This window comes from Acinetobacter seifertii, from assembly GCF_000368065.1.
Lineage (GTDB): Bacteria > Pseudomonadota > Gammaproteobacteria > Pseudomonadales > Moraxellaceae > Acinetobacter > Acinetobacter seifertii.
Map to the genome: position 1 here is coordinate 212426 of NZ_KB851199.1, position 115343 is coordinate 327768.

The 115343-nt window shown below is 39.9% G+C and carries 105 protein-coding genes, 2 tRNA genes, 1 pseudogene and 1 riboswitch (2 of these 109 running past the window's edge); of the genes and pseudogenes, 48 read left to right on the forward strand and 60 right to left on the reverse strand.

The annotated features are described in order from the left end of the window. Window positions 1-166, forward strand: partial view of a peptide-methionine (S)-S-oxide reductase MsrA gene (msrA, locus tag F985_RS05945; RefSeq protein ID WP_004698848.1) — the end only. 359 nt of this gene lie to the left of the window's left edge; the window shows 166 of its 525 coding nt (coding positions 360-525); the start codon falls outside the window, past its left edge; the stop codon is at window positions 164-166. Between the two features lie 57 nt (window positions 167-223). Here the strand turns inward: msrA and F985_RS05950 are convergent, their stop codons facing one another. The 5 genes from F985_RS05950 to F985_RS05970 all read right to left on the reverse strand — a co-directional run bounded on the left by F985_RS05950 (window position 224) and on the right by F985_RS05970 (window position 4068). Continuing rightward, window positions 224-628: an ExbD/TolR family protein gene (locus F985_RS05950; protein ID WP_004698850.1), complete on the reverse strand. Its 405-nt coding sequence runs from the start codon at window positions 626-628 to the stop codon at window positions 224-226. Continuing rightward, window positions 628-1248 (reverse strand): MotA/TolQ/ExbB proton channel family protein, encoded by a 621-nt coding sequence (locus F985_RS05955; RefSeq protein ID WP_004698853.1) that lies wholly within the window; start codon window positions 1246-1248, stop codon window positions 628-630. The genes F985_RS05950 and F985_RS05955 overlap by 1 nt, the downstream gene beginning before the upstream one ends. A 44-nt stretch (window positions 1249-1292) precedes the next feature. After that, on the reverse strand, window positions 1293-2048 hold the full coding sequence (locus F985_RS05960; protein ID WP_004698855.1) for an energy transducer TonB: 756 nt from the start codon (window positions 2046-2048) through the stop codon (window positions 1293-1295). A 389-nt stretch (window positions 2049-2437) separates the two neighbouring features. After that, a complete protein-coding gene (purU, locus tag F985_RS05965) occupies window positions 2438-3301 on the reverse strand; it encodes a formyltetrahydrofolate deformylase (RefSeq protein ID WP_004698860.1) in 864 nt (287 codons plus the stop codon). Window positions 3302-3375: 74 nt separating this feature from the next. Then, complete coding sequence (locus F985_RS05970) at window positions 3376-4068, reverse strand: TetR/AcrR family transcriptional regulator (protein ID WP_004698863.1); 693 nt, start codon at window positions 4066-4068, stop codon at window positions 3376-3378. A 112-nt stretch (window positions 4069-4180) separates the two neighbouring features. Between F985_RS05970 and F985_RS05975 the strand changes: the two genes are divergently transcribed. From F985_RS05975 to F985_RS05990, 4 genes are all read left to right on the forward strand, one after another. Next, on the forward strand, window positions 4181-5629 hold the full coding sequence (locus tag F985_RS05975) for a coniferyl aldehyde dehydrogenase (RefSeq protein ID WP_004698864.1): 1449 nt from the start codon (window positions 4181-4183) through the stop codon (window positions 5627-5629). Between the two features lie 167 nt (window positions 5630-5796). After that, a complete protein-coding gene (gene rpmB / locus F985_RS05980) occupies window positions 5797-6033 on the forward strand; it encodes a 50S ribosomal protein L28 (protein WP_000048256.1) in 237 nt (78 codons plus the stop codon). Window positions 6034-6045: 12 nt separating this feature from the next. Beyond that, window positions 6046-6201, forward strand: a complete 156-nt coding sequence (gene rpmG, locus F985_RS05985; protein WP_001205031.1) for a 50S ribosomal protein L33 — start codon at window positions 6046-6048, stop codon at window positions 6199-6201. A gap of 146 nt (window positions 6202-6347) precedes the next feature. Beyond that, the gene (locus tag F985_RS05990) at window positions 6348-8057 is read left to right on the forward strand and encodes a cation:proton antiporter (protein ID WP_004698868.1); all 1710 of its coding nucleotides are present in this window, start codon (window positions 6348-6350) and stop codon (window positions 8055-8057) included. 36 nt (window positions 8058-8093) lie between these two features. Here F985_RS05990 and F985_RS05995 read toward each other — a convergent pair whose 3' ends face one another. The 10 genes and pseudogenes from F985_RS05995 to F985_RS06035 form a co-directional block, all read right to left on the reverse strand. Next, window positions 8094-8372 carry a hypothetical protein gene (locus F985_RS05995; RefSeq protein WP_004698869.1) on the reverse strand — a complete coding sequence of 93 codons (279 nt, stop codon included), beginning with the start codon at window positions 8370-8372 and terminating at the stop codon, window positions 8094-8096. Between the two features lie 112 nt (window positions 8373-8484). Further along, on the reverse strand, window positions 8485-8988 hold the full coding sequence (locus F985_RS06000; RefSeq protein WP_004698871.1) for a DUF6586 family protein: 504 nt from the start codon (window positions 8986-8988) through the stop codon (window positions 8485-8487). Between the two features lie 123 nt (window positions 8989-9111). Then, window positions 9112-9273: pseudogene (locus F985_RS25975) on the reverse strand (ASCH domain-containing protein); the annotation flags it as partial. Between the two features lie 7 nt (window positions 9274-9280). Next, entirely contained in the window at window positions 9281-9520 is a 240-nt protein-coding gene (locus F985_RS06005; RefSeq protein ID WP_004698872.1) for an RNA recognition motif domain-containing protein, read from the reverse strand. Window positions 9521-9593: 73 nt separating this feature from the next. Next, on the reverse strand, window positions 9594-11573 hold the full coding sequence (locus tag F985_RS06010; protein WP_025469061.1) for an ATP-dependent helicase: 1980 nt from the start codon (window positions 11571-11573) through the stop codon (window positions 9594-9596). A 116-nt stretch (window positions 11574-11689) separates the two neighbouring features. Beyond that, window positions 11690-12262 (reverse strand): HdeD family acid-resistance protein, encoded by a 573-nt coding sequence (locus F985_RS06015; RefSeq protein ID WP_025469062.1) that lies wholly within the window; start codon window positions 12260-12262, stop codon window positions 11690-11692. 137 nt (window positions 12263-12399) lie between these two features. Then, the gene (locus F985_RS06020) at window positions 12400-13158 is read right to left on the reverse strand and encodes a hypothetical protein (RefSeq protein ID WP_004698879.1); all 759 of its coding nucleotides are present in this window, start codon (window positions 13156-13158) and stop codon (window positions 12400-12402) included. Between the two features lie 87 nt (window positions 13159-13245). Then, entirely contained in the window at window positions 13246-15882 is a 2637-nt protein-coding gene (gene topA, locus F985_RS06025; RefSeq protein ID WP_004698880.1) for a type I DNA topoisomerase, read from the reverse strand. 35 nt (window positions 15883-15917) lie between these two features. Next, window positions 15918-16367 carry a hypothetical protein gene (locus F985_RS06030; RefSeq protein ID WP_004698883.1) on the reverse strand — a complete coding sequence of 150 codons (450 nt, stop codon included), beginning with the start codon at window positions 16365-16367 and terminating at the stop codon, window positions 15918-15920. A 147-nt stretch (window positions 16368-16514) separates the two neighbouring features. Continuing rightward, a complete protein-coding gene (locus F985_RS06035; RefSeq protein WP_004698884.1) occupies window positions 16515-16892 on the reverse strand; it encodes a winged helix-turn-helix transcriptional regulator in 378 nt (125 codons plus the stop codon). Between the two features lie 99 nt (window positions 16893-16991). On the opposite strand from F985_RS06035, the gene F985_RS06040 reads away from it, so the two are divergent. Next, window positions 16992-17999, forward strand: coding sequence for a zinc-binding alcohol dehydrogenase family protein (locus tag F985_RS06040; RefSeq protein ID WP_004698887.1), 1008 nt, complete (start codon window positions 16992-16994; stop codon window positions 17997-17999). Between the two features lie 55 nt (window positions 18000-18054). Here the strand turns inward: F985_RS06040 and F985_RS06045 are convergent, their stop codons facing one another. After that, window positions 18055-18300, reverse strand: coding sequence for a SlyX family protein (locus tag F985_RS06045; RefSeq protein ID WP_004698888.1), 246 nt, complete (start codon window positions 18298-18300; stop codon window positions 18055-18057). Window positions 18301-18332: 32 nt separating this feature from the next. Here F985_RS06045 and F985_RS06050 point away from each other — a divergent pair, with 32 nt between their 5' ends. Next, the gene (locus tag F985_RS06050) at window positions 18333-20243 is read left to right on the forward strand and encodes an ATP-binding cassette domain-containing protein (RefSeq protein WP_004698891.1); all 1911 of its coding nucleotides are present in this window, start codon (window positions 18333-18335) and stop codon (window positions 20241-20243) included. A gap of 20 nt (window positions 20244-20263) precedes the next feature. Here the strand turns inward: F985_RS06050 and F985_RS06055 are convergent, their stop codons facing one another. Next, on the reverse strand, window positions 20264-21271 hold the full coding sequence (locus F985_RS06055) for an acyltransferase family protein (RefSeq protein ID WP_004698892.1): 1008 nt from the start codon (window positions 21269-21271) through the stop codon (window positions 20264-20266). Between the two features lie 237 nt (window positions 21272-21508). Here F985_RS06055 and F985_RS06060 point away from each other — a divergent pair, with 237 nt between their 5' ends. The 4 genes from F985_RS06060 to F985_RS06075 all read left to right on the forward strand — a co-directional run bounded on the left by F985_RS06060 (window position 21509) and on the right by F985_RS06075 (window position 25795). Next, window positions 21509-22717, forward strand: a complete 1209-nt coding sequence (locus F985_RS06060) for an IS256-like element ISAba26 family transposase (RefSeq protein ID WP_000343018.1) — start codon at window positions 21509-21511, stop codon at window positions 22715-22717. Window positions 22718-22785: 68 nt separating this feature from the next. Beyond that, complete coding sequence (locus F985_RS06065) at window positions 22786-23370, forward strand: LysE family translocator (protein WP_025469063.1); 585 nt, start codon at window positions 22786-22788, stop codon at window positions 23368-23370. A 119-nt stretch (window positions 23371-23489) separates the two neighbouring features. Continuing rightward, the gene (gene lpxL / locus F985_RS06070) at window positions 23490-24425 is read left to right on the forward strand and encodes an LpxL/LpxP family Kdo(2)-lipid IV(A) lauroyl/palmitoleoyl acyltransferase (protein WP_004698896.1); all 936 of its coding nucleotides are present in this window, start codon (window positions 23490-23492) and stop codon (window positions 24423-24425) included. 269 nt (window positions 24426-24694) lie between these two features. Beyond that, entirely contained in the window at window positions 24695-25795 is a 1101-nt protein-coding gene (locus F985_RS06075) for a glycosyltransferase family 4 protein (RefSeq protein ID WP_004698898.1), read from the forward strand. A 56-nt stretch (window positions 25796-25851) separates the two neighbouring features. On the opposite strand, the gene gltP is transcribed toward F985_RS06075, so the two are convergent. Then, window positions 25852-27138, reverse strand: a complete 1287-nt coding sequence (gene gltP / locus F985_RS06080) for a glutamate/aspartate:proton symporter GltP (protein WP_004698899.1) — start codon at window positions 27136-27138, stop codon at window positions 25852-25854. A gap of 687 nt (window positions 27139-27825) precedes the next feature. Continuing rightward, window positions 27826-28947 (reverse strand): endonuclease/exonuclease/phosphatase family protein, encoded by a 1122-nt coding sequence (locus F985_RS06085; RefSeq protein ID WP_004698900.1) that lies wholly within the window; start codon window positions 28945-28947, stop codon window positions 27826-27828. A 187-nt stretch (window positions 28948-29134) separates the two neighbouring features. Here F985_RS06085 and asd point away from each other — a divergent pair, with 187 nt between their 5' ends. The 5 genes from asd to truA all read left to right on the forward strand — a co-directional run bounded on the left by asd (window position 29135) and on the right by truA (window position 34957). Next, window positions 29135-30253, forward strand: coding sequence for an aspartate-semialdehyde dehydrogenase (gene asd / locus F985_RS06090; protein ID WP_002053322.1), 1119 nt, complete (start codon window positions 29135-29137; stop codon window positions 30251-30253). A gap of 148 nt (window positions 30254-30401) precedes the next feature. Beyond that, window positions 30402-31763 carry a type IV pilus assembly protein FimV gene (locus tag F985_RS06095; protein ID WP_004698902.1) on the forward strand — a complete coding sequence of 454 codons (1362 nt, stop codon included), beginning with the start codon at window positions 30402-30404 and terminating at the stop codon, window positions 31761-31763. Between the two features lie 59 nt (window positions 31764-31822). After that, window positions 31823-33115, forward strand: a complete 1293-nt coding sequence (locus F985_RS06100) for a hypothetical protein (protein ID WP_004698905.1) — start codon at window positions 31823-31825, stop codon at window positions 33113-33115. Between the two features lie 58 nt (window positions 33116-33173). Further along, window positions 33174-34145, forward strand: coding sequence for an asparaginase (locus tag F985_RS06105; protein WP_025469064.1), 972 nt, complete (start codon window positions 33174-33176; stop codon window positions 34143-34145). A 14-nt stretch (window positions 34146-34159) separates the two neighbouring features. Further along, on the forward strand, window positions 34160-34957 hold the full coding sequence (gene truA / locus F985_RS06110) for a tRNA pseudouridine(38-40) synthase TruA (protein ID WP_004698908.1): 798 nt from the start codon (window positions 34160-34162) through the stop codon (window positions 34955-34957). Window positions 34958-34976: 19 nt separating this feature from the next. On the opposite strand, the gene F985_RS06115 is transcribed toward truA, so the two are convergent. After that, window positions 34977-35987, reverse strand: a complete 1011-nt coding sequence (locus F985_RS06115) for an AraC family transcriptional regulator (protein WP_004883404.1) — start codon at window positions 35985-35987, stop codon at window positions 34977-34979. A gap of 263 nt (window positions 35988-36250) precedes the next feature. Here F985_RS06115 and infA point away from each other — a divergent pair, with 263 nt between their 5' ends. Further along, window positions 36251-36472, forward strand: coding sequence for a translation initiation factor IF-1 (gene infA, locus F985_RS06120; protein ID WP_001284370.1), 222 nt, complete (start codon window positions 36251-36253; stop codon window positions 36470-36472). Window positions 36473-36523: 51 nt separating this feature from the next. On the opposite strand, the gene F985_RS06125 is transcribed toward infA, so the two are convergent. Next, window positions 36524-36898 (reverse strand): lysozyme inhibitor LprI family protein, encoded by a 375-nt coding sequence (locus tag F985_RS06125; RefSeq protein ID WP_077169087.1) that lies wholly within the window; start codon window positions 36896-36898, stop codon window positions 36524-36526. Window positions 36899-37065: 167 nt separating this feature from the next. On the opposite strand from F985_RS06125, the gene F985_RS06130 reads away from it, so the two are divergent. Then, window positions 37066-37473, forward strand: a complete 408-nt coding sequence (locus F985_RS06130) for a hypothetical protein (protein ID WP_004698914.1) — start codon at window positions 37066-37068, stop codon at window positions 37471-37473. Between the two features lie 58 nt (window positions 37474-37531). Here the strand turns inward: F985_RS06130 and leuB are convergent, their stop codons facing one another. The 4 genes from leuB to leuC form a co-directional block, all read right to left on the reverse strand. Further along, on the reverse strand, window positions 37532-38611 hold the full coding sequence (gene leuB / locus F985_RS06135) for a 3-isopropylmalate dehydrogenase (protein ID WP_004698917.1): 1080 nt from the start codon (window positions 38609-38611) through the stop codon (window positions 37532-37534). A gap of 31 nt (window positions 38612-38642) precedes the next feature. Further along, the gene (locus F985_RS06140; protein WP_004698919.1) at window positions 38643-39233 is read right to left on the reverse strand and encodes a hypothetical protein; all 591 of its coding nucleotides are present in this window, start codon (window positions 39231-39233) and stop codon (window positions 38643-38645) included. Window positions 39234-39345: 112 nt separating this feature from the next. After that, complete coding sequence (gene leuD, locus F985_RS06145) at window positions 39346-39993, reverse strand: 3-isopropylmalate dehydratase small subunit (protein ID WP_004698920.1); 648 nt, start codon at window positions 39991-39993, stop codon at window positions 39346-39348. A gap of 18 nt (window positions 39994-40011) precedes the next feature. Continuing rightward, a complete protein-coding gene (leuC, locus tag F985_RS06150) occupies window positions 40012-41430 on the reverse strand; it encodes a 3-isopropylmalate dehydratase large subunit (protein WP_025469066.1) in 1419 nt (472 codons plus the stop codon). Window positions 41431-41674: 244 nt separating this feature from the next. On the opposite strand from leuC, the gene F985_RS06155 reads away from it, so the two are divergent. Further along, window positions 41675-41923 carry a DUF2061 domain-containing protein gene (locus F985_RS06155; RefSeq protein WP_031944413.1) on the forward strand — a complete coding sequence of 83 codons (249 nt, stop codon included), beginning with the start codon at window positions 41675-41677 and terminating at the stop codon, window positions 41921-41923. 117 nt (window positions 41924-42040) lie between these two features. Further along, window positions 42041-42901, forward strand: coding sequence for a LysR family transcriptional regulator (locus F985_RS06160; protein WP_004698926.1), 861 nt, complete (start codon window positions 42041-42043; stop codon window positions 42899-42901). A gap of 5 nt (window positions 42902-42906) precedes the next feature. Here F985_RS06160 and F985_RS06165 read toward each other — a convergent pair whose 3' ends face one another. Further along, window positions 42907-43143 carry a hypothetical protein gene (locus F985_RS06165; RefSeq protein ID WP_004698928.1) on the reverse strand — a complete coding sequence of 79 codons (237 nt, stop codon included), beginning with the start codon at window positions 43141-43143 and terminating at the stop codon, window positions 42907-42909. A gap of 95 nt (window positions 43144-43238) precedes the next feature. On the opposite strand from F985_RS06165, the gene F985_RS06170 reads away from it, so the two are divergent. After that, window positions 43239-43835 (forward strand): hypothetical protein, encoded by a 597-nt coding sequence (locus F985_RS06170; protein ID WP_004698929.1) that lies wholly within the window; start codon window positions 43239-43241, stop codon window positions 43833-43835. A 4-nt stretch (window positions 43836-43839) separates the two neighbouring features. Here F985_RS06170 and F985_RS06175 read toward each other — a convergent pair whose 3' ends face one another. Next, window positions 43840-45279 carry a DUF2252 domain-containing protein gene (locus tag F985_RS06175; protein ID WP_004698930.1) on the reverse strand — a complete coding sequence of 480 codons (1440 nt, stop codon included), beginning with the start codon at window positions 45277-45279 and terminating at the stop codon, window positions 43840-43842. Between the two features lie 151 nt (window positions 45280-45430). Then, window positions 45431-46081: an HAD family hydrolase gene (locus tag F985_RS06180; protein WP_004698931.1), complete on the reverse strand. Its 651-nt coding sequence runs from the start codon at window positions 46079-46081 to the stop codon at window positions 45431-45433. Between the two features lie 183 nt (window positions 46082-46264). Here F985_RS06180 and F985_RS06185 point away from each other — a divergent pair, with 183 nt between their 5' ends. From F985_RS06185 to katG, 3 genes are all read left to right on the forward strand, one after another. Beyond that, window positions 46265-46750 carry an RNA pyrophosphohydrolase gene (locus tag F985_RS06185; protein WP_019458019.1) on the forward strand — a complete coding sequence of 162 codons (486 nt, stop codon included), beginning with the start codon at window positions 46265-46267 and terminating at the stop codon, window positions 46748-46750. An 84-nt stretch (window positions 46751-46834) separates the two neighbouring features. After that, on the forward strand, window positions 46835-49129 hold the full coding sequence (ptsP, locus tag F985_RS06190) for a phosphoenolpyruvate--protein phosphotransferase (RefSeq protein ID WP_004698933.1): 2295 nt from the start codon (window positions 46835-46837) through the stop codon (window positions 49127-49129). A 511-nt stretch (window positions 49130-49640) separates the two neighbouring features. Next, window positions 49641-51797 carry a catalase/peroxidase HPI gene (gene katG / locus F985_RS06195; RefSeq protein WP_004698934.1) on the forward strand — a complete coding sequence of 719 codons (2157 nt, stop codon included), beginning with the start codon at window positions 49641-49643 and terminating at the stop codon, window positions 51795-51797. 65 nt (window positions 51798-51862) lie between these two features. Here katG and F985_RS06200 read toward each other — a convergent pair whose 3' ends face one another. Then, a complete protein-coding gene (locus F985_RS06200) occupies window positions 51863-52915 on the reverse strand; it encodes an MBL fold metallo-hydrolase (RefSeq protein WP_004698935.1) in 1053 nt (350 codons plus the stop codon). A gap of 693 nt (window positions 52916-53608) precedes the next feature. On the opposite strand from F985_RS06200, the gene hcaR reads away from it, so the two are divergent. Then, window positions 53609-54508, forward strand: a complete 900-nt coding sequence (gene hcaR / locus F985_RS06205) for a DNA-binding transcriptional regulator HcaR (RefSeq protein WP_004698936.1) — start codon at window positions 53609-53611, stop codon at window positions 54506-54508. A 242-nt stretch (window positions 54509-54750) separates the two neighbouring features. Then, window positions 54751-55428, forward strand: coding sequence for a DUF1345 domain-containing protein (locus F985_RS06210; protein ID WP_004698937.1), 678 nt, complete (start codon window positions 54751-54753; stop codon window positions 55426-55428). Between the two features lie 56 nt (window positions 55429-55484). Here F985_RS06210 and F985_RS06215 read toward each other — a convergent pair whose 3' ends face one another. The 4 genes from F985_RS06215 to F985_RS06230 all read right to left on the reverse strand — a co-directional run bounded on the left by F985_RS06215 (window position 55485) and on the right by F985_RS06230 (window position 58509). Beyond that, window positions 55485-56090: a glutathione S-transferase family protein gene (locus F985_RS06215; RefSeq protein WP_004698938.1), complete on the reverse strand. Its 606-nt coding sequence runs from the start codon at window positions 56088-56090 to the stop codon at window positions 55485-55487. Between the two features lie 49 nt (window positions 56091-56139). Next, window positions 56140-56835, reverse strand: coding sequence for a helix-turn-helix transcriptional regulator (locus F985_RS06220; RefSeq protein ID WP_004698939.1), 696 nt, complete (start codon window positions 56833-56835; stop codon window positions 56140-56142). Window positions 56836-56905: 70 nt separating this feature from the next. Then, window positions 56906-57580, reverse strand: a complete 675-nt coding sequence (locus tag F985_RS06225) for an HAD-IA family hydrolase (RefSeq protein WP_004698940.1) — start codon at window positions 57578-57580, stop codon at window positions 56906-56908. Further along, on the reverse strand, window positions 57577-58509 hold the full coding sequence (locus F985_RS06230) for an RluA family pseudouridine synthase (protein WP_004698941.1): 933 nt from the start codon (window positions 58507-58509) through the stop codon (window positions 57577-57579). The genes F985_RS06225 and F985_RS06230 overlap by 4 nt, the downstream gene beginning before the upstream one ends. A 722-nt stretch (window positions 58510-59231) precedes the next feature. On the opposite strand from F985_RS06230, the gene F985_RS06235 reads away from it, so the two are divergent. The 4 genes from F985_RS06235 to F985_RS06250 all read left to right on the forward strand — a co-directional run bounded on the left by F985_RS06235 (window position 59232) and on the right by F985_RS06250 (window position 64986). Next, on the forward strand, window positions 59232-62546 hold the full coding sequence (locus F985_RS06235) for an Rne/Rng family ribonuclease (RefSeq protein WP_004698942.1): 3315 nt from the start codon (window positions 59232-59234) through the stop codon (window positions 62544-62546). A gap of 192 nt (window positions 62547-62738) precedes the next feature. Continuing rightward, on the forward strand, window positions 62739-64580 hold the full coding sequence (locus F985_RS06240) for a long-chain-acyl-CoA synthetase (RefSeq protein WP_004698944.1): 1842 nt from the start codon (window positions 62739-62741) through the stop codon (window positions 64578-64580). A gap of 232 nt (window positions 64581-64812) precedes the next feature. After that, window positions 64813-64888: transfer RNA gene (locus F985_RS06245), tRNA-Lys, on the forward strand. Between the two features lie 22 nt (window positions 64889-64910). Next, window positions 64911-64986, forward strand: a tRNA-Lys gene (locus F985_RS06250). A 65-nt stretch (window positions 64987-65051) separates the two neighbouring features. On the opposite strand, the gene F985_RS06255 is transcribed toward F985_RS06250, so the two are convergent. Continuing rightward, window positions 65052-65948: a LysR family transcriptional regulator gene (locus F985_RS06255; RefSeq protein ID WP_004698948.1), complete on the reverse strand. Its 897-nt coding sequence runs from the start codon at window positions 65946-65948 to the stop codon at window positions 65052-65054. A gap of 113 nt (window positions 65949-66061) precedes the next feature. On the opposite strand from F985_RS06255, the gene F985_RS06260 reads away from it, so the two are divergent. Further along, on the forward strand, window positions 66062-66817 hold the full coding sequence (locus F985_RS06260; RefSeq protein ID WP_004698949.1) for an SDR family oxidoreductase: 756 nt from the start codon (window positions 66062-66064) through the stop codon (window positions 66815-66817). 46 nt (window positions 66818-66863) lie between these two features. Here the strand turns inward: F985_RS06260 and hemW are convergent, their stop codons facing one another. Continuing rightward, on the reverse strand, window positions 66864-68018 hold the full coding sequence (gene hemW, locus F985_RS06265; protein ID WP_004698951.1) for a radical SAM family heme chaperone HemW: 1155 nt from the start codon (window positions 68016-68018) through the stop codon (window positions 66864-66866). 117 nt (window positions 68019-68135) lie between these two features. Between hemW and F985_RS06270 the strand changes: the two genes are divergently transcribed. Continuing rightward, a complete protein-coding gene (locus F985_RS06270; protein ID WP_004698953.1) occupies window positions 68136-68597 on the forward strand; it encodes a DMT family transporter in 462 nt (153 codons plus the stop codon). 32 nt (window positions 68598-68629) lie between these two features. Beyond that, window positions 68630-69976, forward strand: coding sequence for a multidrug efflux MATE transporter AbeM (gene abeM, locus F985_RS06275; protein ID WP_004698954.1), 1347 nt, complete (start codon window positions 68630-68632; stop codon window positions 69974-69976). 33 nt (window positions 69977-70009) lie between these two features. Here the strand turns inward: abeM and F985_RS06280 are convergent, their stop codons facing one another. The 3 genes from F985_RS06280 to F985_RS06290 all read right to left on the reverse strand — a co-directional run bounded on the left by F985_RS06280 (window position 70010) and on the right by F985_RS06290 (window position 73630). After that, a complete protein-coding gene (locus tag F985_RS06280; protein ID WP_004698957.1) occupies window positions 70010-71260 on the reverse strand; it encodes an acyl-CoA dehydrogenase family protein in 1251 nt (416 codons plus the stop codon). A 26-nt stretch (window positions 71261-71286) separates the two neighbouring features. Next, a complete protein-coding gene (locus F985_RS06285) occupies window positions 71287-72312 on the reverse strand; it encodes an IS30-like element ISAba125 family transposase (protein ID WP_001988464.1) in 1026 nt (341 codons plus the stop codon). 70 nt (window positions 72313-72382) lie between these two features. Continuing rightward, window positions 72383-73630, reverse strand: coding sequence for an SfnB family sulfur acquisition oxidoreductase (locus F985_RS06290; protein WP_004698959.1), 1248 nt, complete (start codon window positions 73628-73630; stop codon window positions 72383-72385). 257 nt (window positions 73631-73887) lie between these two features. On the opposite strand from F985_RS06290, the gene F985_RS06295 reads away from it, so the two are divergent. From F985_RS06295 to F985_RS06305, 3 genes are all read left to right on the forward strand, one after another. After that, window positions 73888-75186, forward strand: a complete 1299-nt coding sequence (locus F985_RS06295; RefSeq protein ID WP_004698960.1) for an ABC1 kinase family protein — start codon at window positions 73888-73890, stop codon at window positions 75184-75186. Window positions 75187-75286: 100 nt separating this feature from the next. Continuing rightward, window positions 75287-75541 (forward strand): type B 50S ribosomal protein L31, encoded by a 255-nt coding sequence (locus F985_RS06300; protein ID WP_004698962.1) that lies wholly within the window; start codon window positions 75287-75289, stop codon window positions 75539-75541. A gap of 251 nt (window positions 75542-75792) precedes the next feature. Then, window positions 75793-76125, forward strand: a complete 333-nt coding sequence (locus F985_RS06305; protein ID WP_004698964.1) for a HopJ type III effector protein — start codon at window positions 75793-75795, stop codon at window positions 76123-76125. Between the two features lie 132 nt (window positions 76126-76257). Here F985_RS06305 and F985_RS25020 read toward each other — a convergent pair whose 3' ends face one another. The 5 genes from F985_RS25020 to F985_RS06325 all read right to left on the reverse strand — a co-directional run bounded on the left by F985_RS25020 (window position 76258) and on the right by F985_RS06325 (window position 79491). Next, the gene (locus F985_RS25020; RefSeq protein WP_002053279.1) at window positions 76258-76386 is read right to left on the reverse strand and encodes a hypothetical protein; all 129 of its coding nucleotides are present in this window, start codon (window positions 76384-76386) and stop codon (window positions 76258-76260) included. 166 nt (window positions 76387-76552) lie between these two features. Beyond that, window positions 76553-76933 (reverse strand): fluoride efflux transporter CrcB, encoded by a 381-nt coding sequence (gene crcB / locus F985_RS06310; RefSeq protein ID WP_004698966.1) that lies wholly within the window; start codon window positions 76931-76933, stop codon window positions 76553-76555. Window positions 76934-77058: 125 nt separating this feature from the next. Continuing rightward, window positions 77059-77125: riboswitch (Fluoride riboswitch) on the reverse strand. A gap of 44 nt (window positions 77126-77169) precedes the next feature. Next, a complete protein-coding gene (locus tag F985_RS06315; RefSeq protein WP_004698968.1) occupies window positions 77170-77580 on the reverse strand; it encodes a GFA family protein in 411 nt (136 codons plus the stop codon). Between the two features lie 77 nt (window positions 77581-77657). Then, window positions 77658-78863: a TIGR03862 family flavoprotein gene (locus F985_RS06320; RefSeq protein ID WP_004698970.1), complete on the reverse strand. Its 1206-nt coding sequence runs from the start codon at window positions 78861-78863 to the stop codon at window positions 77658-77660. Continuing rightward, window positions 78853-79491, reverse strand: coding sequence for a class I SAM-dependent methyltransferase (locus tag F985_RS06325; RefSeq protein ID WP_077162820.1), 639 nt, complete (start codon window positions 79489-79491; stop codon window positions 78853-78855). The genes F985_RS06320 and F985_RS06325 overlap by 11 nt, the downstream gene beginning before the upstream one ends. Before the next feature lie 87 nt (window positions 79492-79578). On the opposite strand from F985_RS06325, the gene F985_RS06330 reads away from it, so the two are divergent. Further along, window positions 79579-79773, forward strand: a complete 195-nt coding sequence (locus tag F985_RS06330; protein WP_004698974.1) for a DNA gyrase inhibitor YacG — start codon at window positions 79579-79581, stop codon at window positions 79771-79773. Here the strand turns inward: F985_RS06330 and F985_RS06335 are convergent. The 5 genes from F985_RS06335 to F985_RS06355 form a co-directional block, all read right to left on the reverse strand. Then, complete coding sequence (locus F985_RS06335) at window positions 79770-80414, reverse strand: MBL fold metallo-hydrolase (RefSeq protein ID WP_004698976.1); 645 nt, start codon at window positions 80412-80414, stop codon at window positions 79770-79772. The genes F985_RS06330 and F985_RS06335 overlap by 4 nt on opposite strands. 23 nt (window positions 80415-80437) lie before the next feature. Then, window positions 80438-81454: a ferrochelatase gene (hemH, locus tag F985_RS06340; protein WP_004698978.1), complete on the reverse strand. Its 1017-nt coding sequence runs from the start codon at window positions 81452-81454 to the stop codon at window positions 80438-80440. 73 nt (window positions 81455-81527) lie between these two features. Further along, window positions 81528-82532: a DUF4062 domain-containing protein gene (locus F985_RS06345; RefSeq protein WP_004698979.1), complete on the reverse strand. Its 1005-nt coding sequence runs from the start codon at window positions 82530-82532 to the stop codon at window positions 81528-81530. Window positions 82533-82652: 120 nt separating this feature from the next. Continuing rightward, window positions 82653-83519, reverse strand: coding sequence for a glutamate racemase (gene murI, locus F985_RS06350; RefSeq protein ID WP_004698982.1), 867 nt, complete (start codon window positions 83517-83519; stop codon window positions 82653-82655). A gap of 48 nt (window positions 83520-83567) precedes the next feature. After that, window positions 83568-84179: a DUF1285 domain-containing protein gene (locus F985_RS06355; RefSeq protein WP_004698985.1), complete on the reverse strand. Its 612-nt coding sequence runs from the start codon at window positions 84177-84179 to the stop codon at window positions 83568-83570. Between the two features lie 184 nt (window positions 84180-84363). On the opposite strand from F985_RS06355, the gene F985_RS06360 reads away from it, so the two are divergent. Continuing rightward, window positions 84364-86076 carry an electron transfer flavoprotein-ubiquinone oxidoreductase gene (locus tag F985_RS06360; protein WP_004698986.1) on the forward strand — a complete coding sequence of 571 codons (1713 nt, stop codon included), beginning with the start codon at window positions 84364-84366 and terminating at the stop codon, window positions 86074-86076. A gap of 41 nt (window positions 86077-86117) precedes the next feature. Here the strand turns inward: F985_RS06360 and F985_RS06365 are convergent, their stop codons facing one another. Next, window positions 86118-86645: a hypothetical protein gene (locus F985_RS06365; RefSeq protein WP_004698988.1), complete on the reverse strand. Its 528-nt coding sequence runs from the start codon at window positions 86643-86645 to the stop codon at window positions 86118-86120. Between the two features lie 84 nt (window positions 86646-86729). Continuing rightward, window positions 86730-86987, reverse strand: a complete 258-nt coding sequence (gene tusA / locus F985_RS06370) for a sulfurtransferase TusA (RefSeq protein ID WP_002053527.1) — start codon at window positions 86985-86987, stop codon at window positions 86730-86732. Window positions 86988-87171: 184 nt separating this feature from the next. Here tusA and F985_RS06375 point away from each other — a divergent pair, with 184 nt between their 5' ends. Next, window positions 87172-88011: an HlyC/CorC family transporter gene (locus F985_RS06375; RefSeq protein ID WP_004698992.1), complete on the forward strand. Its 840-nt coding sequence runs from the start codon at window positions 87172-87174 to the stop codon at window positions 88009-88011. Then, complete coding sequence (lnt, locus tag F985_RS06380; protein ID WP_004698993.1) at window positions 88008-89567, forward strand: apolipoprotein N-acyltransferase; 1560 nt, start codon at window positions 88008-88010, stop codon at window positions 89565-89567. The genes F985_RS06375 and lnt overlap by 4 nt, the downstream gene beginning before the upstream one ends. Window position 89568: 1 nt before the next feature. On the opposite strand, the gene F985_RS06385 is transcribed toward lnt, so the two are convergent. Further along, the gene (locus tag F985_RS06385; RefSeq protein ID WP_004698995.1) at window positions 89569-89907 is read right to left on the reverse strand and encodes a tRNA-binding protein; all 339 of its coding nucleotides are present in this window, start codon (window positions 89905-89907) and stop codon (window positions 89569-89571) included. Between the two features lie 232 nt (window positions 89908-90139). On the opposite strand from F985_RS06385, the gene F985_RS06390 reads away from it, so the two are divergent. Then, window positions 90140-90400, forward strand: a complete 261-nt coding sequence (locus F985_RS06390) for a DUF2798 domain-containing protein (protein WP_004698997.1) — start codon at window positions 90140-90142, stop codon at window positions 90398-90400. Window positions 90401-90460: 60 nt separating this feature from the next. Here F985_RS06390 and F985_RS06395 read toward each other — a convergent pair whose 3' ends face one another. The 3 genes from F985_RS06395 to gspF form a co-directional block, all read right to left on the reverse strand. After that, window positions 90461-90805, reverse strand: coding sequence for a hypothetical protein (locus F985_RS06395; RefSeq protein ID WP_004698999.1), 345 nt, complete (start codon window positions 90803-90805; stop codon window positions 90461-90463). A 265-nt stretch (window positions 90806-91070) separates the two neighbouring features. Next, the gene (gene gspG / locus F985_RS06400; RefSeq protein WP_004699000.1) at window positions 91071-91655 is read right to left on the reverse strand and encodes a type II secretion system major pseudopilin GspG; all 585 of its coding nucleotides are present in this window, start codon (window positions 91653-91655) and stop codon (window positions 91071-91073) included. Between the two features lie 23 nt (window positions 91656-91678). Beyond that, window positions 91679-92884: a type II secretion system inner membrane protein GspF gene (gene gspF, locus F985_RS06405; protein WP_004699003.1), complete on the reverse strand. Its 1206-nt coding sequence runs from the start codon at window positions 92882-92884 to the stop codon at window positions 91679-91681. Window positions 92885-93032: 148 nt separating this feature from the next. Between gspF and F985_RS06410 the strand changes: the two genes are divergently transcribed. From F985_RS06410 to F985_RS06435, 6 genes are all read left to right on the forward strand, one after another. Further along, window positions 93033-95261, forward strand: a complete 2229-nt coding sequence (locus tag F985_RS06410; RefSeq protein WP_004699004.1) for a primosomal protein N' — start codon at window positions 93033-93035, stop codon at window positions 95259-95261. 75 nt (window positions 95262-95336) lie between these two features. Further along, window positions 95337-97178, forward strand: a complete 1842-nt coding sequence (locus tag F985_RS06415; RefSeq protein ID WP_004699007.1) for a monovalent cation:proton antiporter-2 (CPA2) family protein — start codon at window positions 95337-95339, stop codon at window positions 97176-97178. Between the two features lie 165 nt (window positions 97179-97343). After that, a complete protein-coding gene (gene hslO / locus F985_RS06420) occupies window positions 97344-98219 on the forward strand; it encodes an Hsp33 family molecular chaperone HslO (protein ID WP_004699009.1) in 876 nt (291 codons plus the stop codon). Window positions 98220-98356: 137 nt separating this feature from the next. Next, window positions 98357-98968, forward strand: a complete 612-nt coding sequence (locus F985_RS06425) for a LysE family translocator (protein ID WP_004699012.1) — start codon at window positions 98357-98359, stop codon at window positions 98966-98968. A 150-nt stretch (window positions 98969-99118) separates the two neighbouring features. Then, window positions 99119-100081 (forward strand): DnaJ C-terminal domain-containing protein, encoded by a 963-nt coding sequence (locus tag F985_RS06430; RefSeq protein ID WP_004699014.1) that lies wholly within the window; start codon window positions 99119-99121, stop codon window positions 100079-100081. A gap of 11 nt (window positions 100082-100092) precedes the next feature. Next, window positions 100093-100422 carry a chaperone modulator CbpM gene (locus F985_RS06435; RefSeq protein WP_004699016.1) on the forward strand — a complete coding sequence of 110 codons (330 nt, stop codon included), beginning with the start codon at window positions 100093-100095 and terminating at the stop codon, window positions 100420-100422. 229 nt (window positions 100423-100651) lie between these two features. On the opposite strand, the gene F985_RS06440 is transcribed toward F985_RS06435, so the two are convergent. From F985_RS06440 to rpsO, 3 genes are all read right to left on the reverse strand, one after another. After that, window positions 100652-101863, reverse strand: a complete 1212-nt coding sequence (locus tag F985_RS06440; RefSeq protein ID WP_004699020.1) for a magnesium transporter CorA family protein — start codon at window positions 101861-101863, stop codon at window positions 100652-100654. Between the two features lie 87 nt (window positions 101864-101950). Beyond that, the gene (gene pnp, locus F985_RS06445; protein WP_171063660.1) at window positions 101951-104038 is read right to left on the reverse strand and encodes a polyribonucleotide nucleotidyltransferase; all 2088 of its coding nucleotides are present in this window, start codon (window positions 104036-104038) and stop codon (window positions 101951-101953) included. A gap of 256 nt (window positions 104039-104294) precedes the next feature. After that, window positions 104295-104564, reverse strand: coding sequence for a 30S ribosomal protein S15 (gene rpsO, locus F985_RS06450; protein WP_001229357.1), 270 nt, complete (start codon window positions 104562-104564; stop codon window positions 104295-104297). A 212-nt stretch (window positions 104565-104776) separates the two neighbouring features. Here rpsO and F985_RS06455 point away from each other — a divergent pair, with 212 nt between their 5' ends. After that, window positions 104777-106075, forward strand: coding sequence for a serine hydrolase domain-containing protein (locus F985_RS06455; RefSeq protein ID WP_004699024.1), 1299 nt, complete (start codon window positions 104777-104779; stop codon window positions 106073-106075). 717 nt (window positions 106076-106792) lie between these two features. On the opposite strand, the gene recD is transcribed toward F985_RS06455, so the two are convergent. From recD to F985_RS06470, 3 genes are all read right to left on the reverse strand, one after another. Continuing rightward, entirely contained in the window at window positions 106793-108544 is a 1752-nt protein-coding gene (recD, locus tag F985_RS06460; RefSeq protein WP_004699026.1) for an exodeoxyribonuclease V subunit alpha, read from the reverse strand. A 108-nt stretch (window positions 108545-108652) separates the two neighbouring features. Next, window positions 108653-112351 carry a UvrD-helicase domain-containing protein gene (locus F985_RS06465; RefSeq protein ID WP_004699028.1) on the reverse strand — a complete coding sequence of 1233 codons (3699 nt, stop codon included), beginning with the start codon at window positions 112349-112351 and terminating at the stop codon, window positions 108653-108655. Between the two features lie 3 nt (window positions 112352-112354). Continuing rightward, window positions 112355-115343, reverse strand: partial view of an exodeoxyribonuclease V subunit gamma gene (locus tag F985_RS06470; protein WP_004699031.1) — the 3' portion only. 647 nt of this gene lie beyond the right edge of the window; the window shows 2989 of its 3636 coding nt (coding positions 648-3636); the start codon falls outside the window, past its right edge; it ends in the stop codon at window positions 112355-112357.

The following is a 115343-nucleotide window of genomic DNA, read 5'->3' on the forward strand; positions in this document are numbered from 1 at the left end:
TGATATTGTGACTGAATTGTCTCCTGTACCGACGTTCTATCCAGCCGAAGAATATCATCAGAATTACTATGCAAAGAACCCTTCACAAGGTTATTGCAACTTTGCGATTCCACCTAAGCTATTAAAGCTATATAGTAAATTCCAGCATCTGATGAAAGATCAATAAATCAGAATAATAAAAAAGCAACCAAATTGGTTGCTTTTTTATTGAGTCAACTAAATTTTAGTTTTCACTTACAAAGGCAATATCGCTCAGTCCGGCTTCACTGGCGCGAGACATTACCTGAGCCACAGTATCGTACTTCGACTCTTTATCAGCACGAAGTTGAACCGTAGGTTTAACCTCGCCTTGACCTGCTTCTTGGAAACGTTTTTGAAGCTCATCAAGGCTAATTACTTGAGTATCCCAAGCCACTTCACCATTTGCATTAATACTAATCGTAATCGCTTTTGGTGGTGGATCAATAATTTCAGCAGTTGTTTTAGGCAGTGTTAATGGAATCGATGGGTTGGCAACTGTTGCTGTGACCAAAAATATGATCATTAACACCAACATAATGTCGATTAGCGGAATGAGGTTCATCTCATTTATGCCACTATCGTGGTCTTCACCCAATTGAAAAGCCATTAAGCTTGACCTCCAACATAACTTTGTTCTGCAGTTTTAACATCAGACTTTACAGTTGAGTCTTGCTGCAACATCGTATCGATTAACAAACTGTGTGCTTGATCTTGTAAATCATGAGCAAGACCACGATTAGCACGTACACAAATGTTATAAGCCAATACTGCAGGAATCGCAACTGCAAGACCAAGACCAGTCATAATAAGCGCTTCACCTACTGGTGTAGCTACTTGAGCCAATCCTGCTTGTCCGCTCTTACCTACAGCAACCAACGCGTGGAAAATACCCCATACCGTACCAAACAAACCAACGAATGGTGCAATTGAAGCAATTGTTCCTAAAACAGAAATACCTTTTTCAGCATTGACTTTTTCAGCAGAAATTTGGCGCAATAATGCTTGCTCTGCAACTGCTTTACGCTGTTCAAAACTTAAAGGTTGTAACTTAGCTTTTAGCGAAGTAATAGCCTTAGAAAGTTGGGCATAAGTTTGTTGTTTTAGTTGGCGAGTCCCCATCAAACGTAAGATGAAAACTGTCCAAGTAGCAATCGACATTGCCAATAAAATGAAATACAGGGTTTTACTCACTGCATCTGCATGTTGCCAATAGATTGAAAAGTTCATATTCGAACTCCTGATTAAGGTTAGCCGTTGGGACTCAAATTCGTTTAAGGGGTTAAATCAAACGGTTGCTCTGCTTTAATTGGATAAGCAACACCATTTTCCATATAAGGTTTAAATTTTGCAGATCGTACAGCGCGGACTACTTTGTCATCTAGACTTGAAATACCGCTGCTTCGGGTCACACGCACATTGATAATTTTGCCTTTTTCATCAGCTTCAATTTGTACAACAACTGAGCGCGCTTCACCTTGTAAATCTTTTGATGAAACAGCCAATCGTGGTGAGCGGCTCCACTGCACACCTGAGCCACCAATTGAAACGCGTTTTGGTGACGGATCTGGTGCAGGTTGAGCTTTAGCAGTCTCTTGTACCACTGGTTTTGGCTTCTCAACGACTTTTTCAGTCACAGTTGTCGCTGGAGCAGCTATTTTGGGTTCAACTTTAGGTTCTGTCTTTACTGTTTGTTTAGGAGTTTCAGCCTTTTTCACCTGCTGGATTTTTTCCACTGGTTTAGGTGGAATCACAGGTTTCTCAACAACTTTAACTTCTTTTACCTCTTTCTTAGGTTCCGGCTTTTTAGGCGGCTCCTTTGGTTTAGGAGGTAGTGGTTTCGGTTGCTCTTGAATTTTTACAAAACGTACCTGTAAAGGTTTTTTATCGATTGGCTTTAATTCAGCAGGCTTAATGTGGCTAACTGCCCATAAGACCCCGATATGACCAATTGCAACCGCAATTAGGGCCGTGATGACTTTCTTTTTCATCGGATTAGGAGAGTTTAAGGCTGCGGAAGATTGACTCATAAGAATCTAATTACCTAATGGATGATGATCTCGATCTTTAATTAAGAGAAACGATTCCAAACATCGGATAGAACAATAAAGTGCCACAATAATAAATGAGAAGTGTTTTCATTTGCAACTACTTTTTCGCGAAAAACACTACCCAGTATTGTGCTATCTAACTTCATAAAGTGATATCACCTTACTTTTCTCTTGTATAAACAGCACACTAAAAACTATGAGTTCATTTCTTATTTATCAAACTGTGCTCAACGTAAGCGTTGATTAAACAATTAAATATTAAGGCTAAGCAATCGAACATCAAATTTATGTTACGTTATAACATTTTAAATTTATTTTAGCCATAAAAAAAGCATGCCTAAGAGCATGCTTTTAAAAATATGAGGTGATTAAAAAACAACCGTCTTATTACCATCTACAATGATACGGTCTTCTAAGTGCCATTTAACAGCACGAGCTAATACATTACGCTCTACATCTTCACCAAGCTCACGCAACTGCTCAACATTATAATCGTGGCTTACACGTTCAACGTCTTGCTCAATAATCGGACCTTGATCTAGGTCAGCAGTCACATAGTGAGCTGTCGCACCAATCAACTTCACACCTTTTTCATATGCTTGCTTATATGGGTTTGCACCAACAAAAGCAGGTAAGAATGAATGGTGAATATTGATGATTTTCATTTCCCATTTTGCAACAAAATCTTCGCTTAAAATCTGCATGTAACGTGCAAGAACTAATAAGTCGTTACCTTGCATCATTTCATCAATTTGAGCATAAGCTTCAGCTTTATTGTCTTTAGTTACTTTAATTACAGTAAATGGAATACCGAAGTTTTCAACAGATTCACGTAAGTCTTCATGGTTAGAAATCACATGCGTAATTTCACAAGGTAACGACCCACGTGCATGACGCCACAATAACTCAAGTAAAGCATGGTCGACTTTAGAAACTAAAATACCAACTTTTTTAATTTCGTTTACGAATGCAAGACGCCATTGCATGCCATAACGCTCAGCAACGTTGACAGCAAATGTTTGAATTAATGCATCTTTACGCGACTGTAAATGATCAAGTTCAAATTCAACACGCATGAAATAACGCCCGCCTTGAGCTTCCGTCGCATACTGATCAAGCGCGGTAATGTTTGCACCTTGATGGTACAAAAAGCTCGATACAGCCTGTACGATCCCAGGCTTGTCTTCACAAGTAATCAGTAAACGGGCTGTATTGGCAGTGGTCATATTCATTTTGTTAATATCACTTAATTGAGACAAATTTTTGATAAGCCGAGTATTCTAGCGCTCTAAATAAACAAGCACAACTATTCATCTTTTACGGATGACAAGCTTGCGAAAAGATCAGAAGGCCCAAGTGATTCGAGCAGTTGTTCATAAGTGGCACGGCTTTCACCCATTAAATAAGGACCCTCTAAGAAAACCATCTGACGCAATGCCTGCCAAACCCATTTTTCTTCAAGATGATTGTTGTCACTAATATGTCCAGACATATATAAAAAATTAGTCCAGTTCGTTAAAACAATCCAAAGGTTAATAATGAGTGCTTCAATTTCAGAAGCCGTCATTTTCATAAGACCTGCGTCGACAAAGGCTTGATAAATTTTTTGCCCTTGTTGCATGACTTGGCCTGCAAATCTCGGATAGATCTTTTTAAAGTCTTCATTGCTTTCAACTAAGTGATAAACATCACGATGAATAAAACGATAATTCCAGAGTTGACCACTTAACACTTGAAAGTAGTTAATTTTATCAGTAGTGGTTAAAGGTCTGTCTTCAGGTAAAGAGAGCATTTCTAAAGTCTCTACCTGATACTGATACATTAATTCCTTAATGATTTCATGCTTATTTCGAAAATGGTAATACAAGTTTCCAGGACTAATCCCCAACTCTGCAGCAATATGATTGGTTGTGACAGACCGTTCGCCACGCTCATTAAAAAGCTGCAAACTGATTTGTAAAATCCGGTCTTTTGTCTTCAGAGCTTTAGGTAGAGACATTTCAATAACCTTCGTTAATTCATATGGTTAAGACGTGAATACAGAAACCAACTTGACTCTTTAGAGTATTTACTCTAAAAACTAAGTATATCAGTATATTTGGTAAGTACCGATGAACAGTCAAACAAAAACAAATCCAGAGACTCAGGTTCCTTATGATGTTAAGCATTTACATGATTTGCTTGAGCAGCAAAAGATTGCCTACTTACGTCATCCGGTACCCACTGCTAAAGAACGTATTGATCGTTTAGCTCGTCTTAAAAGAGTTTTGGTAAAATATCAAGATCAGATTGCCGAAGCAATTAACCTTGATTATGGTAATCGTGCCATTATGGAAACCAAAATTGGTGAATTGCTTACTTGTCTTGAACAAATCAAGTATTACAGTAAGCACTTAACCGGTTGGATGAAACCATCAAAACGCCATATCAGTGTATTACATCAGCCAGCAAAAGGTTGGGTACAATATCAACCAATGGGTATTATTGGCATTATTACACCTTGGAACTACCCATTACTTTTATCAGTTGGGCCACTTATTTGTGCTCTTGCAGCTGGTAACCATGCCATGATCAAAATTTCGAGTGCTTCTCCAAACTTTGGACAAGTTCTTGAAAGTGCATTAGCGGAAGCATTCCCACAAGAGTTGGTCGCTGTTGTAAATGGTGGCGGTATAATTTCCGATGCGTTTAGCCATTTAGCTTTCGATAAAATGATTTTCACAGGCTCGACTTCGGTTGGTAAAACTGTCATGGCAGCCGCAGCTCAAAACCTTGTGCCAGTTATTCTTGAGTTGGGTGGTAAATCCCCTGCTCTGGTACATGCTTCTGTAGATATGAAAGATGTCGCACAGCGTATTGCTGTGGGTAAACTATGGAATGCAGGCCAAACTTGCGTTGCGCCAGACCATATTTTCTTGCCACGCGGGAAAACAGCCGAGTTTATCGAGAATTTTAAATTGATTGTGGCTGGAATGTATCCTCATTTCCGCAACAACCAAGACTACACTTCTATTATTAATGATAAACAGTACAACCGGATTCAAGGTTATCTTGAAAATGCCCGTGATCAGGGTGCTCGTATTGTTGAAATCAATCCGCAAAATGAAATTTTAGATGATGTCCGCAAAATTCCACCAACTTTAGTGACTGGTGTAACAACTGCAATGGATATTATGCAAAATGAAATTTTTGGTCCTGTTCTACCAATTTTAGAATATGACCAAATAGAAGAGGTCATTGAGTTCATTAATAGTCGTCCACGTCCTTTAGCAATGTATTATTTTGACTATGATCAGGCACGCGCCGATTATATCTCTCAGCATACTCATTCAGGACATTTCGGAATTAACATGGTCATTACCCATGTTGCTCAAGATGACTTGCCATTTGGCGGAATTGGGGCATCAGGTATGGGCAAATATCACGGACCAGAAGGCTTTTTCGGGCTTTCACATGAACGTTCAGTGATGTCAAATCCAAAACTTTATAGCCTGAAATACATTCTTCCACCGTTCAATAAACCAATTCATCGCTTCATTTCGAAAACCTTGTTGCGTTAACTGATCAAGGCATGATCTGTTACACTAGATCATGCCTCGTTTTTACCAATTTCGCTTGTCTTTTAATCGTATTTTTGGTATAAAACGCCCCTTGAATGAATTCATCCGTTTACATTTAGTATGACTGGCCACAGATTTGCTGTTGGCTAAATCAATGGAGTTACACCATGTCTAAGGTTTGCCAAGTTACCGGCAAGCGTCCAGTCGTTGGTAACAACGTCTCACACGCCAACAACAAAACCAAGCGCCGGTTCGAGCCGAACCTGCACCACCACCGTTTCTGGTTAGAAAGCGAAAAACGTTTTGTACGTCTTCGTTTAACCACTAAAGGTATGCGTATTATTGACAAATTGGGTATCGAAAAGGTTGTTGCAGACCTTCGTGCTCAAGGTCAAAAGATCTAAGGAGTCTGAGCAATGCGTGATAAGATTCGTCTCGTTTCTTCAGCTGGTACAGGTTATTTCTATACCACGACTAAAAACAAACGTACTATGCCGGAAAAAATGGAAATCAAAAAATTTGATCCAAAAATCCGTCAACACGTGATTTTCAAAGAAGCTAAAATCAAATAATTTTAGCGTCGAAAAAAACGACTTCTTAAAGAAGTCGTTTTTTTTGCATTTTTTTTATACCCACCTTTTTGTTAAACTTTCTACATATTCCGCCTTGGCATTTTTTATGCTTGTCTTTAGCCTAACTCACGTAAAAGGAGTTTTTAGTGCCGCATGACGTAGATTTAATTATTTTACTTGCTGTTGGTTTCGGCGTTGCCCTCTTTTTTGGCTATATTGCCGCCCGACTACGACTTCCCCCTCTTATCGGCTATTTAATTGCCGGAATTATTATTAGTCCCAACACTCCCGGTATAGAAGCAGACATTCATCTAGCGAACCAACTTGCAGAACTCGGGGTCATGTTCCTCATGTTTGGCGTTGGGATGCATTTTTCATTAAATGATCTTTTACAAGTTCGTCGTATTGCCTTACCAGGTGCAATTTTACAGATAGCCGTTGCTACCTTACTTGGTGTTGGCGTTTCAATGCTATGGGGCTGGAGCTTTGGCTCTGCACTGGTTTTTGGCTTAAGCTTATCGTGTGCGAGTACCGTTGTATTATTAAAAGCTTTAGGAGACCGTGGTCTTTTAGACTCTGTAAACGGCAAAATTGCGGTAGGTTGGCTGTTAGTTGAAGATTTGGTAATGGTACTTGTTTTAGTACTTCTTCCAGCTACAGCGGTTTTACTTGGTGGAAAAGCACCAGCAGGCGCAGAAGGAAATATCTGGCTAACACTGGGAATCACTCTATTAAAAGTGATTGGCTTTATTGCGTTTATGCTTATTGTGGGTAAGCGTGTTGTTCCTATCATTATGCAGTTTGTTGCGCGCTTAGGTTCAAGAGAGCTATTTACGCTGACTGTCGTAGCAGCTGCTGTTTCGATCGCTTATGGCTCTTATGCCATCTTTGGGGTTTCAATGGCCTTAGGAGCCTTCTTTGCAGGTATGGTGGTAAAAGAATCAGACTTTAGCCACCGTGCAGAAGAAGAAACCCTTCCTCTACGTGAAATTTTCTCGATTTTATTCTTCGTTTCGGTAGGAATGTTGTTTGACCCACATATCCTTATCGAGCGTCCACTGCATATTTTGGCAGTTATCGCGATTATTATGGTGGGTAAAACTCTTGCTGCAATGGCCTTGGTTTTATTTTTCCGCTATCCAATCAATACTGCTTTGACCGTCGGGGCCAGCCTTGCACAAATTGGTGAGTTTTCATTTATTTTGGCAACACTTGGTGTGTCTTTAGGTCTATTAACGCTAGAAGCTCAAAACCTGATTTTAGCAGGCGCTTTGTTCTCTATTACACTTAACTCTTTTGTTTTCTCGGCAGTTGAACCTGTACAACGTTGGATTCGTGAACGCTCTCATTTAGCACGACTTCTTGAGCGCAGTGGTGACCCACTCGCAATGTTGCCAGATGAAGTTGATCAAGCTTATCTACGCGATCAAGTGGTGATTGTAGGATATGGTGGTGTTGGACGACGTATTACTGAAAATTTGATTAATCAGAATATTAAAGTCGTGATTGCAGAAGAAAATCGTGAAATTGTAGAAAAGCTACGTCAAGCAAATATTGCTGCCGTGAGTGGTGTCGCAACTGAACCTGGAGTTTTAATTCAGGCGCATATCATGCATGCACGACTATTGGTGATTTCCCCTATGGATATTTTAGATATTCACCGAATTGTAGATATTGCCAAACAATTAAACCCTCAAATTCAGGTTTTAATTTGTGCAGAAAGTAAAGAAGAAGCAGCAGTTATTCGAGATGAAAATATTGGCGAAGTATTCTATGCAAAAGAAGAAATGGCAAAGAATATGAGTCATCATATTTTAAATCAAATCGAACTGGCGCATCAGTCAACACATCATTAACTTATACAAAAAAGCGTACTCTAGAGTACGCTTTTTTTAACTTAGAAATTTAGGCTGCTCATCTACAACCTCAGCCTGCCATTCATTGACCTGCTTTTCGAGCAGTCCAAATAAAGCAGCCTGAATCATATGCTGTGCAACTACAGGCGTTTGCTCGCCTAAAATCTCTTTTAGTTCATCACTAAACTGAATTTTAACCAAGGGCTCTTTTTCAGAACCAGCATTACGCAAGGCAAGCTCACCACCTTCGAGTTGGACTAACTCCAACACTGCTTCTTGATTGCCAAATAACTCTTTCAATTGCTGTATAGACATATACTTCCTCCATGTTTCAACATGGTGGCAAAGCACCCTTGCACTTTGCATCTCTCGTCTTATTTATATAGGCGCACTAGGATTAAATTTCAAGCGCTTAAACAGTTTAATTTTAGAACTCGACCATTTCGTTACGAAAACCATCAATTAAATGACTTAATTCTCTATGCCATTCACGCAAGATTTTCACATCGGGCAACCATGACTGAGGTCCCTGAGTCACTTTAATGATCAAATTAGAAGATGTTTCTTCTTCTGGCGTTGGTTCAGTTGGTTCTGGTGCGTACTGACACATACGGTAAGCGCGCTTTAACTCTGCAACAAAGCCATCTTTGGCTAATTGCTGCAAAACAGAAACCTCAGGAGAAACCTGACCTTTTGCAGCCATGAGTTCTTCAATCGATTTTAATGTCGGCTGTGAGTCATTTAAACGGTAGTAACGTACGAGTTCTTGCAGAAAAGCCAGCATTGCACCATGCAAGTGAAAGACAGCTGTTTCACGATAAGCTTGTACCTGCTGTACATGATCAGTTTGCTCTGCTTGTTGACACGCTAAGCGCGCAAAATAGAGTTTTTGATTGGTACGATCGGCATGATAACGAGCAACACGTGACATAACTAAACTTTCCTGTTCTAAAGATTGCCATCAATATGACTATTCTTAGCTTAACGACTCCATTGATAAAATCAACGTTATTTATGGAAAATCCAAAGCAAGTTGATAAATTTTTCGTTATTACTCATCACCATCATTGATTAAAAAATTCAGATTCTCAACAATTAATAGATCTTTAAGAGGCTACTCTGTAGGCACCCATGAACGGACTTCCAGTGTCTTTACACCTTGGGCTATACGGGTTCCATTGGGAGCAACCACAGAAAGAGCTAAAAATTGTTGCATAAAAGCATTACTCTTCAGCGGCTTTAACGCGAATTCCGTAACCTTTTACTTTAAGTGTATTTAAGCCTTTAATGGCTTTGATTGCTTCACGTGGATTCGGCATTTCGACAAAGCCAAAACCTTTTGATTTACCTGTCTCTTTATCGGTTACAACGACGCAAGACTCAACTTTACCATAAGCCTTAAACAGCTCTAAAACTTCAGCTTCAGTCACTAAACGATCTAAATTACGAACTAATATTTTCATTTTCCAACCTTCATTGGCCTTCAAAATAAAGGCCAATATACATTTGAGTATTCACAGTGTCTTATACAGTAGTTTAGTCGAGATCGATACCAAAACCTAAGTTTACTGTTCGTGAAGTGTTCCATTGTTTTTTGGCAAATGGCTGTGGAACTTGACGATGAATTTTTGCCTGAACTAAATGCGCGGGTAGATCATTTAGGAAATAACTTTCGATTTTACGACCTTGTTCATCATACGTGTCTTGTGACCATGTATTCAGGTTTTGCTTCGTCAAAATCAATTCATTTTCCGCACGTGTTAATGCAACGTATAACACACGGCGTTCTTCTTCGACATCATCAAAATCCCCCTGTGCGCGTGCATATGGAAACTGATTTGGCGAAACATGCGGTACATAACATACCTTTTGCTCTGCACCTTTAGCCGAATGAATTGTAATTAAAGTCACTAAATCATCATCACCCGCTTTTTCAATTTCAGAAACTGAAATCGGCTCAAGCACATATTCTTCAAGAAATTCACCCAGCGATGCATGCTTACGCGCAAGTTGTTTAACCAAATCAAAATCTTTAGCGCGACGTGACCAGTCTTTCGTTTTATAGTTTTGCTCTAACTGTTCACTTAGGGCATCGAGTGCCAAACCAATACTTGCTTCAACATGCTGCTGTAACACATCAAGCTGTTTCAAAATTAAAATAGCCTGTAAAGGGACTTTTCCATGACACTCCAAACGCTGACAACGCTCTTCAACCTCACTAATGCCCATTAACTCTTGTGCTAACTTACTGGCACCAACATCACCAATACCATCCCATAAGGTTAAAAAGCGCATCCAAGCCAAGTCATCCTGCGGGTTACTCACAATACGCAATAGACTGAGTACATCCTTTACATGTGCGGATTCCAGTAACTTTACGCCACCAATAAAACGATAAGGAATTTCAGCAGCAATAAATGCCCCTTCCAAATAGCGAGCACTGTAGCCAGAACGAACTAAGACCATATGGTCGTACCAATTTGCGCCCTGCTGATGTCGCTCTATTAAGTCTTGTGCGATCCAATTAGCTTCTTCAAATTCATTACCAAATAAGTGGAGCTGTGGCTTTTGCCCTTTGCCACGATATGCCTGTAGCTGTTTTTCATAATCGATTGGGCTATGAGCTAATAACCAGTTTGATAAATCCAATATTTCTTGAGTTGAGCGGTAATTTAAATCTAAGGTATGAATAACGGCATCAGGAATCCGTTCTTTAAAAGAATGAATGTTTTCAAAGTCGGCACCGCGGAAACCATAAATTGACTGAGCATCATCACCCACACAAAACAATTTCACCTTACCAATGAGTGGCTGCAAAAGTGCCCACTGTAAAGGGTTGGTATCTTGCATTTCATCGACCAGCAAAGCTTGGCAAAAACCTGCAACCCAATCTGTGAGTGCTTCCGAGTTTTGCAAATGAACAGCGACAATCGACAAAATATCGTCATAGTCTAAAAAGTTCCGCTCTCTTTTACGTTGCTCATAGGTTTTCATTAGCTCCGCAATTTGTGCCTTGTACTCATATACTTCAGGTAATTGCTTGAGTAATGCCTCTGAAAGCTTAGATTGCGTATTACGGGCATAAGAATATAAATCACACAGCTCTGCTGCTTTAGGTAAAACGTTATCTTTGTCTTTACCTCTCAATAAGCGAAACATGAGTAACTGATCATCACGATCAATAATACTAAATTGGGTTAAACCAAATGCTTGTGGATTACGACGCAGCAAGTACATGCAAAAGGTATGAAAGGTTGATGCACGAAGACCCTTGGCTTGTGCCCCAACATGCTGTTCAACCCTTGCAACAATTTCACTCGCGGCACGGCGCGTGAACGTTAAAATCTGGATTTGATTTGCAGGTAATCCCTGATCAATTAAATAAGCTGCGCGAGCAACAATCGTTTTAGTCTTGCCACAGCCTGCTCCAGCCAAAACCAGACAGTTTTGAGCCGTAGTCGTTGCTGCCTTTTTTTGCTGAGCATTTAATTCATTAATTAACTTTGCAAGACTCATAACACACATCGCCAAAACACCAAGGCCTAGTTTAACAGACCCATGCCACGAGATGGACCTTAGCTCACTAAAAACAGAAAAGGACACCCAAAGTGTCCTTTTATGCGATATTTAGTTTAAGAAAGTGTTTTTGAGCTAGAAGGTAAATGCTTAATTGCAGAAGCAAGTCCTAAGAAGTTAATGCCCTGAAATAAAATATCTACTGCCAAAAACATTCCCAATACCCAAAACGGTGAGTCCTTAGAAACTAAAATTAAAATACCTGTAGCTAGGGTTAATAAACCTGAAAATAATGTCCATCCCCACCCAGCAATTGGTCTTAATAAAAATGCGTTTATGGTGCGGATGACCCCAGCAATAATCAGTGCAATCGATAACAGACTAGTTAAAACTACAGCTGTAGTCACAGGTGTAGAAAATGCGTAATAGCCAGCCATTAAATACAGCACCCCAAAAAGTGCCCATAGCCATCGGCTACCACCCTTAAATACACTTAAGGCAGCAATCAAATGTAGAACACCGCCTATCATCATCAAAATACCAAATAGGAAAACAACCGAAAATGTTGCAAATGGTAGTGAACTAAATAAGACTAAACCGAAAATAATGAGCACAAAGCCTAATATTAGATACCATTTACGATCAGCATGTAGCTGATTACGAACTAAATCATTACCTACAGTTTTCATCATGGCTACTCTTATTATCAGGTATTAGGAAGTTTATATATTGTCATTATAGTGATTTACTTCACATTTATTGTCTGTATAAGATCTGCATCGTTTATTAACAATTGATGTGGATAAAACAGTATTTATCCACAATTTTATTTCAACCAACCAATTTCTTGAGCTGTCGGTAAACCTATTACAGTTTCTTGTAAATCTCTTGGCATTTTATTGGTCTGCTCAGACAATGGAGTTTTACCCCCCATGATTTCTGCTTGCTTTTGTGGGTAAAGAGGTACTTTTTCGGGTTGTGCATAACCCAATGGATAAATCGGCTGGCCTGTTTTTAAATCATATTTATCTTTTGCGCCAAAGCCATGCAATAGCTCATGAACAAGAACGACCTGATTTTCTGATGCCTGCTCACGTGCAGCAAACAAATTGACGCTACCAATACGACCTTTTTCTAAAGCAGTCGAGTGCACTAAAACCTTTTGATAAGTTGGATCATAATAATTTAAATAAAGTTTAAGTGACGCTCCGCTATCTTCAGGCTGTTTTTGTCGCCATGCATAAAAACGAAACTTCAAGCTCCACCAGATTACATTCAGGATATTGGCATTTTGCGGAACCACAGGTGGCCGATGCTGTAGTGGTTGCGCTAAACGGATTTCAAAGTTGCTGGACTGTCCACGATAATGCTGTGACCATTCACTTAAATAGCTTTTGAGCGTTTGGAAATCAGCGTCTTGTAACTGATGAATATAAGCTTGCGTGGTTTGTAAACCATCTGCATTTACTGGGTGTAATACCACAACAATAGGCTGATTCCAATCTTGATTCTGATCTCGCCATGCCTGAACCGCAACGATTAATAAAATAATCAATAGGCACAAAATCCGAATGTTTTTCCACATTCTTTTTCCCCATAAAAATTAAATTTCTCTTTTATTGTTGTTGATATAAAAAATGCTAGCTGAGCTAGCATTTTTTAACTGTCTTATTTAGCCTTCAATCCATTTACCGTCTTGGAAAATCAGGCTCCATTTGGTTTGTTTACCTTCTGGTGTTTCAGATCCCACATATTGTGATTGGTTCTTACGACTAAACTTCACAATAGTCGGATTACCTTCAGGGTCTACATCTGGAGCTTGTAAAATAAACTGGTATTTTGGATCAAGTTGGTCAGCAACACTACGAAGCTCAGCAACTTTTGGTGCACGTGTTTCACGAATTTTCGGGAACTTACTTGCAGCCAAGAATAGACCAGCAGCACCATCACGTAACACGAAATAGTCATCATGCTTCGTTGAGCGCAAATGTTCCATCTTGATCGGTTCTACACGCGGAGGTGCAGGTTGACCACTCTTCAAGACTTTACGGGTATTGTCACAACTGGTACAAGCGAAATACGGGCCAAAGCGACCAGTTTTAAGTTGCATTTCGCCGTCACATTTATCACATGGAATAGTTGGGCCATCATAACCCTTAATCTTGAACTCGCCTTCTTCAAGCTCATAACCATCACAATCTGGATTGTTACCACAGACATGAAGCTTGCGACCACCATCAATCACATAGCTATCCATTGCTGTACCGCATTTTGGACAGCGATGCTTTGACATCAAGTCAGCCGTTTCAGCTCCATCATCATCAGATAACGCAGCTAAAGACTCAACTGGTGTTAAGTTTAAAGTCCCTTTACAGCGTTCTTTAGGCGGCAAATTGTAGCCAGAACAGCCTAAAAATACGCCTGTTGTACCTGTACGAATCTGCATTGGTCGTGAACATTCAGGACAATGTACTGCTGGTACTTCAACTGGCTGGTTACGGCGCATGCCTTGCTCGCCTTGAGCATTGGTCAAACGCTTTTTAAAATCACCATAGAAAGTATCGAGTAACTCTTTCCAGTTACGCTCACCTGTAGCAACTTTGTCGAGCTGTCCTTCAAGGTCTGCTGTAAACGCATAGTTCATCAGGTTATTAAAACTTTCATCAAGACGATCTGTCACGATCTCGCCCATCTTCTCTGCAAAAAGACGACGATTTTCTAATTTGACATAACCACGTTCTTGAATGGTAGAAATAATCGCTGCATAAGTCGATGGACGACCAATACTACGTTTTTCAAGTTCTTTTACTAAAGATGCCTCAGTAAAACGTGCAGGCGGCTTAGTAAAGTGCTGACTTGGGTCTAACTTCTCTAATTTTAAGATTTCACCGACTTTAATAGCTGGCAAAATAATATCGTCATCAGACTTGTTGGCACCACGAACTCGCGTAAAACCATCAAATACAAGCGTACGACCTTTTGCTTTTAACTCAACATTGCCTGCCTCAACCGTTAAAGTTGAAGACAAATATTCTGCTGGTGTCATTTGACAAGCAACAAACTGACGCCAAATCAAGTCATATAAGCGCTGAGCATCACGCTCTACACCCGCAAGTTGATCACCTGTAAGTGAAACATTTGAAGGGCGAATTGCTTCGTGGGCTTCTTGAGCACCCGCTTTGTTACCATAGCGGTTTGGCTTTGCTGGTAAGTATTTTTCACCAAACTGGCTTTCAATATGAGCACGTACCATATTTACAGCGTCATCACTCAAAAACGTAGAGTCCGTACGCATATAAGTAATAAAACCAGCTTCATACAAACGCTGCGCAAGCATCATGGTTTTCTTTACAGAGAAACCTAAGCGTGTACTTGCAGCTTGTTGTAAAGTCGAAGTGATGTATGGTGCACTTGGATTGACCTTAGTCGGCTTATCTTCACGCTGTGCAACTTTATATTCAGCGCCTTTTAAAACTTCTAATAAAGCATCAGTTTCAGCTTTATTTTTCAGTTTAAGCGTTTTACCTGCTTGTCTAACTGCTTCAAGACGGATGTCATCTTTTTTGGCTTGGGTATCTGCAAAAACTTGCCAATATTCTTCTGGAATAAAAGCACGAATTTCACGTTCACGTTCCACAACAAGCTTTACAGCAACTGACTGTACGCGACCTGCCGATAAACCACGGGCAATCTTTTCCCAAAGTAATGGCGAAACCATGAAACCCACTACGCGGTCTAAGAAACGACGTGCTTGCTGTGCATTCACACGGTTTAAGTCTAGGCGCGTTGGTTGTTTAAATGCTTCTTGAATGGCATTTTTAGTAATTTCGTTAAATACCACACGGTGATAACGACTATCGTCACCACCAATCACTTCGCGTAGGTGCCAAGCGATTGCTTCCCCTTCTCTATCCAAGTCCGTTGCAAGGTAGATTGCATCTGCATCTTTAGCAAGTTTCTTGAGTTCAGCAACAACATTTTCTTTGCCAGGTAGAACCTCGTAGTGTGCTTTCCAGTCATGTTCCGGATCGACACCCATACGATTAATCAGCGCAGATTGGGCTTTTTGTTCTTTTTCAGCTTCAGTGAGTTTTGTCCGGGCAGCCGGCTTTTTCTCTGTTGATTTGCTGCCGCCTGTTGGCAAGTCACGTACGTGACCCACAGAAGACTTAACAATGTACTGCGAACCTAAATATTTGTTGATGGTTTTCGCTTTGGCAGGCGACTCCACAATCACTAAGGCACGTTTATGTGCAGCAGAGGCAGTAGATGCTGTGCTTTGAGATGCAGAGCGCGAGGTATTCGCCATATAAAATGTTATTCCTATACCAATAAATTTAAAAATCAGGCTTCAGCCAAGGCCAACAGATAAGCCTTCATCTCATCTAATTGCGTGGCTTTTAGGTCCGATTCCTCATCCCAATAAAGGCCTACACAGTTTGCCTGCATATCAATAGCATAAATCCCTTTTAATGCAATGGGAGAATCATTAAATTTCTCATCGCCCTGCACTACTTTTAATTTTCCGTCTATAACACGAGCACGCATGAGCGTTAAACGAGCATCGGGGATTAATACACTATAATAAGCAACCATGCTGGCACGCTTTTCAGTTGCCATCGGGACATGTGTCCATTCAGGTGCGGCAATTATGCGTGGATGTAGTCCCATTTTACGGGCTTTGTCTCGCATAATACCGAGTGCCTTTTCACGCGGACTCACTCTTAAACCAAAAATGGAGCCTAGCACGAAAAGAACAATGATAACGGTAACCCAAATTCCCATATTGTCCATAGCAAAACCTATTAATCTCTTTTATTAGAGTTGCATAAGCTGACCAGAAAACGCAAGTTACATCATAAAAATAATGTCCCATTAACCTGTGAGGTTAAAAACTACAACATTTTCTCGTAGATATTCTTAGCAATCTAGGCACAATATTTAGGCAGACTTTTCAGTTTCAAGAGTGGATAACTTACCGAACCGATCTAGATGGGCATCTCCCCATGTTTTTAAAGCAAGTAAAATCTGCTCAAGACCTTGTCCTAAATCTGTCAGGCTATATTCAACTTTAGGAGGAACTTGAGGATAAACCTCGCGATGAATAATGCCATCTTGTTCTAACTCACGAAGCTGATTGGTGAGCATTCTTTGCGTAATGCTTGGAACTCGTTTACGAATTTCATTGAATCGCAAGGTTCCTTCATTTAGTAAATGCCAAAGAATGACACATTTCCATTTACCATCAATCAAACTGATTGCGGCTTCAACTGAACACCCCGGTGAGCAGTCAAAACTTGAATGTCGAGCTTTTGCCATTTTACAGTATCCTTTTTGACACTATGAGCGTTATTTGTCTGTAGTCACTATTTTTAAGCTTACGTTATGATCAAACTCTCAACAAGAGGAATCACAATTATGAAAGCTGTGGCATATCAAAAAGCAGGGCCTATTACATTGCCAGAGGTACTCGTAGATATTGAACTCGACACTCCCGTTGCAGAAGGCCATGATCTGCTTGTTCGCGTACAGGCTATTTCAGTAAATCCAGTCGATACCAAAATACGTAAAAATGTAAGCGCCGAATCTGGTTGGAAAGTGCTTGGCTGGGACGCTGTAGGTGTGGTTGAAGCGACTGGAGATAAAGTCACTCAATTTAAAGTGGGTGATATTGTTTGGTATGCAGGCGCGTTAAATCGCCAAGGCAGTAATAGTGAGTTGCAATTGGTTGATGAACGTATTGTTGGTCATAAACCGAAAAATTTAGAAGTAACTGAAGCGGCTGCTCTTCCTTTAACTGCAATCACGGCTTGGGAAATGCTATTTGATCGTTTGCAAGTTCCAAAGACTGCACCAGAAAACACAACAATATTAGTGATTGGCGGGGCTGGTGGTGTAGGCTCTATTACCATTCAGCTTCTTAAACAGTTAACTAACCTTACGATTATTGCGACAGCTTCACGCCCTGAAACGAAAGAATGGGTAAAACAACTCGGTGCTGACTATGTATTAGATCATCGAGAGTCTTTAGCGCCACAAATCAAGCAATTAGGCTTAAATGCACCTTCATATGTGTTCTCGACCACTCAAACAGATCAGCATTTAGCAGATATTGTAGAGTTGATTGCACCACAAGGGCACTTTGGACTCATTGATGACCCTGAACAGCTAGATATTAAACCGTTTAAATCGAAGTCTGTATCGGTGCATTGGGAATTTATGTTCACACGTTCAATGTTTCAAACTGAAGATATGCAAAAACAAAGTGAACTATTAAATGAAGTCAGCAAGCTAGTTGAGGAAGGGAAAATCAAAACAACTGTGACTGAAGTTTTAAGCCCTATTAATGCTGAAAATTTAAAACAGATTCATCAACAAATTGAGAGTGGTAAGACAAAAGGGAAAATTGTTTTACACGGTTTTTAACTAAAATTAAAAATATCCTCTAGTTAAAAAGGCAAGTATTGAACTTGCCTTTTTATTAATAGTGAGGAGGTTTATTGGTTAATGGGTCAAAAGGCGCAATACCTTCTGATAAATCTGAAGATTCCACACGTAGGTAAAGTAATTGCATTTGTTTTTTCAAATCAGCTATTTCCTGAGTTTGAATAGCGAGTTGTTGATTTAATTGTTCAACTAAATCATCCAAAAATGTAATTCGCACTTGCAAATCTTCAATGGGTGCGGAAAATGACGCTTGATCATCATGATATGGTGGTTTAGTCATTTAAATCCTCATTTGAGATTCTGGAAAACATTATGGCCTATATTACCCTAAGGGATGTCCAACTTGCTTTTGGCGGACCTGCCCTGCTCGATGGCGCGAACTTTAATCTAGAACGTGGCGAACGAGTCTGTTTAATTGGGCGTAATGGTGAAGGTAAGTCTACTTTACTTAAACTCATCGAGGGAAGCTTATTACCAGATTCTGGTGAAGTTTCTATTCAAAATGGTCTAACGGTTTCGATGTTAGCCCAAGACGTCCCAATGGATTCTGGCAAAGTTGCTGACATTGTGGCAGATGGCGCAGGAGAAGCTGCCGAAGTACTTAGAGCTTACCATGAAGCAACCGATGCTTGTATGCTAGGAGACATGGAAGCCTGTGACCGTATGGGTAACCTTCAGCACAAGCTAGACCAACTAGACGGTTGGGCGCTTGAAAACAAGGTGAATGCCCTATTAAGTAAAATGGGACTCGACCCAAACGCAGATTTGGCAGACTTATCTGGTGGACGTAAACGTCGTGTTTTACTTGCTCGTGCTCTTTTAACGCAGCCAGACGTACTCCTTCTAGACGAACCGACTAACCATTTAGATGTTGAAAGTATTGAGTGGCTAGAAAAATTCCTACTCGATCAAAATAATTTAACGCTTCTATTTATTTCGCATGACCGCTCTTTTGTAGATAGCATTGCGACTCGAATTGTTGAACTTGACCGCGGCATCCTACGTGGCTACGAAGGTAACTATTCTCGCTATTTGGAGCTTAAAGCTCAGCAAATGGAAGCAGAAGAGAAGCAAAATGCTTTATTTGATAAAAAATTAGCTGAAGAAGAGGCTTGGATTCGTCAAGGCATTAAAGCACGTCGTACACGTAACGAAGGTCGTGTTCGTGCATTAAAAGCTTTACGTGAAGAATCAAAAGCACGCCGTTCACAACAAGGCAAAGTGAGCATGGCGACTCAAGAAGCAAATCGCTCAGGTAAATTAGTATTTGATATTGAGCACTTAAGCGTATCTTATGATGATAAACCACTCATCAAAGACTTCTCCACCCTTGTCATGCGTGGTGACCGTATTGGCCTAGTAGGCGATAACGGCGTTGGTAAAACGACTTTAATTAAAGCGATTTTAGGTGAAATCGAGCACGGTGGTTCTGTTAAGACAGGTACACAGTTAGAAGTTGCTTATTTTGATCAATTACGTAATGCCTTAGACCTTGAAAAAACAGTCATGGCAAACGTTTCAGAAGGCTCTGACTTTGTTGATGTAAACGGCAACCGTCGTCATATCTACAGTTATTTACAAGATTTCTTGTTCTCACCTGAACGTGCACGTACACCAGTCAAAGCGCTTTCTGGTGGTGAGCGTAACCGTATCTTGCTTGCTAAATTATTGCTTAAACCATCGAACCTGATTGTGATGGACGAACCAACCAACGACTTGGATATGGTGACTCTTGAGCTACTTGAAGAGATGCTGTCTGATTACAAAGGTACGCTATTACTTATTTCGCATGACCGCGCATTTATGGACAACGTCGTAACATCTACGTGGGTATTTGATGGCAAAGGTAATATTGCAGAATACATCGGTGGCTACCAAGACTACTTACTACAACGTCCAGATGACAAAGTAGTAGATCAGAAATCTGACGTTAAAAAAGCTCAAGCAAAAGCTGAAGCTGAAAAAGCCGCGGCTCAAAGTAATGTTAAAAAAGTGAAATTGAGCTATAAAGACCAACGTGAACTTGAGCAACTTCCTGCTGAAATCGAGAAATTGGAAGTTGAACAAGCCGAGCTTTCTGACAAACTTGCAGATGGTTCGTGGTTTGTGTCTGATGCAGATGCTGCGACCCAAGCAAGCCAACGCCTAGCAGAAATTGAAGAATTACTGCTTGAAAAATTAGAGCGTTGGGATGAACTTGAGCAAATGAGTAAAGGCAGTTAATCAATAAAAAAGGGCTTTAATTAAAGCCCTTTTTTTGGATTTAGAATTTCTAGTAATGCCATAAAAGGTTTATAAACAAATAAAGAGATGAAACGAATTAAACGTTCAAATATCTGTAACTGCAAAACCATACAAGTCAGGATAGCCAAAACGAGACTAATAAAAATATTCGTCTCTAACGAATATTTAAAACTTAATTGATGAGTCAAAACAATAATTACAAAACCATGCAATATATAAACTGGCAGCGTTTTTTGGCCTAAACCGATCCAAGGTCGTTTAAAATTTTGAGTGAGTACAAATAAACTCAAAACACCCATAGCCGATAGCAACATAATTACACTGCGAATCAGTATTCCCTGCCATAGATCTACATGTAGTTGAAAATATGACAAACTGCCAAATAACCAGTAATAATTATAATGACTTATAGCGGCTACAGCAGTAATGATTAATAATGTACTAACAGCAAATAATTTTGCATAAGGCAACTGCGGAATATACTGAAAAATGGTTTTACCATAGATTGCCCCTGCCATAAAAAAAGGTAAAAATACGAAAATTCGACCAATCGAATAGCTGTAATTATTGATGGGTGAGCATCCAATAAGTACAGCTAAAACTATTGAAAACAGAACTGGATATGCCGTCTTTTTTAGGAAAAAAGCGAGAACCGTCCAAGCCACCATGCCAAATAAATACCATAGCACCCAATAAGGCTTAGCAAACCATACCAAATGAAATGACCAATTCCATAAACTTCCGTTATAGAAGGCATCAAGTAATTGAAATAAAAGTTGAAACGGCAAATACAATGATAAAAAGTAAATTAATTTTTCTAGTATTTTCTCTTCTTTAAAAAACATGCCCGATATAAAAATAAAAGCTGGCATATGAACAAAGTAAATACCCCCTAAAATCGCTTGATTCAGAGGTTCGTTCCAGCCAATTAACCTTTCAAGGTAATGACCCAATACAACCAGAAAAATTAAGACACCTTTTGTGGCATCGATATGGAGATTTCTCATAAAATTCTATGAAATCAGGATATTCATATCATACTGAATTATTCTTATTTTTTAATTCAAAAAGACAATGAACAAAGTTTCGCTGTATACAAAACAATTATGATATACCTATCAGTATAATAATATTTAAGGATATTTCCGTGCTAGATCTCTCTCAAATTTGGGACTGTTCTAAATTTTGTGTAAGTACTTAATTTTCATTTATCCTTCAGAGGATAATTACAAAAGGTACTTCACATGGATGAAGCAACAATCAAAAGTATGGCTGCCGAATTGGCTAAAGGTCTAAAAACACCAGAAGACTTAAACCAAATGACAGCAGTCTTTAAAAAATTCATGATTGAAACTGCACTCAATACTGAACTTTCAGACCATCTCGGTTATGAAAAGCATCAGCCCAAGAAAGGCTCAAATAGCCGTAATGGGTTTAGTTCTAAAACCATTACAACTCAAGATGGACAACTGGCTTTAGATATTCCCCGTGATCGAGAAGGTTCATTTGAGCCACAAATTATCAAAAAGCACCAAACACGCATCACCAGTATGGATGACCAAATCCTCTCACTGTATGCAAAAGGAATGACTAATAGGGAAATTGTAGCCTTCTTCAAAGAAATGTACGATGCCGATGTGTCAGCATCTCTCATCAGCAAAGTTACCGATGCTGTGATTGAGCAAGTGACTGAGTGGCAAAATAGAGCCTTAGATAGCCTTTATCCTGTTGTCTATCTTGACTGTATTGTTGTCAAAGTCCGTCAGCACTCCAATGTGATTAACAAGTCCGTATACCTTGCTTTAGGCATCAATATGGATGGGCAAAAAGAATTACTGGGTATGTGGATTGCTCAGACAGAAGGTGCCAAATTCTGGCTGTCAGTCATGACAGAGCTAAAAAATCGAGGAGTACAGGACATTCTTGTTGCCTGTGTAGATGGATTAAAAGGCTTCCCTGACGCGATAGCCTCTGTTTACCCTCATACTGATATTCAACTGTGTATCGTGCATGTTGTACGCAATAGCCTGAGATTTGTAAGCTGGAAAGACTACAAAGCTGTTACGTCGGGTCTGAAAGCGATTTATCAGGCAAGTACAGAGGAAAATGCTTTAAAATCCCTAGACATCTTCTGTGATCAATGGAATCACCAGTATCCCAAAATTGGAGAATCCTGGCGGGCCAATTGGGAAAATATCCGAACGATCTTTAGCTATCCAGCCGAAATACGTCATGCAATTTATACAACAAATGCGATTGAGTCGTTGAATAGCGTAATACGCCATTCAACGAAGAAAAGGAAAATCTTTTCATCTGATGACTCAGTAAAGAAGGTCATTTACTTAGCAACATCAAATGCTGCGAAGAAATGGACGATGCCAATTCAAAATTGGCGTTTAGCAATGAATTGGTTTACGATTCAGTTCGATGATCGATTAAAAGATCATTTATAAAAAATGGAACTTACACAAAATAATTTACAGGCTCTCAAATTTTGGCATTCGGACTCATTTGCTTGGCGATGGTACTCACCCCGGGTCCAAACATGATTTATCTTATCTCTCGCTCCATTAGTCAGGGCAAACTCGCAGGTTTTATTTCCCTCGGTGGCGTTGCGGTTGGTTTTGTATTCTATATGCTCTCTGCTTCTTTCGGGATCACAGCGCTTGTGGTCGCAGTTCCATATGCCTATGACACGATTCGTATTGTAGGTGCCATATATTTACTCTGGCTTGCATGGAAAGCATTACGTCCAAATGCAGCACCTATTTTCAGTGTAAAAGACTTATCTATCGATTCACCATTAAAATTATTTTTAATGGGCTTTTTGACAAATTTACTTAATCCCAAAATTGCGATTATGTATTTGTCTTTATTGCCACAGTTTATTCACCCACAACAAGGCAGTATTTTAGCGCAGTCTATTCAACTCGGAACCATACAGATTTTTGTAAGTGTTTCAGTAAATGCACTGATTGTATTTTCTGCAGGTAGCATTGCGCTCTTTCTACAGCAAAAACCGCTTTGGGCAAGCATCCAACGCTGGATTATGGGGACGGTATTAGCCGGACTCGCTGTTCGTATTCTTTTAGAACACCGCCGATAACTCACTTTATTTTTCTTTACAGACTCTAAACCTTCAATTTACTCCTGTGTATTACGACGATAAATTCAGTTCGTGATACACTTTTGGCAGTTTTAACTTTTTCAATTTTTTATATCGTTATGAGCCAAAAGCAGCCTTATACGCCCGGTGAGTTTCAGTGGTCCTTTTTATTACCTAAATATTGGGGTGTATGGATTGCGATTACTTTGCTCATGCTTTTGGCTATTTTACCGTGGGCGATTCAATGGCGTTTGGCTCACGGGTTAGCAAATATCGCTTGGAAATATTTAAAATCTCGTCGCAAAACGACTATTCGTAATTTAGAAGTTTGCTTTCCCGAGTGGTCATCTGAAAAAGTACAACAACAAGCAAAACAAGTTTTTGTAGATATGATGCTTGGTATTTTTGAGACCTTAAACGCTTGGTATAAACCTTACTGGTTTAAAAACCGTGTCACGATTGAAGGTTTAGAACATATTACCAATGCTCAAGCTCAGGGCAAAGGCGTTTTATTACTGGGAACTCACAGTACTTTGCTTGATGCTGGTGGTTATGTATGTGCTCAATATTTTGAACCAGATGTTGTGTATCGCCCTCAAAACAACCCTTTACTCGACATGTTGATCTACCGTTGTCGAGCAACGATTTACAAAGCTCAAATCGATCATGATGATATGCGGGGCTTAATTCGCCATCTTAAAGATGGTGATGCCATTTGGTATAGCCCAGACCAAGATTTCGGACTCAAGCAAGGTGTTATGGCACCTTTTTTTGGAGTGCCAGCTGCTACAGTCACGGCCCACCGTCGTTTATTAAAAATTTCAAAAGCAGTTGCAGTCCCTTTATATTTTTATCGTCATGGCGATGTACAGAATCCTAAATATCATATCTTGATTGAACCTGCTGTCGACAATATGCCAAGTGAAGATGAAATCGATGATGCAACCCGTGTAAATAAGATTATTGAGAACCAGCTTCGTATCGCACCAACCCAATATATGTGGTTCCACCGCCGATTTAAGACACGTCCTGAGGGATATGAAGAGATCTATTAAGATAAAGCTGTAATGATTTTAAATTGGTAGTAGGCACAACATTATTTATATGACTCGCGGAAACGTCATCCACAACCTGCCCAAAATCAGTGAAGATACTGTTTCTGCGATATAATTTGATACACACAAGCAGTGAACAGGTTTTGTGGATGAGAATGGTTTTGCCTACTTTTGCCAAAACAAAAGTAGGTCGAACCGAAGGTTAATCTCTAAATTTCGACTTCAAAATTGCAAGATCCCGCTTTGCTACAACCTAAAGGCAAAAAACAATGAAAGTGATGCAACTTCTCCCAGAACTCAATAGCGGTGGCGTAGAACGCGGCACACTGGAAATTGCACGTGCACTGGTTGCACAAGGCCATCAATCTTTGGTTGTATCAAACGGCGGACGATTAGTGTCACAACTTGAAGCTGAAGGTTCTAAACACTTAACCCTACCTATTCATAAAAAATCTTTATCGAGCTTGTGGCAAATCCGCCCTTTACGTCGACTTATTGAAGAGCATCAGCCCGATATTGTCCATGTACGCTCACGTGTGCCAGCTTGGCTTACCCATTTTGCCTTAAAAGGAATACCAGCACATAAGCGCCCTCACCTCATTAGCACAGTACATGGTTTCTATTCAGTTAATCGTTATAGTGCAATTATGACTCAGGCCGAGAAAGTGATTGCCGTTTCTGACAGCGTAGTTAAATATATCACTGACCATTATAAAAACTGTCCACCCCAAGATATTGTCCGGATTTATCGAGGAATTGATCCTGCTGCTTTCCCGCATAACTATCAACCTTCAGCACAGTGGTTTAATCAGGTTTTTAATGACTTTCCTGAACTCGAAAATAAATTTTTACTATGCTTGCCTGGTCGTATTACCCGCTTAAAGGGACATGAAAGCTTAATTGAGTTAATGCAACAACTTCAGTCGCAATATCCTCAATTACATGCTGTGGTTGTGGGTGGTGCCGATGCTAAAAAACAGACTTATTTAAGTGAGCTGCAAAGCACCATTCAAAACAAAGGACTCACAGATAAGATCACCTTTGTAGGACATCGCTCAGATATACGCGAATGGCTCGCTTTTAGCGACATCGTGCTCTCTCTATCCAATCAAGCAGAAACATTCGGTAGAACAGCATTAGAAGCGCTGTCAGTCGGTACGCCGGTGATTGGCTGGAACCGTGGAGGTGTTGCGGAGATTTTATCGAATGTATATCCACAAGGTCTTGTTGAAGCTGAAAATGAAAAAGCCTTAGTAGAAACAGTAAAGCATCATATTGAACAACCTCAAACAGTCGCTCCTGTGACCATGTTCAGTTTAAAAGATATGTGCGACCAGACGCTTGAGCTCTATCAAAGTGTATTGAAATAACATAATAAAAAACCCGCGATGATCGCGGGTTTTTTATTAACTAAAAGAAAGCAGTCTTATTTAAATGTTGCTTCATAAGCAGCAGCTTTTTCATAGTCGTATTGTTTTTCCCATTTACTGATTACAAGTACTGCAAGCGCGTTACCTACAACGTTCAACGCAGTACGAGCCATATCCATAATACGGTCAACACCAGCAATAAATGCTAGGCCTTCTACAGGAATACCAACACTACCTAATGTCGCTAATAACACTACGAATGATACGCCAGGAACACCTGCAATACCTTTAGAAGTAATCATTAGTGTTACAACCAAAATAACTTGTTGGCTGATTGACATTTCGATACCGTAAAGCTGTGCAATAAAGATTGCTGCAATACTTTGGTAAAGCGTAGAACCGTCAAGGTTAAATGAATAACCTGTTGGGATTACAAAACTAGAAATCGCTTTTGGCGCACCATAAGCTTCCATTTTTTGCATAATACGCGGTAAAACTGTTTCCGAACTTGCAGTCGAATATGCCAAAATTAATTCATCTTTCAAAATCTTAAGCAAAGTAAAGATATTGATACTGAACATTTTTGCAGTTAAACCAAGTACCACTAAAGCAAAGAACAAGATTGCACCGTAAACCAATACAACCAATTTACCTAATGGAATAAGTGAAGCGAAACCGAAGTTTGCAACAGTTACAGCGATCAAACCAAATACACCCACTGGCGCATATTTCATGATGATGTGCGTTACACGGAACATTGTTTCCGATACAGCATGAAATACATTTAACAATGGGTCTTTAGTTGTAGCTGGTAATGAAGATAGACCAATACCAAAAAGTACAGCAAAGAAAATCACTGGTAACATTTCGCCATGCGCCATTGAACTAATAATGTTCGTTGGGATAAGCGATAATATTGTCTGCATGATGCCATGAGACTGTGACTGAACTTCTTCAGTTGTATGCTTATATTGAGAAATATCTGTTTGAACCAGCTGAGACATATCAATGCCTGAACCTGGGTGGAAGATATTCGCTGCAACTAAGCCAACCAAAATAGCAATAGTAGTAATAATTTCGAAATAGAGAATGGTTTTAAAACCAAGACGCCCTAGACTTTTTGTACTGCCTACACCAGCAATACCTAAAATCAATGTAGAGAAAACGATTGGAATAACAATCATTTTAATGAGGCTAATAAAGATCTTACCTAATGGAGTAAGAACGTTATTTACAATGCTATCTTTGATTTCAGGCTGATTATGTAAAACAGCCCCGACAACTATCCCTAGGATTAAAGCAATTAAAATTTGCCACGCAAGGCTAAATTTAAAATTCTTCATAAGACAATCCTTATGCACCGCAAAGTATCAAATATGAGAGGGAGAAGAACACTATTTTTATAGTGAAACCTCAATATGTACACTAATTTCCAAACAGAAATTTAAATGCACAAGCAAATCACAACCCGCCGATCCGGCGAAGTAAACAACAATGCCTGTTGACGATCCAACATGTCAACGATCGGCACATTCTATTGAGATTTGCCAATTAAACAAGTCCAATTTATACCTAAATAGATCAAAGCCTATATTTATTCTTCAATAATCTATAAAAACAAAAACTTATTTAAAAAAATTTTTGTATCTATTTTCATTGAAAAAGGGCTCGGATATATAAAAAAATTTATGGACTACTACCTATAATTAAATAGATTTTTAAATTAAGAGAACCTTAAAATATTTCTTTAATTTATAATTAAATGGTACTTATATAAAATATCAACCCGAGTTCTGCGTCCTGCAAAACTCGGGTAAATGAGGTTGTGCTTTCAGGGTATATAATTCTTTTTATCGCTTCCGTTCTAACATCTTATCCGTGATGTCGTTCCATATCAGCTTAGTGCATCCTTACTTGGGATTATCCATTCCCGCTTCCGTGTGCCGATGAATGTAGAATACGGGTTTTAGCTGTCCCTGCCTATTGGACCTAGACTCAAATCTTTGTACGATATTGCTTACAACTCGCTTTTATATACTTTTCCCTTTATAAGGTTCTGTAATTTCATCAGTCACGATTTTTTCTTCTTTTTCAGCCTTAGCAATGCCTTCTTGTATTGCAGCTTGGGCTTCTTTTGCATCTTCTTCAGTTTCTTCAACTTCTTCCTGAATCTGCTCAAATATTCGACCAGTTTGTAAAACCACATAAACAGGAAAATGGTCCGATCCAATATGAGATAAACGTTGCATCTTTATCAAACCAAAATCTGTGCTATGAAAGATATGATCAAGTGACCAGCGCAATAAAGGATAGTCAGCATGAAAGGTATTAATAAAATGTCGTCCAACACGCGGATCGAGCAACCCACTAATACGTTGAAATAAACGAGTTGTGCGTGACCATGCGACATCGTTTAGATCTCCCATCACGATACAACTTTCATCTAGATCTTTAATCTGATCTCCAACAATTAAAAGTTCTGCATCTCGTAGTGTTGAATCTTTTGCTTCAGTTGGACTTGGTGGTTTAGGATGCAAACAGTAGAGCTGAACAGGCATTCCAGAGGGCAAGATTACAGTGGTATGAATAGAAGGAATTTCATTACTTAGAATGAATTTAACCTCTGTATTTTTAAGAGGGAGTCGACTATATAAATGCATGCCATATAAGTTATCTAGAGGGACTGGCACACGGTATGGATAATCTTCTTCAATTTCTTTTAGAGCATTTTCCCAAGTCTTGTCACTTTCTAACATCAATAATAAATCAGGTTTTAATATCCGCACATGCTCAAGTAATAAATGATATTTATCATTAGGTGTGAGTACATTAGAAACAATCAGTGAAATTTGTTTTTGAGGATCTAATTGCTTTGGTTTAACTTTTTTAACCTGCTTTTTCCAAAACAATGTATAAGGTAAAACCATTTTAAGTTGATAAGCAATTGCTGCGATAAGTACCGCAAGTAAAATCTCACGCCATAGATTCCATTCTGTTGGCCAAAACAACATGCCTATTAAAGCAATTAGCCCAACAAACAAAATTTGTAACCGTGGAAAATCAGCGCCTCTAAACCACCACTCATCACGAGGGATCAGTGACCAGAAAGTCAACCAAATCACCACTACAGACACAACTTCGATATAAATCATTGAAATTTCTCTTTTAAGATGATTTGTTTTTTAATGTTTTTGTCATCTTTATCAATTTTGTATGTAACATAAACAAGATATTCTACTCAATAAAATTGCTGTTTTGATTCTGTAACGCTTGCAGTTGTGAGCACTTTTGATACACTCAACTCCCCCTAACAATTTTAACGCACCGAGGCAAAATGACATGAAAGTAGGTCTGGTCGGTTGGCGCGGGATGGTCGGTTCCGTCCTTATGCAACGTATGGTTGAAGAGAATGATTTTGCTCATATTGAGCCATTCTATTTCTCTACCAGTAATGCAGGTGGTGAAGCTCCTTCATTTGGTGGTAAGACTGCTCCAGCACTTATGGAAGCTACAGACATTACTAGTCTGAAGCAAATGGATGTCATTATTACCTGCCAAGGTGGCGACTACACATCTGAAGTTTTCCCACAGTTAAAAGCAACTGGTTGGGATGGCTACTGGATTGATGCAGCATCTACTTTACGTATGTCTGATGATGCAATCATCGTTCTTGATCCAGTTAACCTTAATGTAATTAAAGACGGTTTAGCGAAAGGTACTAAAACTTTCGTTGGTGGTAACTGTACCGTATCACTTATGTTGATGGGTGTGGGCGCACTTTTCCAAAACAATTTGGTTGAGTGGATGACTGCTATGACTTATCAAGCAGCATCAGGTGCTGGCGCACAAAACATGCGTGAGTTGTTAACAGGTATGGGTTACTTATACAACAATACCAAGACTTTGTTAGATGATCCTAAATCTGCAATTCTTGATATTGACCGTCAAGTTGCTGAGTTACAACGTGGTGAAGGCTTCCCTTCTGCAAACTTTGGTGTGCCACTTGCGGGTTCATTAATTCCTTACATTGATAAACAGCTTGAAAGCGGTCAATCTAAAGAAGAGTGGAAAGGTCAAGTTGAAACCAACAAGATTTTAGGTAACTCTCAAATCGTTCCTATTGATGGTCACTGTGTTCGTATCGGTGCAATGCGTTGCCACTCTCAAGCATTAACGATCAAACTGAAAAAAGATGTTCCGCTTGATGAGATCGAAGATATGATTCGTAACTCAAACCAGTGGGCTAAAGTTGTACCAAATACACGTGAAGCATCGATGACTGATCTTACACCTGTAGCTGTGACTGGTACCTTAACTGTACCTGTAGGCCGTTTACGTAAACTCAATATGGGTAAAGAGTATCTTGGTGCATTCACAGTAGGTGATCAGCTACTTTGGGGTGCTGCTGAACCTTTGCGTCGTATGTTACGTATTTTAGTTGAATACAAAAGCTCATAATTTGACCTGAATTATTCAGTCAAAATAAAAAGCCGATCACATTTGATCGGCTTTTTCGTAAATGGTTTGTGAAAAATTAACAATTTATTTACATTTCATTATTGTATAATTTTGAACGACTTTACGACTGATCAGGTCATGGATTGAGATGACTGCATATAACAAATTAAAAATTGCCATTTTCACCATTATGTCTTCGCCTTCTGTTTATGCGATTACATTAGATCCTATTCAAATTCAATCTGCATCTGGGGAATTACTTTATGCAGAAATGAATTTTCAGCAAGCGGATCCTAACACTCCCTTGCAAGTCAGTTTAGCCACTCAAGAAGATCTCAATGGTTTGGGAGTCACTCACCAACCTCCTGGTAGTCTAAATTTTTATACACGTCAAAATGGCCAAGGTAATGGCGTTATTGTGATTACCTCATCTCGTCCTATTATTGATCCCGAACTGAATATTGTCGTAAAAGTCAGTGAGGGTAATGCAACTCGCCTTCAACATATTAAAACCGTTTTAAAGCCATCGCCTATCAAAAAGGTGGCTGCTAACGAAACTCCACTTTCACCACAATTTATCGTAAATGAAAAAGACATTGCATTAAACCTACCTGAAAGTACTCGGTATACACCTGCTGAGACAGCAACACCTGTAGCCGAAACTACAGCTAATGAGCGCAATCTAAACATTAGCACTGGAACTGCTCCTGCTTTGAATAACTCGGCTCCAGCAACGCCTTTTACCGAAAAACCTGCGACTCAAGCGCCACAGCAGACTATCGCAGCAATGAGTAATGAACCATCTGCTGTAGAAAAACAGCCTGCCGCTTCTCTTAAACCGAGCAGTGACAATCAAACAACTACAGTCAAAAAAGCGGCTCAACCTAAGCTTGATCAACAAAAAAATGTATTAAGTAAAAATACACCGAAAAAGCAGAAAATCAGTACCTATAAAGGTCCAGCCCCTACAGGTAAATATGTCGTGCAGCGTAATGAATCTTTATGGACTATTGCCAATCGTATTGCAGCACAGACCAAACAACCTGTGGCTAAAGTCATGCGAGATATCCAAGCTCAAAACCGACATGCTTTTATTCAAGGTGATGTAAACCGTTTGCGTCAAGGAATTTCATTAAACTTAACAACAGCAAATACAGCTAAGGCTTCACATACAAAATCTAAATCGAGTGAAACTAACTTAGCAAAAGCATCTTCTGGTAGAGCTAAATATCGCTTACAACAAGCAGAAATGAGCATTGTGGCAGAGAACAGCCCAAATTCTACTCATGGAAGTGTAAAAAAGAGCACACAACAAGGTCAAAACAATACTGAGTTAGCAGTAAAAGTTATGACAACTCGCAAAAAAACCGTTACATTACAAAGGAATGTAACCAAACTAAATCAAACTTTAAGTTTAAAAGACCAACGTATTCAACTTCTGAATGCGCGTTTGGCAGAGTTACAACAGCAGTTAAAAGCACAGCAACAAACTCACAAGCAAAAACATTAAGTTAAAACCAGAGTTAGCTCGCTTTATATTGCAAAATTTTATTTTTTAAGGGGAAAGTAATGTTATATGTGATTCCGTTTATCATATTACTCGTGGTCGCCGTTGTTTTAAAAAAGCGTGAGAATGGCCAAAAACAAGAGACCACCTCCCCAAAAAGTATAAGTAAAAAATCGGGCAAAAAAGCGAGTGGTAAATCGAGTAAAAGCTCGCGCGAAAAAAGTAAAGCCAATGTAGTTGAAGAAGTCGCTCCTGCTCTTCCACAAAGTAGTCCTGTACCTGAGACTGTTCGTCAAAATATTCTGCAACTCATTCAAGAAAAACAGTTTTCAGCAGCTGAAGCTCAAGTCAATCAGGCACTAAAAAAAGACAACACCCAGCATGAATTGTATTTATTACTTCTTGAAGTTCATATTGCTCAAAAAGATGAATTTGCGATTCAACAACTTATTAGCCACATTCGCAGCTTGGCATTAAATGAAATAGCGATTAAAGCAGAAGCAAGACAAAAAGAATATGAGTCATCAAGACAACCTGATGCTATTGATTTTCCTCAAGCTAAAGCACATGAAGAACCACAAGCTATATCGGACACAACTGCTCAGTTTGACCAATTAACAACAAGCTCTTCTGAGACTTCTTTTGATGACTTGCAGAAAGACTATGCTCCTGTAAAACAAGAACCTGCTGTTGAAGTTGAACCTTTAGAGTTTAACTTTTCATTTGAAAAAACTGCAACTACAGAAAATACCAGCCAACCTGTAGATGAACCAGAAGTATCAACATCTCAGCAAGTATCCGAAGTATCTTCATCTCAAGAAACAAATGAGTTAGCTGATTTAGAGTTTTCTTTTGACTTGGCACCTCTGCATGAAACTGAGAATAAGACTCAAGCAGTAGAGGTAAAAGCAGATCAAGACAGTAGCATCAATGCATTAGATTTTAATCTTGACTTAAATCCTTCAAGTTCAGAAACGAAATCTGTTGAACAAGCTCCATCATTAGATGAGATTAAACTCGTAGAACAAGCGCCATTAGAAGCAGCTTCAATCGCACCTCTTGAGTTTTCGTTAGATGAGCCTGCATTAGTTACAGCACCAGAGCATGAAACTCAAAACTCTATAGATGTAGTCAATGAAGCAGTTACTCAAGCTCAAATAGAGGATCCACTTCTAGAAGCTTTTCCAGAATTAAAACAAGTAAATGAAAATGAGCTCGATTTGAAATTGGCTGAGCAATACATCAAGTTTGGAGCGAACCAAGCAGCACGCAATTTATTAGAGAGTGATGAGCAAAAATTCAACACAGAACAACAACAACATGCGAAAAACCTACTTAATCGCATAGCTTCTTAGAACTGTTCGATTTACCATAAGCAGTCAGAGATGACTGCTTTTTTATGCCTGCAAAAATATGAAAAAAATAGCCTTATTTTATATGGGTGGTACTTTTGGTTGTATTGGTGAACCTTTAGCGCCTATGCCTTACGACCAATTCTTACCTCAACTTGAAAAAGTGATTCCACCACACTTAACGGTTGACTGCTTCGCTGCACCCAATATTGTCGATAGCAGTGCCTGTACGGCTCCTGATTGGTTACGTCTCATTCAACGGATACAACAACTACAACTTGAAGGCTATCAACATTTCGTTGTTATTCACGGTACAGATACGCTCAGTTATGCGGCTGCGACCCTAGCTCGCTTTTTAGGCCAAAGCTGTCATATTGTAATTACTGGTAGCCAATACCCGTTACTTAATATTCAAGGTGATAATACTCGTGAATTTACTGATGCAATTGAGAACTTATATCTTGCATTAGAACAAGTGATTGCCCTACCTGTAGGTGCATATCTTGCATTCCATCATCAAGTATTCCATGCACAAACTGCATTAAAAACTCACACAACTGAACTCGATGCATTTTCAGGTTTAAGTAGTGAAGTTGAATTTACGCCTCAACAAAATGAATTGATCGTACAAGATGCTCAAATTGAAAAAGCTGCTTCATTCCAGATTTTAAACTGGATGATGCAACCGATTGCAACACAGCACTTGGTACAACAGTTACGTCACTTACTTCCTGCCCCACCACATTTTTTGGTGTTACAAGGCTTTGGTACAGGCAATATTGCAGTAAACCCTGAATTATTGGCAACCTTAGATGAACTGTATGCTCATGGTTGTGTTCCAATCTTGGCGACACAAGTAACCTTTGGTGGCATTGATCAACGTTATGCAATTAGTGCTTGGGCCAAAACTGCAAAAATTGTCATTAATGATGCACATAGTCATGCAGATCTTTATGCAAAAGCACTTCAAATCTATTTAAAATACCCAACCCCAGAACAATGGTTCAGCCATTGGAATGAAAATTTGCATTAAATAGAGGTAAAGCTATGCAACGTTATGCGGTCGGTATTGAGTTTAGCGGAGTTCAATATCGAGGTTGGCAAACACAACAGCCAGGCGTTGCCAGCGTTCAGGAAACGATTGAGCGTGTACTCAGCAAAATTGCAGATGAACCTATTGCACTTCATGGTGCGGGTAGAACAGATGCAGGTGTACATGCAACCAATATGGTGGCACATTTCGATACGAATGCCATTCGACCAGAAACGGGATGGTTAAGAGGAGCAAATAGCCACTTACCTAAAGATATTTCCATTCAATGGATTAAAGTGATGGATGAAAATTTTCATGCACGCTTTAAGGCAACTGCTCGACGTTACCGCTATGTTATTTATAACGCTCCGTGTCGACCAGCCCTCTTACATAAACAGGTTACGCACATTTACCAACAGCTAGATGTGCAAAAGATGATTAAAGCTGCCAGTAAATTTGAAGGTACGCATAACTTTGAAACCTTTCGCGCAGCAGCATGCCAGTCCAATAAACCTGTACGACATGTAACGCATTGCCGTCTATTTGAACATGGTCGCTACTTGATCTTAGATATTCAAGCAGATGGTTTTTTACACCATATGGTACGCAATATTGTCGGATGCTTACTCGAAATTGGTCAAGGTATGTATGAAATAGACCATATCGATGCGATGTTTGCGGCACAAGATCGTAAAGCGGCAGGAGTCACTGCTCCACCTGACGGCCTCTACTTTATTCAATGTTATTATCCTGAGCAATTTGACTTGCCACAGCCACCACTTGGCCCACATTGGTTAAACCTACCTGAGTAGGCTTAACCAATTTTAGTATTTAACGATGCTGTTTACGCTTACGGTATTCAACGGGTGTTTCATTGGTCCAGCGTTTAAACGCACGATAGAATGTACTTGGTTCAGAGAAACCCGTTAAATACACAATACGCTCTACGCTCTCACTGGTATTTGCCAAAAGTTTTTTAGCCAAACGACAGCGATAGTCAGAAAGTATTTGCTGGAAACTGGTATTCGCTTCGCTTAACTGTGTCCGTAAACGGCGCGGTGTAATATTTAATTGTGCTGCTACAGTTTCTAGCGTGGTTTCTCCACTTTCCAGTGTCGAACCAATCGCACGGCGAACTTCACCCACTAAATCATAACGAGCCAGTTCTTGTAACTTTTCAATTGCGAGCTGCTCATGCAATTGCAATAGTTCAGGTTCTGCCTGCCAAAGCTGGAAATCTAAAATGGCAGGATCAAAATATAGCCTTGTTTCTTTCTGACCTAAACTTACTGGGCAGCCATAAACACGGAAATACTCATCTTCAGAAGCACCTTCACTGAAATTAAAATCGATGAAGATTGGATGAAATTGCCCTTCGGTAATAAATTTGAAGAATCGAAGCACACCTGAAATCGCACATTCTGAAAAATGACGATTAACCAGATTATCAGCACCAATTTGTTCACCATTGGTCAAATAACAACGTCCATCTTCGACGACCAGTTTTGCATCAAATGCATCACTAATGAGACGTTGGTAAGCCAAAGCTCGTTTAAGCCCTTCACCAAAGGTTTCACTACTAATAAATAAGTGTTCAATGACCTGACCACGGTATAAAGGTAAATGTTCACCTAAATGCAAACCGATGTCTGGGTCTTTACTGACTTCCTGAGCTGCAGTCCAAAAGGCATACTGTGCACTTAACGGAGTACGTGCATTGGTATCGACCTGATTTAAAGCGACTCCCGCTTTAGTTAATATTTCTTCCGTTGGTAATCCTGCACGACGAATTGCTTGATAGCCAAAACGTAATACAACTGATGCATCTGTTAGCTGACCCACGCAGTGCCCTTCCATGTAGATACTTCATTGATACTTAGGAGCTGTTGACTCTTTTTTCATGAACAGTCCCTAATAACTATGATTTTAGATTAGCGTTGATTGACCAAACTGACAACAGAATTAGAGTTGTTTTGTGAAAAAAATTACATCTTTTTTACTAGTCATAGTTTAACCAGATGCTTTAACAAGAAGATGTCTATCTTGTTTTTTTTAAATAAATTGACTATAATTTGCGCCTTTCCAATTTGATCATCAGGTAGGCTATGGCCAATAAAGAGGAACTCATTGAGTTCGAAGGCGTTGTCACCGAAACGCTTCCTAATACGATGTTCCGTGTACGTCTTGAAAACGGTCACGAAGTTATTGCACACATTTCTGGTAAAATGCGTAAACACTATATCCGCATTCTTACTGGCGACAGTGTGAAAGTCGAAATGACTCCATATGACTTAACTAAAGGTCGTATTACGTACCGTGCTCGCTAATTAGTGAATGCAAAAAAGCCACATCATGAAGTGGCTTTTTTATTGCGTTATTTATTCACTTAATCGACTGGTTTTACAACCAACTGTTTGGCATTCACGTAATCTTTCTTGTAGCCAATGGTTTCTTTCCTGCGTTGTCTGTAAACGACACTGCACGTCTACACTATTTCTATTTGAATCTGTACATTCAGCATCACGTTGACGTATCCAAGCAAGCTGAGACTTCTTAAGCGTACTTCGTTGCGCTGTATTCAATTTTGCTCTTAATGCCTGATAGTTTTTATTTAGATCAGCATCAGCACTCGCATAGATTTTATTTGTACAGTAAATATCATCATAGGTATTACGAGTAGTGTCACAATTATCGGCATATACCGCTGTTATTCCGAAGCTGCATAAAAGTGCTAAAAGTATTTTTTTCATCATGTTTTCCTTAAGTTTTTTACGAAATAATTATAAAGCCTTTCAGATGTGAGTATGGATTCCTAGATAAACTCATCCCCCATTTATCATAAACTTCCTTTTTTTCTTTACAAGTTCGGCAATCCAACCTACCGTTATCTAATAATAAATATAATTTGATAGAGAGAAAAATGAATATACACACCCTATGTCGAATAAGCCTATTCTCAATGATGCTTATTTATTTGAACGGTTGTGCAACTACCCCACGCCAATCTGTGAACTTACAGGAATATTTAAAAAGCTTTCTGGGTAAGTCATCTACCACTATTCAGCAAGAATTAAACTTACGCGGTCTCGGTTTTCAAATTGCTCATGTTCCCGAAAAAACATCAAATCAACTCATCTACACAATTTTACGACCATTAAGTATTCCAATTCCTATGGTGAGTAATCTTGAAATGGGTGGTAATCCCGTCCCTATTCAATCGGGGGCTTTAGGGAGCAATTCTTACGATGTTAATTTTAGTTGCAAAGTTATTTTTCAGCTGAAGAATGATATCGCTGAATCAATCCAATATCAGGGCAAAGCCTGTTAAAACCTTTCAACAATAAAAAAACGCGGCTTAAAGCCGCGTTTTTTTAGCAAAATAGCAATTAAGCAAGAGCAGCAACAACTGCTTCGCCCATCTCAGCTGTACCTACCTTAGTCATGCCTTCAGACATAATATCGGCTGTACGGAAACCTTGATCAAGTACTTGCCCTACCGCATCTTCAATTGCTTTAGCAGCAGCTTCTTCACGGAATGTATAACGAAGCATCATTGCAACTGAAAGAATCGTTGCTAATGGGTTTGCTACATTTTGACCCGCGATATCAGGTGCTGAACCATGACAAGGTTCATACATACCTTTACCACTTTCATCTAAAGATGCTGATGGCAACATACCAATTGAGCCTGTAAGCATTGCTGCTTCATCAGACAAGATATCGCCAAACAAGTTGCCTGTAACGATGACGTCAAACTGTTTAGGCGCACGTACAAGTTGCATTGCAGCATTGTCCACATACATATGTGAAAGCTGAATATTTGGATAGTTTGCTTTCTGTAAGTCAGTAACCGTTTGCTTCCAAAGCTCCGTCACTTCTAAAACGTTTGCTTTATCTACAGAACAAACTTTACCACCACGTAATCCTGCAAGTTCAAAAGCTACTTTGGCAATGCGTTTAATTTCACTTTCAGAATAAACGTCAGTGTTATAGCCTTGTTTTTCACCATTTTCGAGTTCACGAATACCACGTGGCTGACCAAAGTAGATACCACCAGTAAGTTCACGAACAATTAAAATATCTAAACCAGCAACAATCTCAGGCTTTAAGCTAGAAGCATCGGCTAATTGTGGGTATAAAATCGCTGGGCGCAAGTTAGCAAACAAGTTAAGTTCACTACGAATTTTTAAAAGACCACGTTCAGGGCGAATAGAGCGTTCAATGGTGTCCCATTTTGGTCCGCCAACGGCACCTAATAAAATGGCATCAGCTTTCTTTGCTTGCTCGCTTGTTACAGCTGGGTACGGTTCACCATGAGCATCAATCGCTGCACCACCCAATAGGCCATGTTCCCAAGTCAACGACAAATTAAATTTTTCATTTACTTTATTTAATACTTTTTCTGCTGCCCCAACAATTTCAGGACCAATACCATCGCCAGCCAAAATTAAAATCTGTTTAGACATGAAGTTTTCCATTTTCAAAGACAAGACAGCGTTATGACTGTCGTGGTGTTAGTTTTTTCTGTTCGAGAAATTCACCGAGTCCTGTGGTTACATCAAATGGTCGACAAAAACGGCGAATGACACGCCCATCCTGCTCTAAGTCAACACATAATGGATCTGGTACAGAAACATTGAGCAAACTACCCGAACGATTAGATTTGTCTCGGTACATTTTAAACATATAGCGATGATTAGCTTTAAATTGGTGAATAACATGGATCGTTTCTGCCCGATCTGGAGAAATCGGATAAAAACGAATGACCACTTCATATTGCTTAGCAGGCACAGACAGATACAAACTATTGCTTTGACTCAACAGCGAACCATTTAATCTCACAATTCCTTGATGAATTGCCTGATTACTAATTCTGCGTGTCTGTGCATCAACGACAGTAATATCATTTAGTCGTTCGAATTCGCAACTTTTTGCACCCGAACAATATATTGCTGCATTCTGCCCCAAATTTTCATGTTTGGCCTGCTTAATACGAACAGTATCGACCACATTGTAAGTGCTTTGACAAGCACTAAGTGTTATTGCGCACAGGCCCAACAAAAAGCTATGAGTAACGTTCCTCTTCATTGTTCAAGCCCAATCCTCATCTAGTGCATAATTTTAAGGTGTTTTTATGCTTTAGCATGTTAGCAAGAGTTTGAACACGACGCCATGACTATGTTTAAAATGTACCAAAAGGTTAATTTATCTCTTGGAATACCCAAGGACGAACCTGTTTAGTTTTTTCTTCATAAGCGCGAATTGCATCTGCATTTTGAAGAGTTAAACCAATATCATCCAAGCCATTTAACAAGCAATGCTTACGAAATGGATCTACCTCGAATTTAAATGCTTCGCCATTTGGTGTACGAACTTCTTGCGCAGCTAAATCAATAGTTAATTGATAACCTTCATTCGCAGCACATTCTTTAAATAACTGATCAACAATGTTCTCAGGCAAAATGACTGGCAACATGCCGTTTTTAAAACAGTTATTAAAGAAAATATCCGCAAAACTTGGTGCAATAACAGTACGGAAACCATATTCGTTTAATGCCCAAGGTGCATGTTCACGACTTGAACCACAACCAAAGTTAGTACGAGCAATTAAAACTGTTGCACCTTGATAACGCGGTTGATTCAAAACAAAATCAGGGTTCTTTGGACGTACCGAGTTATCTTGACCTGGGTAGCCTTCATCTAAATAGCGAAGTTCATCAAATAAATTGTCGCCAAAACCAGTACGTTTAATCGATTTTAAAAACTGTTTTGGAATAATCAAATCTGTATCGACATTGGCACGATCTAATGGTGCAACGATACCTTGTTCAACTGTATAAGCTTTCATGGTTTGCTCCAGACCGAATTAAAATGAACGAACGTCAACAAAATGACCCGCGATTGCAGCCGCCGCTGCCATTGCCGGACTCACCAAATGAGTACGACCACCATTACCTTGACGACCTTCAAAGTTACGATTTGATGTCGATGCACAGTGTTCACCCGGTTGTAACTTGTCTGCGTTCATTGCTAAACACATTGAACAACCCGGTTCACGCCATTCAAAGCCAGCTTCCAAGAAAATTTTATCCAAACCTTCTTTTTCTGCCTGTTGTTTAACTAAACCAGAACCCGGAACAATCATGGCTTGCTTAATGCTAGAAGCCACTTTACGGCCTTTAACCACTTCAGCAGCAGCACGAATATCTTCAATACGTGAGTTAGTGCAAGAACCAATAAACACACGATCAAGTTGAATATCACCCAATGCTTGACCTGCATTTAAACCCATATATTGATACGCACGCGTCCAGTCACTACGTTGTACGTCATCTTTGGCTTGTTCTAAGGTTGGTACAGCTTTCGACACTGGAATCACCATCTCAGGTGAAGTACCCCAAGACACTTGTGGCTCAATCTCTGCGCCATTTAATTCAACAACTGCATCAAAAACAGCATCATCGTCTGAATGTAAAGTGTTCCAGTAAGCAACCGCTTGTTCCCACTGCTCACCTTTTGGTGCGTAGCTACGGCCTTTTACGTATTCAATAGTCTTATCATCAACTGCGACCATACCAACACGAGCACCCGCTTCAATCGCCATGTTGCATACCGTCATACGTCCTTCAATCGACATATCACGGAAAACTTGACCACCGAACTCAATTGCGTAACCCGTGCCGCCTGCAGTACCGATTTTACCGATAATCGCCAAAACGACATCTTTTGGTGTTACACCCTTACCTAAAACGCCATCAACACGAACCAACATATTTTTTGATTTTTTCTGAATCAAACATTGTGTCGCTAAAACGTGTTCAACTTCAGATGTCCCAATACCATGTGCCAAACAGCCAAAAGCACCGTGAGTCGCTGTATGCGAGTCACCGCACACCACAGTCATGCCCGGCAAAGTTAAGCCCTGTTCAGGACCAACAACATGCACAATACCTTGACGAATATCATTAATACCAAATTCAACGATATTAAAAGCCTTACAGTTATCATCTAAGGTTTGAACCTGAATACGAGACGTATCATCTTCAATACCTGCAATACCCTGATCACGCTCTTTTTTAGACGTTGGAACGTTATGGTCTGGTGTAGCCACGTTTGCGCTTAAACGCCATGGTTGACGACCTGCAAGTTGCAAACCTTCAAATGCTTGTGGACTCGTCACTTCATGCAATAAATGACGGTCGATATAAAGTAAGCACGAACCATCATCACGCTGTGAAACTACGTGGTCATCCCACAATTTGTCATATAAAGTTTTGCCTGCCATGTCGTCTTGCTCCATTGGACTGGGTAATTCTAATCTTTCTTCGATTATAGCCAGAGTTTCACATAAATCTAATTTATCATTTTTATAAATTAGAAAACTTTTAGGAATCATTCCCGTGTTTATTTATATTACTCAAAAATATTTAAATCGGTTTTGTTAATGATTATCATTTGCATAATCCATTTTTAATCTTATACTCTCATCTCTATACTAAAAATATCAAATATAGGTAGAGAGAATAATGATGGCTAATATTCAAAAATTCGTTGTAAAAAACCAACGTACATTAAAGAAAACCTTAAGTTACTACATTATGCATATTACGGTAGCAATGCTAGTCGCGTACTTTGTAACAGGTAACATTTGGATGGCTTTAACCTTAAGTATGTTAGAACCAACCGTACAAGCATTTGCTTTTTTCTTTCATGAAAAAGTATGGGCAGCCAAAGACCGCCGTATATCAGCTTTAGACGAAAATGAGACAACTGCTTAGGTTAAAATTAATACGCGAAATCACAAGTTTATAGAACGTTTAGCTGCAAGCATGATACGATTTTGGCTTGGCGACTTTAGCCTCTCTCGATTTTTCTATTCCAAGTAGAGTTGTATTATGAATCTTGCAGCCTTTGAAGCTTTTGTAAAAGTTATGGAAACAGGGTCTATCTCTGTTGCTGCAGATCAACTCTTTATTACCCAGCCTGCTGTAACCAAACGTATTCATAGCCTCGAAGAATACTTCGGCGTAAAGCTATTTGAGTCGGCAGGACGTGGGGTCCAAGCCACTCATGCTGCACATTCGTTATTACCAAAAGTCAAAAACTGGTTAAATGAACTTAAAGATATTCACCACACATTAAGTCATGAACAAACGCAAATACAAGGCCGTTTAAAAATCGGGACGAGTCATCACATCGGTTTGCACCACTTACCTTCCCCACTTAAACACTTTGTTCAGCAGTTTCCTCAAGTCACGCTTGACGTACATTTTGTTGACTCAGAACAAGCACATGAACAGGTCCTTGCTGGTGATTTAGAGCTTGCATTTTTAACACTTCCACCTTCAGGCGATGAGCGTCTTAACTACATTACCATCTGGAATGATCCTTTAGTCTTCGTTGCTGCCCCATTTCATCCATTGGCACAGCAAAAGAATTTGACCTTACAAGACTTAATCGAATACCCAAGCTTATTACCAGCTGCACAGACTTATACGGCTCAAATCACTTTGGCTGAGTTCGAAAAACAAGGGCTTAAACCCAAAATCACCATGAGTAATAATCCACTAGAGTCTATTCGTATGTTGGTGTCGATTGGTTTAGGTTGGTCAGTTTTACCAAAAACTCTACTGAATCAGGATATGCAGCAGCTTGATTTAGATGTCGAGATGAATCGCCAATTAGGTATGGTATGGCACCCTGCACGTACTCAATCTAGAGCTATGCAAGAGTTGATTAAAATGATGCAGAAATAACTGTATTAATGACTATATTTTTTAAAAAGAATGTAAATTAAAACTGCGAAAGGCAGTAGTAAAAACAGAACTCCCCAACTGAAAAATATAGCAGCAAAAATAATTCCACCAATTGCACTCATAAACAGTAAGGCAATGATATAAATAAATAATTCACCAAAAATAGTGGTAATCAGCTGGGCGATAAACTCTTCAAAGAAATTATTGCTGCTTTCATTTTTAGTACGTCTGTTTTTAGCCATGCTATTTTAATTAATAAAGTCATATATTGATCGGAAATGATACTGTAAATATATACCCTTTACTCTACTATCATTACACTTTTCACTTAAGATTCATGATCGTGAATAATCAATATTCAAAGATAATTAAAATTGGTTTATACGGATTCGTAGCTTTAGCTCTCTTAATTCTTGCAACATTGATCTGGTTTAAACCGATACGTGTTGTTTTCGCACATCATCTTTCACTATTACATTGTGAAGATCATATATGTGTAGATGATGCAAAGGCAGAACCTCTTGCAAAGACACTTTATAATCGTTCATTACAAGAAACCCAAGATAAAGTAGGTGCTTTTCATCAACAGCCCACTATGGTTTTTTGCTCAACTCTAGAGTGCGCAAATACCTTTGGTATGGAAAAAGCAGCCGCTAAAGCAGTGGGTAATTTGGGATTATTGGTTGCACCGCGTGGTTGGAAAGATTTCTACATCACCCATGAACTTATTCATCACCGACAAGCCGAAGAATGGGGAAATATTGCAATGCTGACTAAACCTAAATGGCTAGTAGAAGGCATGGCTTATAGTTTAAGTGATGACCCACGCCCTACGTTATCGGAGCCCTTTCAGCAATGGCGGGCTCAATTTAAGCTTTGGCATCAACAAAACCCTGATCCAAATATTTGGTATACCACAGGCAAAGTTAAGTAATTTATTAAAGCGCATCATCTCCAGCGAGCTGAATCTGACTATCAGCAATTTCATTCATAAATTGCTGATAGTCGTTTAAATTACGCTCTGCATATTCTTCTGCATAGGTTTGTAATACGTCTACAATCGTATCACCCTCTCCAAGATATCCCATAAGTACATCTGCATTTCCAGATTTTGCATGGGCATGCGCTAAAGCTAAGCCACAATCTTCAGCATACTTATAGAAATACTCTTCATCCATATCATTAAGATTAAAAGAGATTTTCATATCACGTAACTGACGTACATGAAAATGTTGATTCGATATTGAAGAAAATCCAAGAAATATATCACTTGCGGCCTGCATGAGTTGCTGACCATGTACCACACGTTCACCTTCGTGACTTACTTTTTCTACAAATAACGGACTAAGAATTGATGGATTCGCTTCTTTCATTTGTAAAATTAACGGTTCCCGATCTGCATCTTGAAATAATGCAATCGCAGATCTGGTACCAACACTTCCAATACCAACCACTTTAAAGGCCACATCTGTACATTGATAACGATCAAAAAGTACTTGGCGATCATATTTCAAAGAATCACGGTATTGTTGAAAGAATACATCAACATCTTTACTAAATGGTTCATCTGCACTGGGGTGCCATAATAACGGCAGATCATCTACAAAATGACGCAATCCCGTCTCTTGGTCTTGTTGGGTAAGCTTCGGCAAAACAGAATACACAGTTTTTTTCTGTGCCGAATCAATATCCTTTTCGCTTTTCTTCCTGAGTTTTCGGCATTCAGTATTTTCTAATAAGGTAATGGCATCAATTTTTTCATACCAAACTTGTAGGGGTGAAAGTTTCGCATTTTCTAATAAGTGCTGACGATAACTATTCAGCATTATTTTAATTGCCCTTAAACCCACCTTATCTGCAAGATTAATATCACGAGCTGCAATCACAAAACTGGTTGCTAAACGCTTTACATCCCATTCAAATGGGGCAACTAAAGTTTCATCAAAGTCGTTGAGTCCAAATAACAAGTTACGTTCTGGACTTGCAAAACCACCAAAATTACTTAAATGACAATCACCACAAATTTGCTGAAATAAACCTGTATTTACCTGCTCCCATGCTTGGTCAAATAGCATCAAAGAAGGCATGCCACGATAAAATGTAAACGGTGAAACACTCATCCGTTTTGCACGAATCGGTTTGAGTTTTTCTAAACGCCCTTGGTTGCTCCAATCATAAATCGTTAAAGCAGTTATACCTTTTGGTCGTTCAGAAAGCTTTGACAACTGCTCACGCGCTACTTTTTTGCGTTGAGCCTTACCTAATTTGAAGCCGTCACTTTTACTTAGTAATTTTTCCTGATAGCGATGGCGTGTTAAGTCAATACTTTGATCATTCCAAAGTTGGCTTGGTAATTTAATCTGTGGTGTTTTTGACATTATTACCTCATTTTTAAAATTTATTTTTATTGAACTTATCAATATTTATTATTGGATTAGGATTTTCAAGAAATATAAAAAATCATTTAAATATAATAAATGAAGAGTTGGAAGACCTTAAATACCGCATAGCTCTTCCAACTCGATCATCTTAAATCGACCAGTCCTGAATTTCCCAGTTGTGCTCTTGAGCTAACTTTTCTAGACGATCATCAGGGTTTACCGCAATCGCATGCGTTGCATATTCAAGTAAAAAGCGGTCATTGATTGAATCTGAATACGCCCAAGACTCAGATACGCTGCGTCCAGCCAACCAGTCGTCAAGACGTGCAAGTTTACCTTTTTGATAACATGCCAAGCCCGCAACTTTACCTGTATATTTTCCGTCAGCCATTTCAGCATTGGTCGCTAAAATTTCGGTAATACCAAATTCACGAAAAATTGGCGCGGTAATAAAATCACTTGTTGCCGTAATACCCACAATGGTATGACCTAAGTCTTGGTGTTTCTTAATCGCATCGAAGCCTTTAGGGCGCATTTGTGGACGAATCACTTTTTGCATGAACAATTGGTGAAGCTCTGTTAAGTAGCTATTGTCATGTTTTGTTAAGAAACCAAAAACGAATTCATTATAAGCATATGGGTCAAGTTGCCCTGCTTTGTAATCTTCATAAAATTTATCATTCATCTGACGATGATGAACCGGATCAACCAAACCTTCATTGACTAAAAATTCACCCCACGAGTGGTCTGAATCGGTATTTAACAAGGTATGGTCTAAATCAAACAACGCCAGTTTCATGAAAATTCTCGTTTAAACTGAAATTTAAGAAAAAAAATGTAAATCTATCTCCGCTAGTCGATAGAAATTCGTTAAGATCGTAGCAATTTAAACATTTTACTTTGATCTTTTCGAGCTGGACATAAAAAAGTGTTTGTCCCCGCGATTAAAGTCAACGATATAGATAAGTATTTAGGTAGCCAAATGATCGACTCAGAAGGTTTCCGACCCAATGTCGGGATCATTTTGGCAAACGATGATGGACAGGTTTTATGGGCAAAGCGCATTGGTCACAATGCTTGGCAATTTCCACAAGGAGGCATCCAGTTTGGAGAAACCCCTGAACAGGCACTTTTTCGAGAACTGAGAGAAGAAATCGGCTTATTGCCCGAACATGTCCAGATTATTGCGCAAACCAAAGGATGGCTGCGTTATCGTTTGCCACATCGGTACATTCGGTCAGACTCTGACCCTGTATGTATCGGACAGAAACAAAAATGGTTTTTACTGAAGTTAACTGCACCTGCAAAAAACATTCAGTTAAACCTCTCTGACCCGCCCGAATTTGACGAATGGCAGTGGGTTAGCTATTGGTATCCTCTTGGTCAAGTGGTCAACTTCAAGCGTGATGTTTACCGCAAAGCCATGGTGGAGTTGTGTACACAGTTGCCGTTGCAACAATTACCCTAAAAATCATTTATCTAGCAAATGATTTTTATTAAAAGTGCTGTTATAAATACATTCATAGTCTAAAAAATACTGGAGTATACATCCATGTCAAACATGCAACTCGACACTCTAAGACGCATTGTCCAAGAGATTAATGCGTCCGTGAGTTTGCATGAATCGTTAGACATTATGGTCAATCAGGTTGCTGAGGCCATGAAAGTGGATGTTTGCTCTATTTATTTACTCGATGAACGCAACCAGCGTTACGTCTTGATGGCCTCAAAAGGCTTAAATCCAGAATCTGTTGGTCATGTCTCATTGCAGATAGGTGAAGGCTTGGTCGGTTTGGTTGGGCAACGTGAAGAAATTGTTAACCTTGACAATGCCCCAAAACATGAGCGCTTCTTGTATTTACCTGAAACGGGCGAAGAAATTTATAACTCATTCCTCGGCGTACCTGTCATGTACCGTCGTAAAGTTATGGGCGTTTTAGTTGTCCAAAATAGACTTCCTCAAGACTTTAGCGAAGCAGCCGAATCATTTTTAGTTACGCTCTGTGCTCAGCTTTCTGGGGTGATTGCGCATGCTCACGCGGTTGGCAACATCGATGTATTTCGTAAGCCAAGTAATGGGCCTGCCTATAAAACCTTCCAAGGTGCGTCAGGTGCAGGTGGTGTTGCTTTAGGTCGCGCTATTATTTTGTATCCACCTGCCGATTTGGGCGCTGTCCCTGACCGTGAAGCAGAAGATATTAGCCATGAGCTTCGCCTTTTAGATCAAGCGATTTCATCAGTTCGTTCAGAGATTCGTTCTTTAGACGAAAAAATGCATGATTCACTCATGGCAGAAGAACGCGCTTTATTTAGCGTTTTCTTAAGAATGCTAGATGAAAATGCATTACCCGCAGAAATTAAAGATCTGATTCGTGATGGTCATTGGGCACAAGGTGCTGTACGTCGTGTCATTGAAAAACACACCGCCCTATTTGCACAAATGGAAGATGACTATCTTCGCGAACGTGTTTCCGACCTTAAAGATTTAGGCCGACGTATTTTAGCGTGTTTACAAGAAGAAGATTCTAGCCACCGTGAACTCAGTCCAGACAGTATTTTAATTGGTGAAGAAATTAGTACTGCTGCACTCGTCGAGTTACCGGTCGATAATATCGCTGCTATTGTAACCTCCGAAGGTGCTGCTAACTCGCATATGGTAATTGTGGCACGCGCATTGGGTATTCCAACAGTGGTTGGTGTCACTGAACTACCTGTTAACACGCTTGATGATGCAGAAATGATTGTGGATGCTTATCAGGGCCGAGTTTTTGTAAACCCGCCACGTCGTTTACGTCAACGTTATAAAGAAATTCAAAAAGAAGATGAGCAAATCGCAAAAGATCTCAAGCAATACGAGACCAAAGAGGCGATTACTCCAGATGGTGTATCTGTTCAACTTTATGTAAATACAGGTCTCATGATTGATGTCGTTCGCGGCGTACAACGTGGCGCGCAAGGTGTAGGTCTATACCGAAGTGAAATTCCATTCATGTTACGGGAACGTTTCCCTGGTGAAGAAGAACAGCGTGCTATCTATCGTCAACAGTTGAGCCACTTTGCCAATAAACCAGTGGTCATGCGAACTCTCGATATTGGTGCCGATAAAGACTTGCCATACTTCAGTATTGAAGAAGAAAACTCGGCGTTAGGATGGCGTGGTATTCGTTTTACGCTTGATCATCCAGAGATTTTCTCGGCGCAAATTCGTGCAATGCTCAAAGCCAGTATTGGTTTAAATAACTTGCATATTCTATTGCCAATGGTGACAACAGTAAGTGAAGTCGAAGAAGTGCTTTATTTACTTGAGCGTGATTGGATCGCTGTGCAAGAAGAAGAGCAAGTTAAAATTACTAAACCAAAAATCGGGATTATGGTAGAGGTACCAAGCGTACTGCTACAAATTGATGAGTTTGCAGAGCTTGTTGATTTCTTCTCGGTTGGTTCAAATGATTTAACTCAATACTTACTTGCGGTAGACCGTAATAACCCGCATGTGGCCAGCGTATATTCACACTTCCATCCATCCATTTTGCGTGCCTTGACCCGACTAGTGAAGGAATGTCACAAATACCAAAAACCGGTAAGTATTTGTGGTGAGATGGCAGGTGATCCTTTGTCCGCAATCTTACTGATGGCAATGGGCTTTAATACCCTTTCTATGAGTTCAAGCAACATCTTACGTGTCCGTAAAGCAATTTGTCATGTACCCATGACAGATGCTCAAAAATTACTTGATGATGTGATGAAAATGAATAACCCGCTTATTGTAAAAAGCTGGCTTGAGTACTACTTTAAAACGCATGGTTTAGCCGATATGGTTAAATCTAACCGTCTTGTCACCGTATAAATACTTTAAAAGGAGAGTTTTAACTCTCCTTTTTTATTGAACTATTTTTTGGATTTTCTCTTTATTTCAAACTCTCATTTACTGTACTCAATAATTTTGCTTAACTCTTGAAATCGGTTTTACCTATCAATATAGACAATTTAATCCATTTGAAAAATAAATATTCAGATTTTAGTATATTTAAAGAACGAAGTTGAAAGATATTGCGATGTTTCAATGATTAAGGAGCTCATGCTATGCATCATTATTTGCAAAAGTCGAACCATTTTCCCTCTTGTTTTTTAGTCTTCATGCAGTAAATTGAAGGAATAATAAACAAAGGAAACTTATGTAGTATTGAATAAAAATGATGAGCTGACATAACAGTGAAAAAATTTAAACAGTTTACTTCACCACTTCTTCTCTCATTTCTTTATTCGCTACACATAATTTTTTAACCCAGAAGTCCAGGAAAATGAGCATTCGGTTCCATTTAAAGCTCAAATAAATATTACCCAGAGAGAATATAATCATGTCAAACGAATCAAAATGTCCCTTTTCAGGTCATAACTCAAAACCACAAGTAGCCCTCGGTGGTGGCACGACTAATTTACACTGGTGGCCAAATCAATTACGTGTTGACTTGCTTAATCAACATTCAGAACGCTCTAATCCACTTGGTAAAGATTTTAATTACCGTGAAGAATTTAAAAAAATTGACTACTACGCCCTTAAAGCTGATATCAAAAATGTATTAACCGACTCCCAAGACTGGTGGCCAGCCGATTGGGGAAATTACACAGGCTTATTTATTCGTTTAGCATGGCATGCTGCGGGTACCTATCGCATGGGTGATGGCCGTGGTGGTGCAGGTCGTGGTCAACAACGTTTTGCACCATTAAATAGTTGGCCTGACAATGCGAGCTTAGATAAAGCACGTCGTTTATTATGGCCAGTTAAACAGAAATATGGTCAAAAAATATCGTGGGCAGATTTATTTATTCTTGCTGGGAACATTGCACTTGAATCTTCTGGCTTCCGTACCTTTGGTTTTGGTGCAGGTCGTGAAGATGTTTGGGAACCAGATAACGATGTAAACTGGGGCGATGAAAAAGAATGGTTAGCTCACCGTAACTCTGAAGCTTTGGCAGGTAGTAATCTTGCTGCAACCGAAATGGGTCTAATTTATGTGAACCCTGAAGGTCCAGAAGCTAGTGGTGACCCAAGGTCGGCTGCTCCATTTATTCGTGCGACTTTCGGCAACATGGCAATGGATGATGAAGAAATTGTTGCTTTGATTGCAGGCGGGCACACCTTAGGTAAAACGCATGGTGCAGCCCCTGCTGACCATGTTCAGGCTGATCCTGAAGGTGCTCCAATTGAACAAATGGGCTTTGGCTGGTCAAATAGCTTTGGTACAGGTGTTGGTAAAGATGCGATCACTTCAGGTTTAGAAGTGATTTGGTCACAGACTCCAACACAATGGAGCAATTACTTCTTTGAAAACCTATTCAAATATGAATGGGTACAAGAACGCTCACCTGCTGGTGCAATTCAATGGGTAGCAGCAGATGCTGAAGCGATTATTCCTGATCCATTCGATCCGTCAGTTAAACGTAAGCCAACTATGCTGACTACAGATTTGACTTTACGTTTTGACCCTGAGTTTGAAAAGATCTCTCGTCGCTTCCATGACGACCCTCAAGCATTCGCAAATGCATTTGCTCGTGCATGGTTCAAGTTAACTCACCGTGATATGGGGCCAAAAGCACGTTATTTAGGCCCTGAAGTACCTGCTGAAGATTTAATTTGGCAAGACCCATTACCTGCTGCTAGCGCTATACCATCTGCTGCAAGCATTGCTGATGCAAAAGCAAAAATTGCTGCGTTAGGATTATCTGCTGGTGAGTTAGTTTCTCTTGGTTGGGCATCAGCATCAACATTCCGTGGTGGAGACAAACGCGGTGGTGCAAACGGTGCACGCATTGCTTTAGCGCCTCAACGTGGTTGGGAAGTCAATAAAAAAGCTGTTGAGACTTTAACTAAAATTGAAGAGCTCAAAGCATCGACCCAATTGTCATTGGCTGACTTAATTGTGCTTGCAGGTAACGTGGGTGTAGAGCAAGCTGCTCAAGCGGCAGGCTTTAACATTAGCGTTCCATTTGCTCCTGGTCGTGTTGATGCATTACAAAGTCAAACTGATATCGAAACTTTCCAATTGCTACTCGGCGCTGCTGATGGCTTTAGAAACTGGAAGAAAGAAGGTATCAATACACCAGCTGAAATCTTATTGATTGATAAAGCTCAGCAACTGACTTTGACTGCACCAGAGTTAACTGCATTAATTGGTGGTTTACGTGTACTGGGCACCAATTGGGATGATTCACAACATGGTGTATTCACTCAGCAAGTGGGTGTACTCAGCACAGATTTCTTTACAAACTTACTCGACATGTCGAATGTATGGGCACCTGTTGATTCAACAAGTGAAGTATTTGAAGGCAAAGACCGTAAGACAGGTACAGTCAAATTTACTGCGACACGTAATGACTTAGTTTTTGGTTCAAACTCAATTTTACGTGCCTTGTCAGAAGTTTATGCTCAAGCCGATGGTAAAGAAAAATTTGTTCAAGACTTTGTTGCAGCATGGACAAAAGTCATGAATCTTGACCGTTTTGACTTAGCTTAATTTAAGTCAAAATCAAAAAAGCCAGTTCACATTGAACTGGCTTTTTTATATACAATATTGAGGTTCTAGACAGTCAATTTATGCCCTTCTCGAATACAATAAAAAGGATTAGCAAGTTTTGAGGAAGCTTTAATAGCGTGAGCTAAAGCATGCTCTGGATCTTCACGATTTTCATCTGTTAACTGAAAGGTTCGATAGTGAATCGCAACGGAACGATGGGCTTGTAAATCTAAATGTGCATGGACTGCGTCTTGAGGATTCATATGAACATAGCTCATTAGTTTACGAGGTTCATAAGCTCCAATTGGAAGTAAAGCAACACGCGGTGCCCCATAACGTGCATGAATTTGTTTGAAATGTCCTGCATAACCAGTGTCACCAGCAAAAAAACAATGTCCCGTTTTTGCTAAAACCGAAAACCCGCCCCAAAGTGCTTTATTTTGGTCACGTAAACCACGTCCCGAACCATGCTGAGCAGGTGTATAAACAATTCTTAACTCGTGATAAGGAATTTCCTGCCACCAGTCCATTTCAATGACATGGAACTCTTTAGGCAAGTAAAACCCGTTACCTAGCCCTGTATAAATCGGCATTGCGAATTTTTTATGTAGCCATTCAAGCGTTGCTAAATCCATATGATCATAATGATTATGGCTCAGTAAAACTCCATGAATAGTTGGCAACTGTTCCAAGGCAAAACCTGCTGGACATACACGGCGTGGACCACGACCATGCAGTGGACTCGCATAATCACACCATACTGGGTCAGTAATAAAGTTATATGGTCCAATTTGAATAAGTACAGTCGCGTGACCGACAAACCAAACTTGCCAATCATCTAAGTCCGCATGAGGGCGATTTTGTGGCAACGCAATTGGTGTATTAATACGCGCTTCGTATTCGTGTTGAATATCTACATTCCATGTATAAGATTCACGGGTAACTAACCAGCGTAATAGCTCTTTCGATCCCCGTGCTGGTGACCTAGGCTGCTGATTATAAAAACGAGTATCTTTTTCGTGGCCCAATTCAGGATGGCAAAAAGGCGGCTTTATCCAAGTATGCGTCCAACAGGACTGAGTCGGCAATTGATACGTTAATGTCGGCTTGTCTTTCATGGGCTTATTCTATGGTTGTAGCATCGAGAGGATGAATCATACTGTCTTCTATCTTAGCGATTTAAATAAATTAAGCTATGAAACTTACATTTATTTATCATATAAATATCCCTTTTATTTTCATCGCCACCCACACACATCAATCTAAACTGCCACAAAAGAATGTCTAGATATGTTGAGTTTGTGATTCATTAATTACAGTGTTTATTAAAAGCTACTGTATAACATAACAATCCTATATAATAAGCCGCCTATAACGAAAGGAGGAATTGTTTTTATCTCAGTTAATCAATTTTTATAAAATTGCTGACTTTTTTGATATGCATAAAAATCGGAAAATACGGCAACATACAAGCGATACATTTATTAACAAAATACTATTGATACACAACTATACAAAGATTTCCTCCTATCAAAGCTTCTACAAATAATAGTCTTTTTCATAATATGAGAAAATTACATATTATTTTTCAAGAGTAATTAAAATTTATGACTAGAATTTAAAATAAATTTGATTGTGAAGCTGGATTAATATATTTTATAAATTAATAATTAAAAAATTTTTCATATTAAATTAATAATGATTTATAAATTTTCATTTATTTTATAAATATCTAAAGCATCTTCACGCTATATACTTTTATGCTTTATACTTTACTTAAATCATAGTAAGACATTTTTTGGATTAGTCTTATGGAATTACGCCATCTTCGATATTTCATCACTGTTGCTGAAGAATTAAATTTTAGTAAGGCCGCTCTCAAACTCTATACCGCGCAACCCTCCCTTAGCCAACAAATTAAAGATTTAGAAGAAGATGTCGGAGTACGACTTTTAAATCGCACAAAACGTAAAGTCGAATTAACAGAAGAAGGTGAAGTATTTTTAGAACATGCTCGTTTAACACTAGCCCAAGCTGATAAGGCAGTCGCTTTGGCACGCCAAGTCTCGAAGGCTAAACAACAGCTATTACGCATTGGTTTCGTCCCCATTGCAGAAATGAAAATTTTCCCCTATGTATTGCCAAATCTTCGCTTACAACACCCAGACCTTACGATTGAACTATCAAGCTTAAACAATACTGAGCAACTCAAAGCCTTAAAAAGAGGTGAACTCGATATCACCTTTACTCGTGACAATACTGAAACTGATGAAATTCAAAGCCAATTTGTTTTAACAGAACCTCTAATTTTTCTATTACCAAGAAATCATCCCCTCGCCAAATACGAACGTATCCCCGTAAAAGCGTTAAATGGTATTGATTTCATTATTCCTGCTGCTGAACAATCTAGTACCCTGCACAATACTATTTTAGAGTTTACTAAAACTTATAATATTGACCTCAATATTGTACAAAAGGCAGATAATATTTTACTTAACATTAATTCTGCTGGATCTGGACTAGGATGCACGATTTTACCAGCCTATATTGCTCCGCTAGGCGTTGCTAACACAGTGGTTCGTCCTCTAGATGTTGAATTACCTTCTTTAGATTTATTTGTGAGTTATCGTAAAAATACACAATCTGTTGGTGTTAAAAGATTTATTGATCAACTCAATAAAGTATTTCATCTTGATAAGAATCAAGATTAAACACCAAAGTTAAATCTACTTTTACTCTTAAATAATAAATTAGTTAGAAAATCTAAATTAAAGTATAAAATAAATGCATTTAATATTTATTTTATACTTTAATGAAGTAATTTAATTTTCAATAAATATATTATCTTTAATTTATAAAATATTATTAATAAGCATAAAGCATATATAAAACTTAATGTTAAATTAACCAAACAGTAAAAAATATTTACTAGAGCATATGGAGTGTCGAGTAAATGGTAGCACTATTAAAGCATTTGGGTCGTAGCGTGCGAAATCGACCTCACTTCTTTATTGCTTTATTTGTGGGAGTTATTGCCGGAACTCTATTGACTTGGTTCACCTCATGGAAATGGTCTACTATTTTATTAGTCAGCTGGAATGGTTCCATTGGCTTATATTTATTGCATGTTTTCAAACTAATGAAAAATGCAGATCACTCTCAAATGCAGCAACAAGCTAAAAAACAAGATGAAAGCAAATGGGTGATTATGCTGATTGTTTTACTGGCAATTTCTATGTGTTTAGTTGCTATTTTAGTACAGTTGTCCCAGCTTCCTTCTGACCATTATGCAAAATTAGGACACGTTGCTTTAGCTTTACTTACAATTGTTTCAGCATGGCTTTTTATGCACACAGTTTTCGCCTTGCATTATGCACATGACTTTTATATGGCTTTATCGAGAAATGAAGAAAGTGGCGGATTAGAGTTTCCAGGCACAAAAAATCCAACTTATCCCGACTTCTTATATTTTAGTTATATTATTGGCACTTCAGCACAAACAGCAGATGTATCGGTCACGACTAGGCATATGCGTTTGCTAAACTTATTTCATTTCGTACTGGCATTTGGCTTTAACACAACAATTTTAGCAATTTGTATTAACGTGGCTGCTGGTTTTATCAGTAACTAAAACGCTTGAGTTAAAAACAGAAAGCCACCCTAAAGGGTGGCTCGAAATAGTATAAATTACAGTAACTCGCCCATGCTGCTTCGTTTTAAGCCTTCACGTTGCTTAATCGTTTCAACATAACGTGTAATGGTAGGGTGTGATTCAATCGCATTCATTTTTAATTGCCATAACAGCATCGCGCCCACACTTACATCTGCTGCGGTAAATTGTTCACCACATAAATATGGATTTGCTTCACTTACCCCTTGAACCAAAGCTTGGTAAGCATCGTTATAATCACCATAACCAACAAACATTTTTTGCTCAGCTGTTACTTCTATTCCTAGAGCTTTATCAACGCCAGCAGCTTCCCAAGGACCTGCCATCATAAACAACCAACGATAGTACAAACCACGCTTTGGATCATTCAAGGCTGGTGCTAAACCTTTGTCACTAAACTTGTCGGCTAGATATGCACAAATTGCCCCCAACTCATAAATAACCACATCGCCATCTACCAATACAGGTACTTTTCCAAAAGGATTAAGTTTTAAATATTCTGGTGATTTCATCTCAGTCTTGTATTCGACTTCAATACGCTCACATTCAACACCAAGCTCGACTAAAAGCCAGTCGACAACCACACCACGCGATTCTTTGTTAGTATAAAGTTTAAGGCTCATTTTTTATGGCTCCTTGTTTATCGTGATGCTAGTCTACAAGGGTCTTTTGTCATTTTTTGTCAGTAGTCTTTTGCGATTCTTGCGCCCACCATTGCTGGAACAGTTGTTGTTTAAATGATGGATATAACTCTTGGGTTAAACTTAAGTGTTGAATACGATCCATTCTAAAATGTCGAAAGTCCTGTCGTAGTTCACACCATGCGGCCAACACAATTTTGTCATTAAAATATCCCAAAGCAAAAGGCCACAAGGTTCGAACACTACTTCGCTGTTGTTCATCATGATAATGCATCGAAATTTTGACTTGCTGCCGAATAGCTAACCGCACTTGTTCGACTCGATTTTCATCTACAGGCAGCCATGTGTTAAACGCTCTTAGGGTCGTTTGCTGTAATAAATATTGGCGATGCTCAGGCAAAACAGAATTTAATTTAGCTAAGATGGATGTAGATGATGATTGTAAAGACTGGTCAGGCACACTCTTTAACCAATACAGTGCCAAAAAAATAGCTTCAACTTCATTTTCATTGAGTGTCATTGGTGGTAATACAATGTCTTCTTTAAGCTGAAACCCCAAACCTGCCGATGCATCGATTCTCACACCTTGTGCACGTAGACTATCAATATCACGGTAAATACTACGAACACTAATTCCCATACGTTCAGCCAAGACTTGGGCAGTAACTGGATAACGGAATTCACGGAGTTGTTGTAAAAGATTTAATAAACGAATAGAACGGCTCATTTTTCTCATCTTATTGTTATTGGACTTACAATAAGAGGGAATAAATTCCCCCTTCTTATATCATTCTAAATTACGCTACATCTGCATTAGATAACTTTGCGTACTCTCTTAAAAAGTTATGTAGCTCAGGTACATCTTTAGCAATCGTTAAAGGCTGGAACTGTTGTAATACTTCAATCGAATGCACACCATAGCCTACACCAATACGTGGCATCCCTAAACGCTGCGCCATCTCAAGATCATAGCTACTATCGCCAATCATGACTGCACGCTCAATACTCACCCCAGTGACTGTTAATATTTCTTGCAACATGAGTGGATCTGGTTTTGATCGAGTTTCATTAGCTGCGCGAGTCACATCAAAAAGATGAGTACTTTGTGTTTTTGCAATCACACGGTCTAATCCACGACGGTTTTTACCTGTCGCTACGGCAAGCTTTAAACCTTGGGCTTTTAAATCATGGAGTAGTTCAGAAACACCCTCAAACCATGCATCACTAGTCGAGTTCGCAATATAGTGATCACCATATGCTTTTAAAATCGATTCATGTAGCTCGGGCGCTTCTGGAAACAAAGTTTGCATCACTTCGGGTAAACCTAAACCGATAATACTTTTTGCAGCTTCATCAGTCAGAGTTAACTCATGCTGCTGTGCCGCATGCTGTAAACTTGCAACAATCTGACCAACAGAATTATATAAAGTACCATCCCAGTCAAAAATCACTAATTCTGTTTTCAGACTCATTTTGCTACTCTCAAAGCATCTAATAACTGGGTCATGTCTTCTGGTAAAGGCGCTTCGATAGTCGGATAACCCGGAATATCTAAACGCATCGCATGTAAACACAAACGGCGTGCTTCAGGGCCTGCATAAGCTGTGTTGTGCCCGTATTTATCATCACCAATCAAAGGGTGTCCAATACTTAAACCATGTACACGAATTTGATGTGTACGACCTGATAAAGGTGAAGCATGAACCAACGTGGCATTTTTAAAGCGCTCTGCAACTACCCATTCAGTTTTACTTGGTTTACCTTCTTTAGATACACGTACACGACGCTCGCCATTGGCTAACTCATAGCGGAATAAAGGAGCATCAATGAGTTGCTTATCAAGACTTACCTGACCTTTTACAATAGCTGCATAGGTCTTACGAATTTTGTGTTCACGCAACATATCTTGTAGCAATTTTAAAGTGCTACGTTTTTTGCTAATCATGACTAGACCAGAAGTATCACGGTCAATACGGTGAATAAGTTCTAAATATTTTTTGCCTGTCGCCGCACGTAGTGCCTCAATCAAACCATAAGCCACACCACTGCCGCCATGTACAGCAATACCAGATGGTTTATTTACAACTAATAGACCTTCATCTTCGTAAACCACACGGCTTAACAAACTTTGTGCCACACCATCACTTACAGGAACAGCTGTTTCATCTTTTTGTTCATAGCGAATAGGCGCAACACGAATTTGATCTCCAATTGCGAGTTTGGTCTCGGCTTTAATACGTTTTTTATTGACGCGAACCTGACCTTCACGAATCAAACGATAAATTCGACTCTTTGGCACACCCTTTAAACGTGAAAACAGGAAATTATCGATTCGTTGTCCTGCTTGATGCTCATCCACCTCAAACCAAGTGACACTTTGCCATTGCTGTGTAGAATTCATACTAATATTTAAACCTGAAATTTTACGAAATTTGATTAATAAATGACCGATTAGCTTAGTTTTTTCACAAGAAATCTAAGCTTAGCCCATAGGCAGATGCTGCAAGGTTTGATATAGTCAGCGCACGGATACCGCCGTAAGTGAACATCTAATGGGAATTTTCCCTGATTGAAACCTCAATCAAAATGATGCTTTCATCACCAGCTCGGATTGGTCCTAAAGAATTATGCCGACGCCGAAGGCTTATTATATCGGCAAAATGACAAACTGTTGCGTTTAATTCAGTTTGTTCAAAAAAATATGTTACCAACTCTAGTTGGTTATGGAACGTAAACTGATACACATCAGACAAATCGATCCTTAATGTTGCCTTCAGGCTAAAGCGTTGATGCATTGGAACTGCCGAAAGCACCGATACGATGAGCATTCCGTATCAAACTTCCAATAAAGAAGTCACTTCGCGGCCAATGACAGTGAAAGTCATTAACCAATGCACCGCTCACCCGCCAGTGAAGCAAAAAGGAATTCCGATTTAAAGGTTGAAGCAGTATTGCCTACATCACAGACGAGAATCGAAGCTAAGGCTAAATGTAGCCGGTAACAGATGACTCAGACCACAAGTATTTTGAGATCTGGGAAATGATCCGTCATGTTCGATGTTCGTTCAGAACCTTTAAGTTTGTTTGGTTTGTTTGTGTGAGTCACTATTAGGTGTCACACCCATGAAACGTATGTTGATTAATGCAACTCACGCCGAAGAAGTTCGCGTTGCACTTATCACTGGTAATCGTCTTTACGATTTTGATTTAGAGAATCGTACCCGAGAACAGAAAAAATCCAATATCTATAAAGGCCATGTCACCCGCGTAGAACCTTCTTTAGAAGCTGTTTTTGTTGAATACGGCGCAGGCCGTCAAGGCTTCTTGTCTATGCGTGAAATTGCGAATAGCTATTTCCAGGCAGATCCTCGTCAGACTTCAAACATTCGTGAACTTATTACTGAAGGCACAGAGCTTTTAGTTCAGGTTGAAAAAGAAGAACGTGGCAATAAAGGTGCAGCGCTTTCTACTTTTATTTCTCTAGCAGGTCGCTATTTAGTTCTTATGCCAAATAACCCTAAAGGTGGCGGTATCAGCCGTCAAATTTCGGGTTCAGTACGCGAAGAGTTAAAAGAAATTTTAGCCTCTTTAAATGTACCTCGCGGCATGAGCGTGATTGTACGTACTGCTGGTATTGGCCGTACTCAAGAAGAATTACAGCTTGATTTACAGCACTTACTTGACCTTTGGGCACAAATTCAAAGTACAGCAAGCTCTGGCCCTTCTCCAATGCTTGTTCACCAAGAAGCTGGTGTTGTAACACGCGCAATTCGTGATTACTTACGTGATGACGTTGCTGAAATCTTAATTGATAGCGAACAAGCTTATAACGAAGCTTATAACTTTGTTAAAGCAGTCATGCCTCGTCAATTAGACAAATTAAAAACTTATACTTTAAATGAGCCATTGTTTGCTCATTTTGGTATTGAAAGCCAAATTCAAACTGCTTACGAGCGTGAAGTAAAACTTCCATCTGGCGGTTCAATCGTGATTGACCAGACTGAAGCTTTAGTTTCAATCGATATTAACTCTGCGAAATCAACTCGCGGGCATGATGTTGAAGAAACTGCGCTAAATACCAACCTTGAAGCAGCAGAAGAAATTGCTCGTCAACTTCGTCTTCGTGACATTGGCGGTTTAGTTGTCATCGACTTCATCGATATGACTAAAGAACGCAACCAACGTATGGTTGAAGCAAAACTTCGTGAAGCAACCCAAAGCGATCGTGCCCGTATCCAGTTCGGTCAGTTGTCTCGTTTTGGCTTAATGGAAATGAGCCGTCAACGCTTACGTCCATCGCTTGAAGAAGCAACAGGTTATGTATGCCCTCGCTGTCATGGTACAGGCATGGTTCGTGACCTACGTTCGCTTTCTCTTTCAATCATGCGTAAAGTTGAAGAGATTGCTCTTCGTGAACGTCATGGTGAAGTTCAGGTTGAAGTTCCAGTTGAAATTGCAGCCTTCTTGCTTAATGAAAAACGCCATAGTCTGGTGTATTTAGAGCAAACTTCTGGTGTACGTGTGACTGTATTACCTCACCCGCACTTAGAAACTCCGCATTACGAAATTGCTTATAACCCAGACGGTTTTGCTCCATCTAGTTATGAACGCACTGAAGCAACTCGCTCAAGCGAAAAAGAGCTAGGTTATGAGTCTTCTGAATGGCATTTAGAAGAAGCAGATCACGGGCATGCACATGCAACAGCTCAAGCTTCAAATAATGCTCCAGCTCAGAAAAAAGCAAACCAAGCAAGTCAACCTGTAGCACAGCAAGCTGTAGCTCAAAAAGCGGCAAGTCCTTGTGCATGGTTAGAAAACTTATTTGTTCAAAAACAAGCGCAAACTGTTGATCAATCTCGTTCAGCACAAAATGCCGCAGCTGCGATTGAGCAAATGGTAAATACTGGTGCTGTTAGCCGTGGTCAGTTTGGTCAAGTGGCTGTACCTCCTGTTGCAGAAGTTGCGCCAGTTCCGTCAAATAATGCTTATATTTCACAGTCACCTGTGAAACAAGAAGTTCGTGAACATGTTGAAAAAGATGATAGATCTCAACAACAACGTCAGAACAACAAAAAGCGCAAACATAAAGAGCAACGTGAACAGCATCACCAAGCTCATGAACAACAACATCAAGTTCATGAAGAAGTGGTTCAGTTGTCACGCCAAGAGCAACGTGAATTAAAACGTCAGCAAAAGCGTCAACAACACCAAGATCAGCAACATCAAAATAATGATGTACAACAAACTGAGAATGTTGTTCCACGCCGTGATCGTAATAATCAACAACGTCCAAACCGTCCAAATCGCCATCGCGATCCAAGTGTATTAAATGAAAATCAAAATACGCCAGCGGCACCAGTAGTTGTTGATGAAAAACAAGTTAAAGTGGATGTAATTGACGCACCTAAACATGATGTCATGAACACAGCTTTAATCATCAACGTTGACCAAGGTCAAAGCGAAATTGTTGCGCTAGCGCCTGAACAAAAGGTTGAACATGTTGAAGCGGCTCCTGTTGAAGTTGCTCAAGAGCCAACTCCTGCACCAGTTGTAGAAGAGAAAGCTGTTGTTGCAGAAACAAAAGAAGCGCAACCAACTAAAGAAGCTACTCAGCCTCAAATCCAACGTGCTAGCAACGATCCTCGTATGCGTCGTCGTCAGCAACGTGAAGCTAAACAAGCTAAAGCAGCTACTCCAACTGTTACGCCATCGCAAATTCCAACTTTGGCACAATACACAATTGGTAGCTTAATTCGTCAAGTATATGGCGAAGACTGCACTGTGTTGATTGAACAATTTGGTTTAGTACCAACGTTTAATCGTGCTTTGCAGAAGTTTACGGAACAGTACGCAAGTACTTTGGTAGTTGAAGTAACTTCAGAAACAGAAGAGAAAAAACCGGTAACTCGTGATGCAGAACTTCCAAGCCATAAACCAGCTGAAGAAGCAGAACCAGCACCAGTGCTTCCGCTTACTCCATCGCAAGCTCCGACTCCACGTGTTGCAAATGATCCACGTGAACGTCGCCGTTTAGCAAAATTGGCTGCTGAGCAAGCATTTGAGCAAGTGAAACAACAACACTCTACTCAAGAGGAATTAGCTACCCCTGCTCCTGTAGTAGAAGAAACTGTTGTTGCTCCTGTTGCTGAAACACAAGCGCTTGTTGAATCAAAGCAACAACCGCTTGAGCTTAATCAAGTAACTGAGGTGGCATCTAGCGTAGAAGAAGCGCCAGTTGAAGCTGTAGTAGAAGCTCCAATTGCGAAACAGCCAAAAGCAGCGGCAAAAGCTAAAGCAGCTCAAGAACAAGCTGCTGAGTCAACTGAAGCTCCGACAGAGAGTGAATCAGAAGATTCTAAAGCTGATAAGGACAAACCAAGTCGTCCTCGTCGCCCTCGTGGCCGTCCACCAAAAAAAGCTAATCCTGTAGCTGAGTAAGCCATTTGCTCAATTGCAGCTAATTTAAACAAACCTAGTCATTTCGATGACTAGGTTTTTTTTGTTATTTTTAACCAATTAGGTTGATTGCACTAGAAGAAAAGTTTTAAAAGCATGGTGAACCATGAAAACTATTGGACTTTTTGCCCACACAACCTTTTTTGGATTGATCGAAAAATAAATAGGATTGATATGAGCCAGACAACACAGACCGATATCATTACTCTTGGTGATGTTGCCACAAGACTTCCTAGCTTCATTCCCAAAGTACCCCATATCCTAAATGGTCTTAAACAGGCTTATTTAAGAACATCACATACTCCAACAGGTTTGGGTATTGCTTTTGAAAAAGCTGTTAAACGGAATCCGAAAGGCACGGCATTATTATTTGAAGATCAAAGTTATTCTTATGAAGCTTTAAATGAATGGGCAAACCAGATTTCTCATTACTATCTTTCTATTGGAGCGCGTAAAGGGGACGTCATTGCTGTAATGATTGAAAACCGCTCCGAGCTAATCGCAACAATTGTTGGTTTGGCTAAAATTGGGGTGACCATTGCACTTGTGAATACATCTCAAGTCGGTAAAGTTCTCGCTCATAGCATCAATCTCGTAAAGCCAATTGCTGTTATTGCGGGTGAAGAAGTTCGAGCAGCTATTGATGAAATTCGCCAAGACTTAAATGTTCCTAAAGAGCGTTTTCATTGGTTTGCAGATCAAGCAACACGTCAAAATGCAGGTAAAGCACCTCAAGGTTATGCGAATCTAGCTGAACAAATTGATCAATTTCCAAAATTTAACCCATCGACTACTCGTTCTGTGACGGGTAATGATGGCCTGTTCTATATCTACACCTCTGGTACAACAGGTTTGCCAAAGGCTGTTATTTTCAAGCACAGTCGCTGGACATTAGCGTATGGCACTTATGGTCATATCTTAAACTTAGGCCCAGATGACGTTATGTACGTTACCTTGCCGCTTTATCATGCAACAGGTGTGGTGGTTTGCTGGTGTGGTGTAATCGCAGGCAGCTCTACTCTTGCTATTCGACGTAAATATTCGACTAGCGCATTCTGGAAAGACGTTCAAAAATTTAATGCGTCTGCAATTGGTTATGTTGGCGAACTTTGCCGTTACCTAATGGATGCTCCAGTTACCGAACTTGACCGTAACCACCGCGTCACCAAAATGATCGGTAACGGCATGCGTCCAAACATCTGGGACAAGTTCAAACAACGTTTCGGCGTTAAAGAAGTTCTTGAACTTTATGCATCGAGCGAAGGTAACGTTGGATTTAGCAATATTTTCAACTTCGACAACACAGTTGGCTTCTCTCCTACACCATATGCCATTGTTCAGTTCGATAAAGAGAAAAATGAGCCTATCCGCGACAAAAACGGCTGGTGTCAAAAAGTTAAAGCAGGTGAGGTTGGCCTGCTAGTTGGAAAAATTACTAGCCGCTCTCCATTTGACGGTTATACAGACCCTGAAAAGAACAAATCTGTAATTTGGAAAGATGTTTTCAAAAAAGGCGACTCTTATTTCAACACAGGTGATTTAGTTCGAGATATTGGTTTCCGTCATGCTCAGTTTGTGGACCGTCTAGGCGACACTTTCCGCTGGAAAGGTGAAAACGTATCCACCACTGAAGTGGAAAACATGGTATGCGAATACGAAAAAATTGCTGAAGCTGTCGTTTATGGTGTAGAAATTCCAAATACCAATGGTCGTGCTGGTATGGCAGCCATCACGCTGGCAGATGGTGAAGAGTTAAATGACGCAGATTTAACCGAAATGGTGTCTGTCTTTAAGAAGTGCTTGCCTGCTTATGCCGTACCGGTGTTTTTACGTGTACAAAAAAAGGTCGAAACAACAGGTACTTTTAAATATCAGAAGAATAAACTGAAAGAAGATGCGTTTAATCCGAGCAAAACTTCTGAGCGTTTACTCGCTTTATTGCCTGGTGCAAACAGTTACTGTGACATCACAACTGAAATTTTTGACAACATTCAGGCATATAAATACCGTTTTTAGTTCATTTTTTAGCTAAACAAGAGGAAATCGTGCTTTTTATAGGCAATCATGCAAATGTTTTTAAATTTCCTCTTGTGTTAGTTGAATAACTTGCTAAAATACGCGACATCAAAACGATACAGTGTTTAGAAGTATTACTTCTCTCTGAGTCAATACGAGTTTGATTGCTTAAGAAAATCATAGATTTTCTCTTGCACTCGGGTAAAACGTTGTTTTACTTAATCCTCGCTCAGGGTCGTTAGCTCAGTTGGTAGAGCAGCGGACTTTTAATCCGTTGGTCCCGCGTTCGAGTCGCGGACGACCCACCACTTATCTGTTTTGAACCCATTTGGGTCGTTAGCTCAGTTGGTAGAGCAGCGGACTTTTAATCCGTTGGTCCCGCGTTCGAGTCGCGGACGACCCACCAAATTCTAAAAAGCCTCTCACAATTTGAGAGGCTTTTTTTATTGTTATCTTATTTTCTTTTTATGACTAAAAGATGACGATGCATTTGCGATTTAAAACCTCTCCAATCCAATTCATAAAAACTTCTAATCGTTTTGGAATATAGCTTCGGTTCGGATATAAAATATTAAGTGGAAGTGATGGTGCACTATAAGCACTAAGCACCTCAACCAACATTCCCTGCTCAATTTTATCTTGAACATCATAGTATGGAAGTTGAATAATTCCCAAACCCGCATTAGCTGCCGCAATATAAGCTTCAGTATTATTTACACTTAAAGCGCTATCCATCATCACTGTTCCATCTTGATGTAAAAATACGCCCTGTTTTTCTCCTACAGCTCCCGCGTAGTTAATCAGTTTGTGTTGAGATAAATCTTCTAATTGTTCAGGCGTACCGTACTGTTCTAAGTAATGGGGGCTTGCACAGTTCACCATGACCAAATGACCAATCAATCTTGCAATTAAACTGCTGCTATCTAACTCACCTACCCGAACAACACAGTCAATCCCCTTTTCAATTAAGTCAGTCATGTCATCAGAACTATTGAGCTGCAAATAAATATCTGGATAACGATGATAAAAATCTGACAGCTCAGGAATAATCACTTGATGCACAATCCGACTGGGCATTGAAATTTTTAATGTGCCGCGGTAATGCTGTTTTTGTGTCTGAATGAGTTGTTCTAATTGTTCATAGTCAAACAACAAGTTTTGACACTCTGGCAATATTCGCTGTCCATCTTGCGTCAAGCTTACTTTACGGGTGGTGCGGTGAAATAAACGTACGCCATAGTGAGTTTCAAGTTGTTGAATGGCACTGGTTACCGTTGAGCGAGGTAGATCGAGTCGATGTGCCACTTCACTAAAACTTTGCCGTTTAGCGACTTCTGTAAAAATAAAAAATTGCTGCAACCGATCCATTTTAATTGTTCGTATTTTCTGAATAGTTAAACCAAACTAGCATAATTGATCAAAAATTACCGCCAATCTAGACTAAAAACACATTAGAACAAGTCATCATAGGAATAACCATCATGGCAACTCATACGCTTAAAGATAAAGTTGTACTGATTACTGGCGGTGCAAAAAACTTAGGTGGACTCATTAGCCGTAAATTTGCAGAACAAGGCGCTAAAATCGCAATTCACTACAATAGTTCAGAAACACAAGCAGATGCCGAACAAACACTCGCAGATGTAAAAGCATTCGGTGTAGATGCTGTTTTAATTCAGGCGGACCTAACTCATATCGACAACATCGAAAAACTTTTTGTAGATACCAAACAGCATTTTGGTGGAATTGATATTGCCATTAATACAGTTGGAAAGGTTTTAAAGAAATCATTTTTAGAAACTACCGAACAAGAGTTTGATAGCATGAGCGATATCAACTCAAAAATTGCCTATTTCTTTATTCAATCGGCAGGTCGTCATTTAAATGACGGCGGAAAAATCTGTTCAATCGTGACTTCTCTTCTGGCAGCCTACACGGGTCTCTATTCAACCTACGAAGGTTTAAAAGCACCTGTTGAGCATTACACCCGCGCTGCATCGAAAGAATTTGGAGATCGCCAAATTTCTGTGACTGCTGTTGCACCTGGCCCCATGGATACCCCTTTCTTTTATGGGCAAGAATCTGCCGAAGCAGTCGCTTACCATAAATCTGCTTCAGCTTTAGGTGGACTCACCAAAATTGAAGATATTGAACCTCTAGTTCGCTTTTTGGTGACCGATGGTTGGTGGATTACCGGTCAAACAATTTTTGCAAATGGCGGTTATACCACCCGCTAAAATTTAAAAAGCCGCATCTCATTGTACGGCTTTTTAGTTTGCTTCTTTACAAGAACTCTTCTAGTACCGAGTTTAAGAAAATATGCCCTTGCTCAGTACATGCTAAACGAGCACTATCCTCTACCAATAACTTTCTCGAACGTAGTGAAGTAAGTACCTCTTTTAGCCTCTCTAAACTTAAACTAGTACGCTGTTCGTATAAGTCAGCGTTTACCCCATCATTTAAGCGTAAGGCATTCATCATAAACTCAAAAGGTAGCTCTTCTGCCTCAATCTTTTTCATTTGCAAATGTTCGGCTGGAACCTTTGCCAAGTAATCTTTCGGTAAACGGGTCTTTTGGAAACGGTACACACCATCTGGTCGTGTCACTTTTCCATGTGCCCCTGCACCAATCGCAAGATAATCACCAAACTCCCAGTAATTTAAATTATGGGCTGAAGGTTGTTCTTTACGCCAAGCCGACACTTCATAGTTTACAAAGCCATTTGCTTTTAAATAGGCCTCACCTTGCTCTTGAATATCTTCTAATACCTCATCTTGAGGTAAAACAGGCTGCGTTCGGAAAAATACGGTATTTGGCTCAATGGTAAGTTGATACCAACTGATATGTGTCGCGCCATGCTCTACAGCCATCTTTAAGTCATAAAGTGCTTGCTCTAAAGTTTGCTCAGGCAGACCATGCATTAAATCGACATTAACTCGCTTAAAGCCTGCTTGTCGTGCCTGCTCTATTGCATCCATAGCATTGTTTGCTGAATGAATACGTCCAAGCTTTTGCAAGTGATCAGTATTAAAAGTCTGTACACCAATCGACAAACGGTTAATACCCGCTTCTAAATAGCCTGCAAACGGGTCATGTTCCAGTGTTCCCGGATTAGCTTCTAAGGTAATTTCACAGTCATCTTCAAAGTTAAGTAATGACTTAAGCTGCTCAAATAGCCATGCATAGCCTTTGGCAGAAATGAGTGAAGGCGTTCCACCACCAATAAATACACTGTGAATTGAACGCCCTTGGGCCATCTCAACTTGAGTTTCAAAGTCGGCTACCAATGCTTTTAGATAAGTTTGCTCAAGTTCTGCCGAAAGCGCACCATCAGGCACGGCATGCGAGTTAAAGTCGCAATAAGGACATTTACGCACGCACCAAGGCATGTGGATATATAAAGATAACGGAACAGAAGCAGGATTTAATACAGCCAAGGAACAAGGTCCAATTTACACAATATTTCTATTTTAACATGACTGCATCAATGGGCTTATGAAAACATACCTTAATTGCTTTAGACTGTTTTTAGACATACTTAAATATTGATAAAAATGATGAAATTCTCTAGTCAACTTTTCCTGATCTTACCCTTAGCTATGGGAATCGGTGTTGCCATGGCTTTTCAAACTGCAATTAATGCTCAGCTTCGTGAGCAATTACACTCACCTTTGCAAGCGGCATTATTATCATTTTTCATAGGTACTATTGTTTTAGCCATTATGGTGTTCTTTCAAAGTGCCGAGAAACCCACTTTAAGTGAAATATCTAATATTCCGTGGCTTCTTTGGACTGGAGGATTCCTTGGGGTTTATGCAATTAGCATGAGCATTTATACTGCACCTAAGCTTGGTTTTTTAACCTTTACAGGGCTAGTCGTTTTTGGGCAATTGGTTATTTCTATGTTGCTTGACCATTTTGGATGGTTAGGTACAGACAAAACTCCTGTTACATGGCAACGGTTCCTAGGTGGAGTGGTTATCTTTGTTGGTGTGTTACTCACCCTACAGCGCTAGTTTCATTTTTATATTTATAAAGAGTATCTTTTGTGTCGAATGTCACGTCGTTTCGGACTGAATTAAAACAACTCTTCCATTTAATGCTACCTATTTTAATTACGCAGTTTGCTCAAGCAGGGTTCGGATTAATTGACACCATTATGGCAGGGCATTTATCTGCAGCAGACTTAGCTGCTATTGCAGTAGGTGTAGGTCTATGGATTCCTGTTATGCTCCTTTTTAGCGGGATCATGATTGCCACTACACCGCTAGTTGCAGAGGCAAAAGGCGCTAGAAATACAGAACAAATTCCTGTCATTGTTCGTCAGTCATTATGGGTTGCGATTATTTTAGGTGTAATGGCTATGCTCATTTTGCAGCTTATGCCTTTTTTCTTACATGTGTTTGGTGTTCCAGAAAGCTTACGACCTAAAGCAAGCTTATTCTTGCATGCCATTGGTTTAGGTATGCCAGCCGTAACCATGTATGCAGCGCTACGTGGCTATTCAGAAGCTTTAGGCCACCCACGCCCTGTCACCGCGATTAGCTTATTGGCCTTAGTGGTTTTAATCCCTCTAAACATGATCTTTATGCATGGCTTAGGGCCAATTCCTGCTTTAGGTAGTGCAGGCTGTGGCTTTGCAACATCCATTTTACAATGGCTCATGCTGATTACTTTAGCTGGCTATATTTACAGAGCTTCAGCTTATAGAAATACGTCTATTTTTAGCAGATTTGATAAAATTAACCTGAATTGGGTTAAAAGAATTTTACAGCTTGGTCTGCCAATTGGTTTAGCGGTGTTCTTTGAAGTAAGTATTTTTAGTACAGGGGCATTGGTGCTTAGTCCACTGGGTGAAGTATTTATTGCTGCGCACCAAGTGGCTATTTCAGTTACTTCGGTGCTGTTTATGATTCCGCTTTCACTTGCAATTGCCTTAACCATTCGCGTGGGAACGTATTATGGCGAAAAGAACTGGGCTTCCATGTACCAAGTGCAAAAGATTGGTTTGAGCACAGCAGTATTTTTTGCTCTATTGACCATGTCATTTATTGCTCTAGGCCGTGAACAAATTGTCTCGGTTTATACTCAAGATATAAATGTTGTGCCTGTTGCGATGTATTTACTCTGGTTTGCAATGGGTTATCAGTTAATGGATGCTCTACAGGTCAGTGCTGCTGGCTGTTTAAGGGGTATGCAAGACACCCAAGCACCGATGTGGATTACGCTTATGGCGTATTGGGTAATTGCTTTTCCAATCGGGCTTTATTTGGCACGTTATACCCATTGGGGTGTAGCAGGCGTATGGCTAGGTTTAATTATTGGCTTAAGCATTGCCTGTGTTTTGTTGCTTTCACGGCTTTATTTAAATACCAAACGATTAAGTCAAACCTAATAAAAAAGCCGATGAAACATCGGCTTTTTTATTTTATGCAGACTTTGCCCGCGGGCTTGCTCCAATTTGCCAGACAAAAGGTAAATCGGTACGGTTTACTTCCCAATCTCCAATCACTTTTTCTTTATAAATAAGCGGATTATGTGAAGATACAGTCCGCGCATTACGCCAGAAACGGTCAAGTTGTTTCGCTTGGCTACTTGCTGATGCACCTAATGCATTAAATAACTGACTTGTTAAATCAAGCACTAGGTTGGAAATTACCACCTGCCCTTGTGCCGACTCAAGCTCGGCATCTACATTAAACTGATGCTCTTTCACTTCAGACTCGGCGAAATGGCTTTCATAAGCCTTTTGTAATGCTTCGGCCGTTTTTAAGGTGATTGCTTCACTCGCATACGCTTGAGCGGATGCCTTACCCACCACTTGTAAAACTTGCGGATCATGGCGAACCAAGTCACCATTACCATGACTAAAAATACGTTTACGGTCACGAATTTCCTGACTAAACGTCTCGACTGCGGCATGCGCAATACCTGTTAATGTTGCAAGATGCACCACCTGATAAAAAGCGGTTTGATACTTAAAACGTTGATCAAATGGAATGAGGTTTGAAGCTGGCAAATGGACCTGATGTACTTTTAAAGTACCACTGCCTGTTGTCTTTTGACCAAAACCATCCCAATCATCCAGCACGCTTACACCTGTTTCATGACGGTAAATAGCAGCAATCACATGACGGTCGTTCACTTCATCGTAAGCAAATAAATCAATCCAGTCTGCAAAAATACTGCCAGTTGAATAGTACTTTTCACCATTTACGACCAAATTACCCGAAGCGTCTTTAGTGACTCGTGTAACGACATCACCAATCTGTACATTTCCAACTTCTGTCCAGGCATTTCCAACTAAATCGCCTTGTACAAAGCGCTGAAACCAAACCTCCTGTGAGTGCTCTTTATGAGCAACCAAACGGTCTTCAACAAATGCAAAATGACCACGTAAAGCTTGCACAATATTGGAGTCAGCTTCTGCTAGCTCTGCTAAAAGCTGGAAAAGTTGAGGTAATGAAACCCCATCTCCACCATATTTACGGGGTACTCGTACAGCACCCAACTTAGCTTCTTTTAGCCACTGAATCGGTTCAAAAGGTAAGATTCTTTCTTTTTCTCGCTCAACAGCACCTTGCGCAATTTTTTCAAAAATGGGACGGAATCTATTTGCGACTTTTTCATAATCCGCGCCTACCGATAGTTCTTCTAATTCAATTTGAGCTGTTGTCATCGTTATTCTCCTAATCTTGGGCGAATTCAAACATGAGGTGCGACAGTTTCAAAAGCCATATGATAATCAACAAGCTGAGCAAATTTCTCTAATGGTGTAAGCCAATCTAACGCCTTTCTAGGACGAGTATTCAGTGACATGGCAACTTGATTTAAATAATGCTGATCTGCCTGATTTAAATCAATCCCTTTAGGTAAATATTGCCTAATTAAACCATTCATATTTTCGCATGTGCCTTTTTGCCAGGGTGAATGTGGGTCACAGAAATATACATCTATGCCTAAATCTTCTTCGAGTATTTTATGTTCTGACATCTCACGTCCACGGTCATAGGTCAACGTTTTACGCAGTTCTGCAGGTAAATATTTCAGAGCTTCAGTTAAAGCCTTGCGCACTGATTCTGCCTTTGCATCAGGTAATGTTGCCAAGATACAGAGCCGTGTATTTCGTTCAATAAGTGTTGCTATCGAACTTTTATTGTCTTTACCTTTAATTAAATCAGCTTCCCAATGACCCGGTATTTTTCTTTCTTGAACTTCGGCTGGGCGCTCATGAATAGTTTTAATATCCTGTAATATAGAATCTTTTTTAGGTTCACCGTTAGCTTTTCGCTTTTTATTTTCATGACGTAGACAGGATAATAAGTCTTTTTTCAACTCACCCTTGGGTAATGCTCGTATCGTTGAATAAATCGTTGTATGGCTTACATTCATTGTTTGATCCAAATCAGGAAATGTCTTTAAACGCTTTGCTATTTGCTGAGGAGACCATAAACAACGGATCGCTTCAACAATAAATTTCCAGAGGATTGAATCGATTTTGAGTTTTCTGTGACCACGTCTACGTCTAGCAAAAGTGTTATCAGAAGCATATTGAGCTTGATAAACGTCATTGATGCTATTTCTTTTAAGCTCACGATAGATCGTACTAGGATGTCTTTTAATAAGTTCAGCAAATTTTCTGGCTGAAAAGCCTTCTTTTCTTGACTCAAGCATTAATGCAGTACGATCTTCAAAGTTAAGATGATGGTATGACAATTTTATATACTCCATAAACCCTTTAAATTAATTAGGTGGTTTATGTCGCACTTCAAGTTTTACTCTGCCTTGTCTTTTCTTGAATTTAGCTCCATGCATGACGAGGTGGTTGAACTCCATTGAGGTAATAATTACCGACAATGTGATACTTCCAGCGCACAGGGTCATGCAAGGTATGGGTACGGGCATTGCGCCAGTGACGGTCAAGGTTGAGTTCAGATAAAGTAGAACGCGTACCCGACAACTCAAAAAGTTTATTGGCTGCCAAAATAGCAATTTCTGTAGTGAGTACTTTTGCCTCAGCAACCAATAATGTGGCTTGGTTTACATGTTCTTCGGTGGTTTCAGCAATGGCCTGATCAATTGCATCTCCAGCCAAGTCCAGTACCGCTTCTGCTGCACGTAGTTTGATTTTTAAGTCACCAATATTTGCAATGGTGTAAGGGTCATCACTGGCTTTTTCCAGACCTGAATCAACCCATGCACGGCTATGATTTTTAACGTATTGAATCGTTTCTTCAATTGCACCACGCGCAATACCAGCATCAACCGCAGCCTGAATAAACTGAGAAATAGCGCCTGCTGGTGTTGGACGTTCAAATGCTTGGTAAATCGGAACAAGATATTCTTCACGTACTGGAACCTGATTTAGTTCTACCGTGCCACTCGCTGTAGTACGTTGTCCAAAACCAGACCAGTCATTAATAATATTGACCCCAGATGTTTCCCGTGGAACAAGCGCGGCATAGGGTTGCCCCTGTTCATTTACAGCAACAATTGGAATCCAATGTGCGAGCAAAGCACCCGTTGCAAAGAATTTTTTGCCGTTAATTTCATAACCCTGTTCGGTCTTTTCAAGTTTAGTTGTGAGGTCCGCGACTGTCTTACTATGTTTTTCGGAAAATGCGTTGCCAAAACGAATTCCTCTTAATACCAAGTTAAAAAAGAATTGTTGCTGTTCAGGTTTCGCATCTAGTCTTAAATGCTCAATAAAAGCCAAATGGTTTTGTGGCAACTGAGCAAGAGATGGATCAACACTCGCAATTGTTTTAATCACTTCTGCCAAAGTTCGATACTTAACTTGCGCGCCACCAAACTGCTTCGGCACAGTAATAGCCCAGAGACCGCTTTGTGAGAACTGTTGAATTTCATTTAAGGGTAAACGGCGTTCTCTGTCCCGCTCAGATGCTTCTTGAGCAAACTCTTGAGCAAGTTGCTTGGCAACCTCAATTGCCTCTTCATCAGAACGGATAATTTGTGCATCTTTGGTCTGTTCAAATACAGATAAAGGAACCGCTTGAGAGCGACCATAGGATGAGTTTAGACTGGTCATAACTTTTATTGTCTCTATTTCTTATTTAACATGCCATTCACCTTAGCACTAAAAAAACAGTGACTTTATAGATATTAAAGCTTTGTTTATGAAATGAATTTTAAAAAGCTTTTCACATTTTTTACTTTAAAAATAACATATTGTTTTTCGAAAATATTCTTACACGCGCTAAACAATTTCATATAGGCTTTTTAAGTTTTGTCACCTATGATCAAAACTAGACAATATTATGTTGTAGTCAATGAGGTATCGAAGATATGGCAAAGAGTGCAAGTTCACCTGGCAAACGATTTATGAAACTTGCAGGAATGACCGCGAGCATTGCAACAAAAACCGTTTCTAACTCGATTCGAAACCTGACTGCGGATGAAGAACAGAAACTAGCTGCAAAAACTAAATTGTTTCAAGATATCGGTCTACAGATTGCAGACACCTTAGGTGAAATGAAAGGTGCTGTCATGAAAGTTGGGCAAATTGCATCGCAATATAAAGATATCTTCCCGCCAGAAGTTGCTAAAGCGATATCAAAACTACAACGCCAAGCTCCAGCCATGCCTTTTGCAGCGATTCAGCAACAAGTTGAACGTGAGCTTGGTAAGCCACTCAACGCTGCCTTTAAATCTTTTGATGAGCAGCCTTTCGCCGCTGCATCAATTGGACAAGTCCACAAAGCAGTTTTGCCAAATGGCCAACAAGTTGTGGTTAAGGTTCAATATCCCGGTGTTGATGAAGCCTGTGAAAGTGACTTAAAACAAGTGCGTTTAGCCCTTCGTTTAATGGGTGTACTTAAAATTGATAAAAAACTGCAAGATCAACTTTTTGCAGAGATTCAAGATAGTCTGTCAGCAGAGCTTAACTATGAAATTGAGGCTCAAAATCTTGAGGTCTTTAAAACTTTTCATAGCAAGTTAGATGATAAAATTATTATCCCGACTGTTTATAAAGATTACTCTTCAAGACGAATTTTGACTTTAAGTCTTGAACAAGGTGACAGTATTGAAACTGCGAGTTCTTGGCCTATCGAAATTCGCAATACAATTGGCCGTCGTTTAATCCGTGCTTTGGGTCAGGAAATGTTCTTTTTAAAACGTTTTCACTGTGACCCTCACCCAGGTAACTTTGCCTTCCGCCAAGATGGCAGTGTCATTATTTATGACTATGGCAGTGTTAAAACGCTTTCCAATGAAATTGTTTATAGTTTCAAACGATTGGTGAATGCAGCTCGTCATGAAGATATTGATCTTATTGAAACTGAATTACTTGCCCTGCACTCTTTGACCGAGAAAGGTAAATTCCCGAGCGATCTTTATAAACTCTGGATTGAAGTGTTATTGCGTCCACTTACCACAACCTATGACTTTGCAGAGAACTCATCACATCATGATGGCATGTTACTTGTGAAGAAGTCTTTAAAATATTGGGATGTCTTTAAGCCATCACCAGATACCTTAATGGTCAATAGAACCATTTCAGGACACTACTGGAACCTCATTCACTTAAAAGTACATGACAACCTGAATGATTTATTTGAAGAACTTGTTCCACTTTCTAAGTAATTTAAATTACTGATCAATGTAGCCATTTAGGGTTACATTGACTTTTTAATTGTTATGTTATAACATTTCTTTAATAAAAAATAATTTAGGACAATCTCTCATGCGTAAAGATATTCATCCTGCTTATCAACAAGTGTTATTTCATGACACCAATGCAGATGTGTACTTCTTAATTGGTAGTACTATTCAGACAAAACAAACCAAGGAATATCAAGGAGAAGTCTATCCTTACGTAACTCTTGATATTTCAAGTGCATCCCATCCGTTCTATACAGGTGAAGTACGTCAAGCAAGTAATGAAGGTCGCGTTGCAAGCTTTAATAAACGCTTCGGTCGCTTCAGTCGTAAGAGTTAATCTTGCGTTAAGATTTGACCAATACACTAAAATCATTGGAAGCCTAAGACTCATCTCCTCCACTTAGGCTTCTTTTTTTATGGGCATTTTTCGGACTTTTCTGAACTGTGTATAAAAGAAAACTTATCCACAACTTGTCTAAAAAATATTCTCAACTTTCCAAACATTCCATCATTTTTTATAGTTCCCAAGCTTTCAAAGCGTGTATTCGATGCTATGCTTAAGCCCTATTTGATAGGAAGTTTAAGATTATGGCACAAGAGTTACTTGCCCAATTACAAGCAGGCACAGCAAAATTTTCAGACGTTTTAGCTCATATTGAAGCGCGTTACCAACATACTCCAACAGCTTTTCAAAATGGCGCACAGCATAACGCTGCGACTGAAAATCAAGGCAGTGCAAAAGTTTTCTCTTTTGCTAAGTTACAAGGTTTAGACCAAGCACAAACTTTAAGTTTATTTGCAGAGCACTATGCATCTGTATTGGCTACACCTGAAGGAACTGACCACCAAAATATTCGTCAGTTTATGCAAAATGGTTGGAATGGTGTGAAGTTTGAAGGTCAGGCTTTAACTGAAAAGTAATTAAGTATTTGTGAATACACGACGGAGTCTTACCGTTTATTCTCAAATGAAAGTAGCTAATTCTGTTACTTTGGTTTTGCCCAAAGTAACCAAAGGCATTTGTCATCAACAGAACCTGTTTCCCGTTTGCACTTATCCAATATTTTGCAAAAACAATATATAGCTGATTTCAGTCAGGCTGTTGATGACTTTAACGCGTATCAAATCCCAAAATAAATCAGATGTTTTTAATTCGTCATTTACTATCGTGACAAGCGGCATGGATGCCGCTGTTTTGCTGTGCTACATGGATGTAGCATCAGCGAAACAAAAGATTTTTGCTTACTTTTGATCTCTCAAAAGTAAGGTATGCCTATACAAATGGTCTTGGAGAATATCTTAAAACGGAGGCAGTGCAGTATGTATCGCTCCTTAAACATTTGAATAATCAGTTGCCTGCTATCCAATAATAAGTCGCCAAACCCAAACACGTAAAAATTAACGACCCAATTAAATGAATAGAAATCGCCAATATTGCCATTCCCCACTTACCACTTTGCAATAAAGTCACAATCTCAATCGAGAACGTTGAAAACGTAGTTAAAGCACCACAAAAGCCGGTGATTACGAAAAGCTTATAATTCGGACTCAAATCACTATGAGCAAAATAGGCCATAGCAAAACCAATAATAAAACCGCCTACCAAATTAACAGCGACGGTACCAAGTGGAATTTGCGGATAAATCGGGTTGAGTTTTAAGCCTAAAAACCAACGCAACCACGCCCCTAGTACTGAACCTACGGCAATTGAAAGTAAAGGATAATACATAGAACCACCCCTTTAGTAAGATGCTAAAAGAGCAAACAAGAATGATGGGAAACGTGACATGGCGTACTCCAAAAAATAAGCAGAGTACGCAATAACCTACGTACTCAGCGATATAAATACATGAGGGTAACGTAGGCATCATTAGCCAATACGGCGGTTTTTCAAGGGAGGAATGCCATCTCCCCGTTTTAGGTATATTAGATCATTTAAAATTTGATTGAAATATACTTTTTAATTTATGGACGTTCATCATATTGCGGTAAATCATCACAAATGCTTTCCCACTCTGCTTTTGAAGCAGCAAAAATATGCATTGTCGGTTTTTGGTCTAATGGTGTATCGAGTGACCCAATTCTTACACGATATAGTTCAGGCTGGGCATCACGCGAACTAATAAGAGGTGAACCACATTCGCTACAAAACCAACGGTACACACCGTTCACCGCAAATTTTTTAACGAGGCCTTCACCTTGAGTAATTTTAAAATCTGTACTTTTAACAGGAGCATTTGTGGCAAATGCTGTTCCATTGGATTTTCGGCATCGTTGGCAGTGACACTGAATAATATCTCCGATATCGCCCTTAATTTCATAGCGAATACCCTGACATAAACAACTTCCTTGATAAACTGGTGATGCTTGAGACATGTTCTCGTAAATCCTATTATTATTGATCGCTCAAAAATAACACTTTTCACATATCAAACATAGCACCGAATTCGATGTTATTTTTCTAAGAATGAATGCACACCATCACCAGCCGCTCGTCCAGTAGCAAAGCATGCTGTAAGCAAATAGCCACCTGTAGGAGCATCCCAATCCAGCATTTCACCACAGCAAAAAACACCTGAGGTGTGTTTAAGCTCTAGGCTTTCAGTTAATGCACCTTGCTTAACACCACCAGCACAGCTAATTGCTTCTTCAATCGGTCTAAAGCCACTTAACTTGATTTGAAGTGCTTTAATTTGCTGAGCCATAGCCTCTGGTTGGTTCCATAGCGCTTTATCAACCACTTCTCTAATTAAGTTAATTTTGGCCGTGTCTAAGCCTGCTTTACGCCAAATATTAGTAAGCGATTGTTTTTTGCTAGCCTGTAATTTTTTAACTAACTGTGTAAGCTCTACATCAGGCAATAAATCTAAAAATAGATTTAAGCTTTTCCCTTCTTTTTGTTGTTCTCTTAAAGCTCGTCCAAGTTTATAAATGACACCACTTTCTAAACCATAGTGAGTAATCACAATATCGCCATGAGTAACTTGGCTAGGCTCAACCCACGCATTGATACGCTTTAAAGGTTCACCAAAACAGCTTTCCATAAAAGCTGACCAAGTGTGTAATACCCCTGCATTACTCGCTTGAAAAGGTTCAATACTGGATTGATCCATCCATTGCTGCCATGCACCATCACTACCCAATTGAGACCAAGATACAGCCCCACAAGCCAATACGACTGCATCGTATTGTTGGGTAAAAGTCTTGCTGCTTTGATTATTTTGGTTTTCTAAAGTCACTGTTGTACCTTGCAAATTAATACAACGATGTCGATAAAAGAATGTAACTTGTTGCTCTGCCAAGCGTTTTAGCCAAGCACGCAATAAAGGCGCAGCTTTCATTTCAACAGGAAAAATGCGACCTGAAGTGCCCACATAAGATTCAATCCCAAGACTTTTCATCCAGTTCTGAATCCAGACTGCATCCCATTTCTCAACCCACGGTTTAAGCCATTCTGCATGGTCATAACGTTCAATGAACTGGGCTAATGGTTCAGCATGCGAGATATTCAAACCTGTTTTACCAGCCATCAAAAACTTACGCGCAGCCGAAGGTTTTTGCTCAAACACATCAATTTCATAATCATACTGGCTCAGTACCTCAGCTGCCATTAAACCAGCCGGACCAGCACCGATAATGGCAATGCGCTTACTCGCCATGTGTTTGCCCTTGCAGTGGCGTAAATTCATCAAATCGAGTTTGATAACCTTCAGGCTTGCTGATTATGAGCTGTTGGCAAAGCTCACCACGCTCTAAATATTTAATTTCAAAATGAGTACGTGCAGAAGTTTGTGCAATTTTTTCTTTTTGGTAAGGCAGCTTCCACACATTTAATAACTGTTGTTCAGCTTCTTCAATATATTCAGGAATATTACTTGCCAAAGTAATGGTTCCGCCTGTTTTCAGACGTGATAACAAAAACTCAAAAAATGGCATGTTTAACCAGCGCTGTGCCGGATTATGAGGTTCAGGGTTCGGATAGAGAATAAAAAAATGTTCAACTTGTGCAGGGTGTAAAGCATGTACCACCCACGGCAAAGCATCCGCATGTACAGGTACCAGATTTTCTCGTGGTTCTAAACCATGCTGCTTTTGCATTGCCAAGAATTTTTCTCGGGTTCGTTCAATCGCATATAACGTGTGCTGTGGATTTTGCCCACTAAATAGCAAAGCATGTTTACCTTTGCCCGCCCCAATTTCTACACAAATTGGAGTATTTTCAATTGGGGTAAAATCGCGAGGCGCTTGCATACGTTGTGCTTGAAATTGACGAATCTGCATAATCACATCAAACTAAATAAAAATCGGCACAAGTCTAACAAGTCACCTGACTTTTGCCTAATCTATTTCTCTTCACTTTGAGGATATCGCTTTATGCCACGTACATTCCCCTGCCCACGTTGTGGTGAACCAAGTGTTTGGGAAGGCAATGAATTTCGTCCGTTTTGTTCTGAACGTTGTAAACTCATTGATTTAGGCGCTTGGGCAAACGATGAATATAGACTGCCTACCCAAGATGCTCCTCAACAAAACAAGGGTAGTCAGCATGAAGATGATTATGAGGATTAACCCGCTTTACTTGCGACAAACGGGTTAAATTTTTTTTCATAGCCAATGGTACTCATTGGACCATGACCTGAAATAAATTGAGTTTGATCTGGCAAGCTAAAGCATTCACGTTGAATCGATTCAATGAGTTGCTCATGGTTCCCACGTGGAAAGTCTGTTCTTCCTATTGAGCCTTTAAACAGGACATCGCCAGTCCAGAGTAAGCCATGATTCTTGTTATAGAACATGACATGCCCTGGTGTATGTCCTGGTGCAAAACGCACCTCAAACTCATCTTCACCTAGTTTTAGCACTTCGCCGCCTTCAAGCCATTGATCAACTTTTACTGGCTGTGGAATTGGAAAGCCATAACGTGCTGAAACTTCCTGAATCATATCTAACCAGAACTGATCTTCTTTATGCGGACCAACAACAGGAACACTCCATTCTTGTGCGAGTTCACCCACTGCCCCTGCGTGATCTAAATGCCCATGAGTGAGCCATAGTGCCTTTACTTTTAAACCTAAGGCTTCTACTTCTTTCTTCAAAACAGCAGCGTCACCGCCAGCATCAATCAAAACTGCTTCTTTTGTTTCACTGTCCCAAACTAAAGAACAATTTTGAGCAAAAGCTGTAACTGGAACAATTTTGACTTGCAGCATAAGAACCTCTGGCTAAAACGCAATTAACGGTGGGCTAAGGTATGGGTAAGGGCATCAAGATTAGCCTGAACTAAACCTGCAAGCAAATCAATATGAGCCTGATCACTATTTAAAGCAGGAATGTAAGCATAGCTTCCGCCACCCGCCTCTTGAAACAACTCAGCGTTTTGGATGGCTAACTCTTCAAGTGTTTCTAAACAATCGGCAGAAAAAGCGGGACTTAAAACCTGAACTGACTTAACACCCTTCTTCGCCCAATCTTGTAAAAGCTGGTCAGTATAAGGTTTCACCCATTCTTGTTTTCCAAAACGGGACTGGAAACTAATTGCCCATTCATCATCGTTTAAATGTAAAGCTTCAGCGACTAACTTTGCGGTAATGCGACAACGGTCTGCATAAGGGTCGCCTTTGTCTGCATAAGGCTGTGGAATACCATGAAATGACATCAATAGTTTTTCAGGCTTACCATGCTGCTCTTGGTAGGCTAAAACACTTTCTGCCAGTGCCTGAATAAACATTGGGTGCTGGTAGTAGTCTTTAATAATGGTCAAGCCTGGCAAATTTCGCTGAGTAGGAATCCACTTAGCAAATGTATCGTATAACGGTGCTGTCGACGTCGCAGAATATTGAGGAAATAAAGGCAATAAAATGACATGCTCTTGTGGATGAGCTGCCAATTTTTCTAAAACTTTATCAATACCCGGATTACCATAAGTCATAGCGGGTAATACAGTTAAATCAAACTGTTTATTTTCACGCTCTAAATAAGCCTGCACACGTTGAGTTTGCTCAAACACAATTTCACGCATGGGCGAATCGGTAGACCATACCGAAGCATAGGCATGCGCTACTCTTTTTGGACGAAAAGGCAAAACAAACAGATTCAAAATAATCCACCAAATGAATTTTGGAATTTCAATCACACGTGGATCAGATAAAAACTGCTTTAAAAAACGGCGCACCGCTGGGACAGTTGCCTCATCCGGTGTGCCTAAATTCGCTAAAATGACAGTAACTTTCGGTTTTTGTTCAAACGACATGCGCAAATGCCTTTCAGTTCATCTTATGACACTAATGTAACAGTTTTCATGGTCATATCTAAATTGAATTGCTCTAAGCTTTTAATCGAGTCACCCGATGATTCCATTTATAACTCAGCAAGAGCTTTTGCGCTTTTGTCGTTACCTTCCATAAACTATGTTGTTGATCAGTCTTGGTTGGAACAATCCAACCTTGTGATTGCATTTGATTTTTAATGCGGTATAGCGCTTTATGATTAATCTGTGCACCAGCCACCGCATGTGCTCTTGGTAGCTCCTGACGGGCATCTTCTAGCCCAGCATGATTGAGATACTCATTAAGACAAGTTCCAAAGCTTTCTTCTGGCATGGCTGTCTCAAAATGTTTAGCCAAAATACTTAAAAGTTGTGACCACGTCATTTGCCTCTGGCGTTTCAGCTCTTTAAAGTTACCATCTTGAAACGCTTGAATCTGATACTCAAACGCAAAAATGTCTTGTGGCGCTACCTCATTGAGTTGTGTAGGTACATCTGCTAATTGTTTCTCTAATTGTAAAATTTTACTTTTTAATCGATTAACCTCATCTTCCAACTGATGTGCTTGGTGTGCAGGTACCCAACCCTGTCCCACATGTTGTTCAACCATTAGAGGCATATTTAAACGGACAGCTAGCTCTAAATCACGCGGGCTTTTAAAGTAAAATACGTGGTGAGCTTCGTGTAATAGTTTCTTTCTAAATGCTAGAAATTTTTCTTTAAGCTGTGGATGAGTCTCTTGCAAATGCATATCGCGGCTTTCAGGTTGCTCATGCATGAATACCACAATAGGTTTAGCTCGGCTTAAAGCATATTCATACTCTTGAGCAAAATAGCTAGCGCCAGAAATAGATTGTTCACCGTACTGGCTGCCTAATAGTAAGACAACGTAATCCGATTCATCAATTTGTCGACGGGAAAGTGTTGTAGTTAAAGGACTTCTATACTCTAAACCCCAAGCAAAAAAACCCATACTGACTAAAGTTTGAGAGAGAACTACACGTTCAGGTTGCATCTCGCGACCTGACGTTGAAATAAAAATCTGATAGCGTGTATCGAGCATAACAATACCCTTATCGCCCCATAATCTTAATATGGCCTAAATAAGCCAAGACTATGAACCGCCCCAAATAAGAAAAAATAAATATAAAAAACGCTTTCTTCTGAATGCCTACAACAGAGCTCAACTCAGATTGTGCAGCGTCCATGTCAATTCTTGTGGAATCATATTCTGTAAAACAGGTTGCAATGCATCGGCATTATTACCACTTACATAACATTCAATACGCGCAACATTCTGACGTATTTGGTCACATAATAACTCATTTTTTATTAAAATACGGGCTGTTTGTCGGGCAACTGCCAATCCTGAATCAACCAGTGTGAATTGGTTATCAAAAAGATGCTGAATTGCTTCATTTAAGAACGGATAATGCGTACAACCGAGCACTAAATAGTCAGCCCCTTGATCGGCTGCAGGCTGTAAAACCTCTTTTAATGCATTCAAACATACAGGGCTCATTTGCTGGCCTGCTTCGACACAAGGAACAAGTTCCAGATTGGTTAAAGTCATGACTTTAACACCCGCTGGAACAGCAAACTTTTCAACAACATCTTTAATAAGTTGCCCACGAAAAGTAGCAGGCGTTGCCAATACTGCAACTACCTTAGAACGGGTTTGTAATACGGCAGGTTTTAATGCCGGTACTAAACCAACAATTGGGAAGTGCTCGCCATAATGTTCACGTAAATGGTCAAGACTAAATGCAGAGGCAGTATTGCATGCTACAACTGCAAATTTACAGCCTTGGCGGTATAACCAATCGACAGCGCGAGCGGTAAGCTCTCTAATTTCTTCATCAGAACGCGGGCCATAAGGAACATAGGCTGTATCGGCATAATAGACAATACGTTCGTTTGGCAAATATCTGGCAATTTCCGCTGCAACCGACATTCCTCCAATTCCCGAATCAAAAATACCAATCGGGGCATCTGCTGATGCTTTAGGCATAGATTCTAATTCAGTAAACAAAGGCTGTATGGCTGTCATGGCAGTACTAGAGAGTGTCGGAAAATTTCACTCTATAAAGCTTAAACCTCAAGTGCCTAATTGCAAGTGCAAATTACCACTTTTTAACTGCAAAATGGTTTCACCTTTATCATTTTCGACCAGTGTTCCATAGTTCACGAGGTGATAGAAAACTTGGCGTTGAATAAGCGCATTAATACCAAATCGGACATGCACATAAGGGCGTAATTCTCCTGCATATTCGCGCATAAAAATCGGGTGTTCTGCATCAACCAAAATCACATCTTGATTGGTCGTCGTCAGTTGTAAAAACTGATCACCTGAAATTTCGACCTGATCCACCTGATTGACCAATAAAGGTTCATCTTCAACTTCGATTTCAATTTGTTCTACAGGGGTTTTCAGGTAGAATTTACCCTCTTCTTTCCATAGGACTTTGGTAAACAAATCCAATAGGGCTTGGCGCTTGATTAATTGACCTTCGTGCCACCATTCTCCATTGGCTTTAACCGTTAAATCCATTTTACCGCAATGCTTTGGATGCCATTGCTCTAAAGGTGGGATTGACCTTTTGTGACTTTGCTGTACATCTTTTAAGTATTGTGCAATGTTCATTAAGTTTTTATCATCAGATAACGGTATTTTTCCCATATCCGATGGGGAATTATTTTGATTTACCATAGTTTATGCCTTGCTGACGAGAAAATATGACGACTCAGCCAATTGGCTAGATCATGGTTTAAAACTATACTAGCCAAAACGATAAAAGGCACAATAGCATATTTGCGCCTATGGATTAAAACTCACGGCAGCACCGGATGATCTGACATTACGGTTGCCACCTTTAAGTATTGAGGAGTCCTACATGGAACACATCGAACGCGAATCGATGGAGTTTGACGTTGTCATCGTAGGTGCAGGACCTGCAGGTCTATCTGCTGCGATTAAGATCCGTCAATTAGCGATTGAGAATAACTTACCCGATCTTTCAGTTTGTGTAGTTGAAAAAGGCTCTGAAGTAGGTGCGCATATCTTATCTGGTGCTGTACTTGAACCACGTGCTATTAATGAACTTTTCCCGAACTGGAAAGAAGAAGGCGCGCCTCTGAACGTACCTGTAACTGAAGACAAAACATTCTTCTTGCTTTCAGAAACTACGTCTAAAGAAGCACCTCACTGGATGGTTCCTAAAACCATGCACAATGACGGTAACTATGTTATTTCATTAGGTAACGTGGTTCGTTGGTTAGGCCAAAAAGCTGAAGAATTAGAAGTTTCTATCTTCCCTGGCTTTGCTGCATCTGAAGTGCTTTACCATGAAGACGGTACTGTAAAAGGTATTCAAACTGGTGACATGGGTATTGGTAAAGATGGCGAACCAACGCATAACTTTACTCCGGGTTATGAGCTTCACGCTAAATACACTCTCTTTGCTGAAGGTTGCCGTGGTCACTTAGGTAAACGCCTCATTGCAAAATATAACCTTGATAAAGATGCTGACCCTCAGCACTACGGTATCGGGATTAAAGAACTTTGGGAAATTGACCCAGCAAAACATAAGCCTGGCTTAGTGATGCATGGCGCTGGTTGGCCATTGGCTGAAACTGGTTCTTCTGGTGGTTGGTGGTTATACCACGCTGAAAACAACCAAGTGACTTTGGGTATGATTGTGGACTTGTCTTATGAAAATCCACACATGTATCCATTCATGGAAATGCAGCGCTGGAAAACTCACCCACTCATTAAACAATATTTAGAAGGTGGTAAGCGTATTTCTTACGGCGCACGTGCTGTAGTGAAAGGCGGCTTCAACTCATTGCCTAAATTGACTTTCCCGGGCGGTTGCTTAATTGGTGATGACGCAGGTTTCTTAAACTTTGCAAAAATCAAAGGCTCACACACTGCCATGAAATCAGGCATGTTATGTGGTGAGGCTGTATTTGAAGCGATTGCTGCTGGTGTAGAAAAAGGCGGTGACCTTGCGATTGCTCGTGTTACTGAAGGCGAAGATTTATTCGTTAAAGAATTGACTTCATACACTGACAAATTTAACAACAGCTGGTTAAAAGAAGAGCTTTATAATTCTCGTAACTTTGGCCCAGCAATGCATAAATTTGGTCAATGGATTGGTGGTGCATTTAACTTTATCGACCAAAACGTCTTTAAAGTGCCATTCACTTTACATGACTTGAAGCAAGACTTCGCTGCATTGAAAACTGTTGATGCAACGAGCTTCAAACCAAACTATCCAAAACCGGATGGCAAGCTTACATTTGACCGTTTGTCTTCTGTGTTTATCTCAAACACTGTACATGAAGAAAACCAGCCAGCTCATTTGAAGCTTACTGATCCTTCAATTCCAGTGAACGTAAACTTACCAAAATGGGATGAGCCTGCACAGCGCTACTGCCCTGCTGGTGTTTATGAAATCATGGAAAATGATGATGGTTCTAAGCGCTTCCAGATTAACGCAGCAAACTGTGTTCACTGTAAGACTTGTGATATTAAAGACCCATCTCAAAACATTACTTGGGTAACGCCTGAAGGCGGCGGTGGTCCGAATTACCCGAACATGTAATTCCTTAAAAAAACTCCCCTCAAATGAGGGGAGTTTTTTTATTAGAATATCTTCGATTTTTTACTAAATACCATAACTGTTGGCCCAATCGCTGTATGTGCAGCACCATAGTCCTGATGAATCTCAATTCGATAATCATCACATTGATAAATATATTTATTGTTCTTTTGCACCCAGCCTTTTTGGGGCACCTTAAAATTTTTGAGAATTCTACTTTTAAAAAGATCTAAATCCGTCTCATAACTTGCCATAGGGCCATCAAGAAAACTTAAACTAAATGAAGTAATCACTTCACTATCCAGATCGTAAGCAATATGATCAATCCAAGTCACGCCTGTTTTTTTGATCTGGGCATCAACCCCATCGGCAAACTCTAAATGGTAACTATCTCCTCCTAACACCACTTGCTTTACTGAAGGGTGAAGCTTTTGAAACTCACGAATATTTTGCCCAACCTTTAAACCTGCGACATTCATAGTTTGTATAGGAATTTCACAGGTTTTTGCATATGCGATTGAATTAAATAAGACACAAATAGCAAGCCCTAAGCATAGATGAGAACTTTTCATCTTTACGTCCTGAAATGAAGTGTATTCACTGTTTTAGTTTTTATTAGATTCAAGAATATGGACCTAAAGCTTTAGATATTTGCTTCAGCCCTTTTTTACCAAGTAATGAAATTCTTTATGACCATTTTCATCTAAGCGTTCTTCTTGCAAAAGCAACTCATGACCTAAATGCATACAAAATTTAGGAATATCCCACGATGTCGAATTGTCTGTTGCAAAGACCTCAACCACATCTCCAGACTTAGATTTACGAATGGCTTGATGCAACATCATGACAGGTTCCGGACAACGTAAACCACGTGTATTGAGTTGTACAGTAGGTGAAATAGGTTGTTCTGACATAACAAACTCGAACAAATAGAATTTTCACATTTTAGCATAAACCGATCACTGACTTATGAACTGTAACTGGTGTTTATATAACAATATGTGTTTTGTCTTTTACTTTGTTTTATAGATGCATAAGGGCCTTTTCTTCGGTATGATCAATGTATTCATTTGATACATTGAGTCTTTAGGAAAGATCATGCAAGAGGAACCGAGTCCGTCGTGGGGAATGCGAGGCTTACGAAAGTGGTTAGGTACAGCGCCCGAAACCCGAGATGAATTATTAAAACTAGTCCAAAATTCACGTCGTTTTTTAGAACCTGATACTGTTGCCATGCTTGAAGGTGTTCTTGACCTTCCTGCTACAAAAATTCGTGAAGTCATGACGCCACGAACAGCAATGATCAGTATGCAAGAAGATGATCAGTTACTTGATATTCTTCACGTATTGGTTGAGTCTGCTCACTCACGTTTTCCAGTTTTCTCAGCTGACCAACCCGATAACGTCGTCGGTATTTTATTGGCAAAAGATTTACTGCCATTTTTGACTGAACCAAATACCAAATTAGATATTGGCTCGCTTATGCGCCAGCCATTATTTGTGCCTGAAAGCGCACGTTCAGATCAAGTTCTTCGTATGCTCAAACATACCCAAACCCATATCGCGATTGTCATTGATGAATATGGCTCTACGGCTGGGCTTGTTACGCTTGAAGATATTCTTGAAGAGATCGTGGGTGAAATTGAAGACGAACATGATACTGCTGATGAAGATGCGCAATACATTGTTCCAGATAGTGACCACAGTGTAGCGAATGCATGGATGGTGCAGGCACTTACACCAATTGAACACTTCAACACTGTATTAGATGCTGATTTTTCTGACGATGAAGTAGAAACTGTCGGCGGTTTATTGCTTCAAGAAATTGGTCTAGTCAGTGATTTACAAGGTCAGACTGTTGAACTTGGAAAATGGTTATTTACGATTGTTGAAGCAGATGCCCGCACTATTCATCTGATTCGAGCTGTACGTCAATGAGAGCATACTTTGAAAAGCTGTTAGATTCTTCGCAACAACAAAAACAGCTTCCTTTAATTTTTCCATTGCTCATTGCTTTATTTTCAGGTGCCGTGTTCAGCTTTGCACTGGCACCTTATTATTGGTGGTGGCTGGCAATTTTGTCTCCTGCCCTACTCTATGCGACATTGCATAAACGCTCAGCCAAACAAGCATTTGCGATTGGCTGGAGTTATGGTTTTGGTTTATGGTTTGTAGGGGCTTTCTGGCTCTATACATCTATCCATGTATATGGCGATACCAATGCCTTTTTAAGCGTATGTATGATTGCTGTTATGGCTCTTGTGATGGGGTTATTTACAGCATTTCAAACTTGGGTTTATCGACGCTTCTTCCCTGAAACACCGCTGACTTTCGCACCTCTCTGGATTATTTTTGAGTGGGCTAAAACTTGGGTATTTACAGGTTTTCCGTGGCTATTTGTAGGTTACGCTTTTACCGAACGCCTACTTGATGGCTATGCACCGCTATTTGGTATTTATGCAATTTCTTTCGTGGCAATTGTATTGGCGTGTGCTTTAGTTGAAGTTCTACGTAAGCGTATTTTCTGGGTTATTCCTTCTGCCCTATTAGTTTTAGGTGCATGGGGAGCATCATATATTCAGTTTGTACAACCTAAAGCGGCTAAACCACTGAGTGTTTCGCTTATTCAAGGTAACATTCCACAAGATTTAAAATGGCTAACCGAATATCAAGTTAGAACATTAGAAATTTACGCAGGTTTGACTCAATCTGAATGGGGCCGTGACCTCATTGTATGGCCTGAGTCTTCAATTCCACTCTTCCAAACCGACATTGAACCGTTTTTGGATGCCATGGATGCACAAGCGAAAAAGAACCATACCGCTTGGGTAACCGGTATTCCTTATTGGGATGTTGCAAAATCACATCAAGTCGGTAGTCCTCAGTATTACAACAGTATTATGGCTTCTGGTAGTGACTCAAGCGGTCTCTATAAAAAGCAGCGTCTCGTACCTTTTGGTGAATATATTCCGCTTTCAGGTTTACTGTCATGGGTTCTACCAGCCATGCAAAATGATATTAGCATGAGCGGTTTTACACGTGGCGAGAGCAACCAGAAACCACTCTTAATTAAAGGGCATGCGCTTGCTGCTGCAATTTGTTATGAAGTGGCTTATCCGAACCTGACACGACGTAATGCAGAAGATAGCGACTTCTTGGTGACTGTATCTAATGATGCTTGGTTTACGGGTACTGCTGGTCCATGGCAACATTTACAAATGGTGCAAATGCGTGCGAAAGAAAATGGTCGCTGGTTTATTCGTGCAACCAACACAGGTGTAACAGCGTTTATTGATCAAAATGGTCATATCACTGAACAAGCACCGCTTGATAAAGAGTTTGTCTTGAGAGGTGATTTACCAGCTATGCAAGGCCAAACTCTCTATAACCGTCTAGGTGATTACCCAATTTTAGGATTTGCAGCCTTACTGCTGGTTTTAGGTTGGATCTATCGTCCACGTCAAGTTGATGTGTCTTATAAATCACGTCGCTAAATTATAATAGCTTTGTACCCAGAGGCACTTCAAACTCTGGGATACAAAGTGCTACATCTCCATCTGCGTTATGAAACCCTGTCACTAAACATTCTGACTGAATAGGCCCGATTTGTTTTTTAGGGAAATTTACGACAGCAACGACTAATTTACCAATCAAGTCCTGCAGTTGATAAAGTTTAGTAATCTGAGCACTCGATTTACGTACACCCAATTCTTCACCAAAATCTACATGCAAAATATAAGCAGGTTTACACGCTTTTTCAAAAACCTCAGCTTGAATAATTTTACCCACACGAAGCTCTACTTTTAAAAAATCATTCCACTCGATCTGTTCCACTTTATATTTCTCATATTCTTAAATCTTCAAATCAAAAATACACAATATAAAAAAATAAATTATTTATGTTTAATTTGAAAATTCCATGTTAAATTAAGTCCACTGATTCAAAAGCCGTAAACGTTTACGTCAATCAACGTTCCAACATACCTCCAACAAGGCTTGGAGCTATTTGTTCAAAATATTTTTATATTTTGAATGGCACGGGCGTTTGTTGGTTTACGGAGTCAAAATGGAAAACCAAAAAACTTTCTATAGTTTTAAGAAACTTCCAAGTCGCTATACTGCTATTGTTTTACCTTTTTTTCTATCCATCATTATGACTTTTGTAGTGTCTATGGTCAGTACTTTACGAAGTTTAGGATTAGAAGAGTTTTCTATAAATGTCTGGATGTCAGCATGGATCATTTCTTGGTTAATTGCTTTTCCAACACTACTTTTAGTCTTACCTGTCGTTCGTAAAATCACGGCACTATTAGTAGAGCCCATTTAAAAAAATGAAAACGTAGATGTTGAGTCTACGTTTTATCTAAAAATTTAGTTTTAAATATCGTTAAAAAGCGATTGATAATTGCAAAGATAAATAAGCAACTAAGCTTGATAAAAAGACCATGGGTACATAGCGATAAGCTTTAAAAACTAATTGCTCATATTTAGAAGAGATTTGTTTAGCTTGCCATACACTCGCTTTTAATGCAGTGAAAAAACTCACCATTAACCATGCACTCACAATACTTAATGCAAAGAAGCCAATCATGATTTGACTGCTCCCTTCTGTACTCAGCCATAGTTTTAATGAAACTTCAGCAATGGGTAATAATGCTAAAATCAATAGGACAGACTTAAGCATCGCCCAATGAAACTGATTTAGTTCATCAAGTACGAGGAATGCTTTCATTTAATCTCTCCCATAGTTTTATAAAGTGATTTTTATTTATTATGCAAAGCTTTTATTTAAATATATAGCTTATTTCCCCTCATATTTTAACTTTCTTGTAACTATTAAATATGGGAATAATTCTTATTTTAAATCTCAAATATAATTATTAACTTTATTATTTTATTTTCAACAGCTTATTATATTTTTGTGATTAAGAAAGATTATCAATTCGAATTATTAATTTCTCTTATTCTCCGAATCGATAATCTGTCTTATATTTTAATTAAGGCTGGTAATAAATATCTGCATCGTTACCTTCACCACCTTCTTTACCGTCTGCACCAAATGAATATAGGTCAAAAGGATGGCCGTCTTTTCCAGGAATGACATATTGAATATCATTTTTCCAACTGTCTTTAGGGTAACCACCTTTCACATAACCACCTGGCATCCAGTTTTTTGCTGTAGCAGGTTGGTTAATAAGTGCATCTAGTCCACCTTCTTGCATAGTTGGGAAATGCCCGTTATCAAGCTTGTACTGATCTAAAGCACCCGCTACACCCTTCAAGGTAATTTGAGTCGTATCGATTTTAGCTTTTTCACTACGGCCCATAACGTTCGGTACGATTAAAGCAGCCAACACGCCTAAAATTACAATAACGACCATAACTTCAATAAGGGTAAAGCCTGACACACGTTTCATTCGAGCACCGCTCGAACGTGCCGCAAGTCCGAAAGCTGTGCTTGAGGAACAAACATCTGATACAGAGCTATGCTCAGAATGGCACGTTGGCTCAAGCTGATTTGAAACCGCAGCTTCACTATGTTGTTTCATCACTGTTTCGCTTTGAATATTTTTTACTTTCATCATTATCTCTAATATCAAAGTTATTAAATCATATTGTTCATATTTACGATTGGTAGCATAACCGCGATTACAATAACCAGCACAATGCTTGCCATTAATACCAGCATAAGCGGTTCAAGTAATGCCAATAAGGTTGAAATAAATGTCGTCACCTCACGGTCTTGCATAGTCGACGCACGTTCCAGCATACGGTCAAGCTCACCTGATGCCTCACCACTTCGAATCATTTGTACCATCATTGGTGGGAAATAACCACTGCGCTCCAATTGCGTACCCAAGTTACCACCTTCGGTAACACGCTCAGCAGCATGGGCAATAGAGTCACGGATGACCCAGTTATTGGTCACAGCAGCACCAATTTTTAGAGCATCCACCAACGGCACACCCGAACGAGTCAAAATAGATAAAGTACTGGCAAAGCGTGCAGCATTAATACCACGAGACAGTTTACCGAATAATGGCAATTTGAGTGTTAAGCGATCAAAAGCATAATGACCAGCCGTTGTTTTTAAAAACCGCACAAAGGCAACAACGCCTATCACAGCAAAAAGGATGATAAAGACCCACGCATGGCGAATAAAATCACTCGCTTTCATTAAAGCGACTGTAATCCATGGTAAGGCATCTTTGCTTTGATCGAAGGTTTTTACAATCTCTGGAACCACATAGGTCATTAATCCCATCACAATACCAAATGACATCAGCATTAAAATGATCGGGTAAATCATGGCACCTTGAACTTTCTTTTGCATGGCAAAACGGTTCTCAGTGTAGTCGGACAACTGATCTAAAATCAGATCTAAATGACCTGAACGCTCACCTGCTGCAACCGTTGCAATATAAAGGTCAGGAAAACGACCTGACTGTTGCATGCCTTGCGCAAGTGAGTGCCCTTCTAATACTCTTGAACGAACCGAGAGTAAAAGATTTTGCACATGTGCTTTTTCACTTTGTCTGCTCACGGCGCGTAAAGCTTCTTCTAGAGGAATTGCAGCAGCAACCAAAACGGAGAGTTGTCTGGTCATCAGTGCTAAATCATAAGCACTAAACTTTTTCTGGAATAACCCGTGGCTTTGATGCTTATCTTTTTGTTCAACAGGGTCAACGCTAATCGGAGTCCATGCTTTATCGCGTAATTGTTGGCGAATCTGACGTGCTGAGTCTCCTTCAAGCACCCCCTTTTGCTGCTTCCCTGAAGCATCAATAGCAGTAAATTGATATGCAGGCATGGTAATGTTCTAATTTTCCAAAAATAATAGTCGCTGCTGTTGCATCTATGCTACGCAATCATTCATATTCATTCTATAGCCTGTGTAGAATACCCAAGTCCTCTTCACGACGCTATGCCGTTTTTTAAAATTGACGAAATGAGCCTCTATGACCATAACGCCAAAGCCTGATTCAGTTGTTTATCGTGTGCGTGTTGCCGTACCTGTGCATCTGTACGACACTTTTGACTATACACTCACCAAAGCACAATATGAACGGGCTCAAGTAGGTTCACGCGTCGCAATTTCATTTGGACGGCAAAACCTGATTGGTATCATTACTGAAAAAGTTGACCCACAAGAATCATTTACAGGTAACTTTCAGCTTAAAGCCATTTCTGAACTTTTAGATGACGAGCCTATTTTAGATGAACAAGTTTTAAATTTATTGACATGGTCAGCACAATATTACCAATTTCCGATTGGTGAGGTGATGCAAACTGCTTTACCTGCGTTATTACGTCAGGGTAAACCCATGGATGTTTTATTTCATCTATGGAAAATCATTCCATGTGACAATGTTGAAGCTCTGCTAAAACGCTCAATCAAACAACAAGACGCTTATCAAATTTTAAAATTACACCCTGCCGGAACTACAGAAAATATTCTTAATTTAAGTGGTGTAGAAACGGCTACGCTTAAAGCGTTACAAAAGAAAGGGCTCATAGACTGTACACTTGAGCCTCATGATTTTAGCCCAGCACCTGTGCAATTGGCTCAAATGCCACTTACGCTAAATGATGATCAAAAGAAAGCAACTCAGCACGTCATTAATGCACAGCATCAATACCAAGCATTTTTACTAGATGGCTTAACTGGAAGTGGTAAAACTGAAGTTTATTTGCACATCATGCATGAGGTGTTAAAACAAGGTAAGCAAGTCCTAGTATTGGTTCCTGAAATTGGCTTAACCCCTCAAACTATTTCGCGCTTTAAGTCTCGTTTTAACTGCGATATTGCTTTATTGCACTCTGGCTTAAATGACTCTAAACGATTACAAGCATGGCAACAGGCACAAACTGGTAAAGCATCTATTATTTTAGGGACTCGTTCCGCCATTTATACGCCGTTGCCACGTCTGGGCCTCATCATTTTAGATGAAGAACACGACCTGTCTTATAAGCAACAAGAAGGTTTCCGTTATCATGCTCGTGATGTCGCACTGTACCGAGGCCACTTACAAAGCTGCCCTGTTATTTTAGGTTCAGCAACACCAAGCATAGATAGCTATCATTTAGTCGAAACTGGTAAGTTAACTTCACTGCAACTGAACCAGCGTGCAGGCCACGCGCTTTTACCTAAAATGCATTTGATCGATCTTAAAATTGTCAAAAAGCAGCATGGAATTAGCCAGCCTTTAATCGAGCAGATTAAAAATACCCTAGCAAGAAAAGAACAGGTTTTAATCTTTTTAAACCGACGTGGTTATGCACCTGTATTGGTTTGTGAAAGCTGTGGATGGCAAGCAAATTGTCCACATTGCGATGCACATTTTACGTTGCATACTCAGCCTTATTCTTATTTGCATTGTCACCACTGTGGCACAGTTCATCGCTTGCCAGACCACTGCCCTGAGTGTCAGCAGAAGAGTTTAAAAACTTTAGGCGCAGGAACAGCCAAAGTTGAAGAGCACTTACAAGAACTATTTCCAGACTATGATGTGATTCGTGTTGACCGTGACAGCACAAGTCGTGTCGGTAGCTGGCAAAAAATCTATGATCGTATTCATCAAAACAAACCCACAATTTTGCTCGGTACTCAAATGTTGGCAAAGGGTCACCATTTTCCACATGTGACCTTGGTTGCTATTTTAGATATTGATGCAGGTTTACTGAGTGTCGATATTCGGGCGCCAGAACGTACTGCGCAGTTGATTGTACAAGTGGCTGGTCGTGCAGGTCGTGGAGAACACAAAGGTCATGTTTATTTACAGACTTTAAGGCCAGATCATCCTTTACTCACCACACTCATCGAAAAAGATTATCGGGCAGTCGCAAAACAAACTCTGGCTGAGCGTAAAGTTGCATTACTGCCGCCTTATCGTTATGCAGTCTTAATTCGTGCTGAGTCGAAAGATCGTGACTATACCTTACATTTTTTAAATGAAGCTGCCGAACAGCTTCGCCAAATTGCAGGTGATATTGTTGATATTTGGGGGCCGATTCCAGCACCAATGGAACGTAAAGCGGGACGTTACCGCGCCCATATGGTGATTTTGTCTGCCGACCGTGCTCGTCTGCATTTTTACTTAAGACAATGGTGGGCTCAGTTGGTTCATGCACCAAGACAGCATCAACTTAGACTCTCTATTGATGTTGACCCGCAAGAATTTAGTTAGATGATTTGAATATCATGGTGTGAAGAAGCCCTTTTGGCTTTACACTTAAAAAGATCAATACATTCGGGGTAATGAATGTCATTCCTACTGCAAGCAACAATTTTTCTTGGAGCTTCTCTGATTTTAGTCCCTTTGGGTAAACGCTTAGGGATTGCAACAGTTTTAGGTTATTTATTTACGGGCATCCTTCTTGGCCCAAGTGTTTTAAATATTGCCCATGACCCTGAAGCCATTATGGAATTGGCTGAGTTTGGGGTCATCTTACTTATGTTCCTCATTGGCTTAGAGTTACGTCCACAACGTTTATGGGAAATGCGTGACTCCATTTTCGTGATGGGAAGTTTGCAAGTGGTGATTACGGGCGTAATTCTTATGCTCACCGTATTGCTACTATTTCAGCAACAACTTGCTGCCAGCTTTGTCATTGGTTTTGCGCTTGCGCTGTCTTCTACAGCCTTTGTATTACAGTTACTGACCGAAAAACAACAACTCAATACCACCTACGGTCAGCAATCGTTTTCAATTTTGCTTTTCCAAGATATTGCAGCGATTCCTTTACTGGCAGTGATTCCACTGTTGGCAGGAACAGAATCTACTCATCATGGCATTGCTTATTTTGCGGCCATCATTGCAACATTCAGTGGTCTGTTTCTATTTAGTCGCTATGTGATGCGTCCATTTTTCCGTTTCGTTGCAAAAAGTGGTGCAACTGAACTGATTACCGCAGTAGGGTTATTTATTATTCTTGCTGTTGTTCTACTCATGGATACTTTAGGAATTAGCACAACTCTAGGCGCTTTCCTCACTGGGGTACTTTTAGCCGACTCAGAATTCCGTCATGAACTTGAAGCAAGTATTGCTCCATTTAAAGGACTATTACTTGGTTTGTTCTTTATGACTGTGGGTATGACTACGCAACTGTCGTTACTGATTGAAATGCCTTGGCTCATTATTGGTGGAGCGATTGGCCTACTCGTTATCAAAACCCTCGTGTTAACTGCGATTGCCCGCTATAAAAAATACAGTTGGAACAATAGTCTGCTGCTTGGAACTTGCTTGGCTCAAGGTGGTGAATTTGCTTTTGTCATTTTAAGTCTTGCGAAAAGTGAAAAAGTTTTAACTGATGCTTTATTAGAGCCTGTTACGCTAATTGTGACGTTGTCGATGGTCCTTACACCAGTAATTTACTGGATTATGGCAACTAAAATCATTCCTTTGTTTAATAAAGAACGTCCACCTGAGTATGATGAAATTCCTCAGCAAGATAATCCAATTATCATCGCTGGGTTTGGACGCTTTGGACAAATTATTGCACGTATTGCCCGCTTGCAGCACTTAGGCTTTACTGCGATCGACAACAACCTTCATCAAGTGGACTTTGTGCGTCGATACGGCGGTAAACTCTATTACGGTGATGTCACGCAACCTGATTTACTTCGCTCGGCAGGCATTGAAAAAGCCCAAGTATTTATTTTGGCAATTGATGATGTCGAAGACTCGATGAATGTTGCACGACATCTGAGATTAAACTATCCACACATAAAGCTACTAGCACGCGCTCGTGACCGCCATCATGTACACCTGCTAAGAGATTTAGGTGTTGAACATATTTGGCGTGAAACCTATTTATCATCATTAGGTATGGCTTATCGCGCTTTACGCGAACTCGGTATTTCTGATGAACAGGCTTATAATAATATCGAAATCTTTCGAGATTATGATGAGAAATTACTCATACAGCAGCAAAGTATTTATACCGATGAACAAAAGGTTTTTGAAACCCATCGTAATGCGCTGGCTGAACTTGAGCACCTCTTCGAAAGTGATGCAAAGCAAGCCACATCAAGACATGACGTGGACTTAAAGCGTCATTTACAACCAAATCGTATCGACATTACACGAGATCACGAAGAATAACTTGAGATTTCGCAAAATGGCTATATTAAGGACTTATTCACATTGCCTAAATGATTGCGACAATCGGTACAAAAGTTGCCGTTGTCCTGCTTGCAGCTTCGCTGCATTCCCTAAGCTTGATTAAACCGAAGTTGTTATAATCTGCTTAGGGCCCTGGAGAATATTATGTCTGATTTACGCCAACGCTTTTATATAGAGGACTTTCCTGTTCGCGGTGAAGTAGTTCATCTAGAAGAAGCATTACAAACTATTTTAGCTCAACGCGACTATATGCCTGCGGTTAAAATTCTACTAGGCGAGATGTTGAGCGCGACTGCATTACTTGCAAGTACTTTAAAAATCAAAGGCCGTATCAGCTTGCAAATCCAGGCTAGCGGCTCTTTCAAATGGGCTATGGCTGAATGTAATCACTTAGGTGAAGTTCGTGCTTTAGCAGACTACGAAACAGATCCACGTTTTGTTGAAGCAACTGACAGCAGTACAGTCCTTGGTGCTTTAGTTAATCCAATTTTATTTATTAACATCGAGCCTGAGCATGGTGAGCGTTATCAAGGGATCGTACCTCTTGACCAAACAAATCTAGCAGGTTGTTTGATGCAGTATTATGATTTATCTGCTCAAATTCCAACTCGTATTGTATTGGCAAGTACAGCTAAACGTTCTGGTGGTTTACTCATTCAGTTATTACCTCGTCATGATGAAGAAGAGCAAAAACTGGTTGATGAAGACCTATGGCCACGTTTGACTATGCTGACTGAAACGCTTAAGCCTGAAGAATTAACAGAACTTTCAGCGAATGAGATTTTGTATCGTCTGTATAACGAAGAAGAAGTACGCTTGCCAGAAGTTGAACACTTAAAATTTGGCTGTACGTGTTCTAAAGAACGTTGTGCTAAAGCATTACTTCAAATTGGTGTTGATGCTGTTCATGAAACACTGGAAGCTCAGAACCCAATTCAAATGGATTGCCAGTTCTGTAACACCCGTTATGAGTTCACTGCTGAAGAAGCACTAGGTTTATTTGGCGAACATTTGAGTTAATTACTCACCTCATAAAAAGGCGGTCAAACCGCCTTTTTATTTATCTATAGTTTTTTGATGATAATTTTCAGCATCTTATTTTAAATCAGTTAATATGAGCTTACTTTATAGCCTAATAAACAAGATGCTTATATTTCATGAATTATTTTGATTATTTTCTCTTTATTTTCAGTGTCATTATTATGATTGCTACCCCTGGCCCAGTCATGATTTTAGTGGCAAGCGCTGGGCTTAAAGGCGGCTATAAAAAAGCACTCGAAACCATTTTTGGTACAAATCTCGCATCACTGGTTTTAATTTTTATTTCAGTACTCGTACTTAAAGGAGTACTCGGTATTAATGAAAGCTATTTAAATATTATTCGTGTTTTAGGCTGTCTCTATATTGGCTATTTAGGATTTAGTATTCTAAAAGAAGTGATTCAAGCTCCACATCCAGAAGCAATACAAACCGTTTCTGCCCAAAATGGTGGTTTTAAAAAGGGCTTTTTGGTCGGTATTTCAAATCCTAAAGATATTATTTTCTTTTCAGCTTTCTTTCCTCAGTTTGTCTCTATTTCACCTAACTTAAATTTCAGTCTAACTGTTCTTACCCTGACATGGATTGTTTTGGATTTTTTAACCCTGTCTTTAGTGTATGTGTTTTTCCGCCGTCTTTCTAACAGCCACTTATACCCTAAAATACTCGGCTTATGCGGCCTATTGCTTTTATTAATTGCCTTATACGGTTTATATCAGACTTTTATGTAAAGATTGAGAGGCATAACCCTAATCGACTTATGTCTTTTCCACCTTGCCTCTCCATTTCTGTAAGAGAACAACTCTTATACAATCTAGCTCATTGAAAGCCTTAAAAATTGTTTCATAATGAAATAAACAACACCATCGTGATAAAACATTATGGCCAAAAATTATTATGAAGAATTAGGGGTTACACGAGAAGCCTCTGCTGATGAAATTAAAAAAGCATATCGGAAATTAGCTCGTAAATATCACCCCGATATCAGCAAAGAAAAAGATGCAGAAGAAAAAATGCAGGCGATTAACGTTGCCTATGACACCTTAAGCAGTGCAGAAAAAAAAGCTGAATATGACCAAATGTTAGATCATCCACAAGGCTTTAATGGCTTTGGTCAAGGAGCGGCTCAAGGTGGATTTGATGGTGCGCGTTTTTATCGTCAGGGCTTTACGGGCGGCGGTGGTGAACAAGCTGATTTTAGCGGTTTTGAAGACTTATTTGGTCGTTTTGGTGCTGGTTTTGGTGGTGGGCAACAACAATACCAAAGACAACAACGCAGTTACCGAGGTGAAGATCAGCATGCCAGCATAGAGGTCGATCTTGATATTGCCTACCATGGATCAACACAACAGATTACCTTACAAATTCCGACTGTGAATGTCTATGGTGAGCCTGAGGTACAACGTAAAACCCTACAGGTGAAAATACCGAAAGGCATGAAGGAAGGCCAACAAATTCGCCTAAGCGGACAAGGTCAAAGTGGTATCAATGGTGGTGCCAACGGCGATCTTTACATCGAGATTCAATATAAAGACACAGATCATGTTCATGTCGAAGGCAGTGATGTATATTTAACTGTAGATGTAGCACCTTGGGAGGCCGCATTAGGTCAAGGTATTGAAGTAAAAACACCTGCTGGGCCATTACATGTCAATTTACCTAAAAATGCAAAACAAGGACAACAGCTACGTTTAAAAGACAAAGGGATACCAAATAAAACGCCAGGCCATCTTTATTTAATTTTAAATATTGTATTCCCGCCTGCACATTCTGAAAAAGAAAAAGAAGCGTATCAGCAATTGGCAGAAGCCTTTGCTTCATTCGAACCTCGTTCATCTCATTAGGGAGCAAGATCATGACAACCATCCATTATCGAGAAATTGTATGTGACGGCCACACCTTTAGTGCTGAAGTCGTTGATGAACAATCTACATTTGACTTACAACAATTTGCCCAAGCCTGTGGTCAAAGCCCGGACTGGATTCTAGAGCTTATTGAGTACGATATTTTAGTGATTGAAAGTACACCTGAAAAACATCAGTTTATGGGTGAAGATGTTGCTCGTGCTCGTAAAGCGTATCGTTTGCAACGTGACTTTGATGCAAGTTTGGCAGCAGTTGCGGTGATGTTAGATTTGATTGATGAAGTGCAACAACTTAGAAAACAGTTGAAGCATTTTCATTAAGATTTTTTCTTCTAAATAATATTTCACACAGGTATGAGCTAACGTGATGGGCGGCATGGATGCCGCCTTTTGGGCTGCGGTAACATGGATGTACCGTCAGCCCAAGAAAGGGGTTTTGTTACTTTTGCCCAGTCAAAAGTAAGGATATGCCTATGCAATAAGTATCAAATTAATCCCTAAATTTGAGGCAGTACTAACAAATCAACTTTACTGATTTTGAAAATTCCTATTACTTCAACCGAGTAATCTTCTCTACTTCCTTCAAAGTCTGCTTAATCGGTTCATATTCCAAAAACCAAAATAAATTCATACGCTCTTGGCGGTGCTGCTGAGCCAATAAATCAATAACACTTTTTTCGCCACGCCCTACTAAATGCTGTCGATAGAAGTAGTAAAGTAAGAAAACCGTACTGAGCAACATGACACCGAGCATAATCCAGAAACCCACTGGCGACTTAAGCCCTGGAATAAACTCAAAGTTCATTCCATAGATACCTGTTAAGAGTGTAAGCGGTGCAAATACGGCCGTAATAATGGCAAGAATACGCATATTTTCATTGGTCTGGTTCGCAATCGCTGAGAAATGCAAATCAATCGCCGATTGAATAGCACTACGTAAACGTAAAGTATGCTTTTGAATACGTTCGACATGACTCATTAAATCATTCAAACGAACTAACAAAAGATCTTGAGAACTATGTGTCCGCTCACCAATCACATGATGATAGTTTTCGACAATTTCATCTCGAAACTCTTGCAAGGTTTCGATTTGCTCTTCGCATAAATTTTCAACTTGTTGAAAAGCCATGTTTTCATGGAACAGTTGATGCCATTGTTTAAAACGGCGATTGCCCTGTAGTAGTTGTTGTTGCCAGTGCTCGACCCTTCTAGTTAAAGGTGAACGAATATCAAGATAACCATCCACCATGCTATTGAGCAGACGTAAACACAAATCTACAGGTGAGTTAGGCAACTTACGGGTTTTGTTTTGTTCTTCTAAGGTTTTACATAAAATATTTTCAAGACGCTGAATATAATTTTCAATCGACTTGTTACCATGCTCACGTACGCTAATCAGAACTTTAGGCGTAAAAATAAAACTAATTGGCGTGGTGGCTAAGCCAAATACACTCTCATGAGTTTCCCCATTTTTAATTTCATCATCAGGTGTCACGAGCTTTTTGAAAATGAGCAGATCATATTCTTCAAGCGTATCAAAGGCACAAGGATGCTCAATATTGGCAATATCTCGCATATGAAATTCATTAATTGCGACATCTGAAAGCTGCTGAATTTTCTGTTGCCATTCTTCATTATGATTAACAACATCAGATCTCACACTATCAATCCAGAAGAACTCTAGAACATGTTCAGTGTGCTTTTCTCGGCTCAAAAAAACATAGCCATCCTTTTGATGACGATAAAAATAATAAACCTGCATACCACGTCGATCTGTTTGTGTATTACTTGCATCATGCCATAAAAAAAGCCCGCATCAAGCGGACTTTTTTATTAGTGAGTTAAGCAATTATGCTTGCTCAATATCTTTCATAGTCAATTTGATACGACCACGGTTGTCAACATCAGCAACTTGTACTTTAACTTCCTGACCTTCTTTAAGAACATCAGTTACGTTCGCAATACGTTCATTCGAGATTTGCGAAATATGAAGAAGACCATCAGTACCAGGCATAATGTTTACGAACGCACCAAATTCTACGATACGGATAACTTTACCGTCATAGATTTTACCTGGTTCAACTTCAGCAGTAATCGCTTGGATTTTTGCAATCGCAGCTTTAGCAGCAGCTTTAGTTTCACCAAATACGCGAACTGTACCGTTATCTTCGATATCGATTGCAGCTTTAGTTTCTTCAGTAATTTGACGGATAGTTGCACCACCTTTACCAATTACGTCACGGATTTTGTCCGGATTAATTGTAATTACTTCAAATGTTGGAGCATGCATTGAAATTTCAGGACGAGCGCGTGAAATTACTTTGTTCATTTCATTGAGGATGTGCATACGACCAGCAAATGCTTGGTTTAACGCAACTTCCATAATTTCTTCAGTAATACCTTCGATCTTGATGTCCATTTGAAGTGCAGTAATACCGTTTGCAGAACCTGCTACTTTAAAGTCCATGTCGCCAAGGTGGTCTTCGTCACCCAAGATGTCAGAAAGTACAGCAAAACGCTCGCCTTCTTTCACTAAGCCCATTGCGATACCAGCAACTGGCGCTTTAAGTGGAACACCTGCATCCATAAGTGATAATGATGCACCACATACAGAAGCCATTGAAGATGAACCGTTAGATTCAGTAATGTCAGATACAATACGAATCACGTACGGGAAGCGGTCAGCAGCAGGAAGAACTGCTTGAACACCACGACGTGCTAAACGACCATGACCAATTTCACGACGTTTAGGACCAGATTCACGACCTGTTTCACCTACAGAGTATGCAGGGAAGTTGTAGTGCAACATGAAGTTGTCAGTTTTAGTACCAGAAAGCGTATCAACCATTAACGCATCACGAGTATTACCCAAAGTTGTTGTTACCAACGCTTGAGTTTCACCACGTGTAAATAATGCAGAACCGTGAGCACGGTCTAATACACCAACTTGAACGTCGATACCACGAACAGTTTTAGTATCACGACCATCAATACGTGGCTTACCTGACAAGATGTTGTCACGTACTGTGCGGTATTTAAGGTCTTCAAATAATTCGTTTACTTCGTCAGCAATGCCAGTTTCGTCATTTTCAGGAACGAACTGAGCTACAGCTTCTGCATAAAGTGCATCAAGTGCTGCATAACGGTCTTGTTTAACCGCAATTGTATATGCTTCAGAAATTTTAGCTTCGAAAGCTTCTTTTAATTGCTCAAGAAGTGCTTCATTTTTAGTTGGAGCAACCCAAGTTGATTCAACTGCACCAGCAGCCGCAGCAAATTCTTTAATTGCTTGAATCGCGATTTGCATTTCGTCATGACCGAAAAGCACCGCACCAAGCATTTGGTCTTCTGAAAGCTCTTTCGCTTCAGACTCAACCATTAATACAGCAGACTCTGTACCCGCAACCACAAGGTCAAGGTCAGATTGAGCAAGTTGTTCAAAATTCGGGTTTAAAACGTATTCACCGTTAATTAAACCAACACGTGCGCCACCAATTGGGCCACGGAAAGGAGTACCAGCAATAGACAATGCTGCTGATGTACCAAGCATTGCTGCGATATCAGCATCCATAGTTTTGTCAGAAGAAACAACTGTTGCTGTTACTTGAATTTCGTTGAAATAACCTTCTGGGAACAACGGACGAATTGGGCGGTCAATAAGACGTGAAATTAAAGTTTCAGCTTCAGACGCACGACCTTCACGCTTACCGTAACCACCAGGGATACGACCCGCTGCATATTGTTTTTCTTGATAGTTAACTGTTAACGGGAAAAAGTCTTGACCCGCTTTTGCTTTAGGTTGAGCAACAACTGCAACTAAAACAGTTACACCACCCATTGTGATTAAAACTGTATTCGCTTGACGAGCAACGCGACCCGTTTCTAAAACGACTTGATGTTGACCGAATTGGAATTCTTTACGAACGATGTTAAACATTGACATGTATTGTATTTTCCTAATTTTATTCTAGTGAGACCCCTAAGGTTTGGCATTCAGACTACACCAATTGGTAGATAAATGACAAAGCTTAGAAGCCATCACACTAGACCAAAAATTTTAAATAATATTAAACGCAAAGAAGGAGCGCACAAGCGCCCCTTCTATAAATCGCCTAACGGTGATTAGACGAAACTTTCTTTTCAGGAACAAAGCATAGCAACATGCGATAAACCGAAAACAAAGCAAAATCGAATTAACGACGTAGACCTAAAGCACCGATCAAAGCAGTGTAACGCTCGTGGTCTTTACCATTTAAGTAGTCAAGTAATTTACGACGTTGGTTAACCATACGGATCAAACCGCGACGGCTATGGTGGTCGTGTTTGTGAGCTTTAAAGTGACCTTGTAAATCATTGATTTGAGCAGTCAATAAAGCTACTTGTACTTCTGGTGAACCAGTGTCGTTTTCAGCGCGAGCAAATTTAGCAATGATCTCTGCGCGGTCTGCATTAGTTAAAGCCATTCGATTTCTCCGAGATGCTTAAAAAATAAAATGATATGAATCAGTTGAGCGCAACTGACTGCCGTGCATCACTACAGCAAGTCGCCTATTTTAAGGTATCTATATATGGATTGCAAAATTGTTTTCAGTTACCTGTCATTTTAGACACTGACATCAGCGTCTCAACCCTGCACACTTGACCTTCAATAAAAAGAAAGAAGCGCGAGGGACGTGTGAAAATATTTTCGACTAACACCTGTCCAGTACAAGACGATATTGGATCGGTCATTCATCACAAAGATGAAGTGCCTGCCGAACTGGGCGGAATGAATGAACATCAGGTTCAAAAGATCTGGAAAAGTATTGAGTCACTCTATAAAACCGGGAACTATCCGCTCATTACTTTTTGTTTACGTAGACAAGGGAAAATTTTATTAAATCGAAGCATCGGCTATGCTCAAGGGAACTCTCCAGCAGGTCTGCAAAATAATGCACTCATTGCAACGCCTGACACTCCTGTTTGCTTATTTTCAGCCTCAAAAATGATTACTGCCATGTTGATTCATCTTTTAGATGAAAAAGGTGAAATCAACTTACTCGACCCTGTCAGTTATTACATTCCAGAATATGGTGTAAATGGGAAGCGCCGTGCGACGATCTTTCATTTATTAGCACATCGTGGCGGCATCCCTTATATAGACGGCGAAGTCACTCCTGAACTGCTTTTTGATAAAGATGAAATTTTAAAGCGTCTATATGCAGCAAGACCCGTTTCCCCTGCAGGTAATCACCTCGCCTATCATGCTGTAACTGCAGGTTATATTTTGGGAGAAATTATTGAACGAGTCACTGGACAAGATCTTCGTCAGTTTGTACATGAGACCATCGAAAAACCAATGGGTATGCCCTATTTTAACTATGGTTTGAAGCCAGAATATCGTGCAAAAGTCGCACTCAATTGTGCAACAGGCTTACATCCTCGCTTAGGGACAGACCATTATCTCAATCATGTATTAGGCGGCGGTTTACAACTCGCTGTAGATGTCACTAATGACAGCCGCTTTATGGATACGATTTGTCCTGCCGGTAACATTTATACGAGTGCAGAACAGGCTGGACGTTTTTTCGAAATGCTCTTAAGTGGTGGAAGTTATCAAGGCAAACAAGTTTTAAGTGAGAAAACAATTTTTAGAGCAACTCTACCGACCACAGGAGTTAATATTGACCGAACCTTATTAATCCCGATGCGTTATGCATTAGGTCCAATGCTCGGTAGCAATCCGGTAGGTTTATTTGGTCCAATGACTGGTCAAGCTTTTGGTCATCTTGGTTTTTCCAATATTTTATGTTGGGCCGATCCAGAACGTGATATTAGCGTTTCTCTGTTGACTACTGGAAAATCCGTAGTAGGTACTCATCTGCCTGCTTTGGCAAATCTGCTCTATCAAATTTCTAGCCAATGTCCTCGAATTCCTAGAGATCAACGTCGTTCATTGTTCGGTAGTGACTCACATGAAACAGATCTAGTTTAAATAGCAATAATCTAGCTATAAAATAAAAAACCCAAGCATTTCTGCTTGGGTTTTTGGCGCTGTAGTTCTTATTTATCGTGTTTATCGCTGTTCTTATTGTTATATGTGAGATGCTTTATACATCTTTCTTCTAGTTTTACTCACTTCCGTTGTTTTTATTTCTATTTCCTTATGGGATGTATTCTCTCATATCCAATTATGAAGAAAAGTAGTATTTTTCTTATCATCATGTAAGCGAAAACGTACAGGTCTGTCTAATATTTAGCGTTTGTCTGTAGCAGCTAAATAACGTACGGTTCTGTATAACATTTAACTTAACAATTCACAGGAAAAATGACTATTTAAGAATCATATTATAAATAAATATATTAATGCGATTGGTTTAAATTGTTGATAATAAGGACAAGAAATCGTGTGAAATACATAAAGATTTATTTAATTTATTTGACGTGATAAAAAGTCAAAATATAAAAAAGCCCTGTAGTCTCTCCCAAAACTACAAGGCTTAGCGGCTGTAAGTTTCCTCTTTATTCACCTACTTCATTGTAAGTTCGCAGTCTCTCGACTTAAGTTATTATTATTGTGCGATTTTGCCCGACATTCCTTGCCAAGCTCGTTGTGCGTTTATAATCTCAAAAACAGGGGGGGTTCTCTAGCAGCAAATATCTCGAATCTATGTAAGCTTTTTCTTACAAAGGTCAAAATATTAAGTTTGACTTAACGAACTAACCGATTAACCTTTTCAACTAAACCGCTTCTTCTTGTCGTCCGAACTGTAAAAGATTGTAATAAAGCCTCAGGGTGAGCCAAAAGACTCACTACCTTTTTCGCTCGTGTAATCGCAGTGTAAATAAGTTCTTGGCTTAGCAAATTTTTGGCAGCCTGATCGAGCACTACAGCAGTATGTGTAAATTCAGAGCCTTGCGATTTGTGAATGGTTAAGACAAATGCACTTTGAATACTTTTAGGTAGTCTGTTTGCAGCAACCCATTTATTTAAACTAGGAAAATACACTTCAAACTGTTGAGGCTGAGTACGGTGTTCAAAACATAAACCAATGTCACCATTTGAAATGCCAAGTTGGTAATCGTTATAAGTCATCATAACTGGACGACCAACATACCACCCTCCTAAAGTCACGATACCCAGCTGTTGTTGTAACCAACGTTCGGCATATTGATTAAGTTGCTGTAAGCCAAATGGTCCATGACGTACAGCAGTTAAAATACGGTAGTCATCGAATGACTTAACGATATTTTCAATATGCTCAATTGAGCGATCATCTTGTAAATAAGCTTTTAGGCTTTGCACATAGCCTTGAAAACCCACCATCAACTTTTGATAGTAAGCTTCTAGCTCTATAGGTGACTCTTCAGGTAAGTATTCAAGCTGAACCACATCGGGCATATCAACTTCTAAAGGAATTGAACGTAACTCTGAAACCTGAACAATATCAATTTCAAATTGCTGCAAAACCTGCTCATGATTGATTTGACCGGTTTGCATTTGAATAAATCGTGCCACTTGCCCAATTAACGCACCTTCTGCAAAACGACGACTGGTTTGAAGGTGAACACGGTTTTCAGACAAAGCGTCGATTTGCTGTAAATCTGCAAGTACCGCTCCAACATCTACTGAAGCAAGCTGGTTGGCATCGCCTAGCAAAATAATTCGACAAGACTCAGGCACCGCTTCAAATAATAAAGTTGCCAGATTTAAATCCAGCATAGAGGCCTCATCCACCACAATAACGTCATAAGGCAAAGTTTGCTTTTGATTAAACCGTGGAGTTTGACTATGCCCCATACCCAATAAGCGATGAATAGTTTGGGTACTTTGGTTTCTTAGCTCGTCACTCATCAGCCCCGACTCAAGAAGCTTAGGGTCGTTAAACGAGTTTTGTAAGGCTTCTTGCATACGCTGTGCAGCTTTACCCGTCGGAGCAGCCATCGCCACACGAATATGAGGGATGGCTTGGCTAAGTACAGCAATAATACGAGCCAGCGTATACGTCTTACCTGTCCCCGGCCCACCTGTAATGATACTTAAGCTCTGCTGAGTCACCATTTGCAAAGCAGCTTGCTGATGTGGATCCGTGAGTAAGTTTAAATGCTCTCCACACGAAACTGGTTGAATTGGTTGTTGCTTTAATCGACGAATTTGCTCAGCTAGACGTTGCTCTAGGTTCCAATATCGGTATAATGCCAACCCCTGCCCGTCGTGGACACAAGGGGCAACTTGAGACATCGCTTGTTCTGCGGATATCGCCAGTTGACCAAGTGTTTCTGTTTCTTCTGGGCTAATCGCAATACAACTGTCACCTTGCAAGCTCGCTTCAATAAGCTGCTGCAAAAAACAAGCTGCCTCTGGAGCTTGTGTCTGTGCAGTAAACGGAGCTTGATTTAGAAAGGTACTCCAAGTCGTCAACCAGCTTAAATCGCTTTGTTCAGGGCTATTTAGATTGTCCACACACTTATCCACCTAGTTTTCCACACGCTTGTCCACATGGTTATAGACAGGATTATCCACACCCCAAGTATTTGTTAATTCTAAAATTAGATCATTTATCAGCATTTTTTATGCAATTTTATCCTCAGCAAAGTACCCTAAAATAGCATCGAGTCGTAGAACAAATTCTGTACTTGGCTGCCAATAATAATAACCCTGCTCAGCTTCGCCATTCATACCGCGCAAGTAAAGATAAGTTGCCCCGCCTAAGTGTTGTTCAATATCATAATTCTGCATTTTGACTTTTAAATAACGATGTAGCGCAACTAAATACAAGCCTGCTTGCAACCAATAGCTGGCTAGAGACATACTTTGTGCAATGCTTTCTACACTGTAATCGGCAAGGTTTTCACCCAAGTAGTTACTCTTATAATCAGCAATGTGATAACGCTGCCCATCAAAATAAACTAAATCTATCGAACCATTTAAATAGCGTGCAGAACGAGCTTCTAATAACTCAGGCATTTCCATTCCATATTCAGCAAACAGCTGCTGAATACGTTTCATAGCTAACACTCGATCTGACAGGGCCAAATAAAAAGGACACTCTGATAAATAGTGCTCTGGCTGTAACTTATTTAGGCGAAAGCCTTGATATAACGGCGTGTTTAGAATCTCTTGCAGCCATGTCGCCACAGCGTGATAAAGCGAATATTCCGCTTCTTGTTCTTCGGGAAAGCTTTCTTGGTATTTGATTAATAAATCTTGCCACAAACTACTGTAGTCATTTTTAAAACGACGACGTATTTCACTTATCCATTCATCGGCACATTGAAAATCAATATGCTCAAAAATTTCATGTAAGAAATTACCTGCAAGTGTCCCTCTCGGAAAATTACTTTTAATCCAGCTAATGGGCTGTGCTGCGGCAGCCTCAACAGAAATAACCTGATCGAGTTCATCTTCGGCTAAAACAGCTTCATGACTCTGGCTCGCGAGTAAATCGGTACCTACTTTATGTCTTAAATGCTGTGCCAGATAACTAAAACTGGTTTTGCCTCTCGAATAAAAGCGCTGGTCAGGAAAGTGTTGTGCCTGTAATTCAATAATATTAATGTGTTGATTTAAATGCATGGCAACAGGTGGTTGCTCCAAAATCATTTCATCGCAACAACAACGGTGCTGGAATGGTCCAGCTCTGTTTTTCCAAAAAGCTAAACCTGAAACAGACTTACCATCTGTATCTTGCATGAGCGCATAAACACGATGACTAGCACGAGTTAAAGCCACATACCAAAGGCGGTTTTGTTCCGCCAAAGCTCGTTCTTCATGCTGCTTCAGTTCGGTTTCGTTTAAATACGTTTTATCGGCAATCGCAACAACTCGTTGTGTTACGGTTTGAGCAGATTCAGGCGTAGTGACATCTTGAGTTGAGAAATTGAGTGTTTTGTTATTTTCCCGAAATGGCTTATCAGCCCCAAGCAAAAAGACAATTTTAAACTCAAGGCCTTTCGACTGGTGAATAGTCATAAGCTGTACGCCAGCTTCACTCGACAATCTACGCTCTAGCTCCCACTCACGGTCAAGCGGTGACTGTAATTGCTTGAGATACCAATGATAGAGATTTTGCGCACCCTGATATTTCTCGCTATGCTGACTCAAAATTTCGGTCAAATGACGCAAGTTCACAACAACCCGCTCATTATCTTTACTCTGGACAGCAACTAGATTTTTCCAAATGCCAAATTGGTTTAAACATTGCTGCCATGCCACTAAAAAGCCCTGAGCTGACCAAAGCTCCCGAATAGCATCAAAGCCTGTCATAAACTGGCTTAAACCTTCCGCTGTTTGCTCAAGTTGCAACAGTTGTTTTAGATCCATAGCAAACAATCGGCTAATCAAAGCTCGTTTCACTTTTGCCTCATCGTAAGGATGAAGAATCGCGGTGAGTAAGGCCCCAACATCTTGAGCAATTGTGCAATCAAAAACACTTCGTTTTGATGGCCGGTTAACGCGTATTCCTAAACGTTCTAATTGAAATTGAACTTTATCAAGGCCATCATGGTTGCGTGACAAGACCGCAATATCATCTTCATTTAAAGCTTGGGTCTGAGTATCTTTTTGAAGATATAACTGCCCAGTATGTGACTGGTTGAGTACATCCCGAATCTTCCATGCCACTTGCTGTGCTTCCGTTTCCTTGTCTTTTAGCAGAAGCCAACGTAAAGGGTGCGGGTTAGGCTGATTTTGATCGACTAAAGCTGGGTGAGGTCGAGTCCCTGCCCGAATTGGATCATATTGAACTTGCTCACCGAAGTCGATTTGCCTTTGAAATAAGGCATCAACCACTTCAACCAAGTCAGCGACTGAACGATGGTTATGAATTAACTTATATTCGCGACCATGCTTTGCCTGAATATCTTTGTAGGCATTTAAGAAGGTGAGCATATCCCCACCACGGAAACCGTAAATTGCCTGCTTACGGTCACCTACCATAATCATGCAACCTTTTTGGTAACGATCTGGATGACGCCAAATGCTGGCGAGCATATCATCTTGGTCTTGGTTGGTGTCTTGAAACTCATCAACCAAAATTAAGGGATATCGAGCCTGCACAAATACGGCGAAACGTTGCCCCTGCTCGCCCTTTAAAGCTTCTGACAAAGTGCGAATTTGCTGAGAAAAAGTCGTCTCACCCTTATTTTGTAAAACCTGAGGTAAACGTTTCTTAACTTCTACACACAAATAGGCTTTTAAATAAATATGAAGCTGATCGAACTGTTCAGCGTAGTTTTTCAGTACACCAAATAGTTGCTGAATCTGATGAATACAGGGATGCTGATAAAATCCATCCGAAATTTCAGCGGGACATTTCTTAAAAACTTTCTGATCGGCAAGTTGGCCTAAAAACTTAAAAATAAGTTCCCGTTGTGCTGCCAAAGATCCATCAAAAACCAGAATACTGTCGCTTTGGGTGAGAATTTGTAAAAGCTGCGGTAAACACTCGCTAAATAATTTGTTAAACGCCCCATTACGAAATATCGTGCCGCTTACATGTTTATAGTGTTCGCCATCAAGCAAGTAATACGGCTCTAAAAGGCTTAAGTCAATTTCTGTTGCCAACTGTTTGAGCTGCGCAAGTTGTTCAAACTGAATGGTAGGCTTTTCGGGAAGTTTAAAGTGAGCCGAACTAAAGTTCAGTGAGTCTTCGACCAGTTTGACAAAACTGTCGACACTTTTTAACTCACCTGCCAGATACAACGCATCAATCACAGTTTGAGGCTGAGACTGTATCCATTCACGTAGTACATCATGAATTAGTTGGCGGCTATAGGCTTTAGCATCATCGGTAATTTGAGCACGTTCAATTTTGCCGCTCTCAAAAGCAAACTCACGTAATAGCTTTTGGCTAAAGCTATCGAGTGTTCCGACAAACAGCTCATCCAACTGATCGATGACCAGCTTTAAACGCTCACAGGCATAGGCAATACGTGTCGCAAAATGCTTGAGAACATGTTGGAGTAATAAGTCAGATTCATGCTCGGCCTGTAAAAGAATCTCTTTTTCAGTCAAGCTCCGCTTAGCATCTAAATAACGGTAGGTTTCGACTAAACGCGCACGAATTCGGCTTTTTAACTCAGCCGCAGCAGCGCGGGTGAAGGTAGTCGCAATGACTTGGCGCGGTAAATATTTCTCAAGAAAAATACGTACCATCAAACTCGACAGTGTATAGGTTTTCCCTGTGCCAGCCGAAGCTTCAATTAAATGCAATCCGCTAAATTCAATATCAGTAATAGGTTGATAAGACACCTGTACTCTTGAGTTCATGCCTTACTCCGAATATTGAAATTGAAAAACTGGATGATACAAATCATATGCAAACTCATCACAAGCGTGTTGAAGCAATGCTTGTGCATCTTGTTCTTGCAAAATAAAACGCCAGTCCTTATGTAACTTACACGCTTCATTTTGAGTCATATCGATAGCGGTAAATGACCCAGTTTCATTCCAGTATTTTAACAGCTCGGTATAGCTCTTCTCATCCAGTTTTATTTTTTCTGTCTGATTTGATACTTCCCACTGATATGCCTTGGCTTTTTCCAGAGGCTTTAGCATTAAAGCTGCTGGTAGAACCAGTGGTTGCTGTTGAGCATAACGCCAGATCTTAAACCACGGTTGTAAATACTGCCGAGCTTGCTCCGAACTAATACCTTTACAAATCACGGTCTGGTCACTAAAAACTACAATACGGCGTCTTTCAGCTCCTGCACTTCCCTCATTTAAATAGGCCAACCAAAGCAGGTACTCTAGCCAGACTTTTGCACGTCTTTTGGCCCGAGCACTTGATGCTTCCATGCTGACCCAATCCTGAGTTTCAGATTTTGGCACCGTAATATTCATATGCAGCTGTTTGGCAATTCGCCAGCTTCGCTGCGTGGTTTGTGTCACGGCTGGTACATAATGATGAAGACGTTCAAGCAAACATTCCTGTTCAAAAACGCCTTGTTGCCAAGCACTATATTGAACTTTGCCTACAGGCAACTGATCAAGTAGAGCTTCAGGCTGTGCCTGCTGTTCGTTTTGCTGTAAAAAATGTCGAATGGTATAACGGCCTAAACCATCTAAAAGCAAAGGTTCGTTCTGATCTAATTCCCCCACACTTCCCAAATTTTCGACACCTAAAGTTTTTAAATAAAGGCGTGCAGGGAAAGTCACATCCTGTATCCACTGATGGCTATCTAAAACCAGCATGTCAGGTATTTCCAAAGGATAAGATGTATTCGCCCAAGGCTTAAGAACACCAGATGCTTGTTGAATTTGCATCGCCACGTTAAACCAATGATCTTGATAGCGAATATAGCTGCTATCCGCCATGAAACCTTTAGGGTCAAACGGCTGTAAATAATGTAAATGATAGAGTTGCTTTAATTGAGACGGAATTTCAATGCCTTCAATGACCTCTCGTTCAGGTGCATTTGGCTCCGGTTTTACAATAAGCGCAAGATGCTCACGGAACTCTTGAAGAATACTTGAAGGGTCTCTCACTTCACCGTCATTGACATCAAAACCGTTATAAAACAGCCATAGATTTTCTTGAGCTAAAAGTAAGGCGTCTAAGAAAGCGCCTTGGTCATCCTCAAGACGGGAACGGTCACCTAGTTGTTGACGTAAAGCATCCATCAAATCAAATGGCACGTGGGTATCACGGTTTGGAAACTGCCCTGCATCAAGGTTCAACATCACAATTAAGCGATAAGGTAAGGGACGAATTTGTCCAATCTGGGCAAAGGTAATCTGCCCAGTCGGTTCAGCTTGTGCCGTCTGGTTTTCTAAAGTTCGCTGAATCTCATCGAGGATATAAGGCAAAGGCAAGGTAATTTTACGTAAGGTGCCTGTTTCTGCCTCGGCATAGTAACTCGCAAGCGTTAACATACGCTCTTGTTTTTTCACAATTTCTCGAGCAGTTTTTAAAGCAACAACACCAGCCTGTTCAAACTCGACTATATCTTGCGACAACACTTGCAGCCAGTATTCTACTGTATGTACTTTTCTTTGCTCGTGCATAATCAGCCAATCACGGCGCTCATTTAAATCTTGATAAATCTGAATGAGCGTACCAATCAGCTCAAAATCGCCTGGTTGAACTTTAGCGTAACTCAGCACCTGATTAAATGTAGCATGTTCGGGAATTGCAATGCCGAGCGCTAACCGCTCTAAAGCAAATTTAAAACTATAACGATAATCATCGTCGCCGTCACATAAGCTACGTTTCAGATGCTCTGCATCAAGACCACGTTTAAACCCTGCATCGGCCAGTAATGCCAAAACTCGCTCTACTTGAGCATATTCAAGAGCATAGCACTGCTGCGTCGCATGTAAACCAAGCCAATCAGCGAAATCATCAAAGCTAAATCGTCCTTGCATAAGGTGAATACGCCCAATCACGGCACGCCATGCATTAAGTGCATCAAGTGAGGCAATACCTGCAATTTTTACGGGTAAATGCACACCTTGCTCAGTTGCCGTAGCTGGAAAAACACTTCGTATTAAAGGCTCAACTTCTGCCAAATTAGGCACTAAAACCAGAATATCATTTGGGCGACGCGGCTGTTCATGCGGTTTAGCCAACCAGCCAATCAACTGCTCTTTCAAGACTTCAAGTTGGCGCAATGTTGAGTGGCAAACATGAATCTGGATAGAGTCATCTTTCAGTGCAAGTTCATATTGCTTAGGCTGTGGTTCCACCAAATGCAAAATATCTGACTGAACTTTGCCAAGTAAACTTTCAGGAAAATCATCTACAAAGGCGTCGACCCATTTACCTTCCTCACCTGTAGACAGGTTCGAAAGTAATGAGAAGTGATCGCGGGCTTGTTTGCCCAGTCTTGTTAAAAGTGGATGCCTCGACTCACGCGCCTCAGCATTAAAGTTAAGCGTAAATTTATCAAAGAAATCGGCAATTTCAGCATCGGTCGCTTGAGGATTTTTCGCTATAAAACGCTCTTTCACACCTAAGTCATAACGCTGTTTCCACAGCGGATCGACACTATCGGCCCAATATTCCTGTGAAGGGTTATAGTGCAAAATCAAAACATCAATGTATTGCCCTAAACGGCGCAAAAATTGAAGCTGGCTAGGCGGTAAATCTAGCAAAGTAAAAACGACAATTTGCTCTGGCAAACGAGATAATGCCTTCTTCTGGCGCTCAGGATGGTCTAATTCCTGCCAAAACAGCTCGTCAATTTGCTGCATTTGCATAAAATCATCATGAAAGTGCTGCTGCCATAACCAACGCTGCCAACGTTCTAACTCTTGTGTT

Coding starts and splice junctions, on each gene's coding strand:
- F985_RS05950 (WP_004698850.1), bottom strand. CDS start 628: ATGGCTTTTCAATTGGGTGAAGACCACGATAGTGGCATAAATGAGATG.
- F985_RS05955 (WP_004698853.1), bottom strand. CDS start 1,248: ATGAACTTTTCAATCTATTGGCAACATGCAGATGCAGTGAGTAAAACC.
- F985_RS05960 (WP_004698855.1), bottom strand. CDS start 2,048: ATGAGTCAATCTTCCGCAGCCTTAAACTCTCCTAATCCGATGAAAAAG.
- purU (WP_004698860.1), bottom strand. CDS start 3,301: ATGAATATGACCACTGCCAATACAGCCCGTTTACTGATTACTTGTGAA.
- F985_RS05970 (WP_004698863.1), bottom strand. CDS start 4,068: ATGTCTCTACCTAAAGCTCTGAAGACAAAAGACCGGATTTTACAAATC.
- F985_RS05975 (WP_004698864.1), top strand. CDS start 4,181: ATGAACAGTCAAACAAAAACAAATCCAGAGACTCAGGTTCCTTATGAT.
- rpmB (WP_000048256.1), top strand. CDS start 5,797: ATGTCTAAGGTTTGCCAAGTTACCGGCAAGCGTCCAGTCGTTGGTAAC.
- rpmG (WP_001205031.1), top strand. CDS start 6,046: ATGCGTGATAAGATTCGTCTCGTTTCTTCAGCTGGTACAGGTTATTTC.
- F985_RS05995 (WP_004698869.1), bottom strand. CDS start 8,372: ATGTCTATACAGCAATTGAAAGAGTTATTTGGCAATCAAGAAGCAGTG.
- F985_RS06000 (WP_004698871.1), bottom strand. CDS start 8,988: ATGTCACGTGTTGCTCGTTATCATGCCGATCGTACCAATCAAAAACTC.
- F985_RS06005 (WP_004698872.1), bottom strand. CDS start 9,520: ATGAAAATATTAGTTCGTAATTTAGATCGTTTAGTGACTGAAGCTGAA.
- F985_RS06010 (WP_025469061.1), bottom strand. CDS start 11,573: ATGAGTCTTGCAAAGTTAATTAATGAATTAAATGCTCAGCAAAAAAAG.
- F985_RS06015 (WP_025469062.1), bottom strand. CDS start 12,262: ATGAAAACTGTAGGTAATGATTTAGTTCGTAATCAGCTACATGCTGAT.
- F985_RS06020 (WP_004698879.1), bottom strand. CDS start 13,158: ATGTGGAAAAACATTCGGATTTTGTGCCTATTGATTATTTTATTAATC.
- topA (WP_004698880.1), bottom strand. CDS start 15,882: ATGGCGAATACCTCGCGCTCTGCATCTCAAAGCACAGCATCTACTGCC.
- F985_RS06030 (WP_004698883.1), bottom strand. CDS start 16,367: ATGGACAATATGGGAATTTGGGTTACCGTTATCATTGTTCTTTTCGTG.
- F985_RS06035 (WP_004698884.1), bottom strand. CDS start 16,892: ATGGCAAAAGCTCGACATTCAAGTTTTGACTGCTCACCGGGGTGTTCA.
- F985_RS06040 (WP_004698887.1), top strand. CDS start 16,992: ATGAAAGCTGTGGCATATCAAAAAGCAGGGCCTATTACATTGCCAGAG.
- F985_RS06045 (WP_004698888.1), bottom strand. CDS start 18,300: ATGACTAAACCACCATATCATGATGATCAAGCGTCATTTTCCGCACCC.
- F985_RS06050 (WP_004698891.1), top strand. CDS start 18,333: ATGGCCTATATTACCCTAAGGGATGTCCAACTTGCTTTTGGCGGACCT.
- F985_RS06055 (WP_004698892.1), bottom strand. CDS start 21,271: ATGAGAAATCTCCATATCGATGCCACAAAAGGTGTCTTAATTTTTCTG.
- F985_RS06060 (WP_000343018.1), top strand. CDS start 21,509: ATGGATGAAGCAACAATCAAAAGTATGGCTGCCGAATTGGCTAAAGGT.
- F985_RS06065 (WP_025469063.1), top strand. CDS start 22,786: ATGGTACTCACCCCGGGTCCAAACATGATTTATCTTATCTCTCGCTCC.
- lpxL (WP_004698896.1), top strand. CDS start 23,490: ATGAGCCAAAAGCAGCCTTATACGCCCGGTGAGTTTCAGTGGTCCTTT.
- F985_RS06075 (WP_004698898.1), top strand. CDS start 24,695: ATGAAAGTGATGCAACTTCTCCCAGAACTCAATAGCGGTGGCGTAGAA.
- gltP (WP_004698899.1), bottom strand. CDS start 27,138: ATGAAGAATTTTAAATTTAGCCTTGCGTGGCAAATTTTAATTGCTTTA.
- F985_RS06085 (WP_004698900.1), bottom strand. CDS start 28,947: ATGATTTATATCGAAGTTGTGTCTGTAGTGGTGATTTGGTTGACTTTC.
- asd (WP_002053322.1), top strand. CDS start 29,135: ATGAAAGTAGGTCTGGTCGGTTGGCGCGGGATGGTCGGTTCCGTCCTT.
- F985_RS06095 (WP_004698902.1), top strand. CDS start 30,402: ATGACTGCATATAACAAATTAAAAATTGCCATTTTCACCATTATGTCT.
- F985_RS06100 (WP_004698905.1), top strand. CDS start 31,823: ATGTTATATGTGATTCCGTTTATCATATTACTCGTGGTCGCCGTTGTT.
- F985_RS06105 (WP_025469064.1), top strand. CDS start 33,174: ATGAAAAAAATAGCCTTATTTTATATGGGTGGTACTTTTGGTTGTATT.
- truA (WP_004698908.1), top strand. CDS start 34,160: ATGCAACGTTATGCGGTCGGTATTGAGTTTAGCGGAGTTCAATATCGA.
- infA (WP_001284370.1), top strand. CDS start 36,251: ATGGCCAATAAAGAGGAACTCATTGAGTTCGAAGGCGTTGTCACCGAA.
- F985_RS06125 (WP_077169087.1), bottom strand. CDS start 36,898: ATGATGAAAAAAATACTTTTAGCACTTTTATGCAGCTTCGGAATAACA.
- F985_RS06130 (WP_004698914.1), top strand. CDS start 37,066: ATGAATATACACACCCTATGTCGAATAAGCCTATTCTCAATGATGCTT.
- leuB (WP_004698917.1), bottom strand. CDS start 38,611: ATGTCTAAACAGATTTTAATTTTGGCTGGCGATGGTATTGGTCCTGAA.
- F985_RS06140 (WP_004698919.1), bottom strand. CDS start 39,233: ATGAAGAGGAACGTTACTCATAGCTTTTTGTTGGGCCTGTGCGCAATA.
- leuD (WP_004698920.1), bottom strand. CDS start 39,993: ATGAAAGCTTATACAGTTGAACAAGGTATCGTTGCACCATTAGATCGT.
- leuC (WP_025469066.1), bottom strand. CDS start 41,430: ATGGCAGGCAAAACTTTATATGACAAATTGTGGGATGACCACGTAGTT.
- F985_RS06155 (WP_031944413.1), top strand. CDS start 41,675: ATGGCTAATATTCAAAAATTCGTTGTAAAAAACCAACGTACATTAAAG.
- F985_RS06160 (WP_004698926.1), top strand. CDS start 42,041: ATGAATCTTGCAGCCTTTGAAGCTTTTGTAAAAGTTATGGAAACAGGG.
- F985_RS06165 (WP_004698928.1), bottom strand. CDS start 43,143: ATGGCTAAAAACAGACGTACTAAAAATGAAAGCAGCAATAATTTCTTT.
- F985_RS06170 (WP_004698929.1), top strand. CDS start 43,239: ATGATCGTGAATAATCAATATTCAAAGATAATTAAAATTGGTTTATAC.
- F985_RS06175 (WP_004698930.1), bottom strand. CDS start 45,279: ATGTCAAAAACACCACAGATTAAATTACCAAGCCAACTTTGGAATGAT.
- F985_RS06180 (WP_004698931.1), bottom strand. CDS start 46,081: ATGAAACTGGCGTTGTTTGATTTAGACCATACCTTGTTAAATACCGAT.
- F985_RS06185 (WP_019458019.1), top strand. CDS start 46,265: ATGATCGACTCAGAAGGTTTCCGACCCAATGTCGGGATCATTTTGGCA.
- ptsP (WP_004698933.1), top strand. CDS start 46,835: ATGTCAAACATGCAACTCGACACTCTAAGACGCATTGTCCAAGAGATT.
- katG (WP_004698934.1), top strand. CDS start 49,641: ATGTCAAACGAATCAAAATGTCCCTTTTCAGGTCATAACTCAAAACCA.
- F985_RS06200 (WP_004698935.1), bottom strand. CDS start 52,915: ATGAAAGACAAGCCGACATTAACGTATCAATTGCCGACTCAGTCCTGT.
- hcaR (WP_004698936.1), top strand. CDS start 53,609: ATGGAATTACGCCATCTTCGATATTTCATCACTGTTGCTGAAGAATTA.
- F985_RS06210 (WP_004698937.1), top strand. CDS start 54,751: ATGGTAGCACTATTAAAGCATTTGGGTCGTAGCGTGCGAAATCGACCT.
- F985_RS06215 (WP_004698938.1), bottom strand. CDS start 56,090: ATGAGCCTTAAACTTTATACTAACAAAGAATCGCGTGGTGTGGTTGTC.
- F985_RS06220 (WP_004698939.1), bottom strand. CDS start 56,835: ATGAGCCGTTCTATTCGTTTATTAAATCTTTTACAACAACTCCGTGAA.
- F985_RS06225 (WP_004698940.1), bottom strand. CDS start 57,580: ATGAGTCTGAAAACAGAATTAGTGATTTTTGACTGGGATGGTACTTTA.
- F985_RS06230 (WP_004698941.1), bottom strand. CDS start 58,509: ATGAATTCTACACAGCAATGGCAAAGTGTCACTTGGTTTGAGGTGGAT.
- F985_RS06235 (WP_004698942.1), top strand. CDS start 59,232: ATGAAACGTATGTTGATTAATGCAACTCACGCCGAAGAAGTTCGCGTT.
- F985_RS06240 (WP_004698944.1), top strand. CDS start 62,739: ATGAGCCAGACAACACAGACCGATATCATTACTCTTGGTGATGTTGCC.
- F985_RS06255 (WP_004698948.1), bottom strand. CDS start 65,948: ATGGATCGGTTGCAGCAATTTTTTATTTTTACAGAAGTCGCTAAACGG.
- F985_RS06260 (WP_004698949.1), top strand. CDS start 66,062: ATGGCAACTCATACGCTTAAAGATAAAGTTGTACTGATTACTGGCGGT.
- F985_RS06270 (WP_004698953.1), top strand. CDS start 68,136: ATGATGAAATTCTCTAGTCAACTTTTCCTGATCTTACCCTTAGCTATG.
- F985_RS06280 (WP_004698957.1), bottom strand. CDS start 71,260: ATGACAACAGCTCAAATTGAATTAGAAGAACTATCGGTAGGCGCGGAT.
- F985_RS06285 (WP_001988464.1), bottom strand. CDS start 72,312: ATGGAGTATATAAAATTGTCATACCATCATCTTAACTTTGAAGATCGT.
- F985_RS06290 (WP_004698959.1), bottom strand. CDS start 73,630: ATGACCAGTCTAAACTCATCCTATGGTCGCTCTCAAGCGGTTCCTTTA.
- F985_RS06295 (WP_004698960.1), top strand. CDS start 73,888: ATGGCAAAGAGTGCAAGTTCACCTGGCAAACGATTTATGAAACTTGCA.
- F985_RS06300 (WP_004698962.1), top strand. CDS start 75,287: ATGCGTAAAGATATTCATCCTGCTTATCAACAAGTGTTATTTCATGAC.
- F985_RS06305 (WP_004698964.1), top strand. CDS start 75,793: ATGGCACAAGAGTTACTTGCCCAATTACAAGCAGGCACAGCAAAATTT.
- F985_RS25020 (WP_002053279.1), bottom strand. CDS start 76,386: ATGCCGCTTGTCACGATAGTAAATGACGAATTAAAAACATCTGATTTA.
- crcB (WP_004698966.1), bottom strand. CDS start 76,933: ATGTATTATCCTTTACTTTCAATTGCCGTAGGTTCAGTACTAGGGGCG.
- F985_RS06315 (WP_004698968.1), bottom strand. CDS start 77,580: ATGTCTCAAGCATCACCAGTTTATCAAGGAAGTTGTTTATGTCAGGGT.
- F985_RS06320 (WP_004698970.1), bottom strand. CDS start 78,863: ATGGCGAGTAAGCGCATTGCCATTATCGGTGCTGGTCCGGCTGGTTTA.
- F985_RS06330 (WP_004698974.1), top strand. CDS start 79,579: ATGCCACGTACATTCCCCTGCCCACGTTGTGGTGAACCAAGTGTTTGG.
- F985_RS06335 (WP_004698976.1), bottom strand. CDS start 80,414: ATGCTGCAAGTCAAAATTGTTCCAGTTACAGCTTTTGCTCAAAATTGT.
- hemH (WP_004698978.1), bottom strand. CDS start 81,454: ATGTCGTTTGAACAAAAACCGAAAGTTACTGTCATTTTAGCGAATTTA.
- F985_RS06345 (WP_004698979.1), bottom strand. CDS start 82,532: ATGCTCGATACACGCTATCAGATTTTTATTTCAACGTCAGGTCGCGAG.
- murI (WP_004698982.1), bottom strand. CDS start 83,519: ATGACAGCCATACAGCCTTTGTTTACTGAATTAGAATCTATGCCTAAA.
- F985_RS06355 (WP_004698985.1), bottom strand. CDS start 84,179: ATGGTAAATCAAAATAATTCCCCATCGGATATGGGAAAAATACCGTTA.
- F985_RS06360 (WP_004698986.1), top strand. CDS start 84,364: ATGGAACACATCGAACGCGAATCGATGGAGTTTGACGTTGTCATCGTA.
- F985_RS06365 (WP_004698988.1), bottom strand. CDS start 86,645: ATGAAAAGTTCTCATCTATGCTTAGGGCTTGCTATTTGTGTCTTATTT.
- tusA (WP_002053527.1), bottom strand. CDS start 86,987: ATGTCAGAACAACCTATTTCACCTACTGTACAACTCAATACACGTGGT.
- F985_RS06375 (WP_004698992.1), top strand. CDS start 87,172: ATGCAAGAGGAACCGAGTCCGTCGTGGGGAATGCGAGGCTTACGAAAG.
- lnt (WP_004698993.1), top strand. CDS start 88,008: ATGAGAGCATACTTTGAAAAGCTGTTAGATTCTTCGCAACAACAAAAA.
- F985_RS06390 (WP_004698997.1), top strand. CDS start 90,140: ATGGAAAACCAAAAAACTTTCTATAGTTTTAAGAAACTTCCAAGTCGC.
- F985_RS06395 (WP_004698999.1), bottom strand. CDS start 90,805: ATGAAAGCATTCCTCGTACTTGATGAACTAAATCAGTTTCATTGGGCG.
- gspG (WP_004699000.1), bottom strand. CDS start 91,655: ATGAAAGTAAAAAATATTCAAAGCGAAACAGTGATGAAACAACATAGT.
- gspF (WP_004699003.1), bottom strand. CDS start 92,884: ATGCCTGCATATCAATTTACTGCTATTGATGCTTCAGGGAAGCAGCAA.
- F985_RS06410 (WP_004699004.1), top strand. CDS start 93,033: ATGACCATAACGCCAAAGCCTGATTCAGTTGTTTATCGTGTGCGTGTT.
- F985_RS06415 (WP_004699007.1), top strand. CDS start 95,337: ATGTCATTCCTACTGCAAGCAACAATTTTTCTTGGAGCTTCTCTGATT.
- hslO (WP_004699009.1), top strand. CDS start 97,344: ATGTCTGATTTACGCCAACGCTTTTATATAGAGGACTTTCCTGTTCGC.
- F985_RS06425 (WP_004699012.1), top strand. CDS start 98,357: ATGAATTATTTTGATTATTTTCTCTTTATTTTCAGTGTCATTATTATG.
- F985_RS06430 (WP_004699014.1), top strand. CDS start 99,119: ATGGCCAAAAATTATTATGAAGAATTAGGGGTTACACGAGAAGCCTCT.
- F985_RS06435 (WP_004699016.1), top strand. CDS start 100,093: ATGACAACCATCCATTATCGAGAAATTGTATGTGACGGCCACACCTTT.
- F985_RS06440 (WP_004699020.1), bottom strand. CDS start 101,863: ATGCAGGTTTATTATTTTTATCGTCATCAAAAGGATGGCTATGTTTTT.
- pnp (WP_171063660.1), bottom strand. CDS start 104,038: ATGTTTAACATCGTTCGTAAAGAATTCCAATTCGGTCAACATCAAGTC.
- rpsO (WP_001229357.1), bottom strand. CDS start 104,564: ATGGCTTTAACTAATGCAGACCGCGCAGAGATCATTGCTAAATTTGCT.
- F985_RS06465 (WP_004699028.1), bottom strand. CDS start 112,351: ATGAACTCAAGAGTACAGGTGTCTTATCAACCTATTACTGATATTGAA.